106 protein-coding genes and 1 pseudogene (1 of these 107 only partly in view) are annotated in these 111,727 nt (G+C 62.1%); 45 read left to right on the top strand and 62 right to left on the bottom strand.

All coding sequences use genetic code 11. The features are described from left to right. A protein-coding gene (locus tag BLJAPNOD_RS08425) for a sugar-binding transcriptional regulator (RefSeq protein WP_115419494.1) crosses the window boundary here: on the bottom strand, positions 1-587 show its 5' portion. The gene continues 367 nt to the left of window position 1, outside the view; 587 of the gene's 954 nt are visible here — the first part of the coding sequence; its start codon is at positions 585-587; the stop codon falls past the left edge of the window. Positions 588-870: 283 nt separating this feature from the next. On the opposite strand from BLJAPNOD_RS08425, the gene BLJAPNOD_RS08420 reads away from it, so the two are divergent. Both BLJAPNOD_RS08420 and preA read left to right on the top strand, forming a co-directional pair. Further along, the gene (locus BLJAPNOD_RS08420; protein ID WP_115419493.1) at positions 871-2,232 is read left to right on the top strand and encodes an NAD(P)-dependent oxidoreductase; all 1,362 of its coding nucleotides are present in this window, start codon (positions 871-873) and stop codon (positions 2,230-2,232) included. Positions 2,233-2,252: 20 nt separating this feature from the next. Then, complete coding sequence (preA, locus tag BLJAPNOD_RS08415; RefSeq protein ID WP_115419492.1) at positions 2,253-3,566, top strand: NAD-dependent dihydropyrimidine dehydrogenase subunit PreA; 1,314 nt, start codon at positions 2,253-2,255, stop codon at positions 3,564-3,566. 110 nt (positions 3,567-3,676) lie between these two features. Here the strand turns inward: preA and BLJAPNOD_RS08410 are convergent, their stop codons facing one another. After that, complete coding sequence (locus BLJAPNOD_RS08410) at positions 3,677-4,699, bottom strand: NAD(P)-dependent alcohol dehydrogenase (protein ID WP_115419491.1); 1,023 nt, start codon at positions 4,697-4,699, stop codon at positions 3,677-3,679. A 105-nt stretch (positions 4,700-4,804) separates the two neighbouring features. Here BLJAPNOD_RS08410 and BLJAPNOD_RS08405 point away from each other — a divergent pair. The 3 genes and pseudogenes from BLJAPNOD_RS08405 to BLJAPNOD_RS08395 all read left to right on the top strand — a co-directional run bounded on the left by BLJAPNOD_RS08405 (position 4,805) and on the right by BLJAPNOD_RS08395 (position 8,584). Continuing rightward, positions 4,805-5,703 (top strand): annotated as a pseudogene (locus BLJAPNOD_RS08405) (LysR family transcriptional regulator). Positions 5,704-5,929: 226 nt separating this feature from the next. Further along, positions 5,930-7,606 (top strand): adenylate/guanylate cyclase domain-containing protein, encoded by a 1,677-nt coding sequence (locus tag BLJAPNOD_RS08400; protein WP_115421198.1) that lies wholly within the window; start codon positions 5,930-5,932, stop codon positions 7,604-7,606. Positions 7,607-7,654: 48 nt separating this feature from the next. Further along, complete coding sequence (locus BLJAPNOD_RS08395) at positions 7,655-8,584, top strand: DMT family transporter (RefSeq protein WP_244610897.1); 930 nt, start codon at positions 7,655-7,657, stop codon at positions 8,582-8,584. Positions 8,585-8,597: 13 nt separating this feature from the next. Here BLJAPNOD_RS08395 and rutR read toward each other — a convergent pair whose 3' ends face one another. After that, complete coding sequence (rutR, locus tag BLJAPNOD_RS08390) at positions 8,598-9,251, bottom strand: HTH-type transcriptional regulator RutR (RefSeq protein ID WP_077503459.1); 654 nt, start codon at positions 9,249-9,251, stop codon at positions 8,598-8,600. Between the two features lie 284 nt (positions 9,252-9,535). Between rutR and BLJAPNOD_RS08385 the strand changes: the two genes are divergently transcribed. Both BLJAPNOD_RS08385 and hydA read left to right on the top strand, forming a co-directional pair. Further along, a complete protein-coding gene (locus BLJAPNOD_RS08385; RefSeq protein WP_115419490.1) occupies positions 9,536-10,786 on the top strand; it encodes a Zn-dependent hydrolase in 1,251 nt (416 codons plus the stop codon). An 82-nt stretch (positions 10,787-10,868) separates the two neighbouring features. Beyond that, positions 10,869-12,323 carry a dihydropyrimidinase gene (gene hydA / locus BLJAPNOD_RS08380; protein WP_077503279.1) on the top strand — a complete coding sequence of 485 codons (1,455 nt, stop codon included), beginning with the start codon at positions 10,869-10,871 and terminating at the stop codon, positions 12,321-12,323. A gap of 98 nt (positions 12,324-12,421) precedes the next feature. Here the strand turns inward: hydA and BLJAPNOD_RS35590 are convergent, their stop codons facing one another. After that, positions 12,422-12,835, bottom strand: coding sequence for a cupin domain-containing protein (locus tag BLJAPNOD_RS35590; protein WP_199565914.1), 414 nt, complete (start codon positions 12,833-12,835; stop codon positions 12,422-12,424). A 121-nt stretch (positions 12,836-12,956) separates the two neighbouring features. On the opposite strand from BLJAPNOD_RS35590, the gene BLJAPNOD_RS08370 reads away from it, so the two are divergent. From BLJAPNOD_RS08370 to BLJAPNOD_RS08330, 9 genes are all read left to right on the top strand, one after another. Continuing rightward, positions 12,957-13,748 carry an ABC transporter ATP-binding protein gene (locus BLJAPNOD_RS08370; RefSeq protein WP_077503458.1) on the top strand — a complete coding sequence of 264 codons (792 nt, stop codon included), beginning with the start codon at positions 12,957-12,959 and terminating at the stop codon, positions 13,746-13,748. Continuing rightward, positions 13,738-14,214, top strand: coding sequence for a GNAT family N-acetyltransferase (locus BLJAPNOD_RS08365; protein ID WP_115419487.1), 477 nt, complete (start codon positions 13,738-13,740; stop codon positions 14,212-14,214). The genes BLJAPNOD_RS08370 and BLJAPNOD_RS08365 overlap by 11 nt, the downstream gene beginning before the upstream one ends. Continuing rightward, positions 14,211-14,546, top strand: coding sequence for a hypothetical protein (locus tag BLJAPNOD_RS08360; protein ID WP_115419486.1), 336 nt, complete (start codon positions 14,211-14,213; stop codon positions 14,544-14,546). Before BLJAPNOD_RS08365 ends, BLJAPNOD_RS08360 begins: the two co-directional genes overlap by 4 nt. 2 nt (positions 14,547-14,548) lie before the next feature. Further along, a complete protein-coding gene (locus BLJAPNOD_RS08355; protein WP_115419485.1) occupies positions 14,549-15,433 on the top strand; it encodes an ABC transporter permease in 885 nt (294 codons plus the stop codon). After that, positions 15,430-16,299, top strand: coding sequence for an ABC transporter permease (locus BLJAPNOD_RS08350; RefSeq protein WP_115419484.1), 870 nt, complete (start codon positions 15,430-15,432; stop codon positions 16,297-16,299). The genes BLJAPNOD_RS08355 and BLJAPNOD_RS08350 overlap by 4 nt, the downstream gene beginning before the upstream one ends. Positions 16,300-16,349: 50 nt before the next feature. Next, complete coding sequence (locus BLJAPNOD_RS08345) at positions 16,350-17,342, top strand: ABC transporter substrate-binding protein (protein WP_115419483.1); 993 nt, start codon at positions 16,350-16,352, stop codon at positions 17,340-17,342. 532 nt (positions 17,343-17,874) lie between these two features. Beyond that, the gene (locus BLJAPNOD_RS08340; RefSeq protein WP_115421196.1) at positions 17,875-19,062 is read left to right on the top strand and encodes an efflux RND transporter periplasmic adaptor subunit; all 1,188 of its coding nucleotides are present in this window, start codon (positions 17,875-17,877) and stop codon (positions 19,060-19,062) included. A 14-nt stretch (positions 19,063-19,076) separates the two neighbouring features. Further along, a complete protein-coding gene (locus BLJAPNOD_RS08335) occupies positions 19,077-22,391 on the top strand; it encodes an efflux RND transporter permease subunit (RefSeq protein WP_115419482.1) in 3,315 nt (1,104 codons plus the stop codon). A 133-nt stretch (positions 22,392-22,524) separates the two neighbouring features. Continuing rightward, the gene (locus BLJAPNOD_RS08330; protein ID WP_115421195.1) at positions 22,525-23,205 is read left to right on the top strand and encodes a Crp/Fnr family transcriptional regulator; all 681 of its coding nucleotides are present in this window, start codon (positions 22,525-22,527) and stop codon (positions 23,203-23,205) included. 103 nt (positions 23,206-23,308) lie between these two features. Here the strand turns inward: BLJAPNOD_RS08330 and ureG are convergent, their stop codons facing one another. The 25 genes from ureG to BLJAPNOD_RS08205 form a co-directional block, all read right to left on the bottom strand. After that, entirely contained in the window at positions 23,309-23,920 is a 612-nt protein-coding gene (gene ureG / locus BLJAPNOD_RS08325) for an urease accessory protein UreG (protein ID WP_115419481.1), read from the bottom strand. 128 nt (positions 23,921-24,048) lie between these two features. Next, positions 24,049-24,720 (bottom strand): urease accessory protein UreF, encoded by a 672-nt coding sequence (locus tag BLJAPNOD_RS08320; protein WP_115419480.1) that lies wholly within the window; start codon positions 24,718-24,720, stop codon positions 24,049-24,051. Then, a complete protein-coding gene (gene ureE, locus BLJAPNOD_RS08315) occupies positions 24,713-25,186 on the bottom strand; it encodes an urease accessory protein UreE (RefSeq protein ID WP_115419479.1) in 474 nt (157 codons plus the stop codon). The genes BLJAPNOD_RS08320 and ureE overlap by 8 nt, the downstream gene beginning before the upstream one ends. Position 25,187: 1 nt before the next feature. Continuing rightward, entirely contained in the window at positions 25,188-25,484 is a 297-nt protein-coding gene (locus BLJAPNOD_RS08310) for a putative quinol monooxygenase (protein WP_115419478.1), read from the bottom strand. 95 nt (positions 25,485-25,579) lie between these two features. Beyond that, complete coding sequence (locus tag BLJAPNOD_RS08305; RefSeq protein ID WP_077503268.1) at positions 25,580-26,119, bottom strand: peroxiredoxin; 540 nt, start codon at positions 26,117-26,119, stop codon at positions 25,580-25,582. A gap of 192 nt (positions 26,120-26,311) precedes the next feature. Then, on the bottom strand, positions 26,312-27,013 hold the full coding sequence (locus BLJAPNOD_RS08300; protein ID WP_115419477.1) for a TIGR02117 family protein: 702 nt from the start codon (positions 27,011-27,013) through the stop codon (positions 26,312-26,314). Positions 27,014-27,020: 7 nt separating this feature from the next. After that, the gene (gene ureC, locus BLJAPNOD_RS08295; RefSeq protein ID WP_115419476.1) at positions 27,021-28,733 is read right to left on the bottom strand and encodes an urease subunit alpha; all 1,713 of its coding nucleotides are present in this window, start codon (positions 28,731-28,733) and stop codon (positions 27,021-27,023) included. 4 nt (positions 28,734-28,737) lie between these two features. After that, positions 28,738-29,382, bottom strand: coding sequence for a Urease operon accessory protein (locus tag BLJAPNOD_RS08290; protein WP_115419475.1), 645 nt, complete (start codon positions 29,380-29,382; stop codon positions 28,738-28,740). Between the two features lie 5 nt (positions 29,383-29,387). Beyond that, positions 29,388-29,810 (bottom strand): lysozyme inhibitor LprI family protein, encoded by a 423-nt coding sequence (locus BLJAPNOD_RS08285; RefSeq protein ID WP_077503264.1) that lies wholly within the window; start codon positions 29,808-29,810, stop codon positions 29,388-29,390. Between the two features lie 2 nt (positions 29,811-29,812). Further along, the gene (locus BLJAPNOD_RS08280; RefSeq protein ID WP_077503263.1) at positions 29,813-30,118 is read right to left on the bottom strand and encodes an urease subunit beta; all 306 of its coding nucleotides are present in this window, start codon (positions 30,116-30,118) and stop codon (positions 29,813-29,815) included. 18 nt (positions 30,119-30,136) lie between these two features. Then, the gene (locus BLJAPNOD_RS08275) at positions 30,137-30,391 is read right to left on the bottom strand and encodes a DUF1272 domain-containing protein (RefSeq protein ID WP_077503262.1); all 255 of its coding nucleotides are present in this window, start codon (positions 30,389-30,391) and stop codon (positions 30,137-30,139) included. 12 nt (positions 30,392-30,403) lie between these two features. Further along, positions 30,404-30,706, bottom strand: coding sequence for an urease subunit gamma (locus tag BLJAPNOD_RS08270; RefSeq protein WP_115419474.1), 303 nt, complete (start codon positions 30,704-30,706; stop codon positions 30,404-30,406). Between the two features lie 25 nt (positions 30,707-30,731). Then, complete coding sequence (locus tag BLJAPNOD_RS08265; protein WP_115421194.1) at positions 30,732-31,565, bottom strand: urease accessory protein UreD; 834 nt, start codon at positions 31,563-31,565, stop codon at positions 30,732-30,734. Between the two features lie 153 nt (positions 31,566-31,718). Beyond that, the gene (locus BLJAPNOD_RS08260; RefSeq protein WP_115419473.1) at positions 31,719-32,693 is read right to left on the bottom strand and encodes a D-glycerate dehydrogenase; all 975 of its coding nucleotides are present in this window, start codon (positions 32,691-32,693) and stop codon (positions 31,719-31,721) included. Between the two features lie 320 nt (positions 32,694-33,013). Next, positions 33,014-34,132, bottom strand: coding sequence for a branched-chain amino acid ABC transporter substrate-binding protein (locus BLJAPNOD_RS08255; protein WP_025428142.1), 1,119 nt, complete (start codon positions 34,130-34,132; stop codon positions 33,014-33,016). A gap of 115 nt (positions 34,133-34,247) precedes the next feature. Continuing rightward, complete coding sequence (locus tag BLJAPNOD_RS08250) at positions 34,248-34,592, bottom strand: DUF6867 family protein (protein WP_077503259.1); 345 nt, start codon at positions 34,590-34,592, stop codon at positions 34,248-34,250. A 24-nt stretch (positions 34,593-34,616) separates the two neighbouring features. Beyond that, a complete protein-coding gene (locus BLJAPNOD_RS08245) occupies positions 34,617-35,342 on the bottom strand; it encodes an ABC transporter ATP-binding protein (protein WP_115419472.1) in 726 nt (241 codons plus the stop codon). Next, positions 35,339-36,232: an ABC transporter ATP-binding protein gene (locus BLJAPNOD_RS08240; RefSeq protein ID WP_077503257.1), complete on the bottom strand. Its 894-nt coding sequence runs from the start codon at positions 36,230-36,232 to the stop codon at positions 35,339-35,341. The genes BLJAPNOD_RS08245 and BLJAPNOD_RS08240 overlap by 4 nt, the downstream gene beginning before the upstream one ends. Then, a complete protein-coding gene (gene livM / locus BLJAPNOD_RS08235) occupies positions 36,232-37,617 on the bottom strand; it encodes a high-affinity branched-chain amino acid ABC transporter permease LivM (RefSeq protein ID WP_115419471.1) in 1,386 nt (461 codons plus the stop codon). The genes BLJAPNOD_RS08240 and livM overlap by 1 nt, the downstream gene beginning before the upstream one ends. 4 nt (positions 37,618-37,621) lie before the next feature. Further along, entirely contained in the window at positions 37,622-38,524 is a 903-nt protein-coding gene (locus BLJAPNOD_RS08230; protein WP_077503255.1) for a branched-chain amino acid ABC transporter permease, read from the bottom strand. Between the two features lie 291 nt (positions 38,525-38,815). Beyond that, on the bottom strand, positions 38,816-41,242 hold the full coding sequence (locus tag BLJAPNOD_RS08225) for an FAD-dependent oxidoreductase (RefSeq protein ID WP_115419470.1): 2,427 nt from the start codon (positions 41,240-41,242) through the stop codon (positions 38,816-38,818). 244 nt (positions 41,243-41,486) lie between these two features. Beyond that, on the bottom strand, positions 41,487-42,041 hold the full coding sequence (locus tag BLJAPNOD_RS08220; protein WP_115419469.1) for a sarcosine oxidase subunit gamma family protein: 555 nt from the start codon (positions 42,039-42,041) through the stop codon (positions 41,487-41,489). A 10-nt stretch (positions 42,042-42,051) separates the two neighbouring features. Then, positions 42,052-45,009, bottom strand: a complete 2,958-nt coding sequence (locus BLJAPNOD_RS08215) for a sarcosine oxidase subunit alpha family protein (protein WP_115419468.1) — start codon at positions 45,007-45,009, stop codon at positions 42,052-42,054. After that, positions 45,006-45,284, bottom strand: coding sequence for a sarcosine oxidase subunit delta (locus tag BLJAPNOD_RS08210; protein WP_115419467.1), 279 nt, complete (start codon positions 45,282-45,284; stop codon positions 45,006-45,008). Before BLJAPNOD_RS08210 ends, BLJAPNOD_RS08215 begins: the two co-directional genes overlap by 4 nt. 81 nt (positions 45,285-45,365) lie before the next feature. Next, positions 45,366-46,616, bottom strand: coding sequence for a sarcosine oxidase subunit beta family protein (locus BLJAPNOD_RS08205; protein ID WP_115421193.1), 1,251 nt, complete (start codon positions 46,614-46,616; stop codon positions 45,366-45,368). 228 nt (positions 46,617-46,844) lie between these two features. Here BLJAPNOD_RS08205 and cysQ point away from each other — a divergent pair, with 228 nt between their 5' ends. Further along, positions 46,845-47,621: a 3'(2'),5'-bisphosphate nucleotidase CysQ gene (gene cysQ, locus BLJAPNOD_RS08200; protein ID WP_115419466.1), complete on the top strand. Its 777-nt coding sequence runs from the start codon at positions 46,845-46,847 to the stop codon at positions 47,619-47,621. 25 nt (positions 47,622-47,646) lie between these two features. On the opposite strand, the gene BLJAPNOD_RS08195 is transcribed toward cysQ, so the two are convergent. The 4 genes from BLJAPNOD_RS08195 to BLJAPNOD_RS08180 form a co-directional block, all read right to left on the bottom strand. Then, positions 47,647-50,745, bottom strand: coding sequence for an efflux RND transporter permease subunit (locus BLJAPNOD_RS08195; protein WP_115419465.1), 3,099 nt, complete (start codon positions 50,743-50,745; stop codon positions 47,647-47,649). Next, positions 50,742-51,824 (bottom strand): efflux RND transporter periplasmic adaptor subunit, encoded by a 1,083-nt coding sequence (locus BLJAPNOD_RS08190; protein ID WP_115419464.1) that lies wholly within the window; start codon positions 51,822-51,824, stop codon positions 50,742-50,744. Before BLJAPNOD_RS08190 ends, BLJAPNOD_RS08195 begins: the two co-directional genes overlap by 4 nt. Further along, complete coding sequence (locus tag BLJAPNOD_RS08185; RefSeq protein ID WP_115419463.1) at positions 51,821-52,924, bottom strand: efflux RND transporter periplasmic adaptor subunit; 1,104 nt, start codon at positions 52,922-52,924, stop codon at positions 51,821-51,823. Before BLJAPNOD_RS08185 ends, BLJAPNOD_RS08190 begins: the two co-directional genes overlap by 4 nt. Positions 52,925-53,125: 201 nt before the next feature. Beyond that, on the bottom strand, positions 53,126-53,512 hold the full coding sequence (locus tag BLJAPNOD_RS08180; RefSeq protein ID WP_115419462.1) for a response regulator: 387 nt from the start codon (positions 53,510-53,512) through the stop codon (positions 53,126-53,128). A 271-nt stretch (positions 53,513-53,783) separates the two neighbouring features. Between BLJAPNOD_RS08180 and BLJAPNOD_RS08175 the strand changes: the two genes are divergently transcribed. After that, positions 53,784-54,296: a DNA starvation/stationary phase protection protein gene (locus BLJAPNOD_RS08175; RefSeq protein WP_115419461.1), complete on the top strand. Its 513-nt coding sequence runs from the start codon at positions 53,784-53,786 to the stop codon at positions 54,294-54,296. Positions 54,297-54,376: 80 nt separating this feature from the next. On the opposite strand, the gene BLJAPNOD_RS08170 is transcribed toward BLJAPNOD_RS08175, so the two are convergent. Next, positions 54,377-55,132 carry a Crp/Fnr family transcriptional regulator gene (locus BLJAPNOD_RS08170; protein WP_115419460.1) on the bottom strand — a complete coding sequence of 252 codons (756 nt, stop codon included), beginning with the start codon at positions 55,130-55,132 and terminating at the stop codon, positions 54,377-54,379. A 209-nt stretch (positions 55,133-55,341) separates the two neighbouring features. On the opposite strand from BLJAPNOD_RS08170, the gene BLJAPNOD_RS08165 reads away from it, so the two are divergent. Further along, complete coding sequence (locus tag BLJAPNOD_RS08165) at positions 55,342-56,199, top strand: SDR family NAD(P)-dependent oxidoreductase (RefSeq protein ID WP_115421192.1); 858 nt, start codon at positions 55,342-55,344, stop codon at positions 56,197-56,199. Between the two features lie 95 nt (positions 56,200-56,294). After that, the gene (locus BLJAPNOD_RS08160) at positions 56,295-57,848 is read left to right on the top strand and encodes a VOC family protein (RefSeq protein ID WP_115419459.1); all 1,554 of its coding nucleotides are present in this window, start codon (positions 56,295-56,297) and stop codon (positions 57,846-57,848) included. A gap of 214 nt (positions 57,849-58,062) precedes the next feature. Here BLJAPNOD_RS08160 and BLJAPNOD_RS08155 read toward each other — a convergent pair whose 3' ends face one another. The 11 genes from BLJAPNOD_RS08155 to speB all read right to left on the bottom strand — a co-directional run bounded on the left by BLJAPNOD_RS08155 (position 58,063) and on the right by speB (position 67,876). Continuing rightward, a complete protein-coding gene (locus BLJAPNOD_RS08155) occupies positions 58,063-58,626 on the bottom strand; it encodes an NADPH-dependent FMN reductase (RefSeq protein ID WP_115419458.1) in 564 nt (187 codons plus the stop codon). Positions 58,627-58,747: 121 nt separating this feature from the next. After that, entirely contained in the window at positions 58,748-59,701 is a 954-nt protein-coding gene (locus tag BLJAPNOD_RS08150) for a ring-cleaving dioxygenase (protein WP_115421191.1), read from the bottom strand. Between the two features lie 115 nt (positions 59,702-59,816). Further along, the gene (locus BLJAPNOD_RS08145) at positions 59,817-60,596 is read right to left on the bottom strand and encodes a carbon-nitrogen hydrolase family protein (protein ID WP_115419457.1); all 780 of its coding nucleotides are present in this window, start codon (positions 60,594-60,596) and stop codon (positions 59,817-59,819) included. After that, positions 60,593-61,393, bottom strand: coding sequence for an ABC transporter permease (locus tag BLJAPNOD_RS08140; RefSeq protein WP_115419456.1), 801 nt, complete (start codon positions 61,391-61,393; stop codon positions 60,593-60,595). The genes BLJAPNOD_RS08145 and BLJAPNOD_RS08140 overlap by 4 nt, the downstream gene beginning before the upstream one ends. After that, positions 61,390-62,244 (bottom strand): ABC transporter permease, encoded by an 855-nt coding sequence (locus tag BLJAPNOD_RS08135; RefSeq protein WP_115419455.1) that lies wholly within the window; start codon positions 62,242-62,244, stop codon positions 61,390-61,392. The genes BLJAPNOD_RS08140 and BLJAPNOD_RS08135 overlap by 4 nt, the downstream gene beginning before the upstream one ends. After that, on the bottom strand, positions 62,241-63,278 hold the full coding sequence (locus tag BLJAPNOD_RS08130; RefSeq protein ID WP_115419454.1) for an ABC transporter ATP-binding protein: 1,038 nt from the start codon (positions 63,276-63,278) through the stop codon (positions 62,241-62,243). Before BLJAPNOD_RS08130 ends, BLJAPNOD_RS08135 begins: the two co-directional genes overlap by 4 nt. Positions 63,279-63,395: 117 nt before the next feature. Continuing rightward, entirely contained in the window at positions 63,396-64,475 is a 1,080-nt protein-coding gene (locus BLJAPNOD_RS08125; protein ID WP_115419453.1) for an ABC transporter substrate-binding protein, read from the bottom strand. Positions 64,476-64,548: 73 nt separating this feature from the next. Further along, positions 64,549-65,196: an amino acid ABC transporter permease gene (locus BLJAPNOD_RS08120; protein ID WP_077503236.1), complete on the bottom strand. Its 648-nt coding sequence runs from the start codon at positions 65,194-65,196 to the stop codon at positions 64,549-64,551. Further along, positions 65,193-65,861: an amino acid ABC transporter permease gene (locus BLJAPNOD_RS08115; RefSeq protein ID WP_077503235.1), complete on the bottom strand. Its 669-nt coding sequence runs from the start codon at positions 65,859-65,861 to the stop codon at positions 65,193-65,195. Before BLJAPNOD_RS08115 ends, BLJAPNOD_RS08120 begins: the two co-directional genes overlap by 4 nt. A gap of 63 nt (positions 65,862-65,924) precedes the next feature. After that, on the bottom strand, positions 65,925-66,701 hold the full coding sequence (locus BLJAPNOD_RS08110) for a transporter substrate-binding domain-containing protein (protein ID WP_244611006.1): 777 nt from the start codon (positions 66,699-66,701) through the stop codon (positions 65,925-65,927). 113 nt (positions 66,702-66,814) lie between these two features. Then, entirely contained in the window at positions 66,815-67,876 is a 1,062-nt protein-coding gene (gene speB / locus BLJAPNOD_RS08105) for an agmatinase (protein ID WP_115419452.1), read from the bottom strand. Positions 67,877-68,097: 221 nt separating this feature from the next. On the opposite strand from speB, the gene BLJAPNOD_RS08100 reads away from it, so the two are divergent. Then, positions 68,098-69,144, top strand: coding sequence for a LysR substrate-binding domain-containing protein (locus BLJAPNOD_RS08100; RefSeq protein WP_115421190.1), 1,047 nt, complete (start codon positions 68,098-68,100; stop codon positions 69,142-69,144). Positions 69,145-69,162: 18 nt separating this feature from the next. Then, positions 69,163-70,341 (top strand): aminotransferase, encoded by a 1,179-nt coding sequence (locus BLJAPNOD_RS08095; RefSeq protein ID WP_115419451.1) that lies wholly within the window; start codon positions 69,163-69,165, stop codon positions 70,339-70,341. 107 nt (positions 70,342-70,448) lie between these two features. Here BLJAPNOD_RS08095 and BLJAPNOD_RS08090 read toward each other — a convergent pair whose 3' ends face one another. The 7 genes from BLJAPNOD_RS08090 to BLJAPNOD_RS08060 all read right to left on the bottom strand — a co-directional run bounded on the left by BLJAPNOD_RS08090 (position 70,449) and on the right by BLJAPNOD_RS08060 (position 77,681). Beyond that, a complete protein-coding gene (locus tag BLJAPNOD_RS08090; protein ID WP_115419450.1) occupies positions 70,449-71,294 on the bottom strand; it encodes a DMT family transporter in 846 nt (281 codons plus the stop codon). 227 nt (positions 71,295-71,521) lie between these two features. After that, positions 71,522-72,955 carry an aldehyde dehydrogenase family protein gene (locus tag BLJAPNOD_RS08085; RefSeq protein ID WP_115419449.1) on the bottom strand — a complete coding sequence of 478 codons (1,434 nt, stop codon included), beginning with the start codon at positions 72,953-72,955 and terminating at the stop codon, positions 71,522-71,524. A 16-nt stretch (positions 72,956-72,971) separates the two neighbouring features. Continuing rightward, positions 72,972-73,706 carry an MBL fold metallo-hydrolase gene (locus BLJAPNOD_RS08080; protein ID WP_115419448.1) on the bottom strand — a complete coding sequence of 245 codons (735 nt, stop codon included), beginning with the start codon at positions 73,704-73,706 and terminating at the stop codon, positions 72,972-72,974. Positions 73,707-73,710: 4 nt separating this feature from the next. Further along, on the bottom strand, positions 73,711-74,811 hold the full coding sequence (locus tag BLJAPNOD_RS08075) for an ABC transporter ATP-binding protein (protein WP_115419447.1): 1,101 nt from the start codon (positions 74,809-74,811) through the stop codon (positions 73,711-73,713). Further along, positions 74,808-75,599: an ABC transporter permease gene (locus tag BLJAPNOD_RS08070; protein WP_077503449.1), complete on the bottom strand. Its 792-nt coding sequence runs from the start codon at positions 75,597-75,599 to the stop codon at positions 74,808-74,810. Before BLJAPNOD_RS08070 ends, BLJAPNOD_RS08075 begins: the two co-directional genes overlap by 4 nt. After that, entirely contained in the window at positions 75,599-76,462 is an 864-nt protein-coding gene (locus BLJAPNOD_RS08065; RefSeq protein ID WP_115421189.1) for an ABC transporter permease, read from the bottom strand. Before BLJAPNOD_RS08065 ends, BLJAPNOD_RS08070 begins: the two co-directional genes overlap by 1 nt. A gap of 124 nt (positions 76,463-76,586) precedes the next feature. Further along, positions 76,587-77,681 (bottom strand): extracellular solute-binding protein, encoded by a 1,095-nt coding sequence (locus tag BLJAPNOD_RS08060; RefSeq protein WP_115421188.1) that lies wholly within the window; start codon positions 77,679-77,681, stop codon positions 76,587-76,589. A gap of 117 nt (positions 77,682-77,798) precedes the next feature. Between BLJAPNOD_RS08060 and BLJAPNOD_RS08055 the strand changes: the two genes are divergently transcribed. Beyond that, positions 77,799-78,416, top strand: a complete 618-nt coding sequence (locus BLJAPNOD_RS08055; RefSeq protein ID WP_115419446.1) for a TetR/AcrR family transcriptional regulator — start codon at positions 77,799-77,801, stop codon at positions 78,414-78,416. A gap of 28 nt (positions 78,417-78,444) precedes the next feature. After that, positions 78,445-78,837: a nuclear transport factor 2 family protein gene (locus tag BLJAPNOD_RS08050; RefSeq protein ID WP_077503225.1), complete on the top strand. Its 393-nt coding sequence runs from the start codon at positions 78,445-78,447 to the stop codon at positions 78,835-78,837. 16 nt (positions 78,838-78,853) lie between these two features. Here BLJAPNOD_RS08050 and BLJAPNOD_RS35585 read toward each other — a convergent pair whose 3' ends face one another. Both BLJAPNOD_RS35585 and BLJAPNOD_RS08045 read right to left on the bottom strand, forming a co-directional pair. After that, positions 78,854-79,003 carry a hypothetical protein gene (locus BLJAPNOD_RS35585; RefSeq protein ID WP_171986873.1) on the bottom strand — a complete coding sequence of 50 codons (150 nt, stop codon included), beginning with the start codon at positions 79,001-79,003 and terminating at the stop codon, positions 78,854-78,856. Positions 79,004-79,135: 132 nt separating this feature from the next. After that, a complete protein-coding gene (locus BLJAPNOD_RS08045; RefSeq protein WP_115419445.1) occupies positions 79,136-80,050 on the bottom strand; it encodes a transglutaminase family protein in 915 nt (304 codons plus the stop codon). 473 nt (positions 80,051-80,523) lie between these two features. Between BLJAPNOD_RS08045 and BLJAPNOD_RS08040 the strand changes: the two genes are divergently transcribed. Then, positions 80,524-82,362 (top strand): PAS domain-containing protein, encoded by a 1,839-nt coding sequence (locus tag BLJAPNOD_RS08040; protein ID WP_158556105.1) that lies wholly within the window; start codon positions 80,524-80,526, stop codon positions 82,360-82,362. An 83-nt stretch (positions 82,363-82,445) separates the two neighbouring features. Here BLJAPNOD_RS08040 and BLJAPNOD_RS08035 read toward each other — a convergent pair whose 3' ends face one another. From BLJAPNOD_RS08035 to BLJAPNOD_RS08025, 3 genes are all read right to left on the bottom strand, one after another. Beyond that, the gene (locus BLJAPNOD_RS08035; protein ID WP_256372310.1) at positions 82,446-82,865 is read right to left on the bottom strand and encodes a response regulator; all 420 of its coding nucleotides are present in this window, start codon (positions 82,863-82,865) and stop codon (positions 82,446-82,448) included. 227 nt (positions 82,866-83,092) lie between these two features. After that, entirely contained in the window at positions 83,093-84,406 is a 1,314-nt protein-coding gene (locus BLJAPNOD_RS08030) for an FAD-binding oxidoreductase (RefSeq protein ID WP_115419442.1), read from the bottom strand. Beyond that, positions 84,403-85,770, bottom strand: a complete 1,368-nt coding sequence (locus tag BLJAPNOD_RS08025) for a glutamine synthetase family protein (RefSeq protein WP_115419441.1) — start codon at positions 85,768-85,770, stop codon at positions 84,403-84,405. Before BLJAPNOD_RS08025 ends, BLJAPNOD_RS08030 begins: the two co-directional genes overlap by 4 nt. A gap of 122 nt (positions 85,771-85,892) precedes the next feature. Between BLJAPNOD_RS08025 and BLJAPNOD_RS08020 the strand changes: the two genes are divergently transcribed. From BLJAPNOD_RS08020 to BLJAPNOD_RS08010, 3 genes are all read left to right on the top strand, one after another. Then, on the top strand, positions 85,893-86,585 hold the full coding sequence (locus BLJAPNOD_RS08020) for a GntR family transcriptional regulator (RefSeq protein WP_115419440.1): 693 nt from the start codon (positions 85,893-85,895) through the stop codon (positions 86,583-86,585). A gap of 194 nt (positions 86,586-86,779) precedes the next feature. Further along, on the top strand, positions 86,780-87,466 hold the full coding sequence (locus tag BLJAPNOD_RS08015; RefSeq protein ID WP_199565913.1) for an XRE family transcriptional regulator: 687 nt from the start codon (positions 86,780-86,782) through the stop codon (positions 87,464-87,466). A 174-nt stretch (positions 87,467-87,640) separates the two neighbouring features. After that, complete coding sequence (locus BLJAPNOD_RS08010; protein ID WP_115419438.1) at positions 87,641-88,744, top strand: aminopeptidase P family protein; 1,104 nt, start codon at positions 87,641-87,643, stop codon at positions 88,742-88,744. A gap of 77 nt (positions 88,745-88,821) precedes the next feature. Here BLJAPNOD_RS08010 and BLJAPNOD_RS08005 read toward each other — a convergent pair whose 3' ends face one another. After that, the gene (locus BLJAPNOD_RS08005; protein WP_115419437.1) at positions 88,822-89,070 is read right to left on the bottom strand and encodes a hypothetical protein; all 249 of its coding nucleotides are present in this window, start codon (positions 89,068-89,070) and stop codon (positions 88,822-88,824) included. Positions 89,071-89,214: 144 nt separating this feature from the next. On the opposite strand from BLJAPNOD_RS08005, the gene BLJAPNOD_RS08000 reads away from it, so the two are divergent. From BLJAPNOD_RS08000 to BLJAPNOD_RS07945, 12 genes are all read left to right on the top strand, one after another. Then, the gene (locus BLJAPNOD_RS08000; RefSeq protein ID WP_115419436.1) at positions 89,215-89,931 is read left to right on the top strand and encodes a FadR/GntR family transcriptional regulator; all 717 of its coding nucleotides are present in this window, start codon (positions 89,215-89,217) and stop codon (positions 89,929-89,931) included. Continuing rightward, positions 89,928-91,100 carry a PLP-dependent transferase gene (locus BLJAPNOD_RS07995; RefSeq protein WP_115419435.1) on the top strand — a complete coding sequence of 391 codons (1,173 nt, stop codon included), beginning with the start codon at positions 89,928-89,930 and terminating at the stop codon, positions 91,098-91,100. Before BLJAPNOD_RS08000 ends, BLJAPNOD_RS07995 begins: the two co-directional genes overlap by 4 nt. A 67-nt stretch (positions 91,101-91,167) precedes the next feature. Further along, positions 91,168-92,427 (top strand): sugar ABC transporter substrate-binding protein, encoded by a 1,260-nt coding sequence (locus tag BLJAPNOD_RS07990; RefSeq protein ID WP_115419434.1) that lies wholly within the window; start codon positions 91,168-91,170, stop codon positions 92,425-92,427. A gap of 103 nt (positions 92,428-92,530) precedes the next feature. Next, positions 92,531-93,466, top strand: a complete 936-nt coding sequence (locus BLJAPNOD_RS07985; RefSeq protein ID WP_077503212.1) for a sugar ABC transporter permease — start codon at positions 92,531-92,533, stop codon at positions 93,464-93,466. A gap of 4 nt (positions 93,467-93,470) precedes the next feature. Next, positions 93,471-94,304 carry a carbohydrate ABC transporter permease gene (locus tag BLJAPNOD_RS07980; RefSeq protein WP_115419433.1) on the top strand — a complete coding sequence of 278 codons (834 nt, stop codon included), beginning with the start codon at positions 93,471-93,473 and terminating at the stop codon, positions 94,302-94,304. 10 nt (positions 94,305-94,314) lie between these two features. Continuing rightward, positions 94,315-95,382, top strand: coding sequence for a sn-glycerol-3-phosphate ABC transporter ATP-binding protein UgpC (gene ugpC / locus BLJAPNOD_RS07975; RefSeq protein WP_115419432.1), 1,068 nt, complete (start codon positions 94,315-94,317; stop codon positions 95,380-95,382). A 212-nt stretch (positions 95,383-95,594) separates the two neighbouring features. Then, positions 95,595-95,981, top strand: a complete 387-nt coding sequence (locus BLJAPNOD_RS07970) for a cytochrome c family protein (RefSeq protein ID WP_115419431.1) — start codon at positions 95,595-95,597, stop codon at positions 95,979-95,981. A gap of 140 nt (positions 95,982-96,121) precedes the next feature. Next, a complete protein-coding gene (locus tag BLJAPNOD_RS07965) occupies positions 96,122-96,964 on the top strand; it encodes a cytochrome c oxidase subunit II (protein ID WP_115419430.1) in 843 nt (280 codons plus the stop codon). 35 nt (positions 96,965-96,999) lie between these two features. Further along, positions 97,000-98,775 carry a cytochrome c oxidase subunit I gene (ctaD, locus tag BLJAPNOD_RS07960; protein ID WP_115419429.1) on the top strand — a complete coding sequence of 592 codons (1,776 nt, stop codon included), beginning with the start codon at positions 97,000-97,002 and terminating at the stop codon, positions 98,773-98,775. Continuing rightward, complete coding sequence (locus BLJAPNOD_RS07955; protein ID WP_115419428.1) at positions 98,772-99,476, top strand: cytochrome c oxidase subunit 3; 705 nt, start codon at positions 98,772-98,774, stop codon at positions 99,474-99,476. The genes ctaD and BLJAPNOD_RS07955 overlap by 4 nt, the downstream gene beginning before the upstream one ends. A gap of 10 nt (positions 99,477-99,486) precedes the next feature. After that, entirely contained in the window at positions 99,487-100,209 is a 723-nt protein-coding gene (locus tag BLJAPNOD_RS07950) for a heme-copper oxidase subunit III family protein (RefSeq protein WP_115419427.1), read from the top strand. 9 nt (positions 100,210-100,218) lie between these two features. Further along, complete coding sequence (locus tag BLJAPNOD_RS07945) at positions 100,219-100,563, top strand: cytochrome C oxidase subunit IV family protein (RefSeq protein WP_115419426.1); 345 nt, start codon at positions 100,219-100,221, stop codon at positions 100,561-100,563. Between the two features lie 19 nt (positions 100,564-100,582). Here the strand turns inward: BLJAPNOD_RS07945 and BLJAPNOD_RS07940 are convergent, their stop codons facing one another. The 3 genes from BLJAPNOD_RS07940 to BLJAPNOD_RS07930 form a co-directional block, all read right to left on the bottom strand. Next, positions 100,583-101,644 (bottom strand): hypothetical protein, encoded by a 1,062-nt coding sequence (locus BLJAPNOD_RS07940; RefSeq protein ID WP_147294535.1) that lies wholly within the window; start codon positions 101,642-101,644, stop codon positions 100,583-100,585. A gap of 180 nt (positions 101,645-101,824) precedes the next feature. After that, complete coding sequence (locus BLJAPNOD_RS07935) at positions 101,825-102,757, bottom strand: DUF2950 domain-containing protein (protein WP_244611005.1); 933 nt, start codon at positions 102,755-102,757, stop codon at positions 101,825-101,827. A 49-nt stretch (positions 102,758-102,806) separates the two neighbouring features. Then, complete coding sequence (locus tag BLJAPNOD_RS07930) at positions 102,807-104,267, bottom strand: DUF3300 domain-containing protein (RefSeq protein WP_115419424.1); 1,461 nt, start codon at positions 104,265-104,267, stop codon at positions 102,807-102,809. A gap of 374 nt (positions 104,268-104,641) precedes the next feature. Here BLJAPNOD_RS07930 and BLJAPNOD_RS07925 point away from each other — a divergent pair, with 374 nt between their 5' ends. The 5 genes from BLJAPNOD_RS07925 to BLJAPNOD_RS07905 all read left to right on the top strand — a co-directional run bounded on the left by BLJAPNOD_RS07925 (position 104,642) and on the right by BLJAPNOD_RS07905 (position 110,308). Then, positions 104,642-105,724, top strand: coding sequence for a hypothetical protein (locus BLJAPNOD_RS07925; protein WP_115419423.1), 1,083 nt, complete (start codon positions 104,642-104,644; stop codon positions 105,722-105,724). A gap of 301 nt (positions 105,725-106,025) precedes the next feature. Next, entirely contained in the window at positions 106,026-106,655 is a 630-nt protein-coding gene (locus tag BLJAPNOD_RS07920) for a PE-PGRS family protein (RefSeq protein ID WP_077501046.1), read from the top strand. A 101-nt stretch (positions 106,656-106,756) separates the two neighbouring features. Continuing rightward, positions 106,757-108,472 carry a type I secretion system permease/ATPase gene (locus BLJAPNOD_RS07915; RefSeq protein ID WP_115419422.1) on the top strand — a complete coding sequence of 572 codons (1,716 nt, stop codon included), beginning with the start codon at positions 106,757-106,759 and terminating at the stop codon, positions 108,470-108,472. Positions 108,473-108,487: 15 nt separating this feature from the next. Next, on the top strand, positions 108,488-109,930 hold the full coding sequence (locus tag BLJAPNOD_RS07910; RefSeq protein WP_115419421.1) for an HlyD family type I secretion periplasmic adaptor subunit: 1,443 nt from the start codon (positions 108,488-108,490) through the stop codon (positions 109,928-109,930). 105 nt (positions 109,931-110,035) lie between these two features. Next, on the top strand, positions 110,036-110,308 hold the full coding sequence (locus BLJAPNOD_RS07905) for a transposase (RefSeq protein ID WP_158556104.1): 273 nt from the start codon (positions 110,036-110,038) through the stop codon (positions 110,306-110,308). 6 nt (positions 110,309-110,314) lie between these two features. Here BLJAPNOD_RS07905 and BLJAPNOD_RS07900 read toward each other — a convergent pair whose 3' ends face one another. After that, on the bottom strand, positions 110,315-111,052 hold the full coding sequence (locus BLJAPNOD_RS07900; protein ID WP_115419420.1) for a response regulator transcription factor: 738 nt from the start codon (positions 111,050-111,052) through the stop codon (positions 110,315-110,317). Positions 111,053-111,727 lie beyond the last annotated feature (675 nt).

Below are 111,727 nucleotides of genomic sequence, written 5' to 3'. Positions count from 1 at the left end.
AGGCTCTGGCTGTGCAGCACTGCGCGCTCCTCGGCCGAGGAAGCCAGCACCGGCAACGGCATCGGGAAATGCCGTGCCTTGACCGCATCGGCCATGCTGAAGATGACGTTGTAATAGGCAGCCGAGCCATCGAGCCCGATGTTGCCGGTGAGCGACACGATGCGGTGCTGCGGACACTCCATTGCCGGCAACTGGTCGATCGCCGCCTTCAGGGTGCGACCGGTTCCGATCGCCAAAACCTGGGGCTCGGGCAATTTGAGCCAGCGCTCGATCTCGGCAGCGCCGGCTTCGGCGATGCCGACCGTTGTCGAACTCGAGCCGGGATCGCTTGGAACCACATCCACATGCCTGAGGTCGTATCTATCGCGAAGCCGTTCGGCAGCCTCCAGGCATGCGGCAATCGGATGATCAAGCCGAACCTTGATCAGGCGCTCGGCCATGGCGAGCGACACCAGCCGCTGCGCCGATTGGCGCGAGATGCCCATGATCGTGGCGATCTCGTCCTGGGTGCGGCCGGCGACATAGTAGAGCCAGCCCGCACGGGCAGCATCATCAAGCCTGTTGTTCGCCTCAGCCCTGCGCGCCATGCCAATTCTCCGTTCCCACCGCGATCGTGATGATTTGGGGTCGAATCAACCCAAAACATCACGGTCACCACCCCACACACTTTTCCTCAATCCCGCTCTGATTTGCTGCCACTAATTGCCCTTCCCTGTCAAACAGCGCTCAAGAACAAGCACTTGGCACGTCCACAGCAAAGCGCCGGATCACAAGGCTTTCGGGTCATTCCAACGTCAAACTTTTACCGTTTGATAAAAAAATAAAGCGTGTTACCGTTCCATCATCCTGAGAAAACATTGGGAGCCAAAAATGGGAACGACACAATCTGGGATCCTCGGCGGCCGCCTGCCGCTCGCGGACTACGAAACCAATTTCTCCGACCTTCATCCAGCCCTCGACAGGCACGAGGCATTGGTCGCATCCGACCGCTGTTATTTCTGTCATGACGCGCCATGCATGACGGCCTGTCCCACCTCCATCGATATCCCGCTGTTCATCCGGCAGATATCGACGGGCAACCCCATCGGCTCGGCCAAGACCATCTTCGACCAGAACATTCTGGGCGGAATGTGCGCCCGCGTCTGCCCCACCGAAACGCTCTGCGAGCAGGCGTGCGTGCGCAACACGGCCGAGGAGCGTCCGGTCGAGATCGGCCGCCTGCAGCGCTACGCGACCGACATCGCGATGAAAGAGAACAAACAGTTCTACACCCGTGCAGAGTCCTCCGGTCAAAGGGTTGCCGTCGTCGGCGCCGGCCCGGCGGGACTTGCCTGCGCCCATCGTCTTGCGGTCAAGGGCCACGAAGTCGTCATCTACGACGCCCGTGAGAAATCCGGCGGCCTCAACGAATACGGCATCGCGGCCTACAAGTCCGTCGACGATTTCGCCCAGAGCGAGGTCGACTATGTGCTGTCGATCGGCGGCATCGAAGTCCGCCACGGCCAGGCACTCGGCCGCGATTTCTCCCTTGCTGATCTCACCGAGCAGTATGACGGCGTCTTCCTGGGCCTCGGCCTTGCCGGCGTCAACGCGCTGCGCATCGAAGGCGAAAACGCGGAAGGCCTCGAGGACGCCGTCGATTTCATCGCTGCCCTTCGCCAGTCGAAGACCAAGGCCGACATTCCCGTCGGTCGCCGGATTGTCGTTCTCGGTGGCGGCATGACCGCGATCGACGCTGCCGTCCAGGCGAAGTTGCTCGGCGCCGAGGAGGTGACGATCTGTTACCGCCGCGGCAAGGAGCACATGAACGCATCCGAGTTCGAGCAGGACCTGGCCGCCTCCAAGGGCGTGACCATCCGCCATTGGCTGCAGCCCAAGCGCATTGCGCTGAAGGACGACAAGGTCGCCGGCATCGAGCTCGAATACACCACCCTCGTCGATGGAAAGCTGACCGCGACGGGCGAAACGGGTATCATTGCCGCAGACCAGATCTTCAAGGCGATCGGTCAGTCCTTCGAGGCATCGGGCCTCGGATCACTTGCGTTCGAAGGCGGCCGGATCGTCGTCGACGCCGAAGGCAAGACCTCTCTTGCCAATGTCTGGGCTGGCGGCGACTGCGTGCTCGGTGGCGAGGACCTCACGGTTTCCGCCGTCGCCATGGGCCGCGATGCCGCTGAAGCGATCAACCGGGCTTTCGCCGCGGCCATGCCGCGCGCGAGCGCCGTTGCATAACGGATCGGGAGAACGGAACAATGGCTGATCTTCGCAACAATTTTGTCGGCATCAAATCCCCGAACCCGTTCTGGCTGGCGTCCGCGCCGCCGACGGACAAGGCCTATAACGTCGAGCGCGCCTTCAAGGCGGGCTGGGGCGGCGTCGTCTGGAAGACGCTTGGAGAGGAAGGGCCGCCTGTCGTCAACGTCAACGGACCACGCTACGGCGCGATCTGGGGCGCCGACCGCCGGCTGCTCGGTCTCAACAACATCGAGCTCATCACCGACCGCGACCTCTATGTGAACCTGCGGGAAATGAAGCAGGTCAAGATGAACTGGCCGGACAGGGCCCTGATCGCTTCGATCATGGTGCCCTGCGAGGAAGAGGCGTGGAAATCGATCCTGCCGTTGGTGGAAGAAACCGGCGCTGACGGCATCGAGCTCAACTTCGGCTGTCCGCACGGCATGTCCGAGCGCGGCATGGGTGCCGCGGTCGGCCAGGTGCCGGAATACATCGAAATGGTCGTGCGCTGGTGCAAGCAGTACACGCGCATGCCCGTCATCACCAAGCTGACGCCGAATATCACCGACGTGCGCAAGCCTGCCCGCGCCGCCAAGGCCGGCGGCACCGACGCCGTTTCGCTGATCAACACGATCAACTCGATCGTCTCGGTCGATCTCGACACCTTCGCCCCGAACCCGACGGTCGGCGGCAAGGGGACCCACGGCGGCTATTGCGGCCCGGCCGTCAAGCCGATCGCGCTCAACATGGTCGCCGAGATCGCCCGCGATCCAGAAACCTACGGCCTGCCGATCTCCGGCATCGGCGGCATCACCACCTGGCGCGACGCGGCCGAGTTCCTGGTGCTTGGCGCCGGCAACGTGCAGGTCTGCACCGCGGCGATGACCTACGGCTTCAAGATCGTCGAGGAAATGATCTCGGGCCTCTCCGACTGGATGGATGCAAAGGGTCACCGTAACCTCGACGACATCACCGGCCGCGCCGTGCCGAATGTCACCGACTGGCAGTACCTCAACCTCAACTACATCGCCAAGGCCAAGATCGATCAGGACTCCTGCATCAAGTGCGGCCGCTGTCACATCGCCTGCGAGGACACCTCGCATCAGGCGATCACCCAGTTCGTCAACGGCGTGCGCCACTTCGAGGTGATGGATGACGAATGCGTCGGCTGCAATCTCTGCGTCAGCGTCTGTCCCGTCGAGAACTGCATCACCATGGAAGAACTGCCGGCAGGTGCCATGGACCAGCGCACCGGCAAGCCGGTCGATCCGAACTATGCCAACTGGACGACGCATCCGAACAACCCGATGGCCCGCCAGGCCGCGGAGTAAGCAAAAGAAAGGGGGCTCAAGAGACCCCAGGCAGTTTGCTGAAATAGCTTTGGCGCTTTAAACAAACGCCGCCGGATTTTCGATCCGGCGGCGTTGTTGTCAAAAGGGTCTCAGACTTCGACAACGACCTTGCCGAAGGCGCCGCGATCGAGATGCGCCAGCGCCTCGCGGAAATCCGCGAACCGGTAGCGCGCGTCGACCACGGGTTTCAGCCCGGCCTGATCGACGGCAGCCACCAGATCCTCCAGCGCTCGGCGATGGCCGACGCCGATGCCCTGAATGACAGGCGACTTCAGCAGCACCAGCGGTGCAGGCGCCGATATCTCCGCCCCTTCAAGCACACCGATGACCGAGATCCGCCCCTGCACCGCCACCGCCTGCAGCGACCGGCCGAGATTGCCACCACCGGCGAGTTCCAGGATATGATCGGCACCGTGATCACAGGTGATCTCAAGCACACGCTCCACCCAGTCTTCCTTGACACGGTCGATGCCATGGTCGGCGCCGAGTTCCAGCGCGCGATCGAGCTTGTCCCGGCTCGACGACGTCACGATGACTTCGGCGCCATGCGCTTTGGCGATCTGAAGCCCGAACAGCGAGACCCCACCGGTCCCTTGCACGACCACGCGGTCGCCAGCCTTCGGCCGCCCCTTCTCGACCAGCGCGTACCAGGCCGTCACACCGGCGCAGGGCAGCGTGCTCGCCTCGCCATCGTCAAGGCTCTTCGGCCCATGCACGAACCAGCCCTCAGGGAAGGCGACATATTCCGAAGCGACGCCCTGGTTGAGACCGCCGAGCGCATACGATGTCGGCTGGCGGGCTGTCCCCGGCTTTTGACCGTCGATCCACGTGGGATCGAAGACGGAAATGACCCGATCGCCAACCCGAAAACGTGTCACGTCGCTGCCGACCGCCTCGACGACACCGGCCATGTCGGAACCCGGTACGAAGGGGAAGGCGAGCGGCATGCCCATGCCGTTTTCGAGCACCAGCTTGTCGCGAAAGTTGAGCGAAAAAGCGGTTGTGCGGACCAGCACTTCGCCTGGCCCGGCCTGCGGGATCGGTCGCTCCGTGAGCTTCAGGTTCTGAGCGCCGAATGCGTCGATAGTCCATTCCTTCATCAGTCTTGCCATGGTCTTTCCTTTCATCGGATTGATCTGATGGGAAAAGCTTAGCGTTGAAATTATCTCTCCAGTTGCGATATGAATTCGTCATATTGGTTCCGCAGAGGATACAAAATGAGTTACCTGAACGGCGTTTCGGTGTTCGTGGAGGCAGCCGATGCCGGCGGTTTTTCCGCGGCAGCAGAAAGGCTCAACCTGTCGCGTTCCGCCGTCGGCAAGACCGTGGCCAAGCTGGAACAAAGTCTCGGCGTTCGTCTGTTTCATCGCACCACCCGCACCCAGAGCCTGACTGACGAGGGGCAGCTCTTCTATGAGAATTGCCTGCGAGGGCTCGGCGAAATCCGGGCCGGCGAGGCACTGCTCGAATCCGGGAAACAGGAGATACAGGGACGGCTGCGCCTGTCGATGCCGGTGCATTTCGGCCGCCAATGCATCATGCCGCTGCTGTCGAGCTGCTCCGTCAACACCCGCGCCTGGAGTTCGACCTCAATTTCAGCGATCGCAACGTCGATCTCGTCGAGGACGGCTTCGATCTCGCCATCCGCACCGGCCCGCAGCGGGGTGAACCCGAACTGATGATGCGCAAGATCGCCGACCAGCGCATGATCGTGTGCGCCTCTCCTGCCTATATCGAAGCCAACGGCATACCGAAGACGATCCAAGACCTGGTGGCGCACCAGGCAATCCTCTATCGCCGCAGCGGACAGCCGCTTGCCTGGTCCTTTCCGGTGAAGGTCGGACAGCCACAGATCGTCACGCCACCGACGCGTCTGCGGCTCGACGACCTGACGTCGATCGCCGACGCGGCGGCCGACGGCTTCGGCATCGCCTGGCTGCCCTGCTGGCTCGTCGGCAACCGCATCGCCTCCGGCTCGCTCGTGCAGATACTCGCTGATGTGCCGGCCTTGTCCTACGACACCTATGTCGTCTGGCCGAAAACCCAATACATGCCGCCGAAGCTGCGCCTGCTCATCGATACGCTTGCCGCGCGCCTGCCAGCCATGATGGAATGACGCCAACGGCTGCCGCTGTCGCGAGCCGTCGGACGAGGTCAGGGAGCGCAACCGGATCGAGCTCTGGCAGCCGAACCCCGCCGAATAGCGCCGGCGGCCGATGTCGCGCAAGACACGATAACGAAACAGATTGTGTAGAAAAGGTAAGTTGTCGGCGTATGCGATCTGGATAATAAAGGGGAAATAACCGAAGCCGGTGTTTCGCCGGCAGAGCTGGGCTCGCTATTTGACGATCATTTCCGCCAATAGACGCAAGCGCATTCACCTCGTGTCTGGGGCAGTGCTTGGTACGTTCATCCTTGCCCATTTCCTCAACCATTCGCTCGGCCTGATCTCCGTCGAGGCCATGGAAGCGGGCCGCAAGGTCTTCAACGTCGTCTGGCACAGCGTGCCCGGCACGATCCTGCTCTATGGCGCGCTGCTGGCGCATTTCATCATGGCGCTCGATAGCCTCTATCGCCGCCAGACCCTGCGCATGCCGATGCGCGAGGCGCTGAAGATCATCTTCGGCCTGAGCCTGCCGTTCCTGTTGATCGGCCACGTAACCGCGACGCGCATCGAACCGCTTTTGACCGGCGTCGACGCCGATTATCCCGGCATGCTGAGGGCGCTTTGGTCAAGCTGGACCAATGCAACCCGCCAGTCGCTCGCCTTGCTGCTCGCCTGGAGCCATGGCTGTCTCGGTGCCTGGTTCTGGATGCGCGGGCGGACCTGGTTTCCGCGCTACGAAATCCTGCTCTATACGGTGGCGATCCTCTTGCCGATCTTCGCGCTTCTCGGCTTCTTCAGCGGCGCCCGCTCGCTGGAGCGCGTCTATGAAGAGCATGGCGGCTATGGCGACCGGGCCGAAATCAGGCCAGCCTACGACATCAACCTGCTCGAAAACATCCGGTTCGGCCTTTATCTCGGCTTTACCGGACTGATCGGCGGCACCTTCATCCTGCGCGTCCTGCCCAAGGGCGGGCGCATCCGGGTGCGCTATCCCGATGGTCGCGTCGCCACCGTCAATCTCGGCTTCAGCGTGCTGGAGGCGAGCCGCGCCGCCGGCATTCCGCACGTTTCGGTATGCGGCGGCCGCGGCCGCTGCTCCACCTGCCGCGTGCGCGTGATCCAGGGCCTCGAAGGCAACCCGGGGCCTGAAGACGCCGAGCTCACGACGCTGACGCGGATCGGCGCACCCGACAATGTGCGGCTTGCCTGCCAGTTCCGCCCTATCCACAACGTCACAGTCGTGCCGATCCTCGATACCGACAGCATCGGCATCAAGAAACAACTGGTGCGGCAGGACGGCGAAGGCCGCGAGCGGCGCATCGCCGTGCTCTTCTGCGACCTGCGCGGCTTTACCAGCATCGCCGAGCACAAGCTGCCCTTCGACACCGTCTTTCTGCTGAACCGCTACTTCGAGATGGTCGGCGAGGCGGTCGAGGATTCCGGCGGCGTCATCGACAAGTTCATCGGTGACGGCGCACTTGCAATCTTCGGCCTCAAGAACTCCTTCGCCGAGGCCTGCCAGCAGTCGCTTGCCGCTGCCGTGCGCATCTCCAAGGGGATCGAGGCCCTCAACCAGACCTTCGAGGGTGAACTCGACGAACCGCTCAGGATCGCGATCGGCATGCACGCCGGCCCCGCCATCATCGGCGAGATCGGCTATGGCCAGGCAACGTCGCTGACCGCCGTCGGCGACACCATCAACACGGCAAGCCGGCTCGAAGGCCTTGCCAAGGAGCACGACGCCCAACTCGCCGTCTCGGCCGAGCTCGTCAACCGCGCCGGCGTGGTGATGGACGCACACAAGCGGCTCGACATCAGCCTTCGCGGACGCCAGGCGACACTCGAAACCTGGATCGTCGAAGATGCCGGCGATATCGCCAAGGCCTTGCAACCGTCGCCGGCTCCGGCTTAGGTGCGCGGGCACACGCATCTCCCGCCATCGACAGTTCCGGAAGCCAGCATGAAACAGGATGTCTCGCCGAAAACGGCGCACCAGAGCCACGCCAAGGGCGCCGAAAAGCTCAAGGCGCATCTGGCGATGCTGACCTTTTCGGCGCTGATCGCGGGCTCCTTCTCCTTCGGCGGGCTCGCGGCGCAGCACATGGGTGCCGGCCCGCTGACGCTCTGGCGCTACCTACTGACCGTCGTCGTCCTTGGCGCGCTCACCTTCGGCTATGCCAGGGTGCCGTTCCAGATCCCCAGGCAATTGTGGCGCTTCCTCATCTTGGGCGGGCTGATTGCCGTCTACATGCTGACGATGTTCAAGGCGCTGGAATTTACCGATCCGGTATCGACCGGCGCCGTCTTCACGCTGATGCCGCTGTTGAGCGCAGGCTTTGCCTTTCTGCTGCTCGGCCAGCACACGAGACCAGGTGTTCTGGCGGGCTTGATCATCGCCGCACTTGGCGCCGTCTGGGTGATCTTTCGCGCCAACATCCAGGCGATCCTCGCCTTCGATATCGGTCAGGGCGAGCTGATCTTCTTCGTCGGCGTCATCTGCCACGCGATCTACGTGCCGCTGATCCGCAAGTTCGATCGCAAGGAAAACCCTTTCGCCTTTGGGTTCTGGGTTGCCGCCTGCACCGTGCCTTGGCTTCTGGTGCCGGGCGCTGCAGGACTTGTCACCACCGACTTCGCCAGCCTGCCGGCCATCGTCTGGATCGCCGTCGTCTACCTCGCGGTCGTCACCACAGCGATCACCTTCCTGCTGCTGCAATACGCATCCCTGCGCCTGCCATCGTCGAAGGTGCTCGGCTATGGCTATCTGACGCCAAGCTTCATCATTCTGCTTGAAGGTATTCTTGGCCATGGCTGGGTCAGCCTGCCGGTTCTCGCAGGCGCACTGACGACGGCCTGCGGCCTGGCGCTGATGGCGCTGCTGCCGGACTGATCCCGGAAACACTTTAGGAAGCGGGCTGCTCGCTCACCTGCAGCCCGTCGACGAACAGGCGCTCGAGAAAACGCGCCGCATCCTCGAACCGGCCCTCGCCGGAATTGCCCTGCCCCAGCACGGCGCGCACCTGCACGTCGAAGTCGGCATAATGCTGCGTCGTCGACCAGATCGCGAAGATCAGGTGGTACGGGTCGCACTTGGCGATCTTGCCGGCCTTGGTCCAAGCGCGGATGACCTCCGCCTTCTCGTCGACGAGTTCCTTGAGTGGCCCCTTGAGTTCGTCTTCGATATGCGGTGCGCCCTGCAGCACTTCGTTGGCGAAGAGCCGACTTTCGCGCGGGAAATCTCGCGCCATCTCCAGCTTGCGCCTGATGTAGCTGCGGATTTCGGTGACAGGGTTTCCCTCCGCGTCGAAGGCACGCAACGGATCGAGCCACGTATCGAGCACGCGATCGATCAGCGCGCGATGCATCGCTTCCTTGGTGCGGAAGTAATAGAGCAGGTTCGGCTTCGACATGCCGGCAACATCGGCGATCTGGTCGACAGTTGCGCCGCGAAAGCCGTGGGCGGAAAACACCTCCAGCGCCGCCTCCAGAATGCGCTCTTCCTTCTCCTCCTGGATGCGTGTACGCCTCTGGGTCTTGGCCGCTCTCGGAAGTACCATTTCGCCCCCTGCCGGTGCCTGCGCGCTGATCCGCACAGGCGGTATCTGCCCAAATTTCGGCGCCGCCATCTTTTTGGGCAACAACTTCGTTTTTTTGTTTTTCCGGCTTGAGTGCCGCAACGGAAGTTGTAATGTTTACCAACCGGTCAAATTATCAGCCAGTTCGCCAGCAAAGGCAACGACTGATCGAAGGGCACCAGAAAAAACCAAGCCTGGATTTGACCAAGGGAACATGAGGGGCATGCACCACCCAAGGTGCAGCCCGAAAGAATGAGGAGACCGCCGTGGCAGCACCTGGCGAGAACATGCGCGTCAATGCCGACCGCCTGTGGGATACGTTAATGGACATGGCCAAGATCGGCCCGGGCATCGCCGGCGGCAACAACCGCCAGACGCTGACCGACGAGGACGGTGAAGGACGAAAGCTCTTCCAGTCCTGGTGCGATGAGGCGGGCCTCACCATGGGCGTCGACACCATGGGCAATATGTTCTTCACCCGGCCCGGCACCGACCCGGATGCGCTCCCCGTCTATGTCGGCTCCCATCTCGACACGCAGCCGACCGGCGGCAAGTTCGACGGCGTGCTCGGCGTACTCTCGGGCCTTGAGGTCGTTCGCTCCATGAACGATCTCGGCATCAAGACCAAACACCCCATTGTCGTCACCAACTGGACCAACGAGGAAGGCGCGCGCTTTGCGCCTGCCATGCTCGCCTCCGGCGTCTTTGCCGGCGTGCATAGCCAGGACTTTGCCTATGGCCGCAAGGACCCGGAAGGCAAAACCTTCGGCGACGAGTTGAAGCGCATCGGCTGGGTCGGCGACGAAGAGGTCGGCGCCCGCAAGATGCACGCCTATTTCGAATATCACATCGAGCAGGGCCCGATCCTTGAAGCCGAAAACAAGGACATCGGCGTCGTCACCCACTGTCAGGGCCTCTGGTGGCTGGAGTTCACACTGACCGGGCGTGAGGCGCACACCGGCTCGACGCCGATGAACATGCGCGTCAACGCCGGCCTTGCCATGTCGCGCATCATCGAGATGGTCCAGGCAGTGGCGATGGAAAACCAGCCGGGCGCCGTCGGCGGCGTCGGCCAGGTGGTGTTCTCGCCCAATTCGCGCAACGTCCTGCCCGGCAAGGTGGTCTTCACCGTCGACATCCGCTCGCCCGACAAGGCCAAGCTTGACCGCATGCGCGCCAAGATCGAGGCGGACGCACCCAAGATTGCCGATGCCCTCGGTGTCGGCTGTTCCGTCGAGGCGATCGGCCATTTCGAGCCGGTGACCTTCGATCCGAAACTCGTCACCGCCGTGCGCAACGCCGCCGAAAGGCTCGGCTATAGCCACATGAACCTCATCTCCGGCGCCGGGCACGATGCCTGCTGGGCGGCCAAGGTTGCGCCCGCGACCATGGTCATGTGCCCCTGTGTCGGCGGCTTGAGCCACAATGAGGCGGAAGACATCTCCAGGGAGTGGGCAGGCGCCGGCGCCGACGTCCTCTTCCACGCCGTCGTCGAAACGGCCGAAATCGTCGAATGAGTTTGCGGGCGGGACGAAAGTTCCGCCCTTTTTCGTGGCGGCCGAGGGGCCACCGGAAGCACAATCGCGAGGATGAAAATCAATGAGCACTGTCATCAAGGGTGGAACCATCGTCACGGCCGATCTGACCTACAAGGCGGACGTGAAGATCGAAGGCGGCAGGATCGTCGAAATCGGCCCGGACCTCAAAGGCGACGAAACGCTCGACGCCAGCGGCTGTTTCGTCATGCCGGGCGGCATCGACCCGCACACCCACCTCGAAATGCCGTTCATGGGCACCTACTCCTCGGACGATTTCGAAAGTGGCACAAGGGCAGCGCTTGCGGGCGGCACGACCATGGTCGTGGATTTCGCCCTGCCCTCGCCCAACCAGTCGCTGCTCGAAGCACTCACCATGTGGGACAACAAGTCGACGCGCGCCAACTGCGACTACTCCTTCCACATGGCGATCACCTGGTGGGGCGAGCAGGTCTTCAACGAGATGGAGACCATCGTCAAAGACAAGGGCATCAACACCTTCAAGCATTTCATGGCCTACAAGGGTGCCTTGATGGTCGACGACGACGAGATGTTCTCGTCCTTCCAGCGCTGCGCGGCCCTCGGCGCGCTGCCGCTCGTGCATGCGGAAAACGGCGACGTCGTCGCACAATTGCAGGCCAAGCTGCTTTCGGAAGGCAACAACGGCCCGGAAGCGCATGCCTATTCGCGACCCGCAGAAGTCGAAGGCGAGGCCACCAACCGCGCCATCATGATCGCCGACATGGCCGGAAGCCCGGTTTACATCGTCCATACCTCCTGCGAACAGGCGCACGAAGCCATCCGCCGCGCCCGCGCCAAGGGCATGCGCGTTTTCGGCGAACCGCTGATCCAGCACCTCACGCTCGACGAAACCGAATATTTCAACAAGGACTGGGACCACGCCGCCCGCCGCGTGATGTCGCCGCCGTTCCGCAACAAACTGCATCAGGACAGTCTGTGGGCCGGCCTTGCTTCCGGTTCGCTGCAAGTGGTGGCGACCGACCATTGCGCCTTTACATCCGAGCAGAAGCGCTTCGGCGTCGGTGATTTCACCAAGATCCCCAACGGCACCGGCGGGCTTGAAGACCGCATGCCGATGCTGTGGACCCACGGCGTCAACACCGGCCGCATCACCATGAACGAGTTCGTGGCGGTCACCTCGACGAACATCGCCAAGATCCTCAATGTCTACCCGAAGAAGGGCGCCGTTCTCGTTGGCGCCGATGCCGACCTCGTCGTCTGGGATCCGAAGCGCACGAAGACGATCTCGGCCAAGAGCCAGCAGTCGGCGATCGACTACAACGTCTTCGAGGGCAAGGAGGTGAAAGGCCTGCCGCGTTACACGCTGACGCGCGGTGTCGTCGCCATTGAGGAAAGCACCATCAAGACCCGCGAAGGCCACGGCGAATTCGTCCGCCGCGATCCCTTCCCGGCCGTCAGCACCGCGCTCACCACCTGGAAGGAAGTCACCGCCCCCCGCGCCGTCCAGCGCAGCGGCATCCCGGCGACCGGGGTTTGATCCTGGTGTTTCGCGGTCTGCACGTCTTCACGCCACTCTGTCCCACCGGACATGTCCCGCCAGACCGGCGGGACGCTTCGGCGCGGTTGCAGGTTGCGTCAGCCGGGCACGAGCGCGTCGAGCTCCGGCAGGAGGACGACGCTTTCCTGCTCCTTCGGGTCGGTGCGGACGATCACCGCCGAACAGGGCGCATCGGAAAGGTTTGCCGGCAGATGCGGCACGCCGGCCGGAATATAGAACATCTCGCCGGCGCGAACGATCACATGCTCCTCCAGCCGCTCGCCGAACCAGGTGTGAGCCTCGCCCGACAGCACATAGATCGCCGTCTCGTGCCCCTCATGCAGATGGGCCTTTGCGCGCCCACCGGGCGGGATCGTCAGGAGATGCATGCAGATGCCGGTCGACCCGACGGTTTCCGCCGCGATGCCCTCGAAATAGCTCAGCCCCTGCTTTCCGGCATGTCCGCTGCCGGGGCGAACCACGCGACAGCCAGGATTGGATGATCGAGACATGACTGTTCTCCAGAATTCCCTGAAAAACCAGCAGCAAACCGCTCCGCTTCCAAATCCGCGATTGCATGTTGCCGGTCCGGATAGCAGTCTGACACAGCCAAGCCAGAATGAGTATTCGCCGATGACGTCCAATACCGCATCCGTGGTTTCGGCCCGGGATCTCTGCCTGACCTTCGAAACTGCCGACGGCCCGGTCAACGCCCTGACCGGCGTCAATCTCGACGTTGCCAAGGGGGATTTCGTTTCCTTCATCGGCCCCTCCGGCTGCGGCAAGACCACGTTCCTGCGCGTGATCGCCGATCTGGAAAAGGCGACCTCCGGCACCATCACCGTCAACGGCATGACGCCTGAGGAAGCCCGGAAGCAACGTGCTTATGGCTATGTGTTTCAGGCAGCTGCGCTTTACCCTTGGCGCACCATAGAGAACAACATCGCCCTGCCGCTGGAGATCATGGGCTATTCCAAGGCGGAGAAGAAGGCGCGCATCGACCGCACGCTTGATCTCGTCAACCTCACGGGCTTCGGCAAGAAATACCCCTGGCAGCTTTCGGGCGGCATGCAGCAGCGCGCGTCGATTGCCCGCGCGCTCGCCTTCGACGCCGATCTCCTGCTGATGGACGAACCCTTCGGCGCGCTCGACGAGATCGTTCGCGATCACCTGAACGAACAGCTTTTGAAGCTCTGGGCGCGCACCAACAAGACCATCTGCTTCGTCACGCACTCCATCCCGGAAGCGGTCTATCTCTCCACCAAGATCGTGGTGATGAGCCCCCGCCCCGGCCGGGTCACCGACATCATCGAATCGCCCCTGCCGCGCGAGCGCCCGCTCGGCATTCGCGAAACGCCTGAGTTTCTCGAGGTCGCCCATCGCGTGCGCGAAGGCCTGAGAGCGGGACACAGCTATGAAGAATAGCGCGGCGTCTGCAACTGTCTGCCGTCCCGCAACGCAAGGCGACATGCGCGCCTGCACCGATATTCTCAATCGCTGGATCGATGCGACCGCCTGGATGCCCCGGATCCACGACCGCGCCGACGTCGAGCGATATTACCGCGAGACAGTCTTTCCCGAACGCACCGTGATCGTGGCCGAGCGGGACGATCGCATCGCAGGCTTCATGGCGCTCGCAAGCGATCACTACGTGACGGCGCTTTATATCGACGCACCTGATCGCGGCATGGGCGTCGGCAGAGACCTGCTCAGCACCGCCAAGACCTTGTCGCAACAGGAATTGAACCTCTGGACCTTCGAGGCAAACGCCAGGGCCCAGCGCTTCTACGAGGGCCAGGGCTTCTCCGTCGTTCGCCGGACCGATGGCGACAACGAGGAAAGCCTGCCCGACATTCTCTACCACTGGCGTGGCGCGGAGGGCCGGCCATGAACCTTGCCTATGTCCTCTGGCTGCTGCTGGCCACCACCATCTTTCTCGGTGGCGCGACCGCTTCGCGCGCCTATGTCTCCAACAGCCATATCGGCGTGCTGGTCCTGGCGCTCGGGCTCTACATGGTCGGCAACATCATCATGGTGAAGCTGATGCGCGATGGCGGCCTCGGCCTTGCGATCTCGCTGTCGGCCGTCGTGCAACTGGTCCTCGTCAACATCATCGCCTTCGCCGTCTTCGGCGAAAGGCTGAGCCTCACCCAGGCGGCCGGCGTCATGCTCGGCATCGCCGCCATGGGCCTGATGTTGCTGCCGACAAGCGGAAAGGCGTGACGATGCGCGAGGAAAGCTTCGTTCGAGACAAACTCCTGCCCGTCGGCACCGTCGTGGCGCTGCTGATCGTGATCTGGTACATCGCGGTCGTGTTCCTGAACGCGCCGTTCGAGCGCGACACGGCTGCCCGCGCCGGCACCGAGATCAGTTTCTCGCAGATCGTTCACAACACCATGGCGCAGGAGCGACCGGTCCTGCCGGCGCCACACCAGGTGATCGCCGAGATTTGGGACACGACCGTCAACAAGCCGATCACCTCGAAGCGCAGTCTGGTTTATCACGCCTGGATCACGCTTTCGGCCACCCTGCTCGGTTTCGGCATCGGTGCCGTGCTCGGCATTCTCTTGGCCATCGGCATCGTGCACAACCGCGCGATGGACCGGTCGCTGATGCCCTGGGTGATCGCCAGCCAGACGATCCCGATCCTCGCCGTCGCGCCGATGATCATCGTCGTCCTCAACGCGATCGGCATCTCCGGGCTTTTGCCGAAAGCGCTGATCTCGACCTACCTCTCGTTCTTCCCCGTCGTCGTCGGTATGGTGAAGGGCCTGCGCAGCCCCGAGGCGATCCAGCTCGACCTGATGCACACCTACAACGCCTCTAAGGCACAGACCTTCTGGAAGCTGCGCTGGCCGTCGTCGATGCCCTATCTCTTCACCTCGCTGAAGGTTGCCGTGGCGATCTCGCTCGTCGGTGCGATCGTCGGCGAGTTGCCGACCGGTGCCGTCGCTGGCCTCGGCGCCCGCCTGCTCGCCGGCTCCTATTATGGCCAGACGGTGCAGATCTGGTCGGCCCTGTTCATGGCGGCAGCGCTTGCCGCGGTCCTCGTCATGATTGTCGGCTTTGCGCATACCGCCGTCCTCAAGCGCATGGGGGCCAAGCCATGAACCTACCGATCCTCGTTGGTGCCATCGTCTTCTGGCTTGCCGCCTGGGCGTTCAACGAATGGCTGGTGCGCCAGCGCTTTCAAAGCGAAGCGGCCAATCGGGCGGCGCACTTCGCCGTGCCGGTCCTTTTCGGCATCACGCTCCTGGTACTCTGGGAAGGCATCGTGCGCGGCTTTTCCGTGCCCTCGGTGTTGCTGCCGGCACCGTCGATGATCTGGCTGCGCCTGATCAACTCGGTGCCGACACTGGCGGCCGATTTCCGCCAGACGTTCCTGAAGGCGGTACTGACAGGTTATGCGCTCGGCTGCGGTCTCGGCTTCGTCGTTGCCATCCTCATCGACCGCTCGCCGTTCCTGCAAAAGGGGCTGCTGCCACTGGGCAACTTCGTCTCGGCCCTGCCGGTCATCGGCGTCGCTCCGATCATGGTCATGTGGTTCGGCTTCGACTGGCAGTCCAAGGTCGCCGTCGTCGTCATCATGACGTTCTTCCCGATGCTGGTGAACACCATCGCCGGACTGGCAGCGTCCAGCCACATGGAGCGCGACCTGATGCGCACCTATGCCGCCTCCTGGTGGCAGACGCTGATCAAGCTGCGGCTGCCGGCCGCCTGGCCGTTCATCTTCAACGCACTCAAGATCAACTCCACCCTGGCGCTGGTCGGCGCCATCGTCGCCGAATTCTTCGGGACACCCATTGTCGGCATGGGGTTCCGGATCTCCACGGAAGTGGGCCGCATGAACGTCGACATGGTCTGGGCCGAAATCGCCGTCGCGGCGGTGGCAGGTTCGGCTTTCTACGGGGTGGTGGCGCTCATCGAGCGCGCCGTCACCTTCTGGCATCCTTCCATTCGCGGAGGGCGGGCCTGAGAACACGCAGCACTTCAAAGACAATGAAGCAAAAACAAGAGGGAACTGACATGAACAAGAGACTTGCATCGCTTCTCGCCGCAGGCGTCTTTTCGCTTACAGCGTTCCATGCCCAGGCCGCCGACAAGGTGACGCTGCAGCTGAAATGGGTCACGCAGGCGCAGTTCGCCGGCTACTACGTCGCCAAGGACAAGGGGTTCTACGAAGCGGAAGGGCTTGACGTCGACATCAAGCCGGGCGGCCCGGATATTGCGCCCGCGCAGGTGATTGCCGGTGGCGGTGCCGACGTCGTCGTCGACTGGATGCCTTCGGCCCTTGCCACCCGCGAAAAAGGCGTACCGCTCGTCAACATCGCCCAGCCATTCAAGAAGTCGGGCATGATGCTGACCTGCCTCAAGGAAAGCGGCGTCACCAGCCCGGACAAGTTCAAGGGCCATACCCTCGGCGTCTGGTTCTTCGGCAACGAATATCCGTTCCTGTCGTGGATGTCGCACCTGAAGATCCCGACGGATGGCGGGCCGGAAGGCGTGACCGTTCTGAAGCAGGGCTTCAACGTCGATCCGCTGATCCAGAAACAGGCGGCCTGCATCTCGACCATGACCTACAACGAGTATTGGCAGGTCATCGATGCCGGCATCAAGCCGGACGATCTCGTTACCTTCCAGTACGAGGACCAGGGCGTAGCGACGCTCGAAGACGGCCTCTACGTGCTCGAAGACAAGCTCAAGGATGCGGCCTTCAAGGAAAAGATGGTCAAGTTCGTGCGCGCCTCGATGAAGGGCTGGAAATACGCCGAGGAGAACCCGGATGAAGCAGCCGGCATCGTTCTCGAAAACGACTCCACCGGTGCCCAGACGGAAAAACACCAGAAGCGCATGATGGGTGAAGTCGCCAAGCTGACCGCCGGCTCGAACGGCGCGCTCGATGAAGCCGACTACAAGCGGACCGTGCAGTCTCTGCTTTCCGGCGGTTCCGATCCCGTTATCTCCAAGGAGCCGGAAGGCGCCTGGACGCATGAGATCACCGACGCGGCTCTGAAATAAGAAGAAACGAACTGAACGATAGAAGAGGGTCGCGCGACAGCAATCGCGCGGCCCTCTTCCGTTTCCGTGCAAGCCGTTCATGGCCCGCCAGGGTTGCCTCGAATGTCCGGGCGTGGGGGTGGCAATTCGAGGCCAACGGGCGGTTGATGCGCCTCAATTGTCAAGATCGTGTCGAGATTGCAACCAAGACTGCAGAACGCGAGAAATATTGAGGAACCATCACTTCACCGCACTTGTAAGCACATGATGTCAAGATTACATAGGCGCGGATGTTTGTTGGAGGCAAGCAACACGGAGGAGTTCATTTTCCGAATGTCTTGCCTGCGGGATTAGGTCCCAGTTCTGCCTGCGCTCACGGTCTGATACCGTGTGAGCGGCGCATGAATACAATGGCCGTGCGCCTATGCCTTGTTTCGCTGGTCGGCGAAAACAGGTGTCGGCGAAACTGATAATCGCTTGATTGTGCAGGGATCCGGCCTTGAAAGGCACAGATCCTCTTTATGTCGTTTCCGTTGCCGGGATTGTAAAGCCGATGGCTCACAAAGTAATACCTGCTCTCAGCGTTTGCGCTGCGATGATCATTGCCCCTTTTTCAAGTGCATTTGCCGAGGACGCAGCCAAGGCTCAGCCCGCGCACAACCTGCCATCAATCGTCGTGACAGAAGCCGTCGATCAGTCGATCAGCGATCGGGTCGTTGCAACCGGGACGATACAGGCGGTGGAACAGGTTTATGTCGCGCCCCTGGTTGAAGGATTGTCGATCCGCTCACTGAATGTCGACATCGGCGACAAGGTCGAAGAAGGCAGCGTGCTGGTCGTTCTCAACGATGACGCGCTGCGGCTTGAAAAGAGCCAGCTCGAGGCTTCGCTCGCCAAGGCGGAAGCCGGGCTTGCACAACTCAACGCACAGCTCAGCGAAGCCAAGGCAAATTCCGAGGAAGCGACACGCGTCAGCGATCGCAACGCGGAGCTTGCCAAGAACGGCACCGTCTCGACCGCAGAGGCCGATCGTGTCCGCGCACTTGCGGCCGCCACCCGCGCCCGCGTCCGCTCCGCCGAACAGGCCGTTGCCGTATCCAATGCCGATATCAAGGTGGCGCAGGCCCAGATCGACGACATCGATCTCCGCCTCACCCGCACCGAGGTCAAGGCCCCGGTCGCCGGCGTCATCTCCGCCAAAAACGCCAAGATCGGCGCGATCGCCAATGGCAGCGGCGAACCGCTGTTTGCGATGATCCGCGACGGCGCGATCGAGATGAAAGCCGATGTCGCTGAAGCCGACATCATCAAGCTTGCCGTCGGCCAGCCGGCGACGATCACGCTTGCCGGCGGGAACACCAAGGTCGAGGGCGCCATCCGCCTGATCGCCCCGACGGTCGATCCCGTTTCCCGCCTCGGCACCGTGTTCATCAGCCTCAAGGACACAGCCAAGGCACGCTCGGGCATGTATGCCAACGCCATCATCACCGCCGAAGAGAAGACCGCTGTCGTTCTGCCGCAAACAGCGGTTACCAACGAGGACGGCAAGACCATCGTGCGCAAGGTCGACAACGGCGTGGTGAACATCATCCCGGTGAAGACCGGCATCTCCGACGGCAAGTTCGTCGAGGTGGTCGAAGGATTGAAGGCCGGCGAACAGGTCGTGGCCCGGGCCGGCGCCTATGTGCGCGACGGCGACCGCATCAACCCCGTCAAATCAGCGCAACCAGCGACCAACTGACAGGAACCGTGACCATGAATTTCTCAGCCTGGTCCATCCGAAATCCGATCGCTCCGATCCTCGCCTTCTTCGTGCTGATGGTGCTCGGCTATCAGTCGTTCAATAGCCTGCCGATCACCCGCTTCCCCAACATCGACGTGCCGATCGTTTCGATCAGCGTGGCGCAGAGCGGCGCCTCGCCGGCCGAACTCGAAACCCAGGTCACCAAGGAAATCGAGGACGCGGTCGCCAGCGTCACCGGCGTCGACCATATCCAGTCGACGATCAACGATGGCACATCGACCACGGCCGTGATCTTCCGCATGGAGGTGCCCACGACGCAGGCCGTGCAGGACGTCAAGGACGCCATCGACCGTGTCCGCGGCGACCTGCCCACGTCGATCGAGGAGCCCATCGTCTCCAAGGTCGACGTCGAGGGCCAGGCGATCCAGACCTTCTCCGTCTCCGCACCCGGCATGTCGCTCGAAGAACTCTCCTGGTTCGTCGACGACGTCATCAAGCGCGAAATTCAGGGCAAGAGCGGCATCGGCCGCGTCGATCGCTACGGCGGCGCCGACCGCGAAGTCCGTGTCGAGCTCAACGAAGACAGGCTGAATTCGCTGGGGATCACCGCCGCTGACGTCAATGCCCAGCTCCGCCGCATGAACATGGACCTGGGCTCCGGCCGCGGCCAGGTGGGCGGCAGCGAACAGGCAATCCGCACACTCGGCGACGCCCGCAATGTCGATCAACTTGCCAACACGATGATCTCGGTTCCGAGCGGCCGCTTCGTTCGCCTTTCCGAGCTCGGCACGGTGCGCGATACCTATGAGGAGCCCCGCTCCTTCTCGCGGTTCAACGGCAACCCCGGCGTGACCTTCGCCGTCTTCCGCGCCAAGGGCGCCAGCGAAGTCAGCGTTGCCGAGACCGTCGCCAAGTCACTGGAGAAGATCAGGGCAGCGAACCCTGACGTCACCATCGAGATGGTCGACGATTCCGTCTACTTCACCTACGGCAACTACGAAGCCGCGCTGCACACGCTGATGGAAGGCGCACTGCTTGCCGTCATCGTCGTCATGCTGTTCCTGCGCAACTGGCGCGCCACGCTGATTTGCGCCGTCGCCCTGCCGCTCTCGGCGATCCCGACCTTCTGGGTCATGGAACTGCTCGGCTTCTCGCTCAATCTCGTCAGCTTCCTGGCGCTAACGCTGGCAACCGGCATTCTCGTCGACGACGCGATCGTCGAGATCGAGAACATCGAGCGGCATATCCATATGGGCAAAACGCCCTATAGGGCGGCAATCGAGGCGGCGGATGAAATCGGCCTTGCGGTTATCGCCACCACCTTCACGATCATCGCGGTTTTCATACCGGTATCGTTCATGCCGGGCATCGTTGGCCAGTATTTCATCCAGTTCGGCCTGACCGTGGCCGTCTCGGTGTTCTTCTCGCTGCTGGTTGCGCGGCTGATCACGCCCGTCATGGCCGCCTATCTGATGCGTCCATCCAAGCTGGAAGCACATCAACTCGAAGACGGCTACCTGATGCGCAAGTATACGCGTCTGGTCCATGCGACGACGAAGCGCTGGTACATGCGCTATCTGACGGTGCTCGTCGCGATCGGCGTGACCGTGGCATCCGTAGTCGCACTTTTCATGTTCGTGCCGGGCGGGTTCCTGCCTCCGGATGACGTTTCGCGTGTCAGCCTGTCGGTCGAACTGGCGCCGGACGCCATGCTCGAGGACACGGACCGCACGACGGCGCAAATCTACGAAAGGGTCAAGGACCTCGATGGCGTGGAAAGCGTCTTCGTGCTCGGCGGCGCCTCGCCCAAGGGCGACCTGGAACTGCGCCGGGCCACGGTGACGGTGCTGCTGGAAAAGCGCGACCACTCGCTTCTCAACAAGATCGTCAACGACGTGCTTGGCCGCCTGCCGGTCATCGGCCAATATCTGCCGAAGCTTGAACCGGAAGGCCGCATCATTCCTCAGGCGCAGATCGAAAAGGAAATCTTTGCCCGCGTCCGCGATTTGCCCGACGTCCGGGTGATCAAGCTCAACGACCGCGGCGAGCGAGAGCTGTCCTTTAACCTGCTTTCGAACAACGAGAAGGATCTGGACCAGGCCGTTGCCATTCTCGAAGCCAAGCTGCGCAGCGATCCGCTGCTGGCCAATGTCAGCCCTGACGGTGCCCTGCCCCGTCCGGAATTGCAGATCCGTCCGCGGGACGAGCAGATGTCGCGCCTTGGCATCACCACCGCGCAGATCTCGGAAGTCATCCGCGTTGCCACCATCGGCGACATCGACGCGGCCCTGACGAAGATTGCCCTCGACGGCCGGCTCATCCCGATCCGCGTTCAGATCAATCGCGACTTCCGCACGGATATCGCCGCGATCCGCAACCTGAAGATCCAGACCGCTTCAGGCTCGACGGTGCCGCTGTCGAGTGTTGCCGACATCAATTATTCCGAAGGCCCGAGTTCGATCAAACGTTACGATCGCAACCGCGTCGTGGCACTTGGCGCGGACCTCCCAATCGGCGTGGCGCTCAATACCGCCTCGGCTCGCTTCGAGCAGATAGCGGCCGAAGCCGAGATGCCAAGCACCGTGCAACTCCTCAAGAGCGGTGACGCCGAGGTTGAGGAGGAGATGCAGGTAAGTTTCGTCAACGCCATGCTGCTCGGCCTGATGCTGGTGCTCGTGGTGTTGATCCTGCTGTTCAAGGATGTGATCCAGCCTTTCACCATCCTGTTCTCGCTGCCCCTTGCCATGGGCGGTGTCGCAGCCGGCCTGATCATGACACAGAACTCGCTGTCGATGCCGGTTCTCATCGGTATCCTGATGTTGATGGGCATCGTCACGAAGAACGCGATCCTGCTGGTCGATTTCGGCATCGAGATGATGCATCATGGCATGGAGCGCACGCAGGCGATGATCGAAGCGGGCCGCAAGCGCGCCCGCCCGATCATCATGACCTCGATCGCCATGTCGGCAGGTATGTTGCCTTCCGCGCTCGGCGTCGGCGAAGGCGGTTCGTTCCGTGCGCCGATGGCGATCGCGGTGATCGGCGGCATCATCGTCTCGACGGTGCTCAGCCTCGTCGTGGTCCCGTCCTTCTTCCTGATCATGGACGATCTGTCGCGCTTGCTCGCCTGGGCATTCGGCCGCTTCGTCGGCAAGAAGGACGAGGAGAACCTGCCGCTTGATCGCGAGGCGCTGACCGAACTCGTCAACGACCAGGGCAAGACGATCGAGGGGCTGGAAGAGCGCCTGAAGACGATCGAGGACGGCCAGCCGAAGGGCAAGTCCACCGGCAAGGTGATCAACCATCCGGCGCTTGCCGCCGAATAGCCGGCACAAATCACCCGACAATCGGGCCCACACCCACCGGTGCGGGCTTATTTGTGAGAATTGTTTGATCGAGGTCAATTCACGTTTCAAAAGCCCGGCTACCCTGATGCGACTTTTGTTTAGGGCCGGTGCGATGAAGACCTTGCGATTGAACTCGAATGACAAAGCGGTGCTGCTCGGCTCCCGCTTCTTCGAGAAGCTGTCAGCGGCAGCGTCTGATGCCATTCTCGAAGGCGCCGTGGTAACCAACCACGAGGAACACGACATCCTGTTTCAGCAGGACGAACCCGTCGACAGCGTCTTCTGCGTCCTGTCCGGTCTCGTTCGCGTCTATCGGCTCGGCAAGGATGGACGCGAGGCCGACATCGCCGTTTTCCCCAAGGGTGAGCTTTTCGGCGAAAACGCCATGTTTCTCGGCAACCGCGCCACTGCCAACGCGCAGGCGATCGGGTCCTCGACCATTGCCCGCCTCGACAGCCGCAATCTGCGCAGGCTCGCCGAACAATATCCGGATATCGCCCAGGCCCTGATGGAGCTGCTCTGCCGGCACGGTCAGATGGCCGAGGACTGCCTTGCGGAAGACCGCCTGCTGACGGCACCTCAGCGTGTCGCGAGCTACATACTCGGCCATTGCCCGGATGGCTCGACCACCTTTTCGTTCCGGCTGCCGTTCCAGAAGAATGTGCTGGCCGGCAAGCTGGGCCTGGCACCGGAGGCGCTCTCGCGTGCCTTCTCGGCGCTTCGCCGCTCCGGCGTCACCGTCAAGGGGCGCATGATCGAGATCCATGACCGCCAGGCGCTGGAGCGCTTCTAGCGACAACAGACAATCTCACATCAGAACTGCATCCGATTCCCCGTGATAGCGACGATGCGATTGCCTTGTCGCGGATCGCTTTGCCGCCCACCTTGCTCGGACCTTAGAGCCCGCCGTGCAACGTCAGGAAATCGACGATCCGGTCGACACCGTCGCCGCGTTTCATGTCGGTGAAGACAAAAGGCTTTTCCGCCCGCATCCGGGTCGCATCGCGATCCATGATGTCGAGGTCTGCACCGACATAGGGCGCGAGATCCCGCTTGTTGATGACGAGCAGGTCGGACTTGGTGATCCCAGGCCCGCCCTTGCGCGGGATCTCCTCGCCCTGGCAAACGGAGATGACATAGATCGTCAGGTCGGCGAGATCGGGTGAGAAAGTGGCAGCGAGATTGTCGCCGCCGGATTCGATGAAGACGACATCGAGATCGGGGAAACGCCGATTGAGATCGGCGATCGCCTGCAGGTTGATCGTCGCATCCTCGCGGATTGCCGTGTGCGGGCAGCCGCCGGTCTCCACGCCGACGATACGATCGGACGACAGTGCCTGCATGCGCACCAGCGCCTCGGCATCTTCCTTGGTGTAGATGTCGTTGGTCACGACGGCGACCGAGTATTTCTCCCGTATCGCCTTGCAGAGCTTGTCGGTCAGCGCTGTCTTGCCGGAGCCGACAGGCCCGCCGATGCCGATACGCAGAGGACCATTCTTCGATGCCATATGACGTTCCTTTCGCAGGTAGAGCGCACGCTCCGGAGGAGTTTCCGCTTTGGGCGGCGAAACCCCTCTTCTCATTGTCTTGCCGTATCCCTCACGGAGAACCGCTTCGCGCCTTTCCTGGGAATGCTCTAGGAGCGGAAAAGCCGGGACTGCAGGGTTTCGTGCCGGAGAGATGAAATATCGGCCGTGATCGTGGCCGAGCCAAGGTCGTTGAGCGATGCGGCGCTTGCCTTTCGGGCAACCGTCGCGATCGTCGGCTCAAGGGCTGCGATCAGGCCGACGCCGTCACGTTGACCGGTAACGCCGCAGCGGATTGCCACCGATACGGCGTTCGAAACCGACGCATGCAGATAGGCGGCAATCGCCGGCTCAAGACCTGTCGTGTGGGCGCCGGCAACGGCACCGACGGCGACCGGATAGGCAACGCCCTCACCCAGCCGCCCAAAGACGGGATGCGGCCAATGCCGCGCTGCGGCCAGAAACGCCTCACCCTGCAGCATGGTTTCCATGTGCCGTTCGCGGCTCGTCGCCATCGCTTCGGCCAAGTCTATGACGGATGCAAGGCGCAGCGGATCATCGAAGGCGCGATAGGCCTCGCCGAGCAACACCGCGTCATTCCAGCCGGATCCGTGGCAAATCAGCGCCTCCAGCCATCGTCGCAGGCTTTCGGCATCGCTGACATGACCATCGTGAACCGCCTGCTCCAATCCATTCGAATAGGAGAAGGCGCCGACCGGAAATGCAGGTGACAGCCAGGCCACGAGGCGAAGCAGCGCCTGCGTGTCGATCCGTTCAGCCATGGTGATGATGATGGCCGTGATCGTGGCCGCCGGCTGCGTGGTAAGCGCCGCGCAGCGGATGGAAAGGCTCCGAGATATCAGCGACCGTCGCCCCCAGTCCCTCGAGCATCGCCCGGATGACCGGATCGCGCGAGATCAGGATACGGCTGGTCTCGATCTGTGCCGCCAGGTGTCGGTTGCCCAGATGCCAGGCAAGTTCGACGAGGTGTAGCGGATCGCGCGGCCGGATTTCATAGAGCGCTTCGGCTGCCGCGACGATGCGGATATGGCCGCCGCCGTCGAGCACCAGCAGGTCGCCGTCGGCCAGCATCACCGCTTCCTTGAGGTCGAGCATGACGACATCGTCGTTTTCGAGATGGAGCAGCTTGCGGCGCAGATGCCGCGCGTCGTGGCTCAAGGTGATGCTGTGCAAGGGCGCCTTATCCTTGGGGCCGGGCGAAAGCACCTCGGTCGAACGATAGGGCATCTCAGAGAACCTCGACCTTTTCCGGATGCACAAGCTCGATGCGCGCCTCGATCAGCAGATCCGCCATTGCGGCCTGAAAGGCCTTCAGATGCGGTTCGGCGAAATGCGCGTCGACCGCGGCCCTGTCCTTCCAGGTTTCGACGAACACCAGCGTATCGGGGTCGGCAGGCTTTTGATAGATTTCGTAGCCGATGCAGCCCGCCTCGCGACGCGTGGCCTCGATCAGCGGTGCGGCCAGCGGCAGGACTTCCGCGCCCTTGCCCGCGTGTGCCGTCAGATAAGCGATAATGTAAACCATTGAACCCTCGACATCTTTTTCATCTCACAGTGTAGCAATAAAAAACCCCGGCGCTAGCACCGGGGTTTCAAAAATCGGCCCATTCGCCAGCCTGATCAGGCTGCGAGCTTCTGCGACTTCAGCGTCTCGAGAATGTTCTGCGGCGAGGAAACGCCGTAGGGATCGCTGTCGCAGTTGTCGGAATAGCCTTCTTCCTCGAACCACTGCACGACAACACCGTTGTCGACGACAGCGGCGTAGCGCCAGGAGCGCATTCCGAAGCCGAGATTGTCCTTGGCGACGAGCATGCCCATCTTGCGGGTGAACTCGCCCGAGCCATCCGGGATCAGCTTGACGTTTTCGAGGTTCTGCGACTTGCCCCAGGCATTCATGACGAAGGCATCGTTGACCGAGATGCAGTAGATTTCGTCGACGCCTTCAGCGTTGAATTCGGCTGTCAGCTTTTCGAAGTCGGGCAGTTGGAAGGTCGAGCAGGTGGGCGTGAAAGCGCCCGGGAGCGAGAACAGGATGACGCGCTTGCCGGCGAAGTAATCGTCGGAGGAAACGTCCTGCCAACGGAACGGGTTGGAGCCGCCGACGGCTTCATCGCGAACGCGGGTGCGGAACGTTACAGAGGGTACTTTTCTGCCGAGCATGGTCATCTCCTTCAGTGCGGGCACTCGATCGCGAGCGGCCCTGAAGAACAATCGCGATCGAGGAAAATATCAGCCCGCTTCCTACCGGAAATTCCGCTGCAGTGCAGCACGAAAGGCGGCAATTCACCCGCGGGCATGGCAGCCATGCGGCAAGCGCATGCCTCTGGCGGCCGTACCGAACGCAGCAATGCCTCAGTTATGAAGCCGCAACGACAGGCCAAGGGTCGATGGCAGGGGATTCCACAGCCCCGTCCGCAAGCCCGCTTCGCGCAAAGCCCTCGCCGTCCACGTGTTGCAGCCGAACAGTGCGTTGAACGTACCCTCCGCCTCGAAGAAGCGGTCGGCGTATCCATAGGAAAAGCCTTCGACCGGAACGGCGGCGGCGCCGTTCCTTGCAAAGCTTTCAGAGATGAATGTCATGAGTCTGTCGAAATCGACGCGATCGAGATCGACGCTTGTGACCGACGGCTGTGGCTCGACGATCGGACCGGCGATATCCACATGCATCACCGAGCGGTCGATCGTCAGCGCCCGAAAAACCGGCATCGGCTTCAGCTCCGACCACGTCGGCGTTTCCAGGTAGAACGAGCGGCCACCCCAGCCGAAAATCAGCCATCGCGCCTCCGGATGATCCAGCGACACGCCCGCCTCACCGGCAAAGGCAAACATCGCCCGGGTCTCGTCGTTGAGCGGGATGGCGATATCGGTGTGGATCGGGCCGGAGAGGATCAGGATACGTTCGCCGGCGGCAGTCGCTGCCGCGGCGGTCGCCGTTTTCGGGAGCAATGGCCGGGGGACGATGGTTCCGAGCACGACAGCCAAGACGAGCGCCAACACTCCATAAGCAATCCACTTGAAGACCCTGATGATGCCGCCTTTTCGAACCGCTGGCATTCGCGCGTCAGAACAGGAAGTAACGCTGCGCCATCGGCAGAACGGTTGCCGGCTCGCAGGTGAGAAGCTCGCCATCGGCGCGCACCTCGTAGGTTTCCGGATCGACCTCGACATGCGGCGTCAGGTTGTTGTGGATCATCGACGCCTTGCCGATACCACCGCGCGTGTTCCTGACGGCAACGAGTTGCTTGGCGACGCCGAGCCTTCCAGCAAGCCCCGCATCGAGCGAGGCCTGCGACACGAAGGTGACGGAGGAATTCGTCCGGCTCTTGCCGTAAGCGCCGAACATCGGCCGGTAATGCACCGGCTGCGGCGTCGGGATCGAGGCATTGGGGTCGCCCATTGGGGCCGCCGCGATCGTGCCACCGATCACCACCAGATCGGGTTTGACGCCGAAGAAGGCCGGGTTCCAGACGACGAGATCGGCGCGCTTGCCGACTTCGAGCGAGCCGAGCTCGTGGCTGAGGCCATGGGCGATCGCCGGGTTGATGGTGTATTTCGCGATGTAGCGCTTGACGCGGAAATTGTCGTTGTCGCCGGTTTCCTGTGGCAGTGCGCCACGCTGGCGCTTCATCTTGTCGGCCGTCTGCCAGGTGCGGATCGCCACCTCGCCGACGCGACCCATCGCCTGGCTGTCGGACGAGATGATCGAGAAAGCGCCGATATCGTGCAGGATGTCTTCGGCGGCGATCGTCTCCTTGCGGATGCGGCTTTCGGCAAAGGCGATATCCTCGGGGATCGACGGCGACAGGTGATGGCAGACCATCAGCATATCCAGGTGCTCGGCGAGCGTGTTTTTGGTGTAGGGCCGGGTCGGGTTGGTCGACGACGGGATGACGTTGGGCTGGCCGCAGATCTTGATGATATCGGGCGCATGGCCGCCACCAGCGCCTTCCGTGTGGAAGGCATGGATGGTGCGGCCCTTGATTGCAGCAATGGTATCCTCGACGAAGCCGCTCTCGTTCAGCGTATCGGTGTGGATCATCACCTGGACGTCGTAGTCGTCGGCAACGCTGAGGCAGCAGTCGACGGCAGCCGGTGTCGAGCCCCAATCCTCATGCAGCTTCAGCGATGTGGCACCCGCAAGCACCATCTCGACCAGCGCGCCGGGAAGCGAGGCATTGCCCTTGCCGGCAAAGGCAAGGTTCATCGGAAAGGCATCCGCCGCCTCGATCATACGGGCGAGATGCCACGGGCCGGGCGTGCACGTGGTTGCAAGCGTCCCGTGCGCGGGCCCTGTTCCGCCGCCGAGCATGCAGGTGAGCCCGCTCATCAGCGCTTCCTCGATCTGCTGCGGGCAGATGAAGTGGATGTGGCTGTCCATGCCGCCGGCGGTAACGATTTTGCCTTCGCCCGCGATCACCTCCGTGCCGGGGCCGACGATGATCGTCACGCCTTGCTGCATGTCGGGATTGCCGGCCTTGCCGATCGCCGCGATGCGCCCGTCCTTCAGCCCGATATCCGCCTTGACGATGCCCCAGTGGTCGACGATCAGCGCATTGGTGATGACGGTATCGACGGCGCCTGCCGCCCGCGTCACCTGGCTCTGGCCCATGCCGTCGCGGATGACCTTGCCGCCGCCGAACTTCACTTCCTCGCCATAGGTGGTGAAGTCCTTCTCCACCTCGATGAACAGCTCCGTGTCGGCGAGCCGAACCTTGTCGCCGACCGTCGGGCCGAACATGTTGGCATAGGCCGCGCGCGACATCTTGTAGGGCATGGGTTCAGGCTCCTTGGGACAAGTCTGAAGATGAAGGGGAAAGACGGCGAAGTCGGCCTTCGGCCGCAAGCGCCTCGACATAGCGACGCTCTGCGGCGAAGGGATGTAGCGCCCAGCCGGCATGGCCGAAGCCGGCCAGAATGACCGCGTCGTCGGCCGACACAAAACCGGACAGCACGTCGGCAATCACCACCATGCCGCTCGACGGAACGACATACGGGCCGGGCGCGAACCGCGACAGGTCCTGATCCAGCTGCTCGTGCGCAGCGATCGAGATGACCCGATGGGCGCGACCCGTCGCAGAGGCAAAACTCTCGAAACCAGCGGTGTAATCGTCGCAGAAATCGTCGAGATCCGGGTGTGTTTCAGCCAATTCCGCGCGCATGCCGGCAAACTTCTCACCCGACCGCACGCTCCAGATCTCGCGCGCCTGCCGTACAGCGGCGCTGTTCTTCCAGCGTCCACCGCCGAGCATCGCAAGCGCCGGCCGGCCGGTATTGCAGACTGCGACGATATCGGTCCTCGTCCCACCCGTTCCAACCGACCGGCAATCGTTGAAGCGGATGACGACATCGGCCGCGTCGATCGTTGCGGCAGCGCCTTCCGGCACATCTCCATTACCGACGATCATGATGGTGCGGCGAGACATCTGGGCTAGTTCTCTGTGGGCTCGAGCAGCGCTTTGAGTTCCTCGGTGCGTGTCGTGGTCAGCTGCGCCAGGCAGCCGGAGACGAGCATCGGCTCCATTGAACCGCCACGTGCCTCGAAGCCGGCAAGCTCGCACTGACCGTCACGATAGCCGATCCAGGCGCGCTGCGCCTTCTTCAGCGCCTCCTCCGCACCGACATAATCGGCGCTGATATCGCCCAGTTCCTTGTCCTTGGCCCGCATCGCCACAACAGTCTGCTTGTAGACCGTATTGAGTTCGGTATCGGCCGCCTCATAATCCCTGTGAGAGCAGATGTTCATATCCGCCTGCGTCATTGCGTTGGCGCAATTGATATCATCCTCCTGCGCCAGAGCCGGCGACGCCGCAAGCAGCAATATGCCGGCGATAATCGTGGTTCTGATTTTCATCCCTAAAGCTTTCCCATGACCTTCTGGCGGAAGCCGAAAACCTCGCGCTTGCCCGAAAGCGGAATGAGTGTGACCTGTCTTTTCTGTCCCGGCTCGAAACGCACAGCCGTGCCCGCAGGAATATCGAGCCGCTTGCCGTGAGCAGCGGTGCGGTCGAAGTCGAGCCCGGCATTGGTTTCGGCAAAATGATAGTGGCTGCCGACCTGCACCGGCCGGTCGCCGGTGTTGGAAACCTCGATGGTTACCGTCTCCAGCCCGTGGTTGAGTTCGATCTCGCCGCTTGCGGCAATGATTTCCCCTGGGATCATGTCTTGCTCGCTCCCCTCTCAAGCCGCGTCGGCGTCAGCACAGCCTTGCGGCTTCAGCACCCGCTCGGTCGATGCCGGATATTTCACAAGCAGCGCGGCGGGTCGCACCGGGCGACGGGTAAACTCGCCGCCGCAGTTAGGGCAGGATCCGCCGAGCTTGCCTTCGACGCACTCGGCGCAGAAGGTGCACTCGAAGGTGCAGATCATCGCTTCGCGGCTGTCGGGCGGCAGATCCTTGTCGCAGCATTCGCAGTTCGGGCGTAGTGCCAACATGTTCCAACCTCCTCAGCGGATCGGTTCGTGCACGGTGACGAGCTTGGTACCGTCAGGGAAGGTCGCCTCCACCTGGATGTCGTGGATCATCTCCGCGATCCCTTCCATCACCTGCGCACGGGTGATCACATGGGCGCCCGCTTCCATCAGCTCCGCAACCGATCGGCCGTCACGTGCGCCTTCGACGACGAAGTCGGTGATCAGCGCGATCGCTTCTGGATGGTTGAGCTTGACGCCGCGCTCCAGGCGGCGACGGGCAACCATCGCGGCTATGGAAATCAACAGCTTGTCCTTTTCGCGCGGGGTAAGATTCATGCGTCGCCACCGGTTTGATTGCGGATTAGAGAACCCAGACTTTCGGCACTGTCTTTTGCTTGCGCAAGTGCGAAATGATCGGGATGAGGATTTTTCTGAGCGAGAAGCCGTCCGCGGCTGCAAAGCGTGCGACCAGTTTGTCGCGACCACCGATCTTGATGTGACTGATGCCAGCCCCCGATTGCGTTTCGACGCGTGCGCGCAGCTGCGGCAGCAGCAACTCGCAATCGGGTCCGGTGTAAAGCAGCGTCGCGAATGCCACGCTCCCGTCCAAGACGGCGGTGCGGGCGACAAGGGCGGCGATATCGTCGGCGAAGGTCAGGTTTTCCGCGTGCAGCAACCTGTTATCGACGCGAATGCGCCAGCGGTCGCGAAAGAGGCCCGCCTGCATCGCTTCACCCATCGCCTTGCGGCCGAGCAGTACGGCCTCGACGGCGAGAAATGTCGCGCCGTCGTCAAGCTGGACGTCGAGCGAGCGCGTCAGCGATGCACGGTCGAACAGGATCGTCTCCTGCGGTAGCCAGTCGACCCGTGCGCCCGCCGCCACGTCGATCCGTGTCGTGACGTCGACCGTGCCGGCGCTTGCCTTATAGATCTTCTCGCAGGCCTGCGTGGTGACGGTCAGCTCGGTCGCGGCACCCGCTTCGATCTCCCAGGCCATGCGGTCGCCGCCGGTGAGCCCACCCGACGAATTGATCAGCACGGCTTCCATCGAACTGTCGAAGGTTTTCGGCAGCCGGATCTTGGCGCAGCCTTCCTGGTAAAGTTCGGCAATGCGCGTGCGCCCGACGGCCGCTTTCGCGACCAGCCGGCCTTTTCCGAACGCCCGCTGCGGGGCGATGATTGCCGCATTGCTCATGACCATCCGCCGAAATGCTTCACAGGCCGAAACGGCCCGAGAACGTCGCTATCGTCAGCATCCCGTACCTTCAAGTCAAGCTATTGTTTTGCAAAGAAAAACGGCACGGAGGCCGGTTTCTGTGCAGCCAATGCCCATCAAACAGCCACTGTCTCAGGCAACGCGATCCGGCGGCTCTCGGCCTTCGAAGAAGGCGGTGATGTTGTCGACCACCTTCATGCCCATGGCGACGCGCGTTTCCTCGGTCGCACTGCCCAGATGCGGCAGCAGGACGACGTTTTCGAGCGCCCTTAACCCGGCCGGTACATTCGGCTCCGCCTCGAACACGTCGAGACCGGCGCCCCTGATCACGCCGGTCTTCAACGCCTCGATCAGCGCCGGCTCGTCAACCACGTCGCCGCGCGCGGTGTTGACGAGATAGGCTGCCTTTTTCATTTTCGCCAGCCGTTCGGCGTTGATGAGGCGCCGGTTCTCGCCGCCACCCGGGCAATGCAGCGAAACAAAGTCGGCGACCGCAAGAACCTCGTCAACGGTATCGAGCTGACGGGCACCATAGCGCGCGGCTTCCGCCGCATCGACGCGCGAGCGGTTGTAGAACACCACCTCCATGTCAAAACCGAAATGACAGCGTTTCGCCATCGCCTTGCCGATGCGGCCGAAACCGATGATCCCCAGCGTCTTGCCGGTCACCTTGCTACCGATCATGTGCGTCGGCCGCCAGCCGGTCCATTCGCCCGCCCTGATCTGGCGCTCGCCCTCGCCCGCACGCCGGGCGACGGCCAGCATCAGCGTCATGGCGATGTCGGCAGTGCAATCGGTCAGGACGCCGGGCGTGTTGGTAACAACGATGTTGGCGGCCTTGGCGGCGGCCACATCGATGTGGTTGTAGCCGACGCCATAGTTGCCGAGGATTTTTGCCCTGATGCCGGCTCCTTCAAACAGGCTTGCCGGTAGGCGGTCGGAAACGGTCGGAAGCACGGCATCGAAGTCGCACAGCGCCTGCGCCAATTGATCGGCCGACATGGGCACGTCATCCTGGTTCAAGACGACATCGAACCGCTCGGCCAGCACGCGCTCCACCGCTTGCGGCCAACGGCGGGTGACGAGAATGCGCGGCTTGGAACTCATGGGACAACCTCAGAAAACAGAATCGTTCGGCGATAGTGCACGAAATGGCATCGCGGGACAGCCCGCGAAGCGTCCCGAGCAGGGGCCTACAGCATCGCGCGTCAAAGATGACGCACGAAAGATGCCGTCACACTTTGGCTCCGCGAGCCAATTTCATCCTTAAATCGGGTCTGATCCAAAAGCGTTATGCGGTAGCGCGGGCGCTGTGTCTGAAACAGGCTGGCTATCCGCCGAAAAACCCTCGCGGATTCAAAAAGCCCGGCGATCGCTCGCCGGGCTTTCGAAGTTCTGACGTGGTTCAGCGAACCTCGAAGCGAGATTTACTCGTTTTCGAAGTAGCTGTACTTGCCGTCTTCACCCTTCTTCCAGGTGTACATGACGTAGTCCGGACGGGTGATGTCGCCCTTTTCGTCATAGCCGAGTTCGCCGATGGCGGTCTTGAACGGGCCCTTGGCCTTGATCGCTTCGGCAACGGCCTGCGGGTCGGTGGTGCCGCCAGCCTTGGCAGCTTCAGCCACAACCTGCAGCGCAGCGTAGGCGTAGAGCGTGTAGGCTTCCGGCTCGAAGCCGGCAGCGCGGAACTTTTCGACGAGTTCCTTGGCAGCCGGGTTCTTGCGCGGATCCGGAGCAAACGTCATCAGCGTGCCGTCAACAGCGTCGCCGGCGATCGAGGCCAGTTCGTTCGAAACGATACCGTCGCCCGACATCAGGGTGGCCTTGAGGCCCTGGTCCTTCATCTGGCGCATGATCAGGCCGGCTTCGGTGTGCAGACCGCCGTAGTAGACGATCGAGACGCCGGCTTCCTTCATCTTGGCGATAAGAGCCGAGAAGTCCTTGTCGCCGGTGTTGATGCCTTCATAGAGGGCTTCATTGAGGCCGGCTTCGTTCATCGACTTCTTGGTTTCATCGGCAAGGCCCTGACCATACGGGGTCTTGTCGTGAATGACGGCGATCTTGGCGTCCTTGTGGTTGGCAGCAAGGAAGGCGCCGGCAACGGCACCCTGCTGGTCGTCACGACCGCAGGTGCGGAAGGTGTTCCAGAGGCCGCGCTCGGTGAACTGCGGGTTGGTGGAAGCCGGCGTTACCTGCAGGATGCCGTTTTCTGCATAGACTTCGGAAGCCGGGATGGACACGCCCGAGTTGAAGTGGCCGACAACGAACTTCACGCCGTCAGCAACGAACTTGTTGGCGACCGAAACGCCCTGCTTGGCGTCGGAAACGTCGTCGCCGAGCACAACCTTGATCTGTTCCCCATTGATACCACCGGCAGCATTGATGTCTGCAGCAGCCTGTTCGGCACCTTTCTGCAGCTGTGCGCCGAAGGCAGCGTTCGGGCCCGTCAGCGGGCCAGCAACGCCAACGAGAATATCAGCCCATGCGGTGCCGCTGAAAGCGACCATCGCCGACAGGGCAACGGCCGACAGAAGAGACTTTTTCATTTTGTTACTCCCAATTATCCGAGCGGGTCTCGTTACCAACCTGCGCAATGCCCACCGTAATTCGCGCCGGTATTTCTTTCGCACCGGCCGCGGCGGCCGGCGCGCGCTGTTCCCTTTATTTGGCTTTCCAGGAGAAAGGCGAAGCCTTCTCATAGAGCCAATAGTAGTTATTGGTCATTTGCTTGGTCCGATAGTACCGGAAACCTATGGTAGCAAACAACAAAAGTACGACCGTGTCTACGATATAGTAATGCAGACTGAACATCGTGCCTTCGAAGAGGGCGTGGTGCACAAAGCGGATACCAAGCCCCAGAAGCGCCACGTACACAAAGAGGCGCGGAAGCTCCTCCCAGCCTTCGGCGACGCTCTTTCCCGTTCTCCACGCGGTCCAGCCGCCCAGAACACAGGTAATGAAAAGAAACTGCCAGATCGACACTTCTTCGTAGAGAATACCCTGCATGTCACAAACTCCAGATGCGGCGCATCAATGGCGGCCGCCTTCGAGATAGGCCGCGCGGACTTCCGGATTGGCGAGCAGTTCCTTGCCCGAGCCGCTCATCGTCACGCGGCCGTTGACCATCACGTAACCGCGGTCGGAAAGCTTCAAGGCGCCGAACGCATTCTGCTCGACGAGGAACACGGTGAGCCCCTCTTCCTTGTTCAGCTTCTTGATGGCTTCGAAGATGCCCTTGACGATGAGCGGCGCCAGGCCGAGCGAGGGTTCGTCCAGCAGCAGGAGCTTCGGACGGGCCATCAGCGCGCGGGCGATCGACAGCATCTGCTGCTCGCCGCCCGACAGCGTGCCACCACGCTGGGCCTGACGCTCCTTCAGCCGCGGAAACAGCGTGAACACCTTCTCGACATCCTCGTTGAAGTATTTGAGGTTGTCGAGGCTTGCGCCCATCTGCAGGTTTTCAAACACGGTCATGCGCGGGAAGATGCGGCGACCTTCCGGAGACTGCGCGATGCGAAGACGCGCGATCTCGTGCGTCGGCATACGGGTGATTTCCTCGCCTTCGAACATGACCGCACCGGTGCGCGCCTGCGGGCTGCCGCAGATCGTCATCATCAGCGTCGACTTGCCGGCGCCGTTGGCGCCGATCAGGCAGACGATTTCACCGCGATGCACTTCGACATCGACGCCGCTCAGCGCCCGGATGTTGCCGTAGTAGGTCTCGACGGCCTTTACTTGCAGGAGAGGCGCACTCATTTCTTGGAGCCTCCCTGTCCGCCTTCGATTTCCTCGATTTCTTCGATCACCTCTTCAACCTCTTCATCCTCGACACCCAGATAGGCCGCAATGACCCTTGGATCGTTCTTCACGAAATCCGGGTTGCCGTCGGAAATCTTCTGGCCGTATTCCAAAACGACCACGTGGTCGGAAATCTCCATGACCACCGACATATCGTGCTCGATCAGCAGGATCGACGTGCCGGTTTCGCCGCGAATGCTGCGCAGTAGCTCGTTGAGCGCCAGCGATTCACGCGGGTTGAGGCCGGCAGCCGGTTCGTCGAGGCACAGGAGTTCTGGCCCGGTGCACATGGCACGGGCGATTTCGAGCCGCCGCTGGGCGCCGTAGGGCAGATCGCCGGCCGGGTCGTCGGCGCGATCGACCAGCGACGCCTTTTCCAGCCAATGGCGGGCAAGCTCGATCGATTCCTTCGAGGCCTGCTTGTAGGCGGGAAAGCCGAGCAGCCCGAGGAATGTGTAGCCGGATGCCTGCATCAGCTTGTTGTGCTGCGCGACCAGCAGGTTTTCGAGCACCGTCAGACCGGAGAACATCCGGATGTTCTGGAACGTACGCGCGACCTTGGCCTGCTTGGTGATCTCGAAATCCGGCAGGCGTTCCAGCAGATATTCCTTACCGGACTTCTGCTTCATGGTGATCATGCCCATCGTCGGCTTGTAGAAGCCGGTGATGCAGTTGAACACCGTGGTCTTGCCGGCTCCGTTCGGGCCGATCAGCGCGGTGATGTCACCGCGATAGGCTTCGAAGGAGAAGTCGTTGATGGCCATGAGACCGCCGAAGCGCATCGACAGGTGCTCAACCGAGAGAATGGGGTCTTTTTTCATTGTCGTTGTCGTTGTCTCGAGGGCCATCAGCCATGCCCTTCCTTGGTGAAGCTGCCGGAGATCGCCTTGCGTTCGCGCAGGAACGCTGTCGGTTCACGCGAGCCGACAAAGCCACGCGGTTTCCAGACCATGACGACCACCATCGCCAGACCGAAAATCAGCATGCGGTAGAGTTCCGGCGTGAAGTCCGGCCCGAAGATCGCCTTGAGGAAGGAAAGCTCGCGCAGGATTTCCGTGCCGCCGATCATCACCGCAGCGGCAATCGCGATACCGGTCAACGAACCCATGCCGCCAAGAACAACGATCGCCAGAATGACGGCCGATTCGAGGAAGACGAAGGATTCCGGCGAGACGAAGCCCTGGCGCACGGCGAAGAACGCACCGGCGAAACCGCCAAACATGGCGCCCGTAGCAAAAGCCGTCAGCTTGGTCGTGACCGTGTTGATGCCGAGCGAGCGGCAGGCGATCTCGTCCTCGCGCAGCGCTTCCCAGGCGCGGCCGATCGGCATGCGGCGAAGGCGGATGGTGACATAGGCGGTCAGAAGAGCGAGCGCCAGGATCAGATAGAACAGGAAGATCTTGTAGTAGGCCGACGACATGGAAAGCCCCATCATCGCGGCAAAACCATCCTTGGATGCGTCGAACTTGATGCCGAACAGCGTTGCCTTGGCGATACCGGAGACGCCGAACGTCCCCTTGGTCACCTCGGTCCAGTTTATGAGAACCAAACGGATGATTTCTCCGAAGGCGAGCGTGACGATCGCGAGATAGTCACCCCTCAATCTCAAGACAGGGAAGCCGAGGATCATGCCCCAGAAGGCGGCAAGGATGCCGGCGACCGGCAACAGGATCCAGAAGGACAGGCCGAAGTAGGTCGACAGAAGCGCGTAGGAATAGGCGCCGACCGCGTAGAAGGCGACATAGCCAAGGTCGAGCAGGCCTGCGAGACCGACGACGATGTTCAGGCCCCAGGCGAGCATGACGTAGATCAGGATCTGGACGCCGAAGTTATCGACCCATTTCAACGAACCCTGCACGCCGACAAGCGCGAGGATCACCGGTGGATAGAGGACGAGCGCGACAATTGCGATCTTCGAGAAGTTGCGCTTGAAGAATGTCTCTTCCTTGACGACGTCCTCGGCCTCAGCCTTGGCCGCCTTGCGGCGCGCCATGGCCGGCTGGACGTAGGCGACCATCAGGAACCGGCCGACGGCAGCCACGATCACGAAGATCGAAAGCAGACCCCAGCGCTGGTTCAGCACCAGCTCGTTGCGAATGTTCTGGTCGGACTTCAGACCGACGAACAACACGAAGAGGCCGAGTGAGATCAGGCCCGCGAAGACAGCCTCGCGCAGGGCCCGCGCCGTCAGGTCACTGCCGGCGCTTGCAGATGTAGAAGCAATGTTTGCCATTGAATTATACCTTCTCGACTTCCGGTCGTCCGAGTATGCCAGACGGCTTGAAGATCAGGACGATTGCGAGAATGGAGAACGTCGCAACATCCTTGTAGTCGATGGTGAAATAAGCGGACCAGAGGGACTCGATGAGGCCGATCAGCAACCCGCCGAGAACAGCGCCCGGCAAGGAGCCGATGCCGCCAAGAACAGCTGCAGTAAAGGCCTTGACCCCCGGAACAAATCCGTCGGTAAAGACGACCACACCATAATACATCAGGTACATGGTGCCGGCGACAGCGGCGAGCGCCGCGCCCATGATGAAGGTCACCGAGATGGTGCGGTCGACATCCACACCCAGGAGTGCAGCCATCTTGCGGTCCTGTTCGGTTGCGCGTTGGGCGCGACCGAGCGGCGTCTTGTTGACGATATACCAGAAGATCGAAAGCAGGACCGCCGTGATGATGATGATGATGATCTGCTTCAGCGAAATCGTGATGCCCATGACCTCGTAAACCGAGGAGACGAGCGGCGGGATCGGCTTGTTGCGTGGACCCTGCGTCACCTGGATGAAGTTCGAGAGCGCAATCGACATGCCGATCGCGGTGATCAGCGGCGCCAGGCGGAACGAGCCGCGCAGCGGCCGATAGGCCACCTTCTCGATCGTCCAGTTCCAGAGACCTGCGGTCAGCATGGCGACGACCATCATCAGCAGCAGGGCAAGTACAACCGGGACGCCTGCGATGAATGTTGTGAGAAGCAGAAAGACAATCAAGGCGGCAAAACCGCCGAGCATGAAGATATCGCCGTGGGCGAAGTTGATCATGCCAATGATGCCGTAGACCATGGTATAACCAATTGCGATCATACCATAAATAGACCCAAGAGTCAGCCCGTTGACGAGCTGCTGGACGAAATACTCCATCAATCTTCCCCTGGACCAGATCCATAAGGTCCGGTCTCTTGTTTTTCGAGCTCATTGTTGAGCGTTCTGTTTGATCGATTCCATACCTCTTTCAAACGAAAAGAAAAGCTAAAAAACGTGGGACCGGCAAAATCTTCGCCGATAAAATCGATTTGACGCTTTTGAAGTCATAAAAAACAAAAAAAATGCACGCCTCGCCTGCGGAATAGTCAACTTTAGTCTAAAATCGCGTGCAATCCCGGCTGTGGATGAATCGGCAAGCAACAAGACCAGCTTGCCGATCCGAGCGCCTCAGGCACGCATGCGTTGACCGTTTGCGTCGAACAATGGGTAGGGTTGCAGCCGCGCCGGCAGGATCTCGCCGAGCAGTTCAATCGCCCAGTCCCCCTCCTCGTCGGCGATCTCCTTGGGCACATAACCGAGCGCCACCGATACTCCGGTGGCATGGGCATAACCGCCCGAGGTCACCCAGCCGCGCACGGCACCGCCGAAATAGATCGGTTCGTCGCCGATGACATCGGCATCGCGTGTCTCGATCAGGAAGGTGCGCAAACGAAGCTGCCCGCCTTCGGCCTTCTCGGCGATTGCCGCCGCCTTTCCGATGAATTCCGCTGGCTTGCCGAGCGCCACGAACCGACCGAGGCCGGCCTCCAGCGGACCGTAGAGCGGCCGAAATTCGCGCGACCAACTGCCGAACGACTTTTCGACCCTGAGCGCGTTCAGGGCGCGAAGGCCAAACAGCCTGATGCCAAACCCTGCGCCCTTCTCCAGGATCAGATCGAACAGATAGCGCTGATATTCCGGCTTCATCCAGATCTCGTAGCCGAGATCGCCGGTGTAGCTGACCCGCCCGACGATCGTCGGCGCCATGCCGAGATCCATGCGACGAATGTCCATGAAGGCAAAGGCCGAATCACCGACATCGAGATGGGTCAGTGCCGCCAGCACGTCCCTCGCCTTCGGCCCGGCGATCGATAGACCGACCAACTCCAGCTTCAATGGGCGGATCGAGACCGATCCGTCCTGCGGCAGGTGCTTCTCGAACCAGCGCATGTGGTAATCCTCAGCGATGCCGGAGCCGATGAGGAGGAAATCCTGCTCTCCCAGCTTGGCAAGCGTGAAGTCGCCGATCAGCTTGCCGTCGTCCTTCAGCATCGGCGCCAGCGACATCCGGCCGGTCACCGGGATACGGCAGGCAAGCATCCGGTCGAGCCAGCCTTCGGCGCCCGCCCCCTTGATCTCGTATTTGGCAAAGCCGGAGGTTTCCATCAGCCCGACGCCGGTGCGCACGGCGCGGGCTTCATCGCCGACCGTGTCGAAATCGGTCGAGCGGCGCCAGGAGAAGTGATCCTCGACACCTGGAGGTGCAAACCACAGCGGTGTTTCCAGGCCATAGGAGGCGCCGAACACGGCACCGGCCGCCTTCAGCCGGTCGTAGATCGGCGTCGTCAACAGTGGCCGACCCGCCGGTAGCTCCTCATTGGGATAGCGGATCGAGAAACGCCGCGAGTAATTCTCGCGAACCTTGGCGTTGGTATAGGCAAGCGTGGCGAAGTCGCCATAGCGTGCCACGTCCATGGCAAAGACGTCGAAGCCCGGGTCGCCCTCGATCATCCAGTTGGCGAGCGCCAGGCCGACGCCGCCACCCTGGCTGAATCCGGCCATGACGGCGCAGGCCGACCAGAAGTTGCGCAAGCCCCTGACCGGCCCGACCAGCGGGTTTCCATCCGGCGAGAAGGTGAAGGGGCCATTGATGACCTTCTTGATCCCGGCCTTGTTGAAGGCCGGGAAGTGTCGGAAACCGACTTCAAGCTCCGGTGAAATGCGGTCGATATCTTCGGCCAGCAGCTCATGGCCAAAATCCCAGGGTGCCGTCACCGGCGACCAGGGGCGGCAGGCCTTCTCATAGGTGCCCATCAGCATGCCGTTACGCTCCTGGCGCAAGTAGATCTCGCCGTCAAAATCGACGCAGTGCATCAGCTCCTTGCCACGCGTCTGATTGAATTCGATGACCTCAGGCATGTCCTCGGTGATGAGGTACATGTGCTCCATCGCCAGCACCGGCAGTTCCAGCCCAACCATGCGGCCGACCTCGCGCGCCCAGAGGCCTGCCGCATTGACCACATGCTCGGCAATAATTTCGCCCTGATTGGTGATGACCCGCCAGGAACCGTCCTCGCGCTGCACCAGATCCTCGACCTTGGTGTGCAGATAGATCTCGGCGCCATTCTTCTTGGCCGACTTGGCATAGGCATGGGTGGTGCCATAGGGATCGAGATGGCCCTCGACCGGGTCGAACACCGCGCCGACGAACTGATCGGGATCGAGCAGCGGCATCAGGTCGTGCGCTTCCTTCGGCGTGAGCAGCTCGGCTTCGAGCCCCATGTAACGGCCCTTGGCGAGGATCGACTTCATCCAGTCGAAACGCTCCCTGGTCGCGGCCAGCATCATGCCCGAGGTCATGTGCAGGCCGATGTCCTGGCCGGAATAGTCCTCGATCTCCTTGTAGAGCTCGACCGTGTATTTCTGCAGCTTGGCGACGTTGGGGTCGCCGTTGATCGTGTGCATGCCGCCGGCCGCATGCCAGGTCGAACCGGAGGTCAGCTCGGATCGCTCCAGGAGCACTACGTCGGTCCAGCCGAACTTCGTCAGGTGGTAGAGGACCGAGCAACCGACAACACCGCCACCGATCACGACGACTCTGGCATGGCTTTTCATGCGCGCACTCCGCTTTCCCGCGCATCCGGGCGAAGCGCGGCTCGATTTACAGGGGAAAAGGATCAGGCACGACTGCCGTCCGCTGAGGTCCGTTCCCGCACGGGAACGGCACGTGGCGAACAGGTAAAAGCCTAGTCAGAAAGACGGCTGCGATAAAGACGTGGCTGCGAAGAACGCTTGTCCGTTTCCGCCATCCGCTGGCGGATCGGCGACCCAAATGCGGCATTCGATGCCGCATTTGATTTCATTCGGAAAAAGCAGCCGAAAGATCGAACGGACGCCCCATTGTCATCACGTCCTCGAACAGCGATTCGGCAAAGCTGCGCGAAACGATCAGCTCGAAGATATCCTCGCCGGTGCGTGAGAGGTTGATGGCGATATGGCCGCAAAGCACGTTGGTGCTGCCACCGAGTGCGAAGGCTGCAGGGTGAAGATCAACGCCGATGCCCTTGGCAAGGATCTGCCGCGCCGACGGCCCGGAAAGGCGCAGAAGAACGCGGCCATCGCTCTGGTCGATCACATGCGCCTGCGTGCCACACAGCATGTCGAGACGGCGCATGAGGCCAACAGGCGTGTCGACCTGCGACACCACCAGCCATTCACCTGGTCCGCAATAGCGCAACGACAGGTCGGGCGTCGACGAAAGCGCCCGCTGCACCGCCGCATCAAGCCCTGCATGGGCAAGCACCGTGGCAATCGCCTGCCAATGGCCGACTTCGAGGTGATCCACATGCGCCGGCTTCGGTGTGCCGCGCAGCTTCTGGTCGAGAGCATGGCGGTTGTTGTAATCGCGGACCATCAGCGCCTCCTCAGGCTTTCAGCTTCTTGTTTTCGGGATCGACGAACACCGGGTCGCAGACCTCGGCGACGACCTCGTGATCGCGCAGCTTGTCCCAGACGACGATCTTTTCGCCGTAGCGCTCGCGCCCGGATTTCAGGAAGGCGAGCGCGATGTGCTGCCCCAGCACCGGCGAGTAGCCGGTGGAGCTGATCCAACCCTGATCGTTGAGCGTCGACGGCTTCATGCCCTCTTTCAGAAGATGAGCGCCGGCACGCATGTCCTTGTCCTTGTCCACCGGCTTCAGACCGACAAGCTGCATGCGGTCTGCCGCCGTCAGGCCATAGCGTGCCGACAGGTGTTTGCCGATGAAATCGGGCTTTTGTGCCGAAAACATGCGCCCAAGCCCGGCATCGTCGGGCGTCACCCGGCCGTCGAATTCCGCATGGGTCAGAAGCCCTTTTTCGAGCCTGAGCACGTTCAGTGCCTCGACGCCGTAGGCGCAGATCCCATGCGCCCGCCCCGCCTCCATGATCTGCTCGGCCACCGCCTCGCCATAACCGGCGGGAACAACCAGCTCGAAGGCGAGTTCGCCGGAAAACGAGATGCGGAACAGCCGGGCATGGATGCCGCCGCGAAGCACCATCGAACGCGCCGCCAAGAACGGGAAAACTGCTTCCGAGATATCCTCGTCGATCAGTTGCTGCAGCACGTCGCGCGCTTTCGGTCCGGCAATCGCCATCTGCGCCCATTGATCGCTGACCGAGCAGAACCGGACCTTGAGATCGGGCCACAGCACCTGTGCGCAATAGTCCATATGGGACATGACAGCGCCGGCCATGGCGGTGGTCGTCGTCACGAAGAAATGGTCTTCCGCCAGCCGGCTCACGGTGCCGTCGTCGAAGACGAAGCCGTCCTCGCGCAGCATAAGTCCGTAGCGGGCCTTGCCGACCGGCAACTTCAGCAGGGCGTTGCAATAGAGCCGGTTGAGAAACTCGGCCGCATCCGCCCCGAAAACCTCGATCTTGCCGAGCGTCGACACATCGCAAAGTCCGACATTGGCGCGAACGTTGAGAACTTCCCGGTCGACGCTTTCCCGCCAGGTCTTTTCGCCGGCGCGCGGGAACCAGGCCGAGCGAAACCAGAGACCGGAATCGACGAAGGTCGCGCCGTGCTTCTTTGCCCATTCATGCAAGGGCGACTTGCGGGTCGGTGTCGCATGGCCGTCGCGGGACATGCCCGCCAGAGCGCCGAAGGACACCGGCGTATAGAAAGGCCGGAACGTCGTCGTGCCGACCTCGGCCGGGCTCACGCCGCGCATGCCAGCGAGAATGCCGACCGCATTGATGTTGGAAAGCTTGCCCTGGTCGGTCGCCATGCCGCTGGTGGTGTAGCGCTTGGCGTGTTCCACATGGCCAAAACCCTCGCGCAACGCGAGACCGAGATCCTTGGCGTGCACATCGTTCTGGAAATCGACAAAGGCCTTCGACTTGGCGCCCTGCACATACCAGAGGGCTGCAAACGAAGGGTCAGTCTCGGGCTCAGTCACCGGCAACTGTGCTGCGGCGGCATTGAAGCCCAGTTCGGCGGCAATCGCCGTCGCCTTCTCGACACCGTCGCGCAGGCAGCCGCCAAGCGTATAGACCCCATTGGCCGATCCGACGACACGAAGGCCGTTGCCGACATCCGGTGCTGCGAATGCCTTCAAATCCTCCGACCACACCGGCCGGGCACCGCGCTGGCAAGCGAGATGAATGACCGGGCTCCAGCCACCGGACATGCCGAGCGCATCGCAGGCAATCAGTTCCTCGAAACCGGAGCGCTCGACGACAATGCCGGATAACCGCTGCCGGCCCTTGGTATCGACGATCGCACCGGAACGGATCACTCGCACGCCATCGGGCGCCGCGTCGCTCGCCTCCGCACGGCTGTCGACGACCGCCGAGACTGTCACCCCTTTTGCCGCCAGGCCACGCGCTGTGCGATAGCCGCTGCTGCCGCTGGTGAAGATCGCCACCGATTTGCCGGCGGAAACGCCATAGCGCTCAGCGTAGGTCGAAACGGCGCCGGCCATCATGACGCCGGGACGGTCATTGCCTCCGAACACCAGCGGCCGCTCTTCGGCGCCGGTCGCCAGCAAGGCGCGTTTGGCCGCAATGCGCCAGACGCGTTCGGTGGGCAGCTTGGCCGAGGGTTCGGCCACATGTTTCTGCACCCGCTCGACGGCACCGAAGACATTATCGTCGTACCAGCCGAAGACAGTGGTTCGCGACAGAAGCGTGACGTTGTCGAGAGACAGCAATTCGGCCACGACCCGCTCGGCAAAGGCCGGCGCCGGGGAATCGCCGATCGTTTCCGTTTCCGACAACAGCGATCCGCCAAGACGAAAATCTTCGTCGGCAAGGATGACGCGAAGACCGGCCCGGCCGGCCGTCAGAGCAGCCATCAACCCTGCCGGGCCGCCGCCGACGACCAGCAGATCGCAAAAGGCCCAGGTCTTTTCGTAGCTCTCGGGGTCGCGTTCGAGCACGGCCCGCCCGAGACCGGCTGCCCGCCGGATCACCGGCTCATAAAGCTTTTCCCAGAGCTGGCGCGGCCACATGAAGGTCTTGTAGTAGAAACCGGCACCGAGAAACGGCGAAAGCAGGCCGTTGACCGCGCCGACATCGAAGCCGAGCGAGGGCCAGCGGTTCTGGCTCTTCGCCGTCAGACCAGCATAAAGCTCGGCAACCGTCGCCTTTGTGTTCGGATCGCTGCGGGCGCCCGAACCGAGCGTCACCAATGCGTTCGGCTCCGACGGCCCGGCGCTGACGATGCCGCGCGGACGGTGGTACTTGAAGCTGCGGCCGACCAGCAACTGGTCGTTGGCGAGAAGTGCTGAGGCAAGCGTATCGCCGGCAAGGCCGCGCAGCGGCCGGCCGTCGAAGGTGAAGCTCAAAACCTTGCTGCGATCGACGAGGCCGCCGGAGGAAAGGCGATAGGCGCTCATCGCTGGGCCTCCCGCGCCGCGGCAGCACCATCGACAACCGAATAGACCTCGTGGGTCACCGTATCGCGCTCGACAACCAGGAAGCGGCGACAGCCGGCGACATGGTGCCAATGCTCGACCGTGCGACCCCGCGGATTGGCGCGCACATAGACATAGTCATGCCAGGCTTCATCCGAGGTCGAAGGTGCCGGCCGAACGAGCGAGGCATCGCCACGGATTGTGAACTCTTCCTTCGGGCGAACCCCGCAATGAGGACAGGTGATCAGGCTTGCCATTGTCTTCCGTATCCTGGAGCCCCAACGCGGCTCGCTCATATTCCTGGGTAGCCGGATGGTCGTCATCCGGTTCGCGCCGCTCTAGTGAAGGTTCGGCTGAGGGCCGGCACCGGCCTCATCGACAGCATAACCGCGCGCGAAACGGTCGAGCCTGAGCGCCCGCGCCACCGGATGGGTGTCGTTCCTGGCGATCAGATGCGCGAAGCAGTAGCCGGACGCCGGCGTCGCCTTGAAGCCGCCATAGCACCAGCCGCAGTTGAGGTAGAGGTTGTCGATCGAGGTGCGGTCGATGATCGGCGAGCCGTCCATGCTCATGTCCATGACGCCGCCCCAGGCGCGCAGCACCCGCACGCGCGACAGGCCGGGGATCATCGAAACCCCCTCCTCCATCACATGCTCGGCCGTCGCCAGGTTGCCGCGCTGGGCATAGGAGGAGTAGCCGTCGATCTCGGCGCCGAAGACCAGCCCGCCTTTGTCCGACTGCGAAATGTAGAAATGCCCGCCGCCATAGACGATGACGTGATCGATACACGGCTTCAGCCCCTCGGTCACGAAGGCCTGCAGCACATGGCTTTCAAGCGGCAGCTTCAGATCCGCCATCTCGCCGACGCGCGAAGAATTGCCGGCTGCCGCCAGCGCCAACTTGCCGCAACCGATGAAGCCCTTCGAGGTTTCAACGCCGGTAACGACGCCGTTTTCGCGACGAATGCCGGTGACTTCGCAATGCTCGATGATGTCGACGCCGTGCTGGTCGGCACCGCGGGCGTAACCCCAGGCGACGGCATCATGGCGAGCCGTGCCCGCGCGCCGCTGGAGAAGGCCGCCGAGGATCGGGTAGCGCGCGTGGTCGTAATTGAGGAAGGGGATCATCTTCTTCAGCTGTTCGCGCTCGATCAGCTCGGCGGACACGCCTTCCATCCACATCGCATTGCCGCGCCTGACATAGGCGTCGCGCTGGGCGTCGCTGTGGTAGAGCATGATAACGCCGCGCTGGGAGAGCATGACGTTGTAGTTCAGGTCCTGCTCCAGCCCCTCCCAGAGCTTCATCGAAAACTCGTAGAAGGGCTCGTTGCCGGGCAGCATGTAGTTGGAGCGCACGATCGTGGTGTTGCGACCGACATTGCCCGACCCGAGATAACCCTTCTCGAGCACCGCGACATTCTTCACGCCGAATTCCTTGGCGAGGTAATAGGCGGTCGCAAGACCATGGCCACCACCGCCGACGATGATCACGTCATAATGGGATTTCGGCTGCGGCTGTCGCCATTGCGGTTTCCAGTTCAGGTTTCCGGAAAGGGCGTTCCTGACGATCGAGAATGCGGAATAACGCATGAAGGCATCCAGTTCAGTTGCGTCGGCACATTTGCACAGCCGGCGCGAGGAGCAAAGATGCAAGCTTCTCGCAGGTGCAAAAATCAAGTCGGCCTTTTGCCGCAACCGCCGAAAACCTTTCGCACACGCGCCTGAGACAGGACATTTCGCGCGAACCGTCGAAAACTATGGGCAACTTCCGCCGTGGAGTGTGGTATGGCGCGACAAAGGCCTGAAAGACGACAAACAATGCTCGACATTCTCAAGAAATCCGCGATCGCCGCCGGGCGCGCCATTCTCGACATCTACCACTCCGGCCCGGAAGTGCTTTACAAGCCCGACTGTTCGCCAGTGACGGATGCCGACGAATGTGCGGAGCGCATCATCCTGGCCGATCTCGCAGCCGCCTTTCCGGATATCCCCGTCGTGGCTGAGGAATCGGTGGCCGCCGGCTCCATCCCCGCTATCTCGGGCAAAACGTTCTTCCTTGTCGATCCGCTCGACGGGACCAAGGAGTTCATCGGCCGCCACAACGACTTCACAGTCAACATCGCGCTCATCGAAAACGGTGTGCCCGTTGCCGGCGTCGTCTATGCGCCGGCGCTCGGCATCCTCTATGCTGCAAGCGCCGGCAAGGCATTGAAATCGGTCGTCTCCGAGGCTTTTCTGGTCGAGCCGGAAACCGTGATCGGCTGTCGCAGCCGCGGCGATCGGCTGGTAGCGTTGGCGAGCCGCTCGCACAACAGCGCCGAGACCGTCGCCTATCTCGCCGAACACGGGATCACCGATTACGAGGCCGTCGGCTCGTCGCTCAAATTCTGTCTGCTGGCCGAAGGACTTGCCGACGTCTATCCGCGTTTCAGCCGCACGATGGAGTGGGACACGGCCGCCGGCGATGCGATCCTGCGGGCGGCGGGCGGCGAAACGCTGACGATGGAAGGCACGCCGCTGACGTACGGCAAACGCAATCAGGCAAACGACAGCGATTTTGCCAATCCCTGGTTCGTCTCGCGCGGCAAGACCTGAGAGGACGACAACGGCCGGCAGACTGTTAGACCGGCACCGCTTCGCCGTCCTTCGGCGTCGTTTCGCCGTCGCTAGCGCCGCTCTTGGTTGGCAGCTTGATCCGGAACCAGGCGAGATAAAGCGCCGGCAGGAACAGAAGCGTCAGCACCGTCCCGACGATGATGCCGCCCATCATCGCATAGGCCATCGGCCCCCAGAAGATTTCCCGCGCGATCGGGATCAGCCCGAGGCTTGCCGCTGCGGCCGTCAGCATGATCGGCCGCATGCGATGTTCGGTCGCCTCGCGCACCGCATCCCAGGCCGCCACCCCTTCCTTGCGCAGATCCTCAATCTGCACGACGAGGATGACCGAGTTTCGAATGAGAATGCCGATCAGCGCCAGCACACCGAGGATCGCCACGAAGCCGAGCGGCGCACCACTTGGCAGCAGCGCCGCGACCACGCCGATCAGCGCCAGTGGCGCCACGGCAAAGACCAGGAACAACCGCGAGAAACTCTGAAGCTGGATCATCAGGATCGTCGCCATCACAAACAGCATCAGGGGCACGACGGCGACAATCGGCGCCTGGCTCTTGGCGCTTTCCTCGATCGTGCCGCCGATCTCGATTTTGTAACCGTCCGGAAGCGCGGCGCCAAAGGCCGCCACGTCCTTTTCCAACTGTGCGGAAACCGTCGAGGGTTGTGCCGTTCCGTTGATTGCCGCCTTGACCGTGATCGTCGGCAGGCGCGAACGGCGCCAGACGACCGGCTGCTCCATCTCGTAGCGGAAGTTGGCAACCGCCGCCAAGGGCACCGAGTTCCCGTTGGCGCCGGGAAGCTGGAGATCGCGTAAAGTTTCGATCGATTGCCGTTCGGAGTCGCGCGCACGGCCGATAACATCGATCAGGTAGATGTCGTCGCGCACCTGTGTGACGGTCGTCCCTCCGACGATGCCGTTGAGGGCATTCGCGATATCCTGCGAGGTCACGCCGAGTTGGCGCGCCTTGTCCTGCAAGACGTCGACCTTGATCATGCGCGCCGGCTCGTTCCAATCGTAGACGATCTCACCCAATTGCGGATTGCGGCCGAGCACGGAGCTGAGATCGAGCGCATGTTTACGCACCTGTTCGATATCGGGCCCACTGACGCGATACTGGATCGGTCGCCCGACCGGCGGGCCGATGTCGAGCAGCTTCACATAGGCGTCCGTTCCGGGGAATGTCTGCTTGAGATAGGCCTGCAGGTCAGCGCGCACCTTGTCGCGCACGTCGAGCCCCTTGGTGACGATGATCATCTGCCCGAAGGAGGGATGCGGCGGCTGAACGTCGAAGGACAGCACGAAGCGCACGGCCCCCTCGCCGACATAAGTCGACCAGCGCAGCACATCCGGATTGCCGGTGAGCTTCTCCTTCTCGAACTTCGCCATCTGCGCATTGGTTTCCTCGATCGAGGAATTCTGCGGCAGCGACCAGTCGACGATGATCTCGGGCCGGTCGGATGAGGGAAAAAACTGCTGCTGCACGAAACCCATGCCGAAGACCGAAAGGCAGAAGACGGCGACCGTGGCGATGATCGTCGTCCAGCGCCAGTGCATGCAGAGATCGAGCAGCCTGGAAAACAGCCGCCCGACCCGGCCTTTTTCTCCGGCATGCTGCTTCATCGTTTTCGGCAGGATCGTGACCCCCAGAAGCGGCGCGAAGATCACCGCCACGATCCACGAGACCAGCAGCGAAATGGCGATGACGACGAACAGCGTGAAGGTGAACTCGCCGGCCGCGCTGTTGTTGAGGCCGATCGGGATGAAACCGGCAACGGTGACGAGCGTGCCCGTCAGCATCGGAAAGGCCGTCGAGGTATAGACGTAGGTCGCCGCCTTGCGCAGCGAATCGCCGACCTCCAGCCGCGCCACCATCATCTCCACCGCAATCATCGCATCGTCGACGAGCAGGCCAAGCGCGATGATCAGCGCGCCGAGCGAAACGCGCTGCAGCGAGATGCCCCAGTAGGACATGAAGACGAAGGTGATCGCCAGCGTCAGCGGAATGGAAAGCGCCACGACCAGGCCGGCGCGCATGCCCAGACTGACGAAGCTGACGGCAAGAACGATGATCACCGCTTCGAACAGCGCCCGCGTAAAGCCGGAGACCGCCTCCTCGACCACGAGCGGCTGGTCGGACACCAGGTGAACATCGACGCCGACCGGCAACCTCTGCTCGAGGCGCTCGATCTTCCGCTCGACCGCCTTGCCGAAATCGAGCAGATTGGAACCCTGCTTCATGCCGATCGCCAGCCCGATTGCCGGCTTGCCCTCGAAACGGAAGAGGGCTGACGGCGGATCGACATAGCCGCGGCTGATCGTTGCTATGTCGCTGAGACGAAAGAAGCGGTCATTGACCTGCAGGTTGACCGAACGGATGCTGTCTTCCGATGAAAACTGGCCGCCGACACGAATGCTGACGCGCTCGCCTTCGGTCTGGATGACGCCCGAGGGAGAGACCGCGTTCTGGGCCTGCAGCGTCTCGATGACCTGCTGCTGGTTGATGCCGAGGGCTGCGAGCTGGCGCGGCGAAAACTCGAGGTAGATCACCTCGTCCTGCGCGCCGATCAGATCGACCTTGCCAATGTTCGGCACCGTCAGGATATCGCGGCGCGCATCCTCGACATAGTCGCGCAGCTGGCGCGGGGTCAGCCCGTCGCCGGTGAAGGCATAGATGTTGCCGAAGACGTCGCCGAAGCGGTCGTTGAAGGCAGGACCGATGACACCCGAAGGAAAATCCCCGCGAATGTCGTTGATCATGTTGCGAACCGTGACCCAGGTCGCCGCCACATTGCGCGCCTTCGTCTCGGGCTTCAGGTTGACGAAGACCAGCGTCTGGCCCGGCGTCGTCATGCTCTTGGTGTAGTCGAGCGATTCCAGTTCCTCGAGCTTGCGCTCGATGCGCTCCGTGACCTGAAGCGTGGTTTCCTCGACCGACGCGCCCGGCCAGGCGGCCGAGATCGTCATCGTCTTGATGGTGAAGGACGGGTCCTCCTCGCGGCCAAGCTCCACATAGGAGGTGATACCGAGCACGACGAAGACGATCATGAAGTACCAGACCATCGAGCTGTGATCGAGCGCCCAGTCCGAAAGGTTGAACTTCTTCATGAACGCGCTCCGTCGGAAATCTTTACCTTCTGGCCTTCCTCAAGGCTGTGCGCGCCCGCCGTGGCGATGCGCTCTCCCGGCTTGAGCCCCGCGGTCACCGGCCTCAGGCCGCCGGAACTAGCGCCGACTTCGACTTCCCGTGCCGTGACATCGCCGCCCGGTTCATTGACGATCCAGACAAAGGTCTTGCCGTCGCGTTCGAACACGGCAGTCGAAGGAATGAGCATGAGTTCATGCTCGGCGCCCTGGCGCGTCGCTGTGATCGTCGTTCCGAGCCTGAACCCGACGGGCGGATTGTCGAGCGCGATCTTCACGCGCCGGGTCCGGGTGACCGGGTCGGCGGCCGGCGCGATCTCGCGCACCGTGCCGTTGACCTTGAGATCCGGATTGATCTGCAGCGCGACCGAGAACGGCGTGCCGATCGGAAACAGCGCGATGCCGTCGGGCACGTCGACGACCGCGTCGCGCTCGCCGGGCCTGGCGACGGTCACGACCATCTCGCCGGCCGACACCACCTGGCCGACCTCGGCCCCGGTCGCCGTGACGATGCCGTCGAAATTGGATTTCAGCTTGGTGTATGAGAGTTGTTCTTCGGACTTCGCCAACCCCGCCGTCGCCCGTATGAGCGATGCCTGCGCCGCTTCGCGGCTTTGCTGGGCGCTATCGACCGTGGCCTGGCTTTCCGTATCGGTTTTCAGCAGTGCGGTCAGGCGTTCTTCGGCAGCGGTTGCGTTGGAAAGCGTCGCTTCTGCGCTTGCCAGATCGGCTTTTGCCGACCGCAGCGCCAGTTCGAAGGCGGTGGGGTCGAGGGCCGCAAGTTCGGCGCCCGCAACCACCGCATCGCCGACGGTCACATCACGGGCGACAAGCCGGCCGATTACCCGGAAGCCAAGCTCCGTCTGCACCTTGGGCTGCACTTTTCCGGCAAAGCTCGCGGCTGCGTCAACGCGCTCACTGACAACCATAGACAGAACAGGGCGAACGACCTCGATCGCCTGCTCCTCTTCCTTCTGGCACCCGGCGAGCAGCAGCAATGCGGCAATCGGCACGATCGGCCGCGGGAATCTCGACCAGCTCATTTCGCCTGCTCCTCTGCCACCGCATGCACCGCCAGGCCCGGGCGCAGGAATTTGCCGCCCTCCGCCACGATCCTGTCGCCGACCGAAAGCCCGGAAGCGACCAGCACCCGGCCGCTTTCATAGGACTTCACCTCGATCGGCTTGAGGCTGACCGTGCTGTCCCTGGGATCGACGATCCAGACCGCCGGCTTTCCGTCGGCGGCAGTCAGCGCCGTCCACGGCAGCGCGATGACCTTGGCCGGCTCGAAACGGGCGACACCCGTCACCGACGAGCCGAGCGTCATGCGCTCCGGCGTCTCCTGCATCGCCAGCTTCACCCGCACCGTGCCGGCCTTGTCGTCTATCGTCGGGGAGATCTCGCTCACGCGCGCGATCGCCGTGATCGAGGGGTCGCTGACCAGCGCCAGCGTCACGTCCTCGCTCGCCGGCCTCATGAACAACAGGCCCTCGTGAACATTGAAGATGGCGTCCCGCGGGCCGTCCTTGGCAACGGAGAACATGGTTTGCGCCGCCTGTACCACCTGCCCCACCTCGGCATGCCGCACCGTGACGATACCGGCAGCACTTGAGCGCAGCTCGGTATAGGAAAGGGCAGTTCGCGCACTCTCCAGTTCCGCGTTGGCAGCATCGAGCGCGCTTGCAGCAGTGCGCGCGGCAGTCTCGGCCTGGTCGAGATCACGGCGCGTGGTAAAGCCTTGCGCCATCAGCGTGTTTTGCCGTGCCAAAGTCGCCGTGGCCTGCCGCAGCTGCGCTTCTGCGGCCTTTACCGCCGCTTCGGATGCTTGAACATCAGCTTCCTGTTCGCGCGGGTCGATCTTCGCCAGAAGCTCGCCTTCATCGACATGGCCGCCGACGTCGGCGAACCACTGCGTCACCTGGCCGCTGACGCGAAAGGCAAGGTTCGCCTGCACATGCGCCACGACTTCACCGGTCAGGGTGACGGTCTGCTGGTAATCGGTGAGCGCCGCTTCGACGATCCGAACAGTTGTTTCCGGCCTTGCGGCTTCCGCCTCCTGCTTCTCGCACGAGGCCAGAAAAATCGTCGAGGCGAGCACGATTGCCCAACCACAGTGCCGCACGCTGCATGTGAATTGCGCCATACGCTCCACCCGGCTCCAGCATTGATCGGGGCTTCTCGAGTGCCCGCCAACAGACAAGATGCGCCTCGCCTTCGTCGCGAGCATGCCAACAAAGTCGCATACTTGGCCGGTGTCTGGAAGTCCTCAGTCTGTAAACAGCGCTGCGACCGATGGTGGCAGCGCTGATCGACACACGCAGTGAAGAAGCACACGGCGAGGCGGTTAAACGCCCTCGCGCCTGGTGGCCGTGGCGATCAGATTACCGATCGAGCTCTCGTTGAACGGTTTGTCGATCCTGGGGACGCCGCGCAGATGCGCCGGAAAGATCTCCGCATCGCCGTATCCGCTGGTAAAACCGAAACACAGCCCACGGGCTATGATCGCGTCGGCAACCGCAAAGCTCGTCTCATTCTCGAGATTGACATCGAGCATGATGAAATCGAACGTTTGTGCGGAAATGAGCTGCATCGCCTGCTCGGCGTTGGTTGCGATCTGCACGTTGGAGATCCCGATGGATGTCAGGATTTCCTCCGCATCCATCGCGATGATGAAATTATCTTCCAGAACGAGCACAGTTCTGATCGACGGTGGAATCTCGATCGTTGGCATTCGGTCCACCTTTCATGCAGGCCTGTTTGCGAAGGCGTTTACGACCTGCGCAATGAAGCTACGAGCTATAGGCCCGATAAGACTTTGGGGCATTTAAAAAAGACATGTTGCCCTTCATCGCAGCGGCAGCCTTCATCACATCTTCGAGTGCGCGCAAAGGAACAACCGGCGCGACCGGGCGTTCAATGGAAAGCGGCGCATGGGCGGATGGCAGCCGCGCGACCGCACCACGACACCAATATGATTTTCCGAAACGGATTGGAGAAAGATCATGGCACAGGCAGCCTCCGTGCTGAAACCGAAGGTCAAGGACGAGGAATTCGACATCGGGCTGAAGAAGGCTTATCGCCAACAGATGGCGGCCGCTCTCTCCGACATCCTCGCCGACACCTACAAGCTCGTCATCAAGAGCCACATCTATCACTGGAACGTCGTTGGCCCACTGTTCAAGCCGCTGCACGAATTGACAGAGGAACACTACAACACCCTGTTCAAGGCCACCGACATCATCGCCGAGCGCATCCGCGCGCTTGGCCATCTCGCCCCGGCAAAGCTTGGTGAGGCCAATCAATTCGCTCCGACCAGCGCCTCGGTCAACCACACAACGGCGGCCGATATGGTCGCGGACCTGATTGCCGACCACGAGGCCGCCGTCCGGCGCATGCGCGACGCCGGAGTGAAAGCCGATGAGAACGACGACCTTGTGACGACGGACATGCTGACCGATCGCCTGACGTTCCACGAAAAGGCACTGTGGATGCTGAGAGCGATCGTCGCCGCCTGACGGCTCCAACCCCTGTGACGTCGCGTCAAGCCCCGCCGCCCGGCGGGGCTTCTTGCGTCTTGATCAAGAACGGTGAAGCGTCAGATCAGCGGCCGCTTGGTCTCGCTGAACCCTTCCCAGCCGGCAATCGCCAGCAGGCCGTCGATATCACGGACATTGCAGCCCTTGTCGGCCCAGCGGATCATGCCGCGTTCGGCCAGCTTCTTCAGCGTCTTGTTGGTATGGACGATCGACAGGCCGAGCGTATCGGCTACGTGCTGCTGGGTGATGGGGATTGCCACGCGGCTTCCGTTGAACAGGTCGAGTGCCTTGGCGCGCTGATAAAGGAAGGCGATGAGATAGGCCGCACGCTCCAGCGCCGAGCGGCGGCCGATGCTCAAGAGGTTCTCATCGAGGATGCGCTCTTCGCGCGCCGCAATCCAGGTCAGATCGTAGGCGAGGTCGGGATAGCTCGCGTAGAGCCGATTGAGCTTGCCCCGTTCAAAGACGCAGAGCGTGACGGGGGAGAGCGCCTCGATCGAGTGCTGCATTTCCCCCATGAGGCTGCCCTGCAGGCCGATGAGATCCCCGGGCATGATGTAATTGAGGATCTGCCGGCGCCCGTCGTCGAGCATCTTGTAGCGAAATCCCCAACCGGACAGGACGGTAAAGAGATGGGCGCTGTGCGAGCCTTCCACCAGGATCGTCGCGCCGCCGTCGACGGCAAGCTCACCGGTCTTGAATTTCGAGACAAAGGCGAGTTCTTCCGGCTCAAATGCACGGAAATGCTCCAGTTTGCGCAAGGGACAGCTTTCGCATGGTGTCCGCTTGTCATTCCGCGCTTCCGTTGCAGCCATCAATCCATCCGATACATGTTGCGGCAGGCCGGTTCGGCTGCCAATTCCTGATCGGAACTAGCGTGCGTGGCCGGGGCGGCAAGGTTTGCACTGGTAAAAATGGATAGATTTCAGGCGCTTCATCACTCCGGGCATTTCCTGCGGCAATGGACAGCCGTCAGTTCGCGCCCTATCTCTTGCGTCAGATTCTGACTGCTGGAGCCTCCGTCATGCCTCATCCCGCTTTTGCCCCCGACCATCTTGCCGTCGTCACTGGTGCTGCGTCCGGCATCGGCCTTGCCAGCGCCCGCCGCTTTGCGCGGCTCGGCATGCGCGTCGTGCTCGCCGATCTCGAGGGCGAGCGCCTGACGCAAGCCGCGGCGGAGGTCTCGGAGCTTTCGCCGCATGGCACGACATACGTTGTCGCCATTCCCACCGATGTCTCCCATCTTGAGAATATCGAAGCGCTGCAGCACGCCGTCCGCGAGCGCTTCGGCCCCGTGCATGTGCTGATGAACAATGCCGGAATTCAGCCGGGGAGCGCCATGTTCGGCCCGCAGGCAAACTGGGAGGCGGTGCTCGCCGTCAATCTCTGGGGCGTCATCAATGGTTCGCGTGTGTTCGCGCCTCACATGACCGCACATGGGCAACCGGCCGTGATCATCAACACCGGCTCGAAACAGGGCATCACCACGCCTCCAGGCGACCCCGCCTACAATGTTTCGAAGGCCGGCGTGAAAGCGTTCACCGAGGCGCTCGAACATGACTTGCGCAACATCGCCGGAGGCAAGCTTCACGCCCATCTGCTTATTCCCGGCTTCGTCTATACGTCGCTCACCGCCAATGGCCGCACGGAAAAGCCCGAGGGCGCCTGGACACCGGATGAGACCGTCGACTTCATGATGGAAAGCCTTGAGAGCGGCGACTTCTACATTCTCTGCCCTGACAACGACGTCGCGAGGTCTACCGACGAGAAGCGCATCCTGTGGGCGGCCGGCGACATCGTCGAGAACCGGCCGCCGCTGTCGCGCTGGCATCCTGACTATGCCGACGCTTTCAAGGCCTTCCTCTCCAAGGATCGGAGCTGACTTTCCGCCCACGTTGAACACAGCGTTCTCAGCCGCGGTTCTGGCGCCGGCGATCCGCCTGTGGTTTGTGAGCGCATCATATCGGGAGACGAAACATGACGAGCGGCATCCACCACATCACGCTGATTGCCCGCAAGGTGCAGGCCAATGTCGATTTCTACGTCGGCTTCCTCGGCCTGCGCCTCGTCAAGCGGACTGGCGGCTACGAGGATGCCACCCAGCTCCATCTCTTCTACGGCGACGCCGAAGGATCGCCCGGTTCGCTCGTGACATTCTTGATGTGGGAAGACGGCGCACCCGGTCGTGTCGGCCACGGCCAGCCGAGCGAGATCGCCTTTGCCATCGCGCCTGAAAGCATCGGTTTCTGGCTGACGCGGGCGCTACAGCACAACATCAAGATCGCCGGTCCGGCCCAGGAATTCGGCGAACCGGTGCTGCGGCTGAAGGACCCCGACGGGGTCATCGTCAAGCTCGTTGGAACGCAAGCGCTGTCCGCCGCAGCCCCTTGGAGCACGCGCGACATTCCGGAGGCCGACGCCATCCGGCGCCTGCGTGGCGCCACGATCCTGACGGAGCAACCGGCCGAATCCGCCCGCTTTCTCGCCGAGCATTTCGGTTACAGTGAAACCGGCTCCACCGACACCATCCGCCGCTTCACCTCGCAATCGGGCGACATCATCGACGTGCGCAATGCCACCGGCTTCTGGACTGCAGCACCCGGCACCGGCACGATCGACCACATCGCCTTTCGCGCTCCCGACAAGGAGACGGTGCTGAAGGTCCGCGACGACCTCAAGCGCGACGATGCCACCGTCAACGCGCATGATCGAAAATACTTCTATTCGCTTTATGTCCGCGAACCCGGCGGCTCGCTCTATGAGTTTGCAACCGACAAGCCCGGCTTCACGGTCGATGAGCCCAGGGAGACGCTCGGCACGCAACTGTTCATCCCTGCCCATTTCGCCGACCGCACCGCAGAAACGCTGGTCAGCCTGCCGCAATTCGCGCTGCCGGGCGAGCCGCGCCTGACGGAGCGCGATCTGCCTTTCGTTCACCGTTTCTATCATCCAGAGACGCCCGACGACCGCACCTTCGTGCTTCTTCATGGCAGCGGCGGAAACGAGACGCAGCTCCTCCACCTCGGCCATCAGGTGGATGGCGACGCGACGCTGCTCGGCGTTCGCGGCCGCTCGACAGAAGAAGGCTCGCCGCGCTGGTTCCGGCGCTATTCCTCGACCACCTTCGACCAGAAGGACGCGCGCGCCGAAGCCGATGCCTTTGCCGCCTTTCTCGAAGGCGCGCGCGACGGCTATGGCATCGATCTCTCAAAGGCAGTGTTCATCGGCTATTCCAACGGCGCCAACCTGCTGGTCGCACTGATGACACTGCATCCGGGTTTGATCCGCAACGTGGTACTGATGCGCTCGATGATGGTGCTCGACGACATGCCGACACCGGACCTTGCAGGCACGAACATCCTGCTTTTGACCGGCAAGTCCGACAGCTACGGCCAGTTCGCGCCGCGCCTGAGAGCCGAGCTGGAGAAGACCGGCGCGAACCTGACGGCGATCGATCTCGACATGGGCCACGAGATCGGCGCCTCCGACATCGCCGCCATCCAGCAGTGGTTGGAGGAAGAAGGCGTCTAAGGGGTCGCAGGCTGCCGGGGGAATCCGGTGCTATGGGCCACGGCCGACCCACGCTCAACGTCATGCTCGGGTTTGACCCGAGCATCCATACCCGCCAATCCCTGAAGGGCCGTGTGGGCAACCACTATGGATCCTCTGGTCGAGCCCGAGGACGACAAAATTCGGTCTTTCGCCATAGGCAAGACCTGAAGAATTCGCTTCAGAAGCGACGGTCTTAACGGCCGTTCTGCGCTCCGGCAAAGTCGGCGAAAGCCTTGACGAACGCGCGCAGCCTATCGCCGGCTTCTGAGTCCGTCAGCACCCCATCCTGATCGAACAAGGTTTCCGCACGCGGCAGCATCAGCCGCTTGCCCGACCAGAGTTCGGCGCCGAGCGTGCGCATGACCGGCAGCCAGGCATTCTGGCTGAGGATCGTGCCGAAATTGCCGGGCGACGTGCCCGCAAGCGCAAAATGCCGGCCACGGAACACCTTGGCGATATCGGCCGAGGGCCGGCTCAGCCAATCGATCGCATTCTTGAAAACACCGGGCATCGAATTGTTGTATTCCGGCGTGAACAAGATCACGCCGTCGGCCGCCATGATCTTATGCTTCAGCGCGGTGACCGCTTCGGGATTTCCGTCCTTTGCTTCGACGTCGCCGTCATAGAGCGGAATGCCGTGCAGCGTCGCGGTGTCGAACTCGATACCGTCGGGCGCATCGGCCGCGGCCGCCCTCATCAGACCAGTGTTGAACGACGCCTTTCTGAGGCTTCCTGAAATGCCGAGGATTTTCACCATGACCTGACCCTTTTCTGCCTGTTGCCGCCATCATGGGTCGGAGCAGTCAGAAAGCCAATGGGATCAGAGGGATATAGACGAAAAAGCCGGGGACGAGTCCCGGCTTTTTGCAATTTCATCGTTACTCCAGCGGCTTCAGCCGTGCCTCGATCTGGGCGCGCTTCGGCTCCAGGAACGGCGGCAGCGACAGGCTTTCGCCGAGCGTCTCCATCGGTTCGTCCACCGCAAAACCCGGTCCGTCGGTGGCGATCTCGAACAAGACGCCGTTCGGCTCGCGGAAGTAGAGCGAGCGGAAATAGTAGCGCTCGACCTCACCGCTCGACGGCAGGCGGAAGCCCTGCAGGCGCTCTGTCCATTCCGTCAGCGCATCCGTATCCGGCGCCCGGAAGGCGACGTGATGCACGGCGCCAGCCCCCTGACGAGCAATCGGCAGACCCGGCTGAACCGCCACATGCAACTCAGCCGCCGGACCGCCCTCGCCCATTGAGAACACATGAACCTGACCCTCGCCATCCGGCGACGGATAGCGTCTCGCCTCGATCATGTTCATCACCTTGGTCAGCACCAGCTCGGTGTTGGTGATATCAGGAACGCTGATGGTGATGGGACCAAGACCCTTGATCTGGTGCTCGGCCGCAACCGGGCTCCTTTCCCAGGGGTGCGAAGGCGAAAGTCCGCCGTCGTCGATCAGCCGGAAACGCTGGCCTTCGCCATCCTCGAAGTCGAGCGAGGTGCGGCCATCGATTTCGCTGACGTCGCCGGCAGTCACCTTCATCTCGTCGAGGCGGCCCTTCCACCAGCGAACACTATCGCCGCTACCGACCCGCAGGCCAGTGCGCGAGATGCTGTGTGTGCCGCGGCCTTCCCGGCCCACCGGCCAGTCGAAGAAGGTCAGGTCCGTTCCGGGCGTGGCTTTGCCGTCGGCGTAGAAGAGGTGATAGGCGGTGGTATCGTCCTGGTTGACAGTCTTCTTGACCAGGCGAAGCCCGAGAACCTTCGTGTAGAAGCGCAGGTTTTCCGGCGCGTTCGCCGTGATCGCCGTCAGATGATGGATACCCGTCAGTTGCAAACTCATGATTGCCTCCAATGTGTGGCTTTTCCGTTGAGCACAATATGGGTCGGCACGGCGATTGCGAAAGTGGACAATGGAGAACGGAATGTTCTTCAGGAGTGAACGATCTCCAGATGTCTCAGGCTCGGTTCAGGTCACCGAGATAGGTATTTTCCAACCGCGAGATCGCAAAGCTTGCCGGATTGATGTCGGCAAAAATCAGCGTCTCGTGGCCCGCGTCACCCTTGGCGAGCACCTGCCCGTCCGGCGATGCGATCCGCGAGAGGCCGGCAAAGGAGAAAAGCGGATCGGAGCCGCAATGGTTGATATAGGCGACAAAAACCTGATTCTCGAAAGCGCGTGTCTGGATCATGTGGTCGGTGATGAAGGTGCCAGACCACCCCGCCGGCAACGCCGTCGGAACAAGAACCGCCTCGGCGCCTGCCAATGCCAGCCGGCGCACATTCTCAGGAAACTCAACGTCGTAGCAGATCAGCATGCCGCAGGTGACGCCGCGATGGACGAAGAGCCGCGTAGTCGGTTTTTCGGGCGCAAACAGCGATCGCTCGTAATCGCCGTAGAGATGCGATTTCCGGTAGACGGTTGGCTTCGCATCGCCATCGACATAGACGGCGCTGTTGTAGACGGCGTCGCCATCCCGCTCGGCAAAACCGGCAATTAGCGCGATGCCGGTCTCCCGCGATATCTGCGCCAGGCGCTTGACGATCGGCCCGTCCACGGGCTCGGCGAGATCGCGGATGGCGTCGCCCGCACCATAACCGGTGAGCCCGAGTTCCGGCGTCATCAGCAGTGTTGCATCTTTCGCAACAGCCTCCTTTGCCGCCCGCTCGAGGCGGTCGAGATTGGCGGCGACGTTGCCGCAGGCCGATTGCATCTGGAGCGCGGCGAGCTTCATCATTTTCCGTCCGACGACATGGCGCCCAAAAGCTTCGGCAGATCGCCGAAGCGGGCAACGAGACCGAAGATCACGGCGGCCGTGGTGACGAAAAGCACCGTGACCGACGCCATGGTCGGCGTGTAGCCGTAGCGAAGCGCGTTGAAGATCTTGATCGGCAGCGTTTCCATGGTGAAGCCGACGGTCATGTAGGCGACGATGTATTCGTTGAGCGACAACACGAAGGCAAACGCGTAGCCGGAGACGATATAGGGCAGGATCAGCGGCAGGACGACGGTGCGGAAGATCGTGCGTTCGTCTGCGCCCATGGTCGATGCCGCCTCGACCAGGGACCGGTCGATCGAGGTAAATCCCAGCGACAGGGTGACCAGCGGTAGCGTGACGAAGAAGATCGCGTGGCTGACGACCGCGGTCCAGGGCTGGCCGTAAAAACCGACCGTCGCCCAGAATGTGAGCATGCCGAGAGCGGTGATGACCGGCGGCAGCGTGAAGGGCGCGACACCGAGCACCTGGAAAATGTTGGCCCAGGGCGCGATCCGCCGCCAGAGGAACCAGGCGAGCGGCAACGCGATCGCGACCGCAAGTGCCGCCGACAGCAAAGCCAGCGTGACGGAGGCAAAAAGCGCGCTGCGCCATTCCGGATTGAAGAAGATCTCGCCGTACCAGGAGAGCGAAAAACCCTGCGGCGGAAAGGCGAGCGTCTGCTTGGCATTGACCGAGACGCCGGCAACGACGATCAGAGGCAGTGCCAGAAAGAGCCCGATCAGGAAGAAGTAGGCCTTGCGGAAGATCGAGGTCATACCGCTTCTCCCTTGCGTCCGGCGATCACGGTCAACGCCACGAGCCCGAGCGTCACCAGCACCAGGAACACGGCCATCGCCGCGGCGAAAGGCATGTTCGACTGGTAGATCGCCTGGTCGGTGATCAGCACCGACAGCGTCCAATGCTGCGGCCGGCCGAGCAACTGCGGCAAGAGGTAGGAGCCGAGCGCGAAGATGAACACCATGATCAGAGTGGCAGTAATGGTGTTTCTGAGCGCCGGCACGACGACGGTGAAGAAGGCTTTGAGCGGCGAAGCGCCGAGCGTCCGGGCTGCCTCCGTCAGTGTCGGGTCAAGCCTAACCAGTGCGGGAAAAAGCACCAGCACCGTGTAGGGGAACGCCTGGTAGACCATGCCGGTCAAGACCGCGCCGAAACTCGGCGTCAGCGCCTTCGCCTCGCTCATGACGCCGAGCGCCACGAGAATGTTGGTGATCCCTGCGGTGCGCGAAAACAGCGTCGACCAGGCAAAGCCGATGATGACTTCCGACAGCGACAGGATCGAGAGCAGCGCCACCAGCCAGAGCACCTGCACCTTTCGCCCCATACGCGTCAGCATGTAGGTAAAGGGCAGCGCCAGCACGACGCAGCAGATCGCCACGGTGATGGCAAGCAGCAGCGAGAAACCGAGTACGCCGCCGAAGAAGGCGGAAAGGAAACGCGCATAATTGTCGAAGACGAAGGCCGGCGTGTAGAAGCCGCCCTGCTGGCGCTGGAAGAAGCTGACGGCGATCATCGTGCCGAAGGGCACGACAAAGAAGATCGTCAGCATCGCGGCGGGAAAGAGAAGTGGCGCGTAATCGCCAAGGGTCTGGGGCGGTTCGCGTCTCATTTTTTCAGCACCACGCAAACATCAGGAGTGAGCGCGATGCCGACCTCCTGGCCGACGGTAACGTCTGGCCGTGCACGCGGCGTCGACACCGCGACGATCTGCCGGCCGGCAATGTCGACGAAGGTTTCGATCGTGCCGCCGAGATCGCGCACGAAGGTGACCTTGCCGGAAAGCGCCCCGGCTCCGGGCGCGGTCAGATGCACGTCTTCAGGGCGAACCGACAGCGTTCCCTTGGAGGCGCCCGCCGGCAGGGCGAGGCCGGCAATCGGCTGTCCCAGCACCTCGACGCGCCCAGTGCTGTCGGCCTGCACTTCGAGAAGATTGGTCTGGCCGATGAAGTCGGCAACAAAACTGTCGGCCGGTCGGCGGTAGATCTCGATCGGCGATGCCGACTGGCGGATTTCGCCGCCGTTCATGACGACAACAGTGTCGGCCATGGTCATTGCTTCGCGCTGATCGTGGGTGACGACGATGGTGGTGATCCCTAGCTTCTGCTGCAATTGGCGCAGTTCCACCTGCATCGCCTCGCGCAGCTTTGCGTCGAGTGCCGAGAGCGGCTCATCGAGAAGGAAAAGCTTGGGCGAGATCGCAAGCGCCCGGGCAATCGCCACGCGCTGGCGCTGGCCCCCTGAAAGTTTGGCAACGGGCCTGTCCGCATAACCGGTCAGATGGATCATCGACAGCAGCTCGTCGACCCGCTTCTTCTGGTCTTCCTTTGCCGCACCGCGGATGCGCAAGGGATAGGCGATGTTCTCGCCGACGGTCAGATGCGGGAACAGCGCCAGCGACTGGAAGACCATGCCGAGGTTGCGCTTGTGCGTCGGCACATGGGTGATGTCATCGCCATCAAGCCGGATCGCTCCACCGGTCGGCAGGTCAAGGCCGGCGATCATGCGCAAAAGCGTGGTCTTGCCGCAGCCTGAGGGCCCGAGCATGCAGACGAACGTCCCGTGCGGCACGTTGAGGTCGACGTTGTTGACGGCTCTGAACGATCCGAATTCCTTGACGACGTTTTGAAGGGCAAGTCCGGACATTGTCTCTCCGCGGGATAGTCCCCTCCCGTTTGCGGGAGGGGTTACAAGGGAGACGACGCCCCCTTCAATTGAGCTCCGGCCCTCCCCTAAAAGAAGCGGAGGGCCAACGTCCTATCATCAGCCGACGATCAGCTCGGTCCACTTCTGGTTCAGCCAATCCGACTTGGACTGATAGAGGTCGTAGCGCGGCACGATCGGCTCGATGTCGGACGAAACGGCTGCGAATTCCTTGTCCGTCAGGTCAGTGACTTCGCGTCTGACGGTCGGCGACGTGCCTACCTTGCGCGACAGGGTCGCCTGGATCGAAGGCTGGCACATGTAGTCGATGAAGATATGGGCTTCCTCGGACTTCTGCGACGCGCGCGACAGCGCCCAGCAACCGGAATCCTGGATGCCGCCTTCCTTCGGGAAGGTTGAACGTACCGGATTGCCGTCGGCAGCCGCAAGGCCGGTCACGTCGTGGTAATACTGGCCCATCGGAATTTCGCCCGACTTCAGCGACTGCTCGAACTGCGCCTCGTCGCGATACCAGAGTCGGACGTTCGGTTTCACCTCGGCGAGCTTTTCGAAGACCTTGAGGATGCCTTCTTCGGTGTCGAGCGCATTGGTGCCGCCGAAGAAGGTCTTGGCGGTCACTTCGAGCAGGAACGAGTTGGAAACCAGCGCCAGCAGGCCGAGCTTGTCGGCGTTTGCCGGATCCCAGAAGGCGGCCCAGGAGGTCGGCGCTTCCTTGAAGACGTCGGTGTTGGTCACCAGCGTAATGTACCAGGAGACGGCCCCGATACCGGCAACGCGGCCGTCCGGATACTTGTTGATGAAGCGGTCGATCAGGTTCGAGCCGTTCTTGATCTTCGCCATGTCGATCGGCGTCCAAAGCTCGGTCGACTGACCTTTCAGCATCGCCACCTGCGACATCATCGAAACGTCGGCTGGCGCCTGGCCGGCGCGTGCTGCCTGTTCGAGCTGGACGAGCCAGGCTTCGCCGGTCGGCTCGGCAATCGATTCGACGGCGATCCCCGTCGCCTTGGTGAATTCCGGAAAGATGTTCTTGTCGAACGAGGTTTTGAAATAGCCGCCGTAAACGCCGACCTTCAGCGACTTGTCCTGGGCGCGCAGCACCGAGGGCATCGCCAGCATCGAAGCACCGGCAAGGCCCGCGCCGAGCAGCGTGCGGCGCTTGATGGAAGTTGTAATCATCGTCTGTCTCCTTTGTTTCGGCGGTGATCCGCCTTGTTCCCTGTTCTCGTTGATTTCTTGCACATTTTCGGTCTCAGTGCGCGGGTATTTTGCGCTCCAGCATGCGTGCATATTGTGTCAGCGGATAACACAGCACGAAGAAGATCACCGCAACCAGCCCATAGACCGTGAAAGGTTCGAAGGTTGCATTATTGATCGCATTGGCTGTTCTGAGAAGCTCCTCGAAGCCGATGATCGACGTCAGCGCCGTGCTCTTGATGAGCTGGACGAGAAAGCCCACGATCGGCGGCCGGGTGATTGCAAACGCCTGCGGCAGGATCACCAGCCGCAGCTCCTGCAGGCGGTGCAGCCCGAGGCTGGCGCCGGCATCCCACTGGCCGAGCGGCAATGCCTCGACGCCGCCGCGCCAGATCTCGGCGAGATAGGCGCTGGCATAAAAGGTCAGCCCCAGCGCCGCAGCCGTCCAAGGCTCGATACGAAAGCCGAGCATCGGCAGACCGAAGAACATGAGGAACAGCTGCATCAACAGCGGCGTGCCCTGAAACAGCGCGATGTAGCCCGAACCGAAGCGGCGCAGCCACTTCTGTTTCGATATGCGCGCAAACAGGATCATGAGGCCGACGGCAGCACCGCCGGCAAAGGCAACGGCCGACAGAAGCACCGTCCAGCGGGTGGCGAATACCAGGTTGCGTACGATGTCCCAGAAGGTGAACTCGATCATGACACGCCCGCTCCCAGCACACGCCTGCCGCCGGCCACAAACAGGCGGCGGATCGCCATCGACAGCGCGAGATAGATCAGCGTGACGACGAAATAGGTTTCGAAGGAGCGGAATGTCCGCGCTTGCAGCAGGTCGGCCTCATGAGCAAGCTCCCGCACCGCGATCTGCGAGACGACGGCCGATTCCAGCATCATGATGATCACCTGGCTGATCAGCGCCGGAAAGATGACCTTCAGCGCCTGCGGCAGGATGATCTTGACGAAGACCTGCCGTGGCCTGAGCCCGAGCGCATATGCAGCCTCGCCCTGGCCCTTCGGCACGGCGTCGAGGCCGGCGCCGACGATCTCCGTAGTGTAGGCCGCCATGTTGAGCGTCATCGCCAGGATGGCAGCGACGATCGGATCGAGCCGGATGCCGATGCTCGGCAGACCGAAGTAGATGAAGAACAGCTGCACCAGAAACGGCGTGTTGCGGATCACTTCGACATAGACGGCGACCGCCTTGCGCAAGACGCCGTAGCGGCTGCGGCGGGCGGCGGCAAAGAGAATGCTGATCAGAATGCCGAGCACGGTGGTGCAGGCGATCAGGAAGAGCGTCATCGCGGCGCCGTGGGCAATTGCGCCCGCGGCATCCCGAAGCCACCCGAAATCGAGGCTGTAACCCATCGTCGCAACCTTTCCCCGAAAGGCCCACGGAGACGCCAAGTCCCCGTGGGCGTCAAGAGCGGATTAGTCCTTGAGGTTTTCGGGGTTGAGCGGCGTCTTCAGCCAGGCCTCGGAGCTGGCGTTCAGCTTGCCGTCGGCCAGCATCTTGGCAACGGCGTCGTTGACCGCCGTCTTCAGCGCTTCCTCGTTCTTGTTGAGACCGATATGCGACGGCGAGGTCAGGAGCTGGAACTTCTGTTCGGGCTTCAGCGCCTCCTGGCGGGCAAGCACCTGCGCACCGACGTCGTTGCCGACGACCATCAGCTGGGTCTGGCCGGAGATGAACGCCTGGATGACGGCGTTGTAGTTGTCGAAGCGCTGGATTGCGGCGCTCGACGGCGCGGCCTCGGTCAGCGAAGTATCCTCCAGCGTGCCGCGGTTGACGGCGATCGTCTTGTCGGCAAGGTCGTCCTTGCCGGCGACCTTGAGGTCCGCCGGGCCGATGACGGCGATGTAGTAAGGCGCGTAGGCGGCTGCGAAGTCGATCACTTCGGCACGCTCCTTGGAGAAGCCGACGCTCATCAGGATGTCGACGCGCTTGTCGTTGAGATAGGGAATGCGGTTCTGGCCGGTGACACTGACGAGGTTCAGCTTGACGCCGAGACCATCGGCGATCTGCTGGGCGACGTCGACGTCATAACCCTTGATGCTCATGTCGGCGCTGGCCGAGGAGAAGGGCGGGAAATCCGAAAAGATCCCAACATTGATCTGGCCGGCCGATTTGATATCGGCGAGCGCGTCGGCACGCGCGATACCGGTTGCGGCACCCAGCATCAGAGCGGCAGCGAAGGCTGCTTTCATTGTCTTTTGAAGTGTCATTGTCGTTCCCCTGTCTGGAAGCATTGTTGATTGTGGGCATTTTCTGGTCGGCCGCCGCTTCCAGTCCGGCAGCCGACGAATCTTTCTCTGAAGTGTCAGGCCGATTTGCCGATAACGGCCGGGCTGAACACCATGAGGCTGAGGATCTCGAACAGCACCTGGGCGCCGGCATGCGCCGTGTTGGTGGTCGCATCATATTGCGGCGCGACCTCGACGACGTCGCCGCCGACAAGATTGACGCCCTTGAAGCCGCGGATCAGTTCCAGCACTTCGCGGGTGGTGAGACCACCCACTTCAGGCGTTCCGGTGCCCGGCGCAAAGCTCGGGTCGAGGCTGTCGATGTCGAAGGAGAGATAGGTCGGGCCGTCGCCGACGATCTTCTTCGCCTTCTCGATGATGGCGGGAATGCCGAGACCGGTCACTTCCTCCGCATGGATCACGGTCATGCCGGACTCATAGGAGAACTCCCAGAGATACTCGGCCGAGCCGCGAATGCCGATCTGCACCACGCGGGTCGGATCGAGCACGCCGTCAAGCACCGCGTTGCGGAACGGGCCGCCGTGGTGGAACTTGGTCAGGTCATAGGCGCCGCCGGTGTCACAATGGGCATCGATGTGGATCATGCCAACAGGCTTGTTCTTGCCGACGGCCTTCAGGATCGGATGGGTGATTGAGTGGTCGCCACCGACAGACAGCGGAATGACGCCGGCATCGACGATCTGGTTGATGCGCTTTTCGATGTCGTCATGGCTGAGTTCCAGCCGATAGCGGCTCTGGAACGGCACGTCACCGATGTCGGCGACACGCAGCTCGTGAACCGGCGCGCAGCCGAGCACGTGGTTATAGGGTCCGATGCGCTCGATCGAACGCAACGCCCGCGGTCCGAAGCGCGAGCCCGGACGGTTGGTGACGCCGAGATCCATGGGAATGCCGACGATGGCGACCTGCAAGTTGCCGAAGTCAGGCTCGTCGGCGTCGACGGCCATGTGCGGCGCGGTCAGGAAGGTCGGAATGCCGGAATAGGGCGCAAGGCGCGTGCCGCTCTTGGTGAAGATCTTGTCGGCAACACGGCGGAAGGTCGGGTCGAACAGCTCGCCGCCATGGCTCTCGCCGTATTTCGCCTTGAGTTCGCCAAGCTTCTTATCGTCCCAGGCCATCCACAATCCTCCGTCACGTCAGCCGGGGAATGCGCACGAGGGCGCCACAGATCAACATCTGCGGATGGGGCCGGTTCTCTCCGGCGCTATCAAGTTCCCCAGGCTTTTTGCCCTTGTTAAGCAGCATTAGGTGACAAATCCGCTGGAAAATCAATTGACATTGTTATAGCGTTTCGTGTGAGAAAAATTCACATCGTTTGAGCTCGCCGGAACCCGCAGATTTGTCCAGCCGCCTGCCGCCTCTCAACCCCTTGCGCGCCTTCGAGGCAACGGCGCGCCGTGGTTCCGTGTCGTCTGCCGCGCGCGAACTGAACGTGACGCACGGCGCCATCAGCCACCAGATCCGCGCGCTTGAACTGTCGATCAACGCCACGCTGTTCGAGCGCGGCGGCAAGCGACTGAAGCTGACGCCGCAGGGCGCGCTACTGCTGCCGGCCGTCACCCACGCCTTTGCCGAGATCGCGGCGGCGACCGCCGCCATGACGCGCCCGACGACGAGCGGCGAACTGCGCATCACCTGCGTGCCGGCCCTCCTCTCTTTTTGGCTGATCCCACGCCTGCATCTCTTCACCGAGCAGTTTCCCGATGTGCAGCTGACGTTGATCGCGTCGAATGATGCCGCCTATCTCGATGCGCCTGATGTCGACGTCTGCCTGATCTATGGCGACGGCAACTGGCCCGGCTGCTGGTCGAAGCTCTGGAGCCGCCTTGCCCTCTTCCCGGTCGTCAGCCCGACATTGCTCAACATGCGGCCGTTGCGCTCCGTGCGCGACCTGCGCGACCACGTCATGCTGCACGGCGACGACGGGCGCGAATGGAACACGTGGCTGGCCGCGGCCGATGCCAGCGACCTGCAGCGCGGCCGCCAGCATTTCATGAGCGACGCGCGGCTTTCGACCGAGGCGGCGCTGCACAATCAGGGCGTCGCGCTTGGCGACACCATCACCGCCGGCAGCCTGATCGCCCGAGGCGAACTGATCGCGCCCTTCGACCTGACGGTTCCGGCCAATGATGCCTTTTACGTTGCCTGCCGCAACGAGGTGCTGGCCGCCCCGATCGTGCGCATCTTCATCGACTGGATGTTCTCGGCGCTCGAAAGCGACCCGATGCCGGAACTGCAGACGTCGGCGCGCACGATTATTCGCAGCCGAGCCTCGAAATCCGAGCCGACAGACCGTAAATCGGTGAAGGACGGTTTTCAGCCGGTTTCAGCTCCGGCCCGCGGCCGGCGCACGGAACGCCCACAGAAACGCAAGAACAAAGCCTGAGCCATAGGAACACCCGCCATGCCGCATTTCAATCCGCTCGTCGAAAAGCTCTCGCCGCCGCCCGTGCCGTCGGTGCTCGCCTGGGCGAAAAGCTATGATGGCTCCCGCGGGCCGCTGATCGACCTGTCGCAGGCAGTGCCCGGCTACCCGGCGCATCCCGACATGCTGGCCTGGCTCGGCGAAGCCGCCGCATCGACTGCCTTTACCGGCTATGGCGCGATCGAAGGCGAAGCGGTGCTGCGCGAGGCCTATGCCGCGCATGTGGCGGGCCTCTATGGCGCCGCGATCACGCCAGACAACATCCACATAACGTCGGGCTGCAACCAGGCTTTCATCTGCACGGCGATGGCGATCGCCGCTGCCGGCGATACCATCCTGATGACCAACCCCTACTACTTCAACCAGGAAACGACACTGGCCATGCTCGGCATCAATGTCGAGCTGGTGCCCTGCGACGCCGGTCACGGCTTCCTGCCCGAGGTGGACGCGATCACTGCTGCGCTTCGGCCCGGCATTCGCGCGCTCGCGCTGGTATCGCCGAACAATCCGACCGGCGCGATCTATCCGCCGGAGCTTCTGTCGCGCATCCACGATGTCTGCCGCGCCAACGGCACCTGGCTGATCCTCGACGAAACCTATCGCGACTTCCTGCCCGATGCAGGCGCTCAACCGCACGGCCTGCTGCAGACGGAAGGCTGGCAGGACAGCTTCATCGGCCTCTACAGTTTCTCCAAATCCTTCTGCATTCCCGGTCATCGCCTCGGCGCAATCACAGCCGGCCCGGCGCTCGTCGAGCAGGTCACCAAGATCATGGACAACCTGCAGATCTGCGCGCCGCGCTCGGCGCAGGCAGCGGTCGCAAAAGCCATTCCAGCACTTGCCGATTGGCGTCTTGGTAATCGCGCCGAGATCGCCGCGCGTGCCGAAGCGCTGCGTGACGTCATGAGCCGGCTGCCGCAATGGAAGCTGCAGGCGATCGGTGCCTATTTCGCCTATATCAGGCATCCCTTCCCGGATATCGATTCGCAGTTCGTCGCCGAGAAGCTGGCGAAGCTCGCCGGCGTCGTCTGCCTGCCGGGTGACTATTTTGGCGAGGGCCAGGAAAACTACCTGCGTTTTGCCTTTGCCAATGCCGACGCCGACACGATCCGCCAGTTGGAAGAGCGGCTCGCCGGCTTCAACCTGCCCGGGCTTTGAAGCGAACGCGAGCGTGTCCAGTTTCGACGGCGACGTGGAAACGCTCGACTTCTTTGTTTTTACGCATTTCCTGGCGGAAAACCGCTTCACACTTTTCCTGGAAATGCTTAACCTCGGCGGGCGATCAGGATGCCGACGAGCACGATCGCCCCGCCGATTGCCTGCATCAGCCCGACGGGCTCGGAAAGCAGCATCCAGGCGAGAATGGCTGCCACCACCGGCTGCAGTAGAAGCGTCAGCGACGAAAACGCCGGTGGCAGATAGGCGAGCGCATAGGTGATCGCCACCTGCCCACCCGCATGGCTGACAAAGGCAAGGCCGAACAGCATCGACCAGCCGAAGAGCGTCGGCGGCAAGAGCGTGGGCTCGGACAAAAGCACGATCGGCAGCATGCAGATGGCGGCCGATGCCGTGCTCCAGACCATGATGCGGATGGTGCTGAACAGGCTGCGCAGCCGGCCGATCGCCAGGATGTAGCCGGCATAGAACATTGCAGCGACAACGGCGACGCCGTCACCCAGCAGGTTGCCGTCGCCAAGCGCCATCGGCCCACCCTTGAGAGTGATCACCCCCACGACTGCCGTCACAAGCCCGATGGCAAAGACGGCGCTGATGCGGGCGCGGAAAAGCAGCCAGCTCGCGAGCGTCACGAAGACGGGGGCAAGGTTGGCAAGCAGGGTCGCGTTGGCAACCGAGGTCTTGGTCAGCGCATAGTGCCAAGCGGCAAGGTCGATCGCCAGAAAAATGCCCGGCAGCACCAGCAGCGCATATTCCGAGAGCTTCTCCGGCCGCCGGTCGGACGCGGGCGCTCCGCGAAACCAGGACCAGGCGAGAAGCGGGATCAGCGCCAGCGCCACCCGCCAGAAGGCCGTCGCCATCGGCCCGACCTCGGATAGCCGTACGAAGATCGGCGAACCGCCGATCGCAGCCCCGCCGATCAGCAGAGCGGCCATGGCAAGGCGGTTATGGGAAGAGGCGGTGGCGGGTGCTGGGGTCACGGCAAAATCCGGCTGTCTGCTGGCGGGCGATCAAGGCGCCCTCAGGAAGGCAGCTAACAGAAGACCGCCATCGGCGACAGTCGCGATAAATCACCCGATGCAACAAAGACGGCCGCCGTGCAGAAGCACGAGCGGCCGCAAGCTTGTTTCATCGCGCCTGACCGGCGCGATGCTTCGTCTTGTCAGGCGGCGTCGGGGATGTGCACCGTCTTGACCTCGAGGAAATCTTCGAGGCCGAACATGCCGCCTTCCCGACCGTTGCCGGACTGCTTGTAGCCGCCGAAGGGGCTGCCATAGCGATGTGGCCCGCCGTTGATGTGCACCATGCCGGCGCGCAGGCGCGACGCCACCCGTTCGGCTCGCTTGGGGTCGCCGGTCTGCACATAGGCGGCAAGGCCGTAATTGGTGTCGTTGGCGATCGCGATCGCTTCCTCCTCAGTATCGAAGGGGATGATCGCGAGCACCGGACCGAACACCTCTTCGCGGGCGATGCGCATGGTGTTGTTGACGTCGGCAAAGATGGTCGGCTTGACGAAATAGCCGGTCTCGAAGCCCGCAGGCTTGCCCGCACCACCGACGACAAGACGCGCGCCCTCGGCGATGCCCGCCTCGATCAGCGTCTGCACCCGGCCGAACTGGACGTCGCTGACGAGCGGACCGATGTGGCTGCCCTCCCTGGTCGGATCGCCAACGGCCGCCTCGCGGCCGACGCGACCGGCGATCTCGACCACCTTGTCATAGACGCTGCGCTCCACCAGCATGCGCGTCGGGGCGTCGCAGGACTGCCCGGAATTGTTGAAGCATTCGAGCACGCTGCCGGCGACACGATCTTCGAGGTCGGCATCGGCAAAGACGATATTCGGCGACTTGCCGCCGAGCTCGAGCGTCACGCGTTTGACCGTTTCGGCCGCGTCCTTGCTGACGGCGATGCCGGCGCGCGTCGAGCCGGTGAACGACATCATGTCGATGTCGCGGTGCTTCGACAGCGCCGCACCTGCGTTGATGCCGTCGCCGTTGACGAGATTGAAGACGCCCGCCGGGAAGCCAGCCTCATCGATCATCTCGGCATAGAGCATGGCGTTGAGCGGGGTGAATTCGCTCGGCTTCAACACGCAGGTCGAACCCGTTGCAAGGGCCGGAACGACCTTGAGCGCGATCTGGTTGATCGGCCAATTCCAGGGGGTGATCAGGCCGCAGACGCCGATCGGCTCGCGCAGGATCACGTCGCCGTTCGGCAGCGTGTCGCGCGTCTTCAGCCGCTTCAACGCATCGATGAAGCCCTGCAGATGGCCGACGCCGACATCGGCCTGCTGCTCGCGCGTCATCGTCGTCGGGGCGCCGAGTTCCATGGTGATGGTCGCGACCATCTCGTCATAGCGACGCTTGTAGATTGCCAGCAGCTTTTCGAGCAGCGCGAGGCGCTCGTCGACGCTGGTGCGGCTGTAGGTGGCGAAGGCCTTCTTTGCAGCGGCAACCGCACGATCGATGTCCGCGGCCGTGCCCATCGAGATCACAGCGACCGGCTTCTCGGTCGCCGGGTTCAGCACCTCCAGATCGTTGGGCGTGATCGGATCGACCCATTTGCCATCAATGTAAAACTTCCTCTTGTCGAGCATGCGCTCCTCCTTCCCGTCAGATTGTCTCTTCTTTCTCCGCGAGCCAGTCCTTGATCAGCGTACGATAGCGCGCGCCGGAAAAGCTCGGAAAATGTCCGCCGTGGACGATACGCGCGGGCAAGCGCAGCAATCGTTCCATCGACGCCAGATAGTCGTCGGCATTGGCGTGGTAGGTGTCCTCGATTAGCGGCCCGTCATAGAGGATGTCACCGGAAAAGAGCACGCCGGTCTTCTCTTCCCAAAGCGCGATGCCGCCGGGGGAATGGCCGGGCGTGTGGATCACCTCGAAAACGCGATCGCCAAGATCGATATGATCGCCGTCATCGAGCAGCCGCGTCGCCGGCGCCGCCTTCACCGCATAGGTGGCTGAGGCATAAGGTTCGGGCGGCAGCGCATCGAAGATCTCATCGGCAACATAGGGGTCGGCCAGCGTGTTCCTTCGTGTCGGGTGAGCCAAGAGATCCGCTTCGCCTGCATGGACGCAGCGGCACTCGAATTCATGATGGCAGCCGATATGGTCGAAATGCGTATGGCTGGCAACGGCGGTCAGCTTGCGCTCTGTGACCAGCGGCACCCATTCACGCAGCGACACCACGCCCATGCCGCTATCAACAAGCATGTCGCGGTCGCGGCCGCGCACATGCCAGATGTTGCAGCGATAGAACTCCTGGATGAAGGGTTCGCAGATATAGGTGACATCGTCGTCGAGACGTTTCACCTGATACCAGTCTTTCGGAGCAATTCGCCGCATTTTGCTACAGGGTTCCGCTTGCTGCAGGCAAAGCTACGACGTCGGCCGCCCGCACGGCAAGGGGGACAATCTCGCCGTCGCGAACATCCGAGGATTGCGGCAGGTGCGCCACCAGCGCGTCGCCATCAGTCGCGCAAGGCCGGAGGTGGCAGCGGTAGTGCGTGCCGAAGAAGGCGCTGCCGGCAACCCGTGCATCACCCAAGGCGAACATCGGATCGTCCGATTTTTCGGTGCCGCGAAAATGCTCCGGCCGGATGCTGAGCGTGATCGCGTCGCCGGCCTTCGGCACGGCAGCGGTGAAATTGGCCGCGGGAAGCGCCAGGTTGCCGAGCGAGGTCTCGACCTGCGCCGACAATGCGTCGGCGGCCCGCACGCGGCCGGGAACGAAATTGACCTCACCCATAAAGCCCGCCGAAAACAGCGAGCGCGGCCGCATGTAGATCTGCGACGGCGGGCCGAAATCCTCGATCCGGCCCTGGTTCATGACGACGATGCGGTCGGCGATCGCCATCGCCTCCTCCTGATCGTGGGTCACGTGCACGAAGGTGGTGCCGACGCGCTTCTGGATCGCCTTCAGCTCGTCCTGCATCTGGCGGCGCAACTTCAGGTCCAGTGCACCAAGCGGTTCGTCGAGCAAAAGCACTTCAGGATCGACAGCAAGGGCACGGGCAAGCGCCACGCGCTGACGCTGGCCGCCGGAAAGCTCGTGCGGCCGCTTTCCGGCCGACGCCTTGAGACCGACGAGATCGAGAAAGCCGAGTGCCTTCTCATCCCGCTCCGCCTTGCCGAGGCCGCGCATCCGGAGCCCGAAGCCGACATTGTCGACGAGGCGCATATGCGGGAACAACGCGTAGTCCTGGAACATCGTTGTCGTCGGGCGTTTGGCCGGCGTCACGAAGGTCATGTCGCGATCGCCGATGACGACGCGGCCGGAGCTTGGCGACAGGAAGCCGCCGAGAATGGAGAGAAGCGTGGTCTTGCCGCAGCCCGAGGGACCGAGCAGCACGATGAACTCCCCTGCCCGGATATCGAGCGAAACCTTGTCCAGCGCCGTGAAGTGGCCGAAGGTCTTGCTGACGTTTTCGATCGAGACGGGAGCGGTCATTGTTTCTTCGTCCTTCCGAACAGGGAAAACTCGAGGATCAGCAGCAGCGCCACCGAAGCGAGGAAGACCAGCGAACCGATGGCATTGGTCTTGGGGTTTAGGCCGGAGCGCAGCATGCTCCAGATCTCGACAGGCAAGGTCACGTCGAAGCGCGACAGCAGGAAGGCGATGATGAACTCGTCCCAGCTGAAGGTCACCGACAGGAAGAAGGCAGCCAGGATCGACGGCATCAGCATCGGTGCCGTCACCAGCGCCATCACCTTGAAATCATTGGCGCCGAGATCGCGTGCCGCCCGCTCGATGTTGATCTGGTGATCGCCCATCGAGGCGTAGATGATGGCAAAGCAGAGCGGCAGGTTGATCACCACGTGACCGATACCAACAGTCAGAAGCGACAGAGGCATGTGCAAAGCATTGAGCAGCGCCAAGAGCCCGAGCGCAATGATGAGATAGCTGACAGTCATCGGCGCGATCAGCAGGCCCCGTTGCAGGGCCGAGCCCGGCAGCTTGTAACGAGCCAGCGAATAGGCGGCGAGAAAGCCGAGCACGCAGGAGACCACCGACGAGGAGATGGCGACCAGCATCGAATTGCCGAGTGCTGCCATCAGCTTGCGATCAACGAAGACGGCCTCGTACCATTGCGTGGAAAAGCCGTTGAACGGCGGCACCGGCAGACGTCCGTCCTGGAAGGAGAAGAGCACCAGCACCGCGACCGGAAGGAAGATGAAGGCGTAGACGAGAGCGAGGTACGCCCAGGACACGCCGCCGATGAGAATTCTGCGCAGCATCATGCCCTCTCGATCTTCAGCCAACGGGCACAAAGCACATAGGCGACGGTGACGGCCAGCATGAGAATGATTGACAACGCTGCTGCCATCGGGAAATCGGCGCGCCGGCCAAGCTGCAGCATGATGATCTGCGGAAGCACCAGCTCGTTGTTGCCGCCGAGGATCTGCGGCGTCACGTAGTCGCCAATGCACAGCACGAAGGTCAGGAACGCGCCGGTCATGATCCCCGGCAAGGTCAGCGGCAGCACCACATGCCAGAAGGTCTGGAAGGCGTTGGCACCAAGATCGGCGGCCGCACGACGATAATTCGGCGAGAGCTGGATCAGGTTGGAATAGATGGTCAGCGTCAACAGCATGACGAAGAAATGCACGAAGCCGATCACCGTTGCCGTCCGCGTGCTGGCGATCTCCAGCGGTTCGCCGATCAGCCCGATGCCGGTCAGCATCTGGTTGATGACACCGTTTTTCGACAGCACCAGGAGCCAGGAGTAGGAGCGCACGACATAGGAGGTCCAGAACGGCAGGATCGCCAGGATCAGCGCCATGCGCTGAAACCGCTTCGGCACCCTTTCGGCGATGATCCAGGCAAGCGGATAGGCAAGCAGCACCGAAAGCACCGTGACGATGACGGTGATTTCGAGCGAATTGACCAGGCCCTGCAACAGGGCGTTCTCGGCGAAGAAGCGCGTGTAGTTGTCGAGGTTCCAGACGCGGGCGATCTCCCGCCCCTCGCGCTTCCAGAGACTCATCGCGGCCATGAACAGGAAGGGCAGGACGAAGAAGGCGAGCGTCCACAAAAGCGCTGGCGCTGCAAAGCCCCAAGCCTTTCGGCGGTCGGCATCTTCCAGGGTTGTCGCAGTCATGAAGGCTCCAGATTTGCGCGCCGCGACAAGCTGCTGGTCGCAGTCCTCCGTCCCACGGACAGGTGGGGCGGCGATCAGGCTGACAGATCGGCGAACGCCACCCGCGTTCGCCATGCACCGGTTGTTACTGCTGCAGCATTTCAGTCCAGGCATCCTGGAACTGCTGATCGAGCTCGGTCGACGGGATCGGGTAGAGCTGCGTCTTCTTCAGGTATTCGGCCTGCTCGTTGAAGCGCAGCGCCGCCTTCTGCGGGTCGGTCAGATGCTCGCCCGCCTTGCTGTTTGCCGGCATCGCCCAGTAGCAGGAAGATGTGGCAAGCCGCGCCTGACCCTCGGGGCTGACGATATACTGCACGAATTTCAGCGCCAGATCCTGCTTGGTCGAATCCTTCATAACACCGATCGACTGCGCCCAGCGCACCGCGCCCTGCTCCGGGATCGTCCAGTCGAGGTTCGGCTTGTCGGCCGAAAGCACGGCGGTGATCCATTCGCCACCGCCAACCAGAATATCGACTTCGCCGGTTGCCAATGCCGTCTGCGAAGACACAACGTCGCTGACCTGCTTCGACATCGCGCGCATTTCCGCCAGCTTCTCCTTGAGAGCCGGCATGTCGGCCTCGGAAAGCTCAGCGGTCTTCTTGCCAAGGCCAAGCCCGGCAAGGCCGATCATCGGAAGGTAGTAATCATAGAGCGCGATGCGCCCCTTGTACTTGTCGGAGAAGACAACCGACAGATCCTGCATGTCCTTCGGATCGACCTTGGACTTGTCGTAGGAGACGGTGTTGTAGCCGAATTTTTCCGTGACGGCGTAGGTCTTGCCGTCCTTGGTGTTGTTGGCTTCCATCCTGACTTCGGGGAAGATATCGGCCGTCGGCAGCGCGTCGGCCGGCATTTCGGCGAGCAGGTCGAGATCGATGGCACGGTGGACGTCGACACCATCGATGACGAGCACGTCCCAGTCGCCCGGGCGGGATTGATCGAGGATCGAAAGCGCCGCCCCGGTGCCCTCATAGACCTTGAGGTTGACCTTGACGTCGTTGGCTTTCTCAAACGGTTCGACTAGGGCCGGATCCGTGTGGTCGCACCACACAAGAGCATTGAGTTCTTCGGTGGCAAAGGCCGGCGCCGGAACCGAGACGAACGAGGCGGCAACGATCGCGCTTCCGGCGACCGAGGAGAAAAACCGGCGCAGGTGCGCGCCGTCACGAAGTGACTGCATAATGCTGTTGCCCTCTTGTTTTGACGCTCGTTTCGGCGTCTTCAAAAAAAGATTGAATGAATTCATTTTTTAAGTCAATCTCAATTTTGAGGACATTCATAATTCAGGAAAATGCACATGACAGGGCTGCGCGCACGGCAGAAAGCCGACCGGAACAGACGTATCCTGGACGCCGCTGCCTTGTTGTTTCGCGAGGTCGGCTACGACAGCGCCCGCATCGAGGATATCGCCGAGCGGGCCGAAGTGTCGGTCGGCACCTTCTACAATTATTACGAGAACAAGGGTGACATCCTGGTCGCGACCGTCTCCATGGAAGTCGAGGAAGTGCTCGCCGCCGGACGCACCATCGTCGACAATCCGCCCTCCTCCGTCGAAGGCGCGCTAGAAGCCCTGATCGGGCAATACTATGATCATTCGCTCGTCTATCTCAGCAAGGAGATGTGGCGCACGGCAATGGCGATCTCGATCCAGCAGCCGGAGAGCCCTTTCAGCAAGCGCTACACCGAACTCGACAGGAGGCTTTGCGATCAGGTCTCGACGCTCATTCACAAGCTGCAGGTCAAAGGCCTCGTCGCTCCCGGCACAGACGTTCGCGCGGTCGGCGAGATGCTGTTCAACAATCTCAATCTGATGTTCATCGAGTTCGCCAAGCACGAAGCCATGCCGCTCGATGAGCTCAAGGCCCGCGTCAGCAGACAGAACCGGCCGCTCGCAACGTTGATCGCGGCGCCCTGATCCAACCCAGACAATGAAGAGAGTATTGATGCAAGACTTGGAACAGTCGGTGCTTGCCGCCGCCGATCGGCTCGTCGAGGCCTTTGCCCGCCATGATGCGGACGCCTATTTCTCAGCCTTCGCGCCGAACGCGACGTTCATCTTCCACAATCTCGACAGGCCCTTGCGCAGCCGCGCGGAGTATGAGGCCGAATGGGCGTTGTGGGAGACCCGCGACAGCTTCCGTGTCCGGGACTGCCAATCCAGCGACCGGCATGTGCAAGTGATGGGCAACGTTGCCGTCTTCACGCACGGCGTTCAGACCGAACTTGAAATCGGCGGCGAGGCGATGACGTCGCAGGAAAGAGAAACGATCGTGTTTGAACGGGACGGAACCGGAGCCTGGTTGGCGGTGCACGAGCATCTGTCGCGCGCCAGCTAGCGGTGCAGACGTTTGACTAGAGAGCGCCGATGACCACGGCGGAGATGAAACAGAACGCAGCCACGAAGGCGATTGCGTGCGGGAAAAGTGTGATCGGCGAGCGGCGCTGTGGAGCCGCCGCGTAAAACGCGTATCGGGACTGGATCGTCGGCTTCGCAGCGTTCATCGCGTCTCTCCGTCGTTCAGGTCGGAAACAGGACCATCAATAGTCATGTTCTCCGATATTCTCGATTGAGTTTATAGATATTATTTTCTCCGTTCCACCCCGAAAGTGAAAAATTGTCCGCCGACGTCCGCTTCAGTGCCGATCGCGGTCGCGCTCCTGCACATGTCTGGACCAACTTTCGCTGAACCATGGCGTCAGTAACGACACATTGGCTTCGCGATGGGAGCGCGTAAGTCCGCCGTCGGCCTCAACACAGGTCCACACCGTAAAGGCCGTCAATTCGTGTTTGCCGAAGGTCTGGATCAGCGGAATGTCGGCGGCATCGCGGCCACGGGCAACGGCGATGCGCCCTGCCCGGCGCACGTTGTTCTTGGCGTCGAACGTATACCAGCGGTCACCGAGAAAGACCTCGAACCAGGCATTGAAATCCATCGGCGCCATCCTGGCCTCGGTTTCGAGGTCGGCCATATAACCGTTGACGTAACGCGCCGGCATGTTCATGCAACGGCAGAGCGCGATGGCAAGATGCGCAAAGTCACGGCTGACGCCGAGCCGATCCTCATGCGCTTCGAGCGCGCTGCGCATCGCCTGGGCGTAGCCGTAGCTGAAGACCAGGCGCTCATGCACATAATCGCAGATTGCCTGCACGCGCGACCAGCCTGGCGCCGCATCCCCGAAAAGCCTCCAGGCAAGCGCGCCCAGCCGATCGGTCTCGCAATAGCGGCTGGCGGCGAGATAGGGCAGCGTGTTCGGCGGGAGCTTTTCGACGGGAACGGCCTGCGCCAGCGGATCGGAAGGGTCTGGCCGACCATCGTCCTCGATGACGGCATCATAGGTGAGCATGAAATCGCCTTCCGGAGCGATCATGCGCAGGCAGGCGTTCTTGTGCGGGTCGACAACCTCCTCCATCTTGACGATCGGCGAGGTCACAGGCCCGCGCTCGCGCCTGATATCGGATCGCCTTTCGGCAACGACGGAAAGGTAAGTCATCATCGGCGTCGGCTGGGGGCAACGGATGCCGATCTCATAGCCAAAGCGTACAAACATCTCCAACCTCCCTCGTTCGGCAGGAATGTTTCGCGCCCCCCTTTGTTCCCTCAGGATCGGGACAAATCCGTGCTGCATACGCACACAAGAAAACGCTGAAACAAGACGGGTCGCAGGCTCGACAAAGTTCGAAATATCGATGGCCCAGGCTGACGGGGAGCCCGGCCAACCCCTTTCCTCCGCCGACACAAGCCCGGGTCGAGCCTGCCCATTCCGATGACAATTCTAGGCCCGAACGCCCCAGGCGACAACCGCATTCACCTGTGCCACCCAGCCGAAGTCCGGCAGGCCGGGCTCGACAATTGCTGCCGGCAGGAAAGTCTAAACCGGCACATGACATCTGGCGAAACTCGCCTATATTGGCGCGAAAGCGGCAGAAATGCCGACAAATCAAATGTTTGGAACCGTTGATGACCGCCCCTTTGTTCCCGAAGGCAGATACGAGACCGCCCGGAAAATTTGCGACCAGCAAAATGTACGCTCTCTTCCAAACGTTCGACTGGTCCGCAACGGCGCTCGGAGCGGCCGACAACTGGCCCGCGGCACTGACGATGACCCTGAGAATGATGTTCTCGTCGCCGGTCGCAATGGCGGTCCTTGCCGGTCGAGACGGCGTGATGATCTACAACGACGCCTATATCGAGATCGCCGGCAAGCGCCACCCCGACTGCTTCGGTCAATCGGTGTTGACGACATGGCCGGAGGTCGCGGCATTCAACCGGCAGATCATCGCCGATGTCTTTGCCGGTGAAACCGCTTCCTTCGAGGATGCGCCGCTGACGCTCTATCGCAACGGTGCTGCCGAAGATGTCTGGCTCGATCTGGACTACAGCCCTGTTGTCGATGACGATGGCAGCACGATCGCGGTGCTCGCCATTCTCGCGGAAACGACGAAGCGGGTGAAAGCGGAAAAAGCCCTTCGCGACAATCAGGAGCGCCTGTCACTGGCGCTCAGCGCTTCCGGCGTCGTCGGCATCTGGGACTGGCGTGTCGAGGAAGACCGGGTCTACGCCGACGAAAGTTTCTCCGATCTGTTCCATGTGTCGCGGGACATCGCCCGTGACGGCGCGCCCATATCGGCCTATCTCGCCTCCATCCATCCGGACGACGTCGAGGGCCTTGAAGCGGCGATGACGCGGGCCATCAAAACCGGCGAAAGCTTCACGTCGGAATACCGGATCATCCAGCCGGAAGGCGGCGTGCGCTGGGTGCTTGCCGAAGGCCGGCCGGCGCTTGACGAGCGTGGCATTTGCGTCCGCTTCCCCGGCATTGCCGTCGATATTACCGAGCATAAGGAAGCGACCGAGGCGCATGCCCGATCCGAGGCAGCCTTTCGGACGCTCGCAAACGCCATGCCGCAAATGGTCTGGTCGACCCAACCCGACGGCTATCACGATTACTACAACGCCCGTTGGTACGAGTTTACCGGCGTGCCGGAAAATTCGACCGACGGCGAAGGCTGGAACGGCATGTTCCATGAGGAAGACCGGGAGCGCGCCTGGGCGAGCTGGCGCCATTCTCTGGAAACCGGCGCCCCCTACCAGATCGAGTATCGGCTGCGCCATCACAGCGGCGTCTACCGCTGGGTACTCGGGCGGGCCCTTGCGATCCGTGACAATCGCGGCCGGATAACCCGCTGGTACGGCACCTGCACCGATATTCACGACACCAAGATGGCCGCCGCCGAGCGGGAGGTGGTCGCCCACGAACTCAGCCACCGCATCAAGAACATCTTTTCCGTGCTCAGCAGCATCATCAGCCTTTCCGCGCGCTCGAACCCGGATGCCCAGCCCTTTGCGCTTGAGTTGCGCAAGCGCATCGAGGCGATGGGCCGGGCGCATGATTTCGTGCGCCCGCACAGCCAGGCATCGCGGCCTGTGCCTGTAGAACAGTCGATCTTCGGGCTGGTCGAGGAACTGCTGGTTCCCTACGGCAACGCTGAAGAACGCATCAGCGTCAGCGGCGAGGACATCCAGCTTGGCGACAGCGCCGCCACGCCGCTAGCACTTCTGCTGCACGAGCTGGCGACGAACGCGGCAAAGTATGGCGCGCTTTCTGGCGATGCGGGTAAGCTCGCAATCAGCGGCCGGCAGCATGAAACCGACTATATCCTGGAATGGCGCGAGCATGGCGGAACGGGCGCTATCGGCGAACCCGATCAGGAAGGCTTTGGATCGCGGCTGATGAGAATCAGTGTCGAGGGTCAGCTCGGCGGCAAGCTCGTCAGGCGCTGGGAGCCGGATGGCGTGCACGTAACGGTGACCATGCCGCGCGCAGCGGTAACGCGAACGAACCGTCTTTCGGGACAGTAGGACTGAAACGCCGTGAGAAAGGCAGTGCGAAGGCGCTGCCTTTGACTGCCCTTGTCGTGGGGCCGCTCATGACCGCGGCGCGCTCAGGCGAAAAGCGTCAAACGCGCTGGCGGCTCGGCGTCAAGCGTGCGGCGGCGCGCGACGGCATAACTGACGGCCTGCTTCATCTCATGATCGGCAACGGGCTTGCTGATGACGCCGACGGTTCCGGGCACGCCGTCCCCGAGTTGCGCCGGATTGGCTGTCATGTAGAGGACGGTGATGCCGTGTTCGGCGGCAAGCATCCGCCCGATGTCCTTGCCGGTCGGCCCATCCCTGAGGTTGAGATCGACAAGTGCGACTTCCGCCATCGGAGCAAGGCTGATCGCGGTTGCCTGATCGGCAGCGATGCCCACCGGACGATGCCCGAGTTCCGAGACCACGTATTCGATTTCGGTCGCAACGAGAAATTCGTCTTCGACAATCAGTACTCTGCAAGCCATGTCAACTTTCCAACGCTTCACTTCGCGGCATTGGCGGAACCGTCTCCCAAGGTTTCCGGCTTATGCCTGTTAAACTTCAACGGTACAACGCACCATTGTCCAGCAGGGTTCCCCCTGTTTTCAATCGCGACGTTCCGTTCTGCACAAGAAGGGAAGCCCGAGTGACACACGTGCGTATTCGGGCGACAGGAAACGACGCCTGCCGCCATTTTGTTCCGGCCAAATGAAGAAAATCTGAAAGCGCCACTTTACCAGCCGACGGCGTCCTTTAACGAATACCACCAGGAGCCGATCGTCGAATACTGCGCGCGGAACATTCGTCCGCCCGGGAACGGATACCAGGGCAGTTTCTCGAACATGTCGAAGCGTGTCGCGTCGCCGTCGATCGCCTCGGCGAGCGTGCGCCCGAAAAGATGGGATCCGGTCACGCCGTGGCCGCTATAACCGTGGGCGAAATAGGTGTTGGTCCCGATGCGGCCCATCTGCGGCACGCGGGTAAAAGACAGCGCGAAATTGCCGCTCCAGGCATAATCGATCTTCACGCCTTTAAGCCTCGGGAAGACCTTCTCCAGATTGGGCTTGAGCTTGGCCACGACATCGGCCGGGTCGGTACCGCCATAGACGGTGCCGCCGCCGAAGATCATGCGCTTGTCGGCGGAAAGTCTGAAATAATCGAGGATGTAGCGCACGTCCTCGACGCACATGTCGCTCGGGATCAGCGAATGGGCAAGTTCCTCGCCGAGCGGCGCCGTGGTGATCATCTGGGTTGAGACCGGCATGACGCGCGACACGAGCTTCGGCACGGCATCACCGAGATAGGCGTTGCCGCAGAGAACGACTGTTCGCGCCGACACTTCGCCATCGGCGGTATAGACCGTGGGCTTGGCCGCCTCATGATCGACACGCGTGACCGGCGACTGCTCGTAGATCGTGCCACCAAGGCTTTCGAGCGCCCGCGCTTCGCCAAGCACCAGATTGAGCGGATGCATGTGCCCGCCCGTCGTATCCAGCATGCCGCCGCAATAGGCGTCGGACGTCACCAGCTTGCTGAGCGCGTCGCGGTCGAGAAGTTGGTGGTCGTCCATGCCGTATTTGCGCCAGAGCGCCTGCTTGGCTTCCAGTTCCTTCATGTGCGCGGGCGTATAGGCCGCATAGATATTGCCCGGCTTCAGGTCGCAGTCGATCTGATACTGGCTGACGAGCCGGCGGATGATCTTGCCGCCCTCCTGGACCAGCCCGCCGACGAAGCGGGCCGCATCTTCGCCGTAGCGGCGCTGGATGGTGGCAAGGCTGGCATTGAGGCCGTTGACGACCTGGCCGCCGTTGCGCCCTGACGCGCCCCAGCCGACCTGCGCGCCCTCGACGACAACGACCTTGTAGCCTTTCTCCGCCAGGTGGATGGCCGTCGACAGGCCGGAATAGCCGGCGCCAACGACGCAGATATCTGTCTCGACGCGACCTTTGAGCGAAACCGGCGTGCGGGTGATGTTGCGGGAGGCGGCGTAATAGCTCGTGGGATAGCTGCCGTCACCGGCATAGGATTTTTGGTTTCTCGTCATCATACGATTTCCAGGTAGGCGCTGAATTCATAGTCCGTGACCTGCTCGGCAAAACCGGCGATCTCCTGCCTCTTGCAGGCGATCAGCATCGAGCGAAGTGTCGGATCGAAGATCTCGGCAGCAATCGGCCCTGCCTCGAAGGCATCGACCGCCTGCCCCCAATCAGAGGGAATTTTCGGCAGTTTCTCCGCCGCATAGGCCCGGCCCGTCACCGGCGCCGAGGGTTTCCATTTGTTGCGGATGCCGACGAGTGCAGCACCCAGGATGGCGGCGATGACGAGATAGGGATTGGCATCGGCACCGGCGACACGATGCTCGATGCGGCGCGCTGCCGGATTGCCGCCGGGAATGCGGATCGCTGAAGTCCGGTTCTCATAGCCCCAGCAAACAGCCGTCGGCGCATGTGTGTCCGGCCGCAGACGGCGGTAGGAATTGAAATGCGGCGCAAACAGCAGTGTCGTTTCCGGCATGCCGCGCAGCAACCCAGCGACCGCGTTCTTCAGGACCGCCGACCCTTCGTCGCTGCCATCGTTGAAGACGTTGTTGCCATCAGCGTCGAGCAGACTGAAATGGATGTGCATGCCGTTGCCCGAGCGGGTGCCGTAGGGTTTGGCCATGAAGGTCGCCGCCAGTCCGTGCTTGCGGGCGACGCCCTTGACGATGCGCTTGAAGAAGATCGCGTCGTCGGCCGCCTTTAGGGGGTCGTCGGTGTGCAGTAGGTTGATCTCGAACTGGCCGATTCCGTTTTCGGCGATCGCTGCATCCGCCGGCACGTTCTGGCGGGCGCACTCCTTGTAGACGTCGGAGAAGAACTCGCCGAAATCGTCGAGCTCGTCGATCGACAGGATCGCGTCGGAATCGAGCCGCTTGCCGGTATAGGGCGAGATCGGCGGTACTGCGCTGTCGGGCTCCGGGTCGATCAGATAAAATTCCATTTCGGTCGCGACGACAGGACGCAGGCCCAGCTCTTCATATTCGCGTACGATCGCCGCCAGCGCCTGGCGCGGATCGGCCAGAAACGGCTTGCCGTCTTCGAGCAGCAGCCACAGCGGCACCAGCGCGCTCGGCCGCGAGGTCCAGTTGACCGGCAGCGCGCCGCGCCCGGTGACGGCGCAGATGCCATCCCGGTCACCGCTCGCAAACACCTGCTCGCTGTTGATGATGTCCTCGCCCCATACGTCGACACCGACGATCGACAGGGGCATGCGGATGCCGCCGCCAAGCACCTTGGAAGCCTGCTCCACCGGCACCCGCTTGCCGCGCATGATGCCATTCAGGTCGCAGACCACCGCCTGGATGCTTTCGATAGGGCCGTTCTGCTCCAGCCAGGCCTTGAAGGCGCTCGGGTCTTCCGCGTCGAGGGACATATCGCAAATCTCTTTTTGTGATCACATTTTCGCAAAGTTGACATAATTCAGAAGTTGGAGTCAACCTCGACCGATGCTATCAGCCCGCGACCCTTCCCCGTGCGGCAAAGGAGCCCGCTGATTTGAAGACCCCATCGCTGCCTCTTCTCGACCGACCGGAAGGCATGACCACCCATGACTATGCCTTTGCCAGACTTCGCCAGGCGATCATGGTCGGCAGCTTCCGCCCCGGCACCTCGGTGACGATCCGGGGACTTGCCGAAGCGCTGGAAAGCAGCCCGACGCCGGTGCGCGAGGCGCTGCGGCAGCTGACCTCCATCGGCGCGCTGCAGGTCCTCGAAAACCGACGCATCGTCGTGCCGCGCATCACGCCAGCCCGTTTCGAGGAACTGATATCGCTGCGCATCGCTCTCGAAAGCCATGCCGCCCGCCGCGCCGTCGCCCATCTCACCGAACGCCAGATCGAACGAATCTCGGCGATCGACGACAGCATCGAGGACGAAATCCGCCGCGGCGACCAAGCCGCCGCGCTGATCGCCAACCAGGCTTTCCACCGGACGATCTATACTGCCAATCCCGACCAGATCGTCATGCCACTGATCGAAAGCGTCTGGTTGCAACTCGGCCCGATCCTCGGCATTGCCATGGAGCATGTGAGCGAACTTTATGTCGTCGACCGCCATCGCGAGGCGATCGACGCCCTGCGCCGCCGCGACGAGGACACCGTTGCCGCCGCCATCGCAGCCGACATTCGCGAAGGCATCGGCGGCTTCGACCAGCAGGCCATCGCACGCCTCTTGAAGCTTGCAGCCTGACGGCAAAGAAGGCTTGGATCGGTGAAATTTTAGTGTAGCTAAAATTTTCGTTGACAAGGCGCGAACGCCGCCCCAAAGTCCAGAAAATACAAGCACATCACCCTGAAATCCCTAGCGATTTCCGGGCATGGATGGCGCGCCCGCGCAGGAGATCCTCCCCGAAAAGAGGACGTGGGATGAGAGGGGATTTCGCAGTGGATTCGCAGTCTCGGCCAGGCAATCCCGTATCGGAGCTTCCGCCGCTCGGCGATCGCCTGCGCGAGCGGCGCAAGGCTTTGAAGCTGACGCTCAAGGACGTCGCGGATCAGGCGGATTTTTCCGTTGGCTTCATCTCGCAAATCGAGCGCGGTATCACGGTACCGTCGCTGACCTCGCTCGTTGCGGTCTGCCGCGTGCTGAAGGTCGAGGTCGGCACGTTCCTCAATTCCCCCAAAGTCGCAACGCCCTTTACCCGTCATGACCAGCGCCGCGCCTATGCACTCGCCGGATCGCCCGACAACAACATAGCCTACGAGCGCCTGTCCGCTTCCTTTCCGGGCAGCGTCCTGCGCAGTACCGTGGTGCACACGCCGCCCGGTCACCGCAGCGAGGCGATGACCCATGAGGGCGAGGAGATATTCTTCATCCTTCAGGGCGCCCTGACAATCGAGATCGATGGCGAGGAGACGATACTGGAAACGGGCGATTCCGCGCATTTCCTCTCAGGGCTGACCCACCTCACCTGGAACCATACCAGTGAGGCGACATTGATCTTGCACACCTGCACGATGGACGTCTTCGGCGACACACAAGCAACTGAAACGCCGGAAGGCGCCTTTGCGGTAACGCGCGCCGACGATCGGCGCAGTGCCGCCGCAAGCCCGGACAAGGGCACCGGATAGTCCCGCCCGATCCGGCCGCGCAAGCGCTTCGGCGACTGCGCTCCTCAGTTCCCTAGCCTTTCGTCCGGGCGCCTTAGCCCGGCGACCGCCGCGCGTCGATCGACGCCCGAACACGAGACCGGCGCGCGGCCCCTCACCTGACCCAACCCTGCCAGAACCAGAACTGGAAACGCCATGACTGAACTGACGAAAGCACGCTTCGCCGCCCTGCGCGCCAAGATGAACGAAACCGGCAGCGGGCTGGTGGTACTTGCCCCCGGATCGCACATGGATTGGCTGATCGGCTATCACCCGCACCCCGACGAACGCCCCTGCCTGCTGCTGATCGGCCCTGAGAAGGAAGCCTTCCTGATGCCGGCGCTCAATGCCGAAGGCACGCGCGAGCACACCGACATTGCCTTCCACAACTGGGCCGATGATGTCGGCCCGGCAGACGCCCTGACCGCAGCCCTCGCCGACGTCGGCGCTGCTGCACCTGGCCGCGTTGTGCTGGACGAGACCATGCGCGCCGATTTCGCGCTGCTGCTCCTCGACAACCTGCCCACGGACACCGCCCGCGACTTCACGCCGGAAACGCTTGGCGCCCTGCGCATGCGCAAGGACAGAATCGAATACGACCTCCTGAAGATGAATGCCGGCATCGCCGACCGCGCCATGCAGGCGGCCTTCTCGAAAATCCGCCCAGGTATGACCGAGAAGGAACTGGCCGCGGAAATCCGATCGCATTTTGCCTCCGAAGGTGCGGCACCGGCCTTCTGGATTGTGGGTGCAGGCGGCAATGGTGCCTTCCCGCACCATTCCGCCAGCGAGCGGGTGATTGCCGAAGGCGATGCCGTCGTCATCGACATCGGCGGCCGCAAGCAGGGCTTCCCGAGCGACATCACCCGCATGGCAATCGTCGGTCGTGCGCCGGAAGGCTACGGCCAGATCCACACGATCGTCGAGCGTGCCGTGCAGGCGGCGCTGAAGGCGGCTCGTCCCGGCGTTCTCGCCAAGGAGGTGGACGATGCGGCCCGCAAGGTGATCGCCGACGCCGGCTACGGGGAGTATTTCGTCCACCGCACCGGCCACGGCATGGGCATCGACGGCCACGAACCGCCTTACATCACCGCCACGTCGGAAACGGTTCTGGAGGAAGGCATGGTGTTTTCGATCGAGCCCGGCATCTACCTGCCCGGCCGCTTCGGTATTCGGCTCGAGGATATCGTCATCCTGCGCGCCGATGGGCCGGAAGTGCTGTCGTCGCTGCCGCGTGACGTTCACGTCGCACAAGTCTGATACGACATTGGTGGCGCCTTCGGGCGCCACTTTTCTACCCGCTCCAGCTTGCCTTGGCGGAAGGAAGGACTGAGCACCTATCGGGTCGGCGGTTTGCGCCCCTTTTGCGATTGACCGCCGTCAGCATCCTTGCCGCGACGCGGCTCATAGACCGGCTCCCGCTGTTCGGCCGGCGGCCAGATCCAGAAGGTGTGGCCGTAGGGCTTGCGCTGGATGCCCTCGTAATATTCCCCCTTCCTGGTCCGCATTTGTGCCTGCGCATCGCCGGCGACCATTGCCGCGCTGATGATTGCCGCGGCGAAAAGCACATATCTCGACTTCACCATCTTCAATCTCCTTGCCCCTTGTCTACGCCTGCCGGCGGCGAGGTCAACTGACGTCGAGCTTAATAAGTTCCTGCTTGACGGCCTCCGACACCTTCGACATATTGATCAGATGTCAGACCAATTTGGCGCCGAGGGGGAGGCTGAATGACTGAACAAGCCAGAGCCGCACTTCTGCCATTGCCGCCCGCCGACCGGGCGCAGCAGGTCATTGCCGCGCTCGCCGATTACGTCCAGCAGTCCGGCCTGAAACCCGGCGACCGCCTGCCGGCGGAACGCGAACTGATGACGGCGCTTGCCGTCGGGCGCTCGACCGTGCGCGAAGTCATCCGCCATTTCCAGGCGCTTGGGGTCGTCGAAGCGCGCAAGGGCAGCGGCACCTATCTGCTGCGCGCCATATCCGCCTCAACCCTCCATATGCCGCTGACGCTCGACGCCGGGCATCTTCGCGACGTGCTGTTGATGACGCTTGAGGTCCGCCGCGGCATCGAGGTCGAGGCCAATATGGTCGCGGCACGCCGACGCACCGAAAAAGACCTCGAGATTATCGAAGTAAAGCTCAACGAGATGGAGCGAGTGCACATCGCCAAGGGCACGTCAGGTCCGGAAGACCTCGCCTTCCACCTGGCGATCTATGACGCCACCCACAATCCCTTGTTCCGGCAGTTGCTCGAACAGATGCGCGAGGCCTTCGAGCGCTTCTGGGATCATCCTTTTGATCGCACGGATTTCGCCCGCCGCTCTTTCCCGTTCCACCGCACCCTCTTCAACGCGATCGCGGCAAAGGATCCTGACACCGCACGCGAAGAAACGCTGAAAATCCTCGCGATCGTCGAGGAAGACATCAAGGAAATGTCCCAATGAACAACGGCCTCGATCCGTTCGACCACGCCTCGCTGATCGTCGCGCATGACGAAGGCAATGCCTACGACGCGGTGGTTCCGCCGATCGTTCAGACCTCGCTTTTCACCTTCAAGGACTATGACGACATGGTCGCGTCCTACAAGGGCGAGCGCGTGCGGCCGATCTACACCCGCGGCCTCAACCCGACGGTGCGGATGTTCGAGGAGATGCTGGCGAAACTGGAAGGGGCAGAAGACGCGATCGGCTTTGCCAGCGGCATGTCGGCGATCTCGTCGACCGTGTTGTCCTTCGTCGAGCCCGGCGACCGCATCGTCGCCGTCAACCATGTCTATCCCGACGCCTTCCGCCTCTTCGGCACGCACCTGAAGCGCATGAAGATCGAAGTGACCTATGTCGACGGCCGCGACGAGGAAGCGGTTGCGAAAGCCCTGCCCGGTGCCAAACTGTTCTACATGGAAAGCCCGACGAGCTGGGTGATGGACACCCATGACGTCGCCTCTCTCGCCCGCCTTGCCAAGGACCAGGGCATCATCACCGCCATCGACAACAGCTGGGCGAGCCCGATCTTCCAGCAGCCGATTTCGCTCGGCGTCGATCTGGTCATCCATTCGGCCTCGAAATATCTCGGCGGGCACAGCGACGTGGTCGCAGGCGTCGTGGCCGGCTCGAAGGACCTGATTGGCCGCATCCGTTCGGAAGCCTACCCCTATCTCGGCGGCAAGCTCTCGCCCTTCGATGCCTGGCTCCTGATCCGCGGTCTTCGCACCCTGCCGATCCGCATGAAGGCGCACGAGCGTTCGGCGCTGACGGTAGCGCAGCGCCTGCAGGCCCATCCGCTGGTCGAGACCGTCTGCCATCCCGGCCTTGGCAACACCTTGCCGCCGGGCCTGTCCGGCACATCGGGTCTCTTCTCTTTCATCTTCCGTGACGGCGTCGATGTCAGACGCTTCGCCGACCACCTCGACCTGTTCAAGCTCGGCGTTTCCTGGGGCGGACACGAAAGCCTGATCGTGCCGGGCGAAGTCGTGCTGTCACAGAAAGCCCAGCCCAATTCCGCGGCCGCCTTCGGCATCTCACCGCGGTCCGTACGACTCCATGTCGGCCTGGAGGGAACGGAGGCCCTCTGGAGCGATCTTGAAGCGGCGATGTCTGCCGCTTCGTCAGGCTGACAGGAGCGGGATGCCGCATCCCGCTCATTGCATGTGGATCAACCATCAAAAAACAAAGGGAACAAAAATGAGGAAACTGATTACCGCCACTCTGCTTGCCACCCTGATGGCAGGAAGTGCACTGGCCGATACCAAGCTGAAGCTCGTCGAGGTCATCACCAGCCCCGAGCGCACCGAAACGCTGAAGTCGATCGTCGCCAAGTTTGAAGCCGCAAATCCCGGCACCACGGTCGAGATCATCTCGCTGCCTTGGGGCGAAGCCTTCCAGAAGTTCGCGACCATGGTGTCGGCCGGCGAGCTGCCCGACGTGATGGAAATGCCCGACACCTGGCTTTCGCTCTATGCCAACAACGGCATGCTTGAAAGCCTCGAGCCCTATCTCGAAAAGTGGGAGCACACGCCGGGCCTGACCGAGCGCACGCTCGAGCTCGGCCGCGACATCAAGAACACCGCCTATATGCTGCCCTACGGCTTCTATCTGCGCGCCATGTTCTACAACAAGAAGCTCTTGTCGGAAGCCGGCGTCAGCGAACCGCCGAAGACCATGGACGATTTCGTCAAGGCATCGGAAGCCGTCTCCAAGCTGCCGGGCAAATCCGGCTACTGCCTGCGCGGCGGTCCTGGTGGCCTCAACGGCTGGGTGATGTTCGGCGCGACCATGGCCGGCAGCAACAAATTCTTCAATGAGGACGGCACCTCGACCATGAACAGCGAAGGCTGGGTCAACGGTCTCGCCTGGGTGATCGACCTCTACAAGAAGGGGCTGGCGCCGAAGGACAGCGTCAACTGGGGCTTCAACGAAATCGTCGCCGGTTTCTATAGCGGCACCTGCGCCTTCCTCGACCAGGATCCGGATGCGCTGATCGCCATTGCCGAGCGGATGAAGTCGGAAGATTTCGGCGTCACCACTATGCCGAAGGGCCCGAGCGGCAAGGCGTTTACCACCATCGGCTTTGCCGGTTGGTCGATGCTGTCGGCAAGTCAGAACAAGGACCTCTCCTGGAAGCTGATCGAGACACTCGAAGGCCCTGAAGGCAACATCGAGTGGAACAAGCGCACCGGTGCGCTGCCGGTGCACAAGGCCGCCGAGAAGGATCCCTTCTATGCGAGCCCGCAGTTCAAGGGCTGGTTCGACGAGCTTGCCGACAAGGATGTGGTGCTGACCGTCATGCCGACCTACCTTGAGGAATTCGCCTTCTTCAAGGATTCGCTGGCGATCAAGACGACGCAGGAAGCCCTGCTCGGCGACATCACGCCGGAGGAGCTCGCCAACCAGTGGGCGGATTACCTCACCAAGGCGCAACAGAAGCACCTCGCCAAGAAGTGAGCCCTTCGACCGGCGGCGGACCTCCCCCGCCGCCGGTCACCCAACGTCGTGAAAACAAGGCACGTCAAAAGAACCGGCGGCCGCACAGGGGAAATTTCGATCGATGGCCTATGTCGCCCGCCAAGACGGCCTGCACGCACGCAGGCCGCCGCTGATGAAGCGCATCGCCGATGGCGCCGCACCCTATCTCTACAGCGCGCCGGCGCTGATCCTGATCGTCACCGTCATGCTGGTACCGCTGGCGCTCGGCGTCTCCTACGCCTTCCGCGATATCCAGCTGCTCAACCCGTTCTCCGGCGCCTTCATCGGCCTCGATCACTTCCGGGCGCTCTCGCAGGACCAGGCCTTCTATCGGGCGCTGCGCAACACGCTCTGGTGGACCGGAGCCTCGGTCTTTCTGCAGTTCCTGCTGGGTCTCATCCTTGCGCTGCTACTCGACAAGCCGTTCTACGGCCGCGGTCTGGCGCAGGCGCTCGTCTTCCTGCCCTGGGCGGTGCCGAGCTTCCTTGCCGGCCTCAACTGGTCATGGCTGTTCAATCCTGTCGTTGGACCCCTGCCGCACTGGTTCTACGCGCTCGGCATCATGAGCGAGCCGTCCAACATCCTCTCCGACCCGCAGCTGGCGATGTGGGGGCCCATCATCGCCAATGTCTGGTGGGGCATCCCGTTTTTCGCCATCACCCTGCTTGCCGCCCTCCAGGCGATCCCGCGTGATCTCTATGAAGCCGCCAGCATCGACGGCGCCGGCCCGGTGCAGCGGTTCCTGTCGATCACCCTGCCCTTCCTGGCGCCGACGATCGCGATCACCATTCTGCTGCGCACCGTCTGGATCTCGAATTTCGCCGACCTGATCATCGTCATGACCAATGGCGGTCCGGCCGATCGCACCCAGATCGTCGCCAGCTACATCTTCACCCAGGCCTTCAAGCGGCTCGACTTCGGCTACGCTTCGGCGATCGCGCTGGTGCTTCTGGCACTGCTGCTCGCCTACTCCATGCTGATTGTCATCCTGCGCCAATGGCTGCTGAGCAAGGATTGAGACCATGCGCGCCAAACCCATCCTTCTCGTAGCCGCACATCGACTGGCGATCCTCGCCTATATCGCCTTCGCGCTCTTCCCGCTCTACTGGCTGCTGAAGGTCGCAGTCACGCCGAACGACCTGCTCTACTCAGAAGGCATCCGTCTCTGGCCCTCGCGTGCGACCCTCGATCATTTCGATTTCGTGCTGCGCCACAGCGCCTTCCCGGTGTTCTTCAAGAACAGTCTGATCGTCTCGGGGTCGACGGCGATCATCGTCACCATACTTGCCTCGCTCTCGGGATACGCGCTGTCGCGCTTCAACTTCCGCGGCAAGTACTGGCTGGTGGCGCTGATGCTGCTGACGCAGATGTTCCCGCTCGTCATGCTGGTCGCGCCGATCTTCAAGATCCTGTCGCCGCTCGGCCTCACCAACAGCCTGACCGGCCTCGTCATCGTCTACACCGCTTTCAACGTGCCGTTTGCCACCTTCCTCATGCAGTCCTTCTTCGACGGTATTCCGAAGGATCTCGAAGAGGCGGCGATGATCGACGGCGCAACCCAGTTCGTGGCCTTCCGCCAGATCATCCTGCCGCTGACGCTTCCGGGCATTGCCGCAACCCTCGGCTTCGTCTTCACCGCTGCCTGGAGCGAGCTTCTGTTTTCGCTGATGCTGATCTCCGGCAACGACCAGGCGACCTTTCCGGTCGGGCTGCTGTCCTTCGTGTCGAAATTCTCGGTCGACTTCGGCCAGATGATGGCCGCCGGCGTGCTGGCGCTGATCCCGGCCTGCCTCTTCTTCCTGCTCATTCAACGCTATCTCGTCCAGGGCCTGACGGCCGGCGCGGTCAAAGGCTGAGGATACCACCATGGCTTCCATCGATATCGCCAACATCCGTAAATCCTACGGCATCCACCCGGTCCTGCACGATGTGGACCTGAAGATCGGCGACGGCGAATTCGTCGTGCTGGTCGGCCCGTCCGGCTGCGGCAAGTCCACCCTGCTGCGTATGATCGCCGGCCTTGAAAGCGTGACGTCAGGCGAAATCCGCATCGCCGGAAAACGCGTCAACGAACTGGCTCCGAAGGACCGCGACATCGCCATGGTGTTCCAGTCCTATGCGCTCTATCCGCATATGTCGGTCGCCAACAACATGAGCTACAGCCTAAGGCTCCGGAAGGTCGCCAAGGAAAAGATCGCCAGCGTCGTCGCCGGTGCGGCGTCCAAGCTCGGGCTCGATCCGCTTCTGGAGCGACGCCCGCGCGCCCTTTCCGGCGGCCAGCGCCAGCGTGTCGCCATGGGCCGCGCCATCGTGCGCGAACCCAAGGCCTTTCTCTTCGACGAGCCGCTGTCAAACCTCGACGCGAGGCTGCGCGAACAGATGCGCGCCGAGATCAAGAAGCTGCACAAGGATCTGGGCGCCACCTCGATCTACGTCACCCACGACCAGATCGAAGCGATGACGCTGGCCGACCGGATCGTCGCCATGAATGGCGGCTTCGTCCAGCAGGTCGGCAGCCCGCTCGATCTCTATGACCGTCCGGCCAACCTCTTCGTCGCCGGCTTCATCGGCTCGCCTGGCATGAACTTCTTCGAAGGCACCTATCGAAACGGCCAATCGCCTCGCTTCGAGACAAAGGGTGGCGTGACCATCCCGGCGCAAGTGCATGCGGAACTGACGGACGGCGCCAGCGCAACGCTTGGCATCCGCCCCGAGCATGTCGAGATTGGCAAAACGGCAGCGGATGCATTGAAGGCGACGGTCGATCTTGTCGAGCCGACCGGCTTCGGCATCATCCTGCATCTGTCTTTCGGCAAGGCGATCTTCAAGGCCTTCACCAACGACCGCGCCTTCCTCAAGGCATCGGGGGAAATCCCGGTAAGGTTGCCCCCGGAACGCCTGCACTTCTTCAACGCTGACGGCAATCGCGTCTGATTGCCGGGTCGCAGGCGGAGTTGCACGCACCGACAGGAGCCCGACGGTATCGCCCAAGACCGGAGATTGACATCTTCCGGACGAGGCGTACCGTCATCCCGTCGCAAGTATCAACCGCCCGTGGCGCCCAATTGAGAGAAGCAAGTACCGCCAAGACGACGAATTGACGATAGCCTTCCTTGCCACGCGCCCGGCGATTTTGAGGAAGTGTCATGCGAAACTTTGTTGTTGCCCTTGCCTTTTCGACAACGCTGTTCTGTCCCGTCGCTGCCCTTTCGCAAGAGGGCGATGCGGAGGCCGGCGCGACCGTCTTCAAGAAATGCGCGATCTGTCATGTCGTCGACAGCGATACCAACAAGGTCGGCCCATCACTCAATCACGTGATGGGTAGAACTGCCGGCACGCATCCCGACTTCAAGTATTCGCCGGCGATGATCGACGCCGGCAAGGGCGGGCTCGTCTGGGACGAGGCGACAATGCGCGACTATCTCCACAATCCGAAGGCGAAGGTGAAAGGCACCAAGATGGTCTTTCCCGGACTGAAGGATGAAGGCGATATCGCCAACCTGCTCGCCTATCTCAAGCAATATTCGCAGTAGACGCAACGGTTGGAACCGCCGACAGGCACTCCACCGAACGGTCAATTGCGAGTATTTTCCGTTCGTGCAATACTTGCATTTGGAACTCTACGGATTGCGTATTCATGCCCACAGCCGCAAGCGGCGAGGAGGGACAAGAAATGGCCGTGGTGGTTATTCTGGTTTTGCTGGCCGCCGGATCGGTGTTGTTCCATTTGTTCAGCCCGTGGTGGTGGACGCCGATCGCGTCCAACTGGAACTACATAGACAATACACTCATCATCACCTTCTGGATCACCGGCGTCGTCTTCGTCGCCGTCGTTCTTTTCATGGCTTACTGCGTCTTCCGTTTTCGGCACCGCCCGGGAAACCGGGCGGCCTATGAACCCGAAAACAAGAAGCTCGAAAGCTGGCTCGCCGCCGGCACGACGCTGGGCGTCGCCGCCATGCTGACGCCAGGTCTGTTCGTCTGGCATCAGTTTATCACCGTGCCGGACGGGGCAAGGCAGGTCGAAGTGGTCGGGCAGCAATGGCTGTGGAGCTACCGACTGCCCGGCATCGACGGCAGGCTCGGCACCTCCGAGACGCGCGACATCTCGCCTGAAAATTCGCTCGGCCTCAACCGCAATGACGCGGCCGCCCTCGACGACATCATCATCGAAGGCGGCGAACTGCACCTCGAGATCGGCAAGCCGGTCAAGGTGCTGTTGCGCTCTGTCGACGTGCTTCATAATTTCTACGTGCCGGAGTTCCGCGCCAAAATGGACATGGTGCCCGGCATGGTGACCTTTTTCTGGCTCACGCCCACGCGCACCGGCACTTTTGAAGTTCTTTGCGCTGAACTTTGCGGAGTCGGCCACCCGCAGATGCGCGGCACCGTCATCGTCGACAGCGAGGCCGACTACCAGACCTGGCTCGCAAGCCAGCAGACCTTTTCGCAGTTGATGGCAGCAGCGCAAACGAAGGAAACGGCACTGGCAGGTAATGCCGCCCCGGCGCGGTAGGAGGCGCCCCGACGGCCATTGTTGGGAGAGTTTAGATGGTCGATATCCGGTCAGGCACAGATGGGGCGCTCGGACACGCCGAGGTGGAGGATGTCGAGCTCTACCATCCCCACAGCTGGTGGACGCGCTATGTGTTCAGCCAGGACGCCAAGATCATCGCCGTGCAATATGCCTCTACTGCCATTGCCATCGGCATGGTGGCTCTGGTTCTGTCCTGGCTGATGCGCCTGCAACTGGGCTTTCCCGGCGCCTTCGCCTTCATCGATGCCGAGCGCTACTACCAGTTCATCACCATGCACGGCATGATCATGGTGATCTATCTGCTGACGGCCTTGTTTCTCGGCGGCTTCGGCAACTATCTGATCCCGCTGATGCTCGGCGCGCGCGACATGGTGTTTCCCTACGCCAACATGCTGAGTTTCTGGCTCTACTTTCTCGCCGTGCTCGTGCTTGTCTCGAGCTTCTTTGCGCCCGGCGGGCCGACCGGCGCCGGCTGGACACTTTACCCACCGCAGGCCGTGCTGTCAGGCACGCCCGGCGGCAAGGACTGGGGCATCGTTCTGATGCTCTCCTCGCTCATCCTGTTCATCATCGGCTTCACCATGGGCGGGCTCAACTATGTGGTCACAGTGCTGCAGGGGCGTGCGCGCGGCATGACGTTGATGCGCATGCCGCTGACGATCTGGGGCATCTTCACCGCCACGGTGATGGCGCTGCTCGCCTTCCCCGCCCTCTTCGTCGCCTGCGTCATGATGCTGTTCGACCGCATTCTCGGCACGAGCTTTTTCATGCCGGCGATCGTCGAGATGGGCGAACAGCTGCAGCATGGCGGCGGCAGCCCAATCCTGTTCCAGCATCTCTTCTGGTTCTTCGGCCACCCGGAAGTTTATATCGTCGCCCTTCCCGCCTTCGGCATCGTCTCCGATCTCATCAGCACCCATGCGCGCAAGAACATCTTCGGCTACCGCATGATGGTCTGGGCGATCGTCGTCATCGGCGCCTTGTCCTTTGTCGTCTGGGCGCACCACATGTATGTCAGTGGCATGAACCCCTATTTCGGTTTCTTCTTCGCCACGACGACGCTGATCATTGCCGTGCCGACGGCGCTGAAAGTCTACAACTGGGTGCTGACATTGTGGCGCGGCGATATCCATCTCAACCTGCCGATGCTGTTTGCGCTCGGCTTCATCGTCACCTTCCTCAATGGCGGGCTCACCGGCCTCTTCCTCGGCAACGTCGTCGTCGACGTGCCGCTGTCCGATACGATGTTCGTCGTTGCCCATTTCCACATGGTCATGGGTGTGGCCCCGATCCTCGTCATCTTCGGCGCCATCTATCACTGGTATCCGAAAGTCACGGGGCGCATGCTCAACGAGGCGATGGGCCAGCTTCACTTCTGGGTGACGTTCGTCGGCGCCTACCTGATCTTCTTCCCGATGCACTATCTCGGCCTGATCGGCATGCCCCGACGCTACTACGAGATGGGCGAAACGGCCTTCGTGCCGGCCTCGGCCCACACGCTCAACGAGTTCATCACCATCGTCGCCCTCATCGTCGGCGCGGCCCAGATCGTCTTCCTGTTCAATCTGGTCTGGAGCATCCGCCATGGCCGCGAGGCCGGCGGCAACCCCTGGCGGGCAACGACGCTCGAATGGCAGACGCCGGAAACGCCACCGCGCCACGGCAACTGGAAAGACCTGCCGGTGGTTTATCGCTGGGCCTATGACTACAGCGTACCGGGCGCGCCGGAGGATTTCATCCCGCAGAACCAGCCAGGCCCCGACAACCTGACGCGGGAGACGGCGACATGAGTGTCACGCTGATCTTCCTTGCCGTCATCGCCGCGATCGCCGGCTGGTGGCTGTCGCAGCAGCGGATGTTCTCGAAGCCCTGGCTGGAGGTCGGCCAACACCACGACCCACGCCCGCAGGGCCGGCGCCCAATAGAGCCGGCCAAGATCGGCCTCGGCGTCTTTCTCGCCGTGGTCGGCGCGCTGTTCACCCTCTTCATCAGCGCCTACTTCATGCGCATGGCGTCGACCGACTGGTGGTCGACGCCGATGCCGAAGCTTCTCTGGCTGAATACGGCCGTGCTTGCGGCAGGAAGCCTGATGCTCCACGCCGCTAAGGTGTCGGCTGAACGCCACCGCGACGACGCCAGCCGCACGGCTCTGATCGCCGCCCTTGCCTTGGGCCTCGCCTTTCTCGTCGGCCAGGTCTTCGCCTGGCGCGAACTCACCGACGCCGGATACCTTCTCACCGGCAACGCGGCGAACAGCTTCTTCTACATGATCACCGGCATGCATGGCCTGCACATCATCGGTGGCCTGATCGCTCTTGCTCGCACCATTCTCTCAACCCGCAAGGGGCCGATCGACGCACGAGCGACCCTGTCGATCACGCTCTGCGCCACTTATTGGCACTTCATGCTCGCTGTCTGGCTCGTGCTGTTTGCGCTGTTCTCCGGCTGGGCCAACGACTTCATCGACCTCTGCCGGCAAATCTTGACCTAGGAGCTGTCCCATGTCCGCGCCGACACATTCTCCTGTCACAGAGCCCTTGCCACGGCCATCGGGGCTCGCCGGCTTTGCCGCCGACTGGGCATCGGATCAGCGCACTTTCAAGAACGTCTCCTGGGGGAAGTCCATGATGTGGATCTTCCTGCTCAGCGACACCTTCGTCTTCGGCTGTTTTCTGGTCGCCTACATGTCGGCGCGCATGTCGACCGTGGTCCCCTGGCCCAACCCGAGCGAGGTGTTCGCGCTGCATATCGGCGGCTCCGACGTGCCGCTGATCCTGATCGCCATCATGACCTTCGTCTTGATTTCATCGAGCGGCACCATGGCGATGGCGGTCAACTACGGTTATCGCCGCGACCGGCGCAAGACGGCGGCTTTGATGCTGCTGACCGCTCTCTTCGGCGCCACCTTCGTCGGCATGCAGGCCTTCGAATGGACGAAGCTGATCTCCGAAGGCGTGCGCCCATGGGGCAACCCGTGGGGAGCGCCGCAGTTCGGCTCCACCTTCTTCATGATCACCGGCTTCCATGGCACGCACGTGACGATCGGCGTCATCTTCCTCCTGATCATCGCCCGAAAAGTCTGGCGTGGCGATTTCGAAACGGGCAAGCGCGGCTTTTTCACCAGCCGCAAGGGACAGTACGAGGTCGTCGAAATCACCGGCCTTTACTGGCACTTCGTCGACCTCGTCTGGGTCTTCATCTTCGCATTCTTCTATCTCTGGTGAGGAACGGCCATGACTGACGCACCGGCACATACTGCTGCGAAAGAGCACCAACAACACCCCATCGGCCTCTATTTACTGGTCTGGGGCCTGCTTTTCGTGCTCAGCGCCTTTTCCTACATGGTCGACTATGTCGGCCTTCAAGGCTATCTCAGATGGTCTCTAATCCTGCTCTTCATGATGCTGAAGGCGGGGCTCATCGTTGCCGTCTTCATGCATATGGCCTGGGAGCGCCTGGCGCTGATCTACGCCATCCTGCTGCCGCCGCTTCTGGTGCTGGTCTTCGTCGCGCTGATGGTGTCAGAATCGCACTACGTGCTCTTCAGCCGCCTCACCTTCTTCGGTGCCGCGCCATGAAAGGTCGGGGCGACAGTGTTCAGAGCAGCAGCAGTTTCTTGAGAACCGAGAACACTTCCTTATAGGGAAGAATGGTGGCGCCGGCAGCGGCGATCGGAAGAAGCGCAGCCGCCGCAACAGGCACGATGGCCGACCGGTTCAACAGCATCGCCGACAGCTTGCGCGTGGTCTCGAACTGTTTCGTCGGGTCGGCAATGTCGTCGGCCTGCTGCTGGACCTCGTCGGCACTTTCCGCCGCAACGTTCGTCCCCAGGATCTTGCGCTCGTTCAAACGGTGATAGCGTGTGGCCTGCGTGCCCAGCATCAGCAGGCTCTTCTCCTTCAATTCCGCAAGCGGCTTGGAGAAGGCCGACAACGGATAGGCAAAGAGCGCGAGCACGACCACCAGCCAACCGCCGGCAATGATGCTGAACGTGGTGCTTGTCAGGCTTTCCTGCAGCAGATGCTTGGCAATTGCAGCGCCGATCGCCGCGCTGACGCCGAAGATGAAGAGGACATAGGCGTTGGGATAGCTTGCAAGAAAAGCCAACCCGCCATTGCCATCAGGGTGGGTTGCCACCAGCCGGAGCTCCAGCCGGGCGATCCGACGCAAGAGCTGTGCCCAGACGAAATGTCGCCAGAGCCCGCGCAAAAGCAGGAACACGAACAGCGGCTGGCTGACGAACACCATCCACCAGGCGGTCAAGGTGAGGCGGTTACCGTCGGGCGAAACCTCAACCGCCCAGGACGACACGGTCGCCGCGTGGGTGTTGGCAAAGGCCACCACCCCAGCGACAATCGCAAGGACAAGGCAAGTCGCTTCCGCAACCCGCGAGTCGCGCCTTGCGAGTGCGGTCGTCACGGCCTCGGCGAAGGGCGCAACCGAACTGGGTGCGATCAAAGGTGCCTTCAGAAACTGACCGAGCTTGATGCGCAACCCGCGTTCGACCTGCTGTTCGGCAAGCACGAAGGCGCCGATCCCCACCACGAAACGGGCCCAGACGCCGAGATCGCCGAGATAGGATCCAGGCGTGTCAGCCGCGAGAAAGCTGCGCGGTAGCCCGAGCAAGAGCGGCACGAACCAGGCCAGCCCGACGAACAACAAGGCTCGCCTGCCAGTCTTCAGCGAGCGCTCGTGAAGCAGCCCAAATCGTCGTTGCAACTCGAAAAACGGCCCTCCATGGGCCGCCAGATACTCGCTGGCGGTAGGATCAACACGCCGTGGCGCTGGCGCCGCTTGTCCCTTCCCCGCTTGCTCCTTGTTCTTGATACCCAAGAGCGCTCAATCCTCGGTAATGGTCCAGTTGTCGTTGGGATTGAACTGCTTGATATCGCGCGCCATCGCATCCGTCCCCGCTCCGAGATCGGCCTGATAGACGATACCGTTGCGGTTGACGACGAAAGTATGGATGCCCGTTTCGCCATATTTTACCGGCCACGCGACGAGCCCGAAGCCAGCAATCATATTGCCGTTGATGACATAGTCGTAGGAGCCGCCGGCGATGTTTCCGCCCTGGCGCGTCAGTATCTTGAAGCGGTAGCCATAATAGCCCTCATCGGCCTTGGCCTTGTCCAATTGAGCTTGCGAGAGATCGCCTGCCGGACTGTCGCCATCCCCCTGCTCTACAGGCCAATAGAGACCATCGGTCTTGCCTTCGCTTGAAATCAGCTTCTGGGCATATTCGAACACGCCATCCCCATCGTGATCTTCCTGGGTATACTCCTCCTGGGCGTCCACATAGGCGCGCACCGTGTTGATCGCCTCAAGCTCGTTCTCGCCGACGCGGCGGTTGATGATCTCCTCGATGCCGGCATAAGTGTCGAAAGCCCACTTGCCGTCGTCGCCCTTGACGATTGGGAAGGGCAAGGGCCAGAGCTGGTCGCCGACCTGGATGATCTTGTTATCGCCCGCATCCATCAGGACTACCTTCTTCGCGGCACCTGCCTTTATCTGTTCGTAGGTGTCCATCACCCCTTCGCCCGCCTTCAGCTTTTCGGCATCAAGGCCGAGCAACGCGGCAAGTTTGCCGAAGTCGCTCGAACTCATCGCCTCCTTGAAAGCCGAAACCGCCTTGTCGGGATCGTCGAAGGTGGGGGGATCGGTCGGCGAGATATAGTCTGCGAGCTCCGGCGGCTCGCTCTCTGCTGCCACCGTTACTCCCGCATAGGTCGACAGGCCGAGCAGCACGAGCCCGACACCCGAACGGAAAATCATGCTCTGACGATGATACTTGGTCATGACCATACCCTCCCGTTTCACGCGCTCAACGACGTCCACCGCCACCACGTCCACCACCACCACCATGACGAGCCCCGCCGCCACCGCCGTGCCGGGCCACAGACCGTCCGCCGCCGCCACCACCCTGACCAACAGACCGATGCGGCCTGCTCCCGCTGCGGGCGCCGCCACCCATGGCCTGGCCACCGCGCCGCGACTGCACCTGCGTCGCCTTGCCGGAACGCACTTCGCCGAGGCCTGACGGCTTGCGTGGACGATTGTCGGCTTTTCCTGCCGGACGCGGCTTGCTCGCTGGCCGATTGACCTTGCCGCCTGAGCCGCCGCCGGGTTTCGAGATGTTCCCGGGCCGCTGCGCCGCCCCGGCAGCGCCTGCCTGTCTGTTGCCCGCCCCGGCATTCGGCCGCGCATTGCCAGCCCGGTTCTTCGCGCCATCGAGCTTGTTGCTGCGAACATCCTTCAGGTCCTTGAAGGAGCCCGTGTCGACCTTCTGCCGCAGGTTCGCACTCGCATCGCTTCTGGTAATCTTGGCCTTGTCGCGGATGTTGTTGTTGCCGTTCGCTTCGATCCTGTTCTTCATGTTCGAACGATCGAACTTGGCGAGTTGGTTTTTGTCGATGTTGATCTTGCTGCGATCGACATTCTTCCAGTCGATGTCGTTGAACTTGACCTTGCCGTTGATGTTGTTGAAGCAGTTGTTGCAGTCGACGTCGATGTCGCCATCGTAGCGTCCGCCCCACACGCCCCAGTCATCCCAATCGACCATCGCACCGAATACCGCTCCGGTCACCGCGCCCGCAAAGAACGTCGCCGCCGGATAGTAGTAGTTCGGATATGGCTCGGGATAATAAGACAGGGGCTCCGGCGCATAGTTCGGCGCGTAGAGCATCTCCGGCTCGTATTGCGGAATGTAGATCTTTTCCGGATTGGCCGCCTGGATGATGACGTTGTCGTTCTCCTGAACGATGGTCATCTTGTCGTCAGTCTTCAGCACGCCCGAGGCCACCGCCTTATCACGAAGCTGCTGAATCGCGATCAGCACGTCCTTTTGCTGGTAGGCCATCGCATCGGACAGGGACTGCGTCCAGTCGATGTCCTCGCTCATCATCGTCACGATATCTGGATAGTTCAGCAGCGAGATCACGCTGCCGTCCCAGCTGTCCTTGGGCTTCAGGTCCTTGTTCTTCTTGAGATTGTCGAGATAGCGCTCGGCCTCGACAATCTGCAACGGAAAGAGTGAAGCCGACGCGATGAGCGCGACCAATTCGTCGGGATAGAGCGCGATGCGGGCAACAAGGACTTCGAGTTCGTCCTCGCTGAGCGGCTCCGGTCTATCCGCATCGGCCTGCTGCCCGGCCGCCGGATCGGTGGCAGCCTGTTCCTGCGCAAAGGCCCTGAAATTGTACGTGTAGGGTTCCGGAATGAGCAGACACGCAGTCGCCAGGAAGCAGATCGATCGATGCAAACGGATGACACTCTTGACTGCCATTTCCCCTCCCGATCGGACGCACTATGGCGTCACCTGTAACTGTCTGCTGGTGCGTGTATCTGTGTCTGCCCGTCTGCTGATCTTAAATGTCGGCAGCGCTTCTGTTGCAACTGCAAGGGCATACTAGTGCATAAGTTCTTTCTTTTTCAATGCATAAATGATGACCGCATGCCGGCTTCCGCCTGAGGTTGTGCCAGGTTGGCGCGACAAGACCGTGCGTTACGGCCAAACGGCTAGACCCTACCCAAACGGGCGTAGACGAATTGCAGGCTCTTCTTTTCCCGCAACTGGCTACAGAATAGCGGTTCAATTCGGACCCATGTCCTGCGCGATCTCGCAGGGGCTGCGCTGAACGGTGGATTGGAGAGACGGCGATGACGGAAACTCGTCCCTTGTCGGAAACGGCGCCGAACGCGAACACCAATCAGATCACGGTCGCAAGCGCTGCCGCCGGGCACCTCGCGCTGGTTCCCACCTGGCTTCCCCTCGAACTCGTTCCCGATCCGGACCACAATTCGGCCGGCAGCGGCGGCAACGGAACGAGCATCGGCACGCTCGACAGCAACACGCTCGCCGTCTTCATGCCCTCGAACGCCGCCATTACCGGCCCCCATTCGGCCGCAGATGCGCAACAGGGCAATGACGCGCTGATCAACCAGCATGTCACCGAGATGACCGGCATGGGCGGCGATGGCGGCAACGGCAACTCTGCGGGCAGCGGTGGCGGCAATGCCGGCGGCGGCGGCCACGGCACCTTCATCGGCAGCCTCGTAAGCACCGACGTGGGCGTATTTGCCCCGGTGAACACCGCGGTCGCGGGGGGGCCCGGCTCGACGGCGACAGCCAGCCAGGTCAACAACGCGGCCATGCTGCAAGGCGCGACCCAGATAGGCGGCATCGGCGGTTCGGGTGGCGATAACAACATTGCCGGCGGCGGCTCGTCTGCGAACCACGCAACATCCATAACCTTTACCGGCGATAATTTTGCCGGGCACGGCGGCGACGGCACCTTCATCGGCAGCATGATCGACGTCAACGTAGCCGTTTTTTCGCCGATCAACATCGCTGTCGGCGCTGCCGGCGGCGACGCCCAGGCCCACCAGACCAACAACGCCATCTTCGATCAGGGCGGCGTGCAGATCGCGGGCATCGGAGGTGCCGGTGGCGGTTTCAACCTGTCCTCCGACACGATCTTCACCGGCGACGGGATGGCCGGCGGTGGCGGATCCGGCTATTCCAACGGCAGCATGGTTGATGTCAGCATCGGGTATTTCCACCCCATCAACATCGCCGTTCCGGCCGGTGGCACCGCCGATGCGCAGCAGCTCGACCACGTGCTCTATGATCAGCACGCGCTGCAGATGGCAGGCATCGGCGGACTTGGCGGAGAGGGCAATCTGTCCGACGCCCATTCGGCACTTGTCGACGACATCCTCAGCCTCGTCGACGGTAGCTGAATTTTGCCGAACCCTGCCCGCCGCGCGGCGGCGGGATTGGGGAACAGATATCAAAACGCACCCGCAACCGGGTGCGTTTGTCTGTCTCGCGCACTCAATCCCCAGCCCATATCCGCCAGGTGCCCCATACCCCGCCCAAAGGCCCATACCCCGCCCAAAGGGACGTCACCGATTGTCCAGCTAGCTCGCACGCGCAAGAACGCGCACCATTCATTCGCGGTTACCCCGTCTGCCACACGGTATCGCTGGCACCGAACCGCTGAGAGAACACGGGGGTCAAGATACGTAGAGGAGCAACGCTATGCCTATTCCGCAAGCATCTGACACGATCAATCTCAGCAACTCCGACGCTGGCGACGCGAATGCCGGCAACGGCGGTGACGGCTTCAACTATGGTGATATCAACTACAACCCGGTGGCTTATGTCGCCAACTCACAGACCGTCGAAGGCGCATACACCAAGCTCTACAACGGCGACGATGTGTGGCAAAGCGCTGGTTGGGGGACGGGTGACGGTGGCACCGGTGGGTTGGCTCAGGCCCGTGACGGCTTCCTCGCCTCGCTGACCAACAGCGGCTCCGGTGGAGCTGGTGGCGATGCCACCTCCAGTGGCGATCAGGGCAACACCAGCGGCGGCAACGTCGCAGCGGTTGCGGCAGACACCACGGCAACGCAGAACACGCAGTTCCTGGCCGACCAGAGCGCCACCATTCTCGCCGGCGTCGGCGGCAACGGCGGCAATGGCAACCAGGCATTGGGTGGCGACATTTCTTCGGCCCTGGTTCACACAAATCCGTTCACGGAAACCAACACCTCGACCGAAACCAATACATCCACAGACACCACGACCGAAACCACAACGGTCTCGAATGCGCTCGACAATTTCATCAACGCGTTCGGATCGATCGACCTTAGCGATCTCGGTTCGTGAACTTGCAATGAGGATCGTCGGCTTCGGCCAACGATCCTCATCCTTGTCTGTACCGTGCCAAGCCCCTGCCTTGTCAGAGTCGATTGCACCGAGATCTGATAATGACAACAAACTCGCAACCCTCGCCGCGCGAACCGACGCATCTGGTCATGGCCCTCAGAGCCTCGGCCGGAGCCTTCGGCTTGGTCTTCCTTTACAGCTGCGGCTACAACCTGTTTCTGCTCGCCCCCTCCATCTATCTGCTGCAAATCTACGATCGCGTGCTATCGAGCCGCAGCGCCGACACACTGGTGATGCTGACGCTGATTATCGCCGTCGCCGTGGTGGTCGGGTCGCTGCTCGATATCGTGCGTCGGGCGGCCCTTTCGCGCATCGGCAGTTGGCTCGACCATCGGCTGCGCCCGGTGGTTCTCACCGCCTCGTTCGAATATGGCGCACGCACCAGCTCCGCAGTTGCGACGGATTGCTACAAGGACCTGTCGACGCTCAGGCAGTTTCTGGATTCGCCCGCAAGTTCGCTGCTCTTCGACGTGCCCTGGGCGCCCGTGTTCCTGCTGCTGTTGTTTCTCGTCCACCCGCTGCTCGGCGTCATCGGCCTGCTGAGCGCCCTCTCCCTGCTGCTCCTGGCGATCCTCACCGAACTGTCGACGCGACGTCCCCTTGCCCATGCCAACCGTGCGCTTACGCGCAGCTATCTGCGCTTTGCGACCGCCCTCAAATACATTCAGGTCATCCGCGCGATGGGCATGCAGGACGGCGCCGCCCAGATCGTCTACCGCGACGCCGAAGCGGCGAGAAAGGCACAGGACGCCGCGATGCAGCGCACTGAGGTCATTCTCGGCCTGTCGAAATCCGTGAGAACGCTGACGCAAATTCTGATGATGGGCGCTGCCACCTGGCTGGTACTCGAGGAAAACAGCAGCCCCGGCATCATCTTCGTCGCCAGTCTTCTGCTCGGCCGCGGACTGGCGCCGGTCGAAGGGGCGATCGGGGCATGGCGCTCCGTCGCCTTTGCCCGCAATGCCTTCAATCGGCTCAATCAGATGCTGATTGCCGTGGCAGCCGACGGCGATGCGCGCATGGTTCCCGTGCCCGAGCCGAGCGGCCTTATCCTCGATAGCGTTGGCTACACCCTGCCCTATCCTGACAGGCAGATCTTGCAGGGCGTTACCCTGCGACTGGTGCCGGGCGACTGCGTCGCCCTGATCGGGCCATCGGGGTCGGGAAAATCAACGCTCGGACGGATCATTGCCGGCGTCGAGCCGGCCACGAGTGGCTGTGCCCTTCTTGGCGGTGTCGACATCGCCGCCCTGCGCCTGTGCGCGGGCATACGTCATGTCGGCTACCTGCCGCAGGACATCGAACTCTTCGGCGGCGCGGTCAAGGACGTGATCGGCCGGCTGGATGGCGCTGACCCCGGCAAGGCGATCGAGGCGGCGAAGCTCGTCGGCCTGCATGAGACGATCATGCGGCTGCCCAAGGGCTATGACACCGACATCGGCGAAGGCGGCGGTCTGCTCCTGAGGGCGCAGCGCCAGCAGCTTGGATTGGCGCGCGCTGCCTACGGCAATCCATCACTGGTGGTGCTCGACGATCCGAACTCGAGCCTTGACTACGACGGCGAACGCAAGCTGTTCACGGCCATATCGCGGATGAGAGCGCGCGGCATGATCGTCGTCATCATCACCCATCGCATGGGCATCCTGCCCGTGACCAACAAGATCGCCATTCTGCGCAATGGCACGGTCGATGCCTTCGGAGACAGCGAACAGATCTTCGAGGCGCATCTTCAGCCTCCCGCGCGAACCGGAACGTAGGAGGAGGGCGACACAATGCATCTCGTTCAGATCGAACCGCCTCCAGCACGGATCATTGGCGCTGCCGATGCAGCCCACCGCACGATAAAGCCGCAGGGCCCGATCGGAAAACTGCTGACCTATTTGCCGCAGGACGGCATCAGCCCGATCGAGCTCGCGGCCGCCTCGCCGATGTCACGGCTGCGTTCCGTCGCCTGGACCGGCAATCTGCTGATCGGCTTCTTCGTCATCGGCCTTGGCACTTGGTCGGCACTGGCGCCACTCAGCAGCGCGGCGATCGCCTCAGGCGTCGTCGAACCGGAAAACAGCCGCAAGACCATTCAGCATCTCGAAGGCGGCATCATCCGGCAGATCCGCGTCAAGAATGGCGACTCCGTCACCGCCGGCCAGGTGCTGATCGAACTGGACGATACCAAATTCCGCTCGGAGCGCGACAGCCTCCGGGGACAGCTGTGGGATGCGGATGCCAGACGCGCGCGCCTGCTTGCCGAGCAGGATGACGCGGACAGCATAACCTACCCGCCCGATATGCTGGCCGTGATGGTCGGCAATCCGGCGATCAGGGCGATCGTCACCGGTCAGCAGCGGATCTTCGAGACCCGTCGCCAGGTCATGCGGTCGGAGATCGCGATCACGCAAGAAAGAATGAAACAGGTGCAGCAGGAAGTCGTCGGCCTTATCGCGCAGAAGTCAGCGCTGAGCGAACGGGTCGAAATTTCAAGGCAGGAGCTTGAGAGCGTCACGACGCTGACGGCCAAGGGCCTGGAAAAGAAAAGCCGCGTTCTCAACCTGCAACGGGAAAAGGCGGATATCAGCGGGCGTCTGGGCGAAATCTCGGCGCAGATCTCCCGCGCCGACCAGGTGATCAGCGAAGCCCAGGCCTATCTCGTCAAACTTCGAAGCGATCGGCTGAACGAAGTCGCCCAGGCCATGCGCGAAACGGAAACCCAGATCCTGCAGCTGAGCGAAAGGTTGCGGGCGATCGACGACCAATTGGCCAGAACCGAGATCCGGGCGCCGGAAGACGGTGTGATCATGGATTTGCGCATCCATACCAGCGGTGGTGTTATCGGCGCCGGCGAACCGCTTGTCGACCTCGTCCCGCGCAAAGGACGCCTGATCGTCTCGGCCAGAGTGCGACCCGAGGACATCAATCTGGTGCATCCCGGTCTCGAGGCGCAGGTCCATCTGCTGCCTTACAATCAACACCGGGTACCGCTTCTGAAGGGAAAGGTCGAATATGTCTCGGCGGATCGTCTGGTCGACAAGCAAACCGGGCAATCCTACTATGCCGCGACGATCCATGTGGTCGATGAGCGGTTGGCGAAGATGAACGAAGTCGAGCTTGTGCCCGGCATGCCGGCCCAGACGCTGATCGAAACGGGCACGAACAGCGTCGCCCTCTATGCGTTGAGGCCGCTGTTGGACAGTTTCAACAGGGCATTTCGTGAGGACTGAAACATGCTGTAGCCGGCTGCTCTGTGCGCGACGCGAATGGAGGTACGTGCTCCGTTGCCGCCCCATGCCCCTTGCATCCCTGGCTTGGTTCCACTGAAGGACACCATGATGGGCAAGCGAAAATTCGATGACGACGAGATCATGGACATCCTCAGGGAGCATCAGGCCGGCGCGACGGTGGCAGATGTTTGCCAGCGTTATGGTGTCAGCGAACCGACTTTTTACCGCTGGCAATCCTCTCAGCTTCGAACAGTTGGCTTCGATGTCAAACGCATAAGGGCACTGGAACAGGAGAACCAAAAGCTGAAGAAGCTCCTGGCCGAGGCCATGCTGACGGCCGCGACACTGAGCGAGATGTTGGAGAAGACGTCGAAATGACGGCGGCTACGTGACCGCCGCTCCATCGCCGGGCGACGGTCTGCCTCCGAGCCGTGCGACCACCTCCGTGCGGTTCTGCACCTGCAGCTTGCGCATGATGTGCTGGAGATGCATCTTCACGGTATGGCCCGACAGATTGAGCTTGCCGGCGATGACTTTGTTTGACGAGCCGCACTGCAATTCGGCCAGCACATCAGCCTCGCGTGGCGTGAAATCGGCCAGGATAAGATCGTCGTGGCGCAACCGCTTGGGCCAGCGCTGCGCGTCCTCCGGCACCACATGCAGCGCCGGGTCGTCGGCGAACGCACCCAGCGGATGCGGACAGAACACGCCGCCCGCAAGCACCAGCCTCAAACCGGCGAGCGCAATCTCGATGGGCAGCGCGGTGGTGAAGAAGCCGCGGATCCCCATCTGCAGCGCCTGTGTCGCGATCGATATATCGTCCGTATCCGACAGCAAGGCTATCGGCGCTTCGGGAAAGCGCGCGGCCACGGCGGCCAGATCGTCGAGCAAACTGCTGCTTCTGACGCCCCTCCCCGCCAGATCGAGCGTGATCAAACGCACGTCCATGCCGAGAGCCTTGTCCAAACTCGCAGTCGAGATCATATCGATGAAGTTCCACCCCGCGAGTTCGCGCTCGAGCAGCGTGACGATGGCGGTACGGGCAAGCGTGTGCGGTTCTATGACGATACCGGTCGGTGCATTGCGCGCTTTGCGGCGCACCGCTCCTGAACTGATGGACACAGGTCAACCCCCAGGATGTTTGCAACCTCTAAGGGGTGCATACTAGGCTCGAAGATGCATCATGTCATGAGAAAATCAGGATTAATCCGATTGGACCAATTACAGTAAAATATTGAAATATAATCTCTTTTTTGACTGAATTTTCCAACCTGGCCCGTTGTAACATATCTTGAGTAGCGAAATCCGCGTTGTTCATCGAGACAGTGATGCAAGGCGTGCCCATCATGCGACCCCAAATTTGCAACTGAATCTGGTGATCTCCCCTGACCGCCAGGGAGACGTTCGGCAAGCAGCCCTGCCCGAAGCCCGGGAGCGCCCGGCCCTTTTGCCGGAATATTTCAGCCACACTTGCCCATGACGGCTATCGGAGTCGGTTGCACATTGCATTGTGATCTGGAGAATTTCAGGCTGTGAACGAAGCTCGGGCAGCGCTTGCCCGCCTCCAGGATCGGCTGCCCAGCATTGCGTTCATGCATCCTCGGTCTAAGCGGGCGCGTTTCTGACTGCACGCGCAAGGTTCGTGTTTTCCTGGCCTTTGTTTGTGGCGCGCTTACAGGTTAGCGTTGTGTGGTTAGGCCCGAACGTCAAAAAGCCCGCCGGTTTTCACCTGGCGGGCTTTTTTTTGATTTGGTTGCGGGGGCAGGATTTGAACCTGCGGCCTTCAGGTTATGAGCC

Origin of the sequence: Ensifer sp. M14 (genome assembly GCF_003355565.1) — a bacterium.
Lineage (GTDB): Bacteria > Pseudomonadota > Alphaproteobacteria > Rhizobiales > Rhizobiaceae > Ensifer.
The sequence above is the reverse complement of the archived record's forward strand: the minus strand, read 5'-3'. Positions and strand labels throughout refer to the sequence as shown.

What these genes read in the sequence shown, in the direction of transcription:
- BLJAPNOD_RS08055 (WP_115419446.1), top strand. Translation starts at nt 77,799, where the DNA reads ATGACAGGGCTGCGCGCACGGCAGAAAGCCGACCGGAACAGACGTATC.
- BLJAPNOD_RS08340 (WP_115421196.1), top strand. Translation starts at nt 17,875, where the DNA reads ATGGCTCACAAAGTAATACCTGCTCTCAGCGTTTGCGCTGCGATGATC.
- BLJAPNOD_RS35585 (WP_171986873.1), bottom strand. Translation starts at nt 79,003, where the DNA reads ATGAACGCTGCGAAGCCGACGATCCAGTCCCGATACGCGTTTTACGCG.
- ureG (WP_115419481.1), bottom strand. Translation starts at nt 23,920, where the DNA reads ATGGCATCGAAGAATGGTCCTCTGCGTATCGGCATCGGCGGGCCTGTC.
- BLJAPNOD_RS08070 (WP_077503449.1), bottom strand. Translation starts at nt 75,599, where the DNA reads ATGCTGCGCAGAATTCTCATCGGCGGCGTGTCCTGGGCGTACCTCGCT.
- BLJAPNOD_RS08080 (WP_115419448.1), bottom strand. Translation starts at nt 73,706, where the DNA reads ATGCGGCGAATTGCTCCGAAAGACTGGTATCAGGTGAAACGTCTCGAC.
- BLJAPNOD_RS08365 (WP_115419487.1), top strand. Translation starts at nt 13,738, where the DNA reads ATGAAGAATAGCGCGGCGTCTGCAACTGTCTGCCGTCCCGCAACGCAA.
- livM (WP_115419471.1), bottom strand. Translation starts at nt 37,617, where the DNA reads ATGGCAAACATTGCTTCTACATCTGCAAGCGCCGGCAGTGACCTGACG.
- BLJAPNOD_RS08195 (WP_115419465.1), bottom strand. Translation starts at nt 50,745, where the DNA reads ATGAAGAAGTTCAACCTTTCGGACTGGGCGCTCGATCACAGCTCGATG.
- BLJAPNOD_RS08350 (WP_115419484.1), top strand. Translation starts at nt 15,430, where the DNA reads ATGAACCTACCGATCCTCGTTGGTGCCATCGTCTTCTGGCTTGCCGCC.
- BLJAPNOD_RS08290 (WP_115419475.1), bottom strand. Translation starts at nt 29,382, where the DNA reads ATGTCTCGCCGCACCATCATGATCGTCGGTAATGGAGATGTGCCGGAA.
- BLJAPNOD_RS08395 (WP_244610897.1), top strand. Translation starts at nt 7,655, where the DNA reads ATGAAACAGGATGTCTCGCCGAAAACGGCGCACCAGAGCCACGCCAAG.
- BLJAPNOD_RS35590 (WP_199565914.1), bottom strand. Translation starts at nt 12,835, where the DNA reads ATGTCTCGATCATCCAATCCTGGCTGTCGCGTGGTTCGCCCCGGCAGC.
- BLJAPNOD_RS08135 (WP_115419455.1), bottom strand. Translation starts at nt 62,244, where the DNA reads ATGAGACGCGAACCGCCCCAGACCCTTGGCGATTACGCGCCACTTCTC.
- BLJAPNOD_RS08215 (WP_115419468.1), bottom strand. Translation starts at nt 45,009, where the DNA reads ATGAGCGCCTATCGCCTTTCCTCCGGCGGCCTCGTCGATCGCAGCAAG.
- BLJAPNOD_RS08275 (WP_077503262.1), bottom strand. Translation starts at nt 30,391, where the DNA reads ATGTTGGCACTACGCCCGAACTGCGAATGCTGCGACAAGGATCTGCCG.
- BLJAPNOD_RS07905 (WP_158556104.1), top strand. Translation starts at nt 110,036, where the DNA reads ATGATGGGCAAGCGAAAATTCGATGACGACGAGATCATGGACATCCTC.
- BLJAPNOD_RS08005 (WP_115419437.1), bottom strand. Translation starts at nt 89,070, where the DNA reads ATGGTGAAGTCGAGATATGTGCTTTTCGCCGCGGCAATCATCAGCGCG.
- BLJAPNOD_RS08120 (WP_077503236.1), bottom strand. Translation starts at nt 65,196, where the DNA reads ATGATCGAGTTCACCTTCTGGGACATCGTACGCAACCTGGTATTCGCC.
- BLJAPNOD_RS08220 (WP_115419469.1), bottom strand. Translation starts at nt 42,041, where the DNA reads ATGGTCCGCGATTACAACAACCGCCATGCTCTCGACCAGAAGCTGCGC.
- BLJAPNOD_RS08300 (WP_115419477.1), bottom strand. Translation starts at nt 27,013, where the DNA reads ATGCCAGCGGTTCGAAAAGGCGGCATCATCAGGGTCTTCAAGTGGATT.
- BLJAPNOD_RS08140 (WP_115419456.1), bottom strand. Translation starts at nt 61,393, where the DNA reads ATGACCTCGATCTTCCGCAAGGCCTACTTCTTCCTGATCGGGCTCTTT.
- BLJAPNOD_RS07935 (WP_244611005.1), bottom strand. Translation starts at nt 102,757, where the DNA reads ATGATTTTCCGTTCGGGTGTCGGGCTCGTGCTGCTCGGCCTGTCGACC.
- BLJAPNOD_RS07910 (WP_115419421.1), top strand. Translation starts at nt 108,488, where the DNA reads ATGCATCTCGTTCAGATCGAACCGCCTCCAGCACGGATCATTGGCGCT.
- BLJAPNOD_RS08280 (WP_077503263.1), bottom strand. Translation starts at nt 30,118, where the DNA reads ATGATCCCAGGGGAAATCATTGCCGCAAGCGGCGAGATCGAACTCAAC.
- cysQ (WP_115419466.1), top strand. Translation starts at nt 46,845, where the DNA reads ATGCTCGACATTCTCAAGAAATCCGCGATCGCCGCCGGGCGCGCCATT.
- ureE (WP_115419479.1), bottom strand. Translation starts at nt 25,186, where the DNA reads ATGCCCTATCGTTCGACCGAGGTGCTTTCGCCCGGCCCCAAGGATAAG.
- BLJAPNOD_RS08260 (WP_115419473.1), bottom strand. Translation starts at nt 32,693, where the DNA reads ATGAGTTCCAAGCCGCGCATTCTCGTCACCCGCCGTTGGCCGCAAGCG.
- BLJAPNOD_RS07980 (WP_115419433.1), top strand. Translation starts at nt 93,471, where the DNA reads ATGCGCGCCAAACCCATCCTTCTCGTAGCCGCACATCGACTGGCGATC.
- BLJAPNOD_RS08205 (WP_115421193.1), bottom strand. Translation starts at nt 46,616, where the DNA reads ATGCGTTATTCCGCATTCTCGATCGTCAGGAACGCCCTTTCCGGAAAC.
- BLJAPNOD_RS08125 (WP_115419453.1), bottom strand. Translation starts at nt 64,475, where the DNA reads ATGATTACAACTTCCATCAAGCGCCGCACGCTGCTCGGCGCGGGCCTT.
- BLJAPNOD_RS08285 (WP_077503264.1), bottom strand. Translation starts at nt 29,810, where the DNA reads ATGAAAATCAGAACCACGATTATCGCCGGCATATTGCTGCTTGCGGCG.
- ctaD (WP_115419429.1), top strand. Translation starts at nt 97,000, where the DNA reads ATGGTCGATATCCGGTCAGGCACAGATGGGGCGCTCGGACACGCCGAG.
- speB (WP_115419452.1), bottom strand. Translation starts at nt 67,876, where the DNA reads ATGGCCTGGGACGATAAGAAGCTTGGCGAACTCAAGGCGAAATACGGC.
- BLJAPNOD_RS08095 (WP_115419451.1), top strand. Translation starts at nt 69,163, where the DNA reads ATGCCGCATTTCAATCCGCTCGTCGAAAAGCTCTCGCCGCCGCCCGTG.
- hydA (WP_077503279.1), top strand. Translation starts at nt 10,869, where the DNA reads ATGAGCACTGTCATCAAGGGTGGAACCATCGTCACGGCCGATCTGACC.
- BLJAPNOD_RS08360 (WP_115419486.1), top strand. Translation starts at nt 14,211, where the DNA reads ATGAACCTTGCCTATGTCCTCTGGCTGCTGCTGGCCACCACCATCTTT.
- BLJAPNOD_RS07915 (WP_115419422.1), top strand. Translation starts at nt 106,757, where the DNA reads ATGACAACAAACTCGCAACCCTCGCCGCGCGAACCGACGCATCTGGTC.
- BLJAPNOD_RS08345 (WP_115419483.1), top strand. Translation starts at nt 16,350, where the DNA reads ATGAACAAGAGACTTGCATCGCTTCTCGCCGCAGGCGTCTTTTCGCTT.
- BLJAPNOD_RS07965 (WP_115419430.1), top strand. Translation starts at nt 96,122, where the DNA reads ATGGCCGTGGTGGTTATTCTGGTTTTGCTGGCCGCCGGATCGGTGTTG.
- BLJAPNOD_RS08115 (WP_077503235.1), bottom strand. Translation starts at nt 65,861, where the DNA reads ATGGGTTACAGCCTCGATTTCGGGTGGCTTCGGGATGCCGCGGGCGCA.
- BLJAPNOD_RS08050 (WP_077503225.1), top strand. Translation starts at nt 78,445, where the DNA reads ATGCAAGACTTGGAACAGTCGGTGCTTGCCGCCGCCGATCGGCTCGTC.
- BLJAPNOD_RS08265 (WP_115421194.1), bottom strand. Translation starts at nt 31,565, where the DNA reads ATGAGCAATGCGGCAATCATCGCCCCGCAGCGGGCGTTCGGAAAAGGC.
- BLJAPNOD_RS08190 (WP_115419464.1), bottom strand. Translation starts at nt 51,824, where the DNA reads ATGAGCTGGTCGAGATTCCCGCGGCCGATCGTGCCGATTGCCGCATTG.
- BLJAPNOD_RS08165 (WP_115421192.1), top strand. Translation starts at nt 55,342, where the DNA reads ATGCCTCATCCCGCTTTTGCCCCCGACCATCTTGCCGTCGTCACTGGT.
- BLJAPNOD_RS08010 (WP_115419438.1), top strand. Translation starts at nt 87,641, where the DNA reads ATGACTGAACTGACGAAAGCACGCTTCGCCGCCCTGCGCGCCAAGATG.
- BLJAPNOD_RS08030 (WP_115419442.1), bottom strand. Translation starts at nt 84,406, where the DNA reads ATGATGACGAGAAACCAAAAATCCTATGCCGGTGACGGCAGCTATCCC.
- BLJAPNOD_RS08065 (WP_115421189.1), bottom strand. Translation starts at nt 76,462, where the DNA reads ATGACTGCGACAACCCTGGAAGATGCCGACCGCCGAAAGGCTTGGGGC.
- BLJAPNOD_RS07990 (WP_115419434.1), top strand. Translation starts at nt 91,168, where the DNA reads ATGAGGAAACTGATTACCGCCACTCTGCTTGCCACCCTGATGGCAGGA.
- BLJAPNOD_RS07970 (WP_115419431.1), top strand. Translation starts at nt 95,595, where the DNA reads ATGCGAAACTTTGTTGTTGCCCTTGCCTTTTCGACAACGCTGTTCTGT.
- BLJAPNOD_RS08270 (WP_115419474.1), bottom strand. Translation starts at nt 30,706, where the DNA reads ATGAATCTTACCCCGCGCGAAAAGGACAAGCTGTTGATTTCCATAGCC.
- BLJAPNOD_RS07920 (WP_077501046.1), top strand. Translation starts at nt 106,026, where the DNA reads ATGCCTATTCCGCAAGCATCTGACACGATCAATCTCAGCAACTCCGAC.
- BLJAPNOD_RS08090 (WP_115419450.1), bottom strand. Translation starts at nt 71,294, where the DNA reads ATGGCCGCTCTGCTGATCGGCGGGGCTGCGATCGGCGGTTCGCCGATC.
- BLJAPNOD_RS08370 (WP_077503458.1), top strand. Translation starts at nt 12,957, where the DNA reads ATGACGTCCAATACCGCATCCGTGGTTTCGGCCCGGGATCTCTGCCTG.
- BLJAPNOD_RS08160 (WP_115419459.1), top strand. Translation starts at nt 56,295, where the DNA reads ATGACGAGCGGCATCCACCACATCACGCTGATTGCCCGCAAGGTGCAG.
- BLJAPNOD_RS08155 (WP_115419458.1), bottom strand. Translation starts at nt 58,626, where the DNA reads ATGGTGAAAATCCTCGGCATTTCAGGAAGCCTCAGAAAGGCGTCGTTC.
- BLJAPNOD_RS08110 (WP_244611006.1), bottom strand. Translation starts at nt 66,701, where the DNA reads ATGAAAGCAGCCTTCGCTGCCGCTCTGATGCTGGGTGCCGCAACCGGT.
- BLJAPNOD_RS08305 (WP_077503268.1), bottom strand. Translation starts at nt 26,119, where the DNA reads ATGCTCGGCAGAAAAGTACCCTCTGTAACGTTCCGCACCCGCGTTCGC.
- BLJAPNOD_RS08040 (WP_158556105.1), top strand. Translation starts at nt 80,524, where the DNA reads ATGTACGCTCTCTTCCAAACGTTCGACTGGTCCGCAACGGCGCTCGGA.
- BLJAPNOD_RS07945 (WP_115419426.1), top strand. Translation starts at nt 100,219, where the DNA reads ATGACTGACGCACCGGCACATACTGCTGCGAAAGAGCACCAACAACAC.
- BLJAPNOD_RS08180 (WP_115419462.1), bottom strand. Translation starts at nt 53,512, where the DNA reads ATGCCAACGATCGAGATTCCACCGTCGATCAGAACTGTGCTCGTTCTG.
- rutR (WP_077503459.1), bottom strand. Translation starts at nt 9,251, where the DNA reads ATGGTACTTCCGAGAGCGGCCAAGACCCAGAGGCGTACACGCATCCAG.
- BLJAPNOD_RS07930 (WP_115419424.1), bottom strand. Translation starts at nt 104,267, where the DNA reads ATGGCAGTCAAGAGTGTCATCCGTTTGCATCGATCGATCTGCTTCCTG.
- BLJAPNOD_RS08245 (WP_115419472.1), bottom strand. Translation starts at nt 35,342, where the DNA reads ATGAGTGCGCCTCTCCTGCAAGTAAAGGCCGTCGAGACCTACTACGGC.
- BLJAPNOD_RS08170 (WP_115419460.1), bottom strand. Translation starts at nt 55,132, where the DNA reads ATGGCTGCAACGGAAGCGCGGAATGACAAGCGGACACCATGCGAAAGC.
- BLJAPNOD_RS08410 (WP_115419491.1), bottom strand. Translation starts at nt 4,699, where the DNA reads ATGGCAAGACTGATGAAGGAATGGACTATCGACGCATTCGGCGCTCAG.
- BLJAPNOD_RS08185 (WP_115419463.1), bottom strand. Translation starts at nt 52,924, where the DNA reads ATGGCGCAATTCACATGCAGCGTGCGGCACTGTGGTTGGGCAATCGTG.
- BLJAPNOD_RS08250 (WP_077503259.1), bottom strand. Translation starts at nt 34,592, where the DNA reads ATGCAGGGTATTCTCTACGAAGAAGTGTCGATCTGGCAGTTTCTTTTC.
- ugpC (WP_115419432.1), top strand. Translation starts at nt 94,315, where the DNA reads ATGGCTTCCATCGATATCGCCAACATCCGTAAATCCTACGGCATCCAC.
- BLJAPNOD_RS08045 (WP_115419445.1), bottom strand. Translation starts at nt 80,050, where the DNA reads ATGTTTGTACGCTTTGGCTATGAGATCGGCATCCGTTGCCCCCAGCCG.
- BLJAPNOD_RS07985 (WP_077503212.1), top strand. Translation starts at nt 92,531, where the DNA reads ATGGCCTATGTCGCCCGCCAAGACGGCCTGCACGCACGCAGGCCGCCG.
- ureC (WP_115419476.1), bottom strand. Translation starts at nt 28,733, where the DNA reads ATGCCCTACAAGATGTCGCGCGCGGCCTATGCCAACATGTTCGGCCCG.
- BLJAPNOD_RS08320 (WP_115419480.1), bottom strand. Translation starts at nt 24,720, where the DNA reads ATGGCTGAACGGATCGACACGCAGGCGCTGCTTCGCCTCGTGGCCTGG.
- BLJAPNOD_RS08355 (WP_115419485.1), top strand. Translation starts at nt 14,549, where the DNA reads ATGCGCGAGGAAAGCTTCGTTCGAGACAAACTCCTGCCCGTCGGCACC.
- preA (WP_115419492.1), top strand. Translation starts at nt 2,253, where the DNA reads ATGGCTGATCTTCGCAACAATTTTGTCGGCATCAAATCCCCGAACCCG.
- BLJAPNOD_RS08335 (WP_115419482.1), top strand. Translation starts at nt 19,077, where the DNA reads ATGAATTTCTCAGCCTGGTCCATCCGAAATCCGATCGCTCCGATCCTC.
- BLJAPNOD_RS08145 (WP_115419457.1), bottom strand. Translation starts at nt 60,596, where the DNA reads ATGATGAAGCTCGCCGCGCTCCAGATGCAATCGGCCTGCGGCAACGTC.
- BLJAPNOD_RS08225 (WP_115419470.1), bottom strand. Translation starts at nt 41,242, where the DNA reads ATGAAAAGCCATGCCAGAGTCGTCGTGATCGGTGGCGGTGTTGTCGGT.
- BLJAPNOD_RS08310 (WP_115419478.1), bottom strand. Translation starts at nt 25,484, where the DNA reads ATGGTTTACATTATCGCTTATCTGACGGCACACGCGGGCAAGGGCGCG.
- BLJAPNOD_RS08255 (WP_025428142.1), bottom strand. Translation starts at nt 34,132, where the DNA reads ATGAAAAAGTCTCTTCTGTCGGCCGTTGCCCTGTCGGCGATGGTCGCT.
- BLJAPNOD_RS08210 (WP_115419467.1), bottom strand. Translation starts at nt 45,284, where the DNA reads ATGGCAAGCCTGATCACCTGTCCTCATTGCGGGGTTCGCCCGAAGGAA.
- BLJAPNOD_RS07950 (WP_115419427.1), top strand. Translation starts at nt 99,487, where the DNA reads ATGTCCGCGCCGACACATTCTCCTGTCACAGAGCCCTTGCCACGGCCA.
- BLJAPNOD_RS08330 (WP_115421195.1), top strand. Translation starts at nt 22,525, where the DNA reads ATGAAGACCTTGCGATTGAACTCGAATGACAAAGCGGTGCTGCTCGGC.
- BLJAPNOD_RS08060 (WP_115421188.1), bottom strand. Translation starts at nt 77,681, where the DNA reads ATGCAGTCACTTCGTGACGGCGCGCACCTGCGCCGGTTTTTCTCCTCG.
- BLJAPNOD_RS08230 (WP_077503255.1), bottom strand. Translation starts at nt 38,524, where the DNA reads ATGGAGTATTTCGTCCAGCAGCTCGTCAACGGGCTGACTCTTGGGTCT.
- BLJAPNOD_RS07995 (WP_115419435.1), top strand. Translation starts at nt 89,928, where the DNA reads ATGAACAACGGCCTCGATCCGTTCGACCACGCCTCGCTGATCGTCGCG.
- BLJAPNOD_RS07925 (WP_115419423.1), top strand. Translation starts at nt 104,642, where the DNA reads ATGACGGAAACTCGTCCCTTGTCGGAAACGGCGCCGAACGCGAACACC.
- BLJAPNOD_RS08075 (WP_115419447.1), bottom strand. Translation starts at nt 74,811, where the DNA reads ATGACCGCTCCCGTCTCGATCGAAAACGTCAGCAAGACCTTCGGCCAC.
- BLJAPNOD_RS07955 (WP_115419428.1), top strand. Translation starts at nt 98,772, where the DNA reads ATGAGTGTCACGCTGATCTTCCTTGCCGTCATCGCCGCGATCGCCGGC.
- BLJAPNOD_RS08175 (WP_115419461.1), top strand. Translation starts at nt 53,784, where the DNA reads ATGGCACAGGCAGCCTCCGTGCTGAAACCGAAGGTCAAGGACGAGGAA.
- BLJAPNOD_RS08000 (WP_115419436.1), top strand. Translation starts at nt 89,215, where the DNA reads ATGACTGAACAAGCCAGAGCCGCACTTCTGCCATTGCCGCCCGCCGAC.
- BLJAPNOD_RS08085 (WP_115419449.1), bottom strand. Translation starts at nt 72,955, where the DNA reads ATGCTCGACAAGAGGAAGTTTTACATTGATGGCAAATGGGTCGATCCG.
- BLJAPNOD_RS08025 (WP_115419441.1), bottom strand. Translation starts at nt 85,770, where the DNA reads ATGTCCCTCGACGCGGAAGACCCGAGCGCCTTCAAGGCCTGGCTGGAG.
- BLJAPNOD_RS08240 (WP_077503257.1), bottom strand. Translation starts at nt 36,232, where the DNA reads ATGGCCCTCGAGACAACGACAACGACAATGAAAAAAGACCCCATTCTC.
- BLJAPNOD_RS08130 (WP_115419454.1), bottom strand. Translation starts at nt 63,278, where the DNA reads ATGTCCGGACTTGCCCTTCAAAACGTCGTCAAGGAATTCGGATCGTTC.
- BLJAPNOD_RS08420 (WP_115419493.1), top strand. Translation starts at nt 871, where the DNA reads ATGGGAACGACACAATCTGGGATCCTCGGCGGCCGCCTGCCGCTCGCG.
- BLJAPNOD_RS08150 (WP_115421191.1), bottom strand. Translation starts at nt 59,701, where the DNA reads ATGAGTTTGCAACTGACGGGTATCCATCATCTGACGGCGATCACGGCG.